The sequence below is a fragment of the Streptomyces sp. NBC_01546 genome, from assembly GCF_045208355.1.
In the GTDB taxonomy this organism is placed as follows: Bacteria; Actinomycetota; Actinomycetes; order Streptomycetales; family Streptomycetaceae; genus Streptomyces.
On the sequence record NZ_CP109379.1, the window covers coordinates 6,168,456 to 6,283,464 of the forward strand.

The window sequence follows — 115,009 nt, forward strand, 5'->3', positions numbered from 1 at the left end:
CCGAGCGCCCCCGCGTTGTTCACCAGCAGATCCAGCCCGCCCAGCTCCCGCGCGGCCGCCACCAGCGCCGCCCGGTGCTCCCCCGAGGACACGTCCCCCGCCACCGCCCTGACCCGCACCCCGGCGGCCCGCTCCAGCTCGGCGGCGGCCTCCTTCAGCGCCCCCGAGCCCCGCGCGCTCAGCACCAGGTCCCAGCCGCGCGCCGCCAGCTCCCCGGCCAGCGCCCGCCCCAGTCCCCTCGACGCCCCCGTCACCATCGCCACCGACATGACCGCACCCCTCGCTCCGTCCCGACCAGCAGATGCCCCCAACCTAGGAACCCGGCCCCCGCCGCCGCCTCGGCCGCCGGCCCCACCCGTACCGGTCCGTTGGACCTACGACCACGGCCCGATCCCGCAGGTCACACGCCCGAGTACGGTGAGCGCATGCAGACCGGACCCCGTACTGGCCTGGCGGCCGTCAGCACCGCGCTGCTCGCCATGAGCCGCCGCCTCGAGGTACGCGACGTCCTGCGCACGATCGTCGTATCGGCCCGCGAGCTCCTGGACGCCGAGTACGCGGCCCTGGGCGTCCCGGACGACCACGGCGGCTTCGCCCAGTTCGTCGTGGACGGCATCAGCGCCGAACAGTGGCGCCGCATCGGCCCGCTGCCCCGCCAGCACGGCATCCTCGCCGCGATGCTCCACCAGGACGGCCCCGAGCGGCTGGCCGACGTACGCCAGGACCCGCGCTTCGAGGGCTGGCCGGCCGCCCACCCCGAGATGTCCGACTTCCTCGGCCTGCCCGTCCGGGACGGCGAGGAGACCCTCGGCTGCCTCTTCCTCGCCAACAAGCGCCGCGCCCCGGGCGGCGGGCACGGCTTCACCGACGCGGACGAGGAACTCCTCTCCCTCCTCGCCCAGCACGCGGCGATCGCGCTCACCAACGCCCGGCTCTACGAGCGCAGCCGCGAGCTCACGATCGCCGAGGAGCGCTCCCGGCTCGCCCACGAGCTGCACGACGCCGTCAGCCAGAAGCTCTTCTCGCTCCGCCTCACCGCCCAGGCCGCCGCCGCCCTCGTGGACCGCGACCCGGCCCGCGCCAAGGACGAGCTCCAGCAGGTGGCCGCCCTGGCCGCGGAGGCCGCCGACGAACTGCGCGCCGCCGTGACCGAGCTGCGCCCGGCCGCGCTGGACGAGGACGGCCTGATCGCCACCCTGCGCACCCAGGTCCACGTACTCGACCGCGCCCACAGCGCGCACGTCACCTTCACCTGTGACGGCGTACGCGCACTGCCCGCGACCCAGGAGGAAGCGCTCCTGCGGGTGGCCCAGGAGGCCCTCCACAACGCCCTGCGCCACTCGGGCGCCGACCGCGTGGAGGTGACACTGGCCCGGAGCCCCGCCGGGGGAGCGGTCCTCAGGGTCGTCGACTCCGGCAAGGGCTTCGACCCCCGGAGCGTCCGCCGCGCGGGCCGCCACCTGGGCCTGGTCTCCATGCGCGACCGGGCGAGCGGCGTCGGGGGCCGGCTGACCGTGCACTCGGAGCCCGGCAAGGGCACCACGATCGAGATGGAGGTCCCCGGTGGCTGACAGCGCCGGCCGAAGCGGAATCCGCGTACTGCTGGTCGACGACCACCAGGTGGTCCGCCGGGGGCTGCGCACGTTCCTGGAGGTCCAGGAGGACATCGAGGTGGTCGGCGAGGCCTCCGACGGCGAGGAGGGCATCGCCCGCGCCGAGGAGCTGCGGCCCGACGTGATCCTCATGGACATCAAGATGCCGGGCACCGACGGCATCGAGGCGCTGCGCAGGCTGCGCGAGCTGGCGAACCCGGCGCGGGTGCTGATCGTCACCAGCTTCACGGAGCAGCGCACCGTGGTCCCCGCCCTGCGGGCGGGCGCGGCGGGATACGTCTACAAGGACATCGACCCCGACGCCCTGGCCGGAGCCATCCGCTCCGTCCACGCCGGGCACGTACTCCTCCAGCCGGAGGTGGCGGAGGTCCTGCTCGCCCAGGAGGACCAGAGCTCCTCCGCGGGCCGGCCGGGCTCGCTGACCGACCGCGAGCGCGAGGTCCTGGGTCTCATCGCGGACGGCCGCTCCAACCGGGAGATCGCCCGCGCGCTCGTCCTGTCCGAGAAGACTGTCAAGACGCACGTCTCGAACATCCTGATGAAGCTGGACCTCTCGGACCGGACCCAGGCCGCATTGTGGGCGGTCAGGCACGGAATCGCCGACTAGCCGACCGATCGACGACGTAAATCGGATCGTCTCGTTCCGGACTGAGATTCATACGGTCGGGTGTATGTAGCCCACATGGCGTATCCCGATCGCCGGGTGACCGTTCTCCATGGCGTGCCGCGACGGCTGGTCGCGGCAGACGTACTGGAGGACGAGAACGTGAAGAACTTCAAGAAGGCCGCAGCCGTCACCATGATCGCGGGCGGCCTCGTCGCCGCCGGCGCGGGTGTCTCCTCGGCGCACGGCGGTGCGTCGGCGGAGGGCGAGGCCCTGAACTCGCCCGGCGTGGCCTCCGGGAACCTGCTCCAGGTCCCGGTCCACGTCCCCGTGAACGTGGTCGGCAACTCGGTCAGCGTGATCGGCCTGCTCAACGGCGCCTTCGGCAACACCGGTGTGAACGCCTGACGCGCCGTTCCCTGACGCGGCCCCGCTTCCCCCCACCTCTCCCCGGGAAGCGGGGCCGCGGCCGTTTCCTGGCCAGGCCCTGTCCGGGCCTAGAGGTCCCGCTCGCGCTGCTCGACCGCCGCGTTGTACGCCGCGACGAGGGCCCGCCGGGCCACCCGCTCCACCGGCCGCAGGGCCTCGGCACGCGCCGCGATCTCCGAGGCGGCCACCGCACCCCCGTGCCCCTTCTCGTACGCCAGCGACACCATCAGGTCCACCCGCTGCGCCAGCGCCAGCACCCGCACCGCCCTCGGCGGGTATCCCGGCGCCAGCACGTCACGCCCGGCCTCCGCCCGCGCCCGGTACGCCGACAACGCGGCCTCCGCCACCGGCCCGGACCCCGCCACGTCCAGCCGGGTCAGCGTCACGGTCGCCTCGCGCAGCGCCTCCGCCAGCTCCCGCTCCGCCTCGCCCAGCGAGGGCACGTCCGCCGGCGGTGCCTCCCGTACCGGCAGGCAGTGCCAGGTCACCGAGACGTGCACATCACCCTCGGGCCCGGCCTCGTACACCTCGGGCACCAGGCCCAGCGCGGCCCCGGCGCACACCACCGCCTCCTCCGCGTCCAGCGCCCGCGCGTTGAACTCCGCCGGACCGCTCAGCCCCAGCGGATGCCCCGGCGCCGGCAGCGCGACCCGCAGCCCGGTCACCCCCAGCGCCCGCATCCGCCCCAGCGCCAGCGTGAGCCCGACCGGACCCGATTCCCCCGGCAGCCCCGCCACCCGGTGCACGGCGTCCTCGCCCACGATCGACAACACGGCCTCGTCGGGCGAAACCAGACCGGCCAGCAAAGCGTTCCCCCAGGCGGCCAGCCGCCCTGAACGTGGTTCGAAAAGCATCCCCCAACTCTACGGACCCCCTTCCCGGCCCGGCCCCGGCCCCGGACCACTTCCCGAGTGGCGTAGGTTTTCCCCTGGGGCTGCGTCTACAGGCGCACAGACGAACCGACACTGCAAGGGGAGACAACGCGCTCATGAGCGATGTTCTGGAACTGGTGGACGTATCCGTGGTCCGCGAGGGCCGGGCTCTGGTGGACCAGGTCTCCTGGTCGGTGAAGGAGGGGGAGCGCTGGGTGATCCTCGGCCCCAACGGCGCCGGCAAGACCACGCTGCTGAACCTCGCCTCCAGCTACCTCTTCCCCACCAAGGGCGCCGCCTCCATCCTCGGCAGCACCCTCGGCAAGGTGGACGTCTTCGAGCTGCGCCCCCGCATCGGCGTCGCGGGCATCGCCATGGCCGACAAGCTGCCCAAGCGGCAGACCGTCCTGCAGACCGTCCTCACCGCCGCCTACGGCATGACGGCGACCTGGCAGGAGGAGTACGAGGAGATCGACGAGCAGCGCGCCCGCGCCTTCCTCGACCGCCTCGGCATGACGGAGTACCTCGACCGCAAGTTCGGCACCCTCTCCGAGGGCGAGCGCAAGCGCACGCTGATCGCCCGCGCCCTGATGACCGACCCCGAGCTGCTGCTCCTCGACGAGCCCGCCGCCGGCCTGGACCTCGGCGGCCGCGAAGACCTCGTACGCCGCCTCGGCCGGCTCGCCCGCGACCCGCTCGCGCCCTCCATGGTCATGGTCACGCACCACGTCGAGGAGATCGCCCCCGGCTTCACCCACGTCCTGATGATCCGTCAGGGCAAGGTCGTCACCGCGGGCCCGATCGACCTCGAACTGACCTCCCGCAACCTCTCGCTCTGCTTCGGCCTCCCGCTGGTCGTCGAGCGCAACGGGAACGACCGCTGGACCGCCCAGGGCCTTCCCCTCGGCTAGTACGAGCCCCCGCACCCTGTCCCGACCGCGCCCACCCGACCTACCATGACCATGTGGACATCGACGCATGGGTGTGGTGGCTCATCGGCGCGGTCGGACTGGGCATTCCCCTCGTCCTGACCGCGATGCCGGAGTTCGGAATGTTCGCCGCCGGGGCGGTGGCGGCAGCCGTCACGGCGGCCGTCGGCGGGGGAGTGGTGGCCCAAGTCCTGGTCTTCGTGATCGTGTCGGTCGCGCTCATCGCCGTCGTACGGCCGATCGCCAACCGGCACCGCGACCAGCGGCCCCAACACCGCAGCGGAATCGACGCGTTGAAGGGCCGCAGTGCCGTCGTCCTCGAACGCGTCGACGGCGGCGGTGGCGGCCGCATCAAGCTCGCCGGCGAGATCTGGTCCGCGCGCACCCTCGACGCGGACAGCAGCTTCGAACCCGGCCAGTCGGTCGACGTCGTGGAGATCGACGGGGCGACCGCCGTCGTCATGTGACAAGCAGCCTGCTCGCGGGCCCCGGGTCTGCGAGACTCCGTTCAACGGGGCAGCACAGACAGCCGGAAGGGCACGGGGAACCGCATGCAACCGATCATCATCGTCCTGATCATTCTGGTGGTTCTGGTCTTCATCGCACTGGTCAAGACGATCCAGGTGATCCCGCAGGCCAGCGCCGCCATCGTCGAGCGGTTCGGCCGCTACACCCGCACCCTCAACGCGGGCCTCAACATCGTCGTCCCGTTCATCGACTCGATCCGCAACCGGATCGACCTCCGCGAACAGGTCGTCCCCTTCCCGCCGCAGCCGGTGATCACCCAGGACAACCTGGTCGTCAACATCGACACCGTCATCTACTACCAGGTGACCGACGCCCGCGCAGCGACGTACGAAGTGGCCAGCTACATCCAGGCCATCGAGCAGCTCACCGTGACCACGCTGCGCAACATCATCGGCGGCATGGACCTGGAGCGGACCCTCACCTCCCGCGAGGAGATCAACGCCGCCCTGCGCGGGGTCCTCGACGAGGCCACCGGCAAGTGGGGCATCCGCGTCAACCGCGTCGAGCTCAAGGCCATCGAGCCGCCGACCTCCATCCAGGACTCGATGGAGAAGCAGATGCGCGCCGACCGCGACAAGCGCGCCGCCATCCTCCAGGCCGAAGGTGTCCGGCAGTCCGAGATCCTGCGCGCCGAGGGTGAGAAGCAGTCCTCGATCCTCCGCGCCGAAGGTGACGCCAAGGCCGCCGCACTGCGCGCCGAGGGCGAGGCCCAGGCCATCCGTACGGTGTTCGAGTCCATCCACGCCGGCGACGCCGACCAGAAGCTCCTCGCCTACCAGTACCTCCAGATGCTCCCGAAGATCGCCGAAGGCGACGCCAACAAGCTCTGGATCGTGCCCAGCGAGATCGGAGACGCGCTCAAGGGCCTCTCGGGAGCCATGGGCAACTTCGGCCCGATGGGCGGCGGTTCCGGCTTCAACCCGCAGAGCTCCGGCAAGGACGGCGGCGGCATCCCCGCCGCACGGGACAAGGACGCCGCGGACCGCCGCGAGCAGCCCCCCATCGACTGACCCGCCGCCCCTGCTGCATGATCGGTGAGGCCCCTCGACCTTCATGGCGGGGAGGCGACTCACTCATGCAAAGGGGATGGCACAGTCCATGTCCATCTGGGAATCACTCGCGGTCTTCGCCGCCGGCATCGGCGCGGGCACGATCAACACCATCGTCGGCTCCGGCACCCTGATCACCTTCCCGGTGCTGCTCGCCACCGGCCTGCCGCCGATCACCGCCAACGTGTCCAACACCCTTGGCCTGGTGCCCGGTTCGATCAGCGGAGCCATCGGATACCGCAAGGAGCTCCAGGGCCAGCGCGCCCGCATCATCCGGCTCGGCTCCGTGTCCCTCGTCGGCGGACTCGCGGGCGCCGTCCTGCTCCTCACCCTGCCGTCCGACTCCTTCGACACGATCGTGCCCGTCCTCATCGGACTGGCCCTCGTGCTCGTCGTCCTCCAGCCCCGGCTCGCCGCCGCCCTGCGCCGGCGCCAGGACGCCGCGGGAGGAGACACCGGCCACCCCGACGGCGGCCCCGCCCTGCTCTCCGGCATGCTGCTCGCCAGCGTCTACGGAGGCTACTTCGGGGCCGCCCAGGGCGTGCTCTACGTCGGCCTGATGGGCCTGCTGCTCCGCGAGGACCTGCAACGGATCAACGCCGTGAAGAACGTCATCGCGGCCTTGGTGAACGGCATCGCCGCCGTCCTCTTCCTCTTCGTCGCCACCTTCGACTGGACGGCCGTCCTCCTCATCGCCGTCGGCTCCACCATCGGCGGCCAGATCGGCGCCAAGGTCGGCCGCCGCCTCTCGCCGACCGTCCTGCGCGGAGTCATCGTCACGGTCGGCATCATCGCCATCGTCCAGCTGCTGGTCCACTGAGCGACGTAGCAGAGTTACGTCGCCCAGCGGGCCCGATTACGCGGCAGACGGGGCATACGAGGAGGCGGAACGCTCCAGCCACTCCGGCAGGGCCTCCCGCCCAGCCACCCCCAGAGCCAGCAGCATGGCGTCCGCCGGAGACGGCACGAAGGGCTTCCGGAGGAGCGGCATCCCCGCCTCCTCCGGAGTCCGGGCCGCCTTGCGGTGGTTGTCCTCGGCGCACGAGGCCACCGTGTTCAGCCAGGTGTCCCCACCCCCCTGCGCCCGCGGCAGCACGTGGTCCACGGTCGTCGCGCGCTTCCCGCAGTACGCGCACCGGTGTTGGTCCCGGACCAACACCCCCCTCCGCGACCAGGGAGCATGTCTTCGGAAGGGCACCCGCACGTACCTGCAGAGTCTGATCACACGGGGCAACGGAAGATCCATCGTGGCGGCGCGCACGCGCAGCTCGGGATGCGACTGTTCGACCACGGCCTTGTCCTGGAGCACCAGAACCACCGCCCGGTTCAGGGTCACCGTCGACAGCGGCTCGAAGCTCGCATTCAGCACCAGCGTGTCCCGCATCTCGCCCACCTCCCGTGTGCAGGCCCGCGACCACCTTTGTGGCAGGGCCCGCGACCACTCTGGCCGCGCGCGCCACGCGGGACAACGCAATAAAAATGCCCGGTCCTGGCCGTCTTTAGACCAGGACCGGGCAAACGCTCGGGGAACGATCAGCGGGCAGGTGCCTCGTACTCACCGATCAGCTGGGCGCGCCCGAGCGCGTGGAAGCGCAGATTGAACCCGACCACGGCCGGAGACACGTCGTCCGCGGGACCGAGCTTCTCCTGATCCACCGCGTACACGGTGAAGACGTACCGGTGCCGCTCCCCGGCCGGCGGCGCCGCCCCGCCGAAGTCCTTGGTCCCGTAGTCGTTCCGCACGTGCACGGCCCCGGCCGGCAGCCCATCGAACTTCCCGCTGCCCGCCCCGGCCGGCAGCTCGGTGACCGAGACCGGCAGATCGAAGAGCACCCAGTGCCAGAACCCGCTGCCCGTCGGCGCGTCCGGGTCGAAGCACGTCACCGCGAAGCTCTTCGTCCCCTCCGGGAACCCCTCCCACCGCAGCTGCGGCGAGACGTTCCCGCCCGAGAGCACCTGAGCCTCACCCAGATCTGCACCCGGTGCGAGGTCCGCACTGGTCACGGTGAAGGTGTGCACCTCGGGATGGAAGTCGTGCGGAAGAGGTGCCTTGCCCTGCTCGGTCACTACAGAACCTCCAGTCGGATCACGAAGCCGTCGTCCACGTCAGAGCCAGTTGCGCTGGGAACCCACGGAGGCGATCCACTGGTTCAGGTACGCCGCCCAGTCGGTCTGCTGGTACGACTGCAGGCCCACCTGGAAGCAGCGGTAGGTGTCACTGCCCTCGCTGAACAGCCCCGGCTTCTTGTCCATCTCCAGGACGACGTCCATCTCCCGGCCGTCCGAGACGAAGGTGAGCTCGACCTGGTTCAGCCCCCGGTACTGCGACGGCGGCAGGAACTCGATCTCCTGGTAGAAGGGCAGCGTCTGCCGCGTCCCGCGGATGTGCCCGCGCTCCATGTCCGCGCTGCGGAAGGAGAAGCCCAGCTGCCGGAACGCGTCGAGGATCGCCTGCTGCGCCGGCACCGGGTGCACGTTGATCGGGTCGAGGTCGCCCGCGTCGACCGCACGCGCGATCTCCAGCTCGGTGCTCACCCCGATGTTCATCCCGTGCAGGTGCTGACCCCCGAAGTGGGTGATCGGCGTCTCCCAGGGGATCTCCAGCCCGAAGGGCACCACGTGCACCGCGCCGGCCTGCACCTGGAACGCACCGCCGAGGCGCTGCTTGGTGAAGACGACGTCCTGCTTGTACTCCTGGTCACCACCCTCGACCTCGACCCGCGCCTGCAGCCCGACGGACAGCCCCTCGATCTGCTGCTCCACGGACCCGCCCTGGATCCGGACCTCGCCCTGGACGATCCCGCCCGGCACGACGTTCGGCTCGGTGATGACCGTGTCCACCGAGGCACCACCGGCACCCAGGCTCGCGAACAGCTTCTTGAACCCCATGCTCTGACTCCCCTTGAAGGCTTGTGCGACTACCCCTTACCAACGCGGAACCTTAGGCCCCGGTTGCAGGGATACGCGTTCCACTACGCTCGACCGGATGAGCGCGCGCCCCGACCGTACGCCCCTGCCCCGGCCCTTCTTCGACCGCCCGGTCCTCACCGTGGCCCCGGACCTCCTCGGCCGCACCCTGGTCCGCCGTACTCCGGACGGCCCCATCGAACTGCGCATCACGGAGGTGGAGGCGTACGAGGGCGAGTCCGACCCGGGCTCCCACGCGTACCGCGGCCGCACGGCACGCAACGCATCCATGTTCGGTCCGCCCGGACACGCGTACGTCTACTTCATCTACGGCATGTGGTTCAGTCTCAACCTGGTGTGCGGTCCGCCCGGCCACGCGAGCGGCGTACTGCTGCGCGCGGGTGAGATCACGCTGGGCGCTGACCTGGCAGCCAAACGCCGAGTTTCCGCCAGATACCCAAGGGAACTCGCCAAAGGCCCGGCCCGGCTGGCCACCGCCCTCGACGTGGACCGCTCCCTCGACGGCACCGACCTCTGCGGCGGCCCCGATTCCCCTCTGTCCCTCCTCGCGGGCATCCCCACCTCGCCCGACCTGGTGAGCAGCGGCCCGCGCACCGGAGTGAGCGGCGCCGGCGCCGCCCATCCGTACCGTTTCTGGATCACCCACGACCCGACGGTGAGCCCGTACCGAGCCCACGCGCCACGCCGCCGCTCAACTTGACTCGGCTCTGCCGGACGCCTAACGTAGCCCGAGCCGCTTGAACGGGGCACTGCCATCGGCAGACCTCCGGAGCGGCCAACCCACTACCTACGACTTACCCCTGGCGGGGTCCTATTCGGCATGCCCGAATTTCTCTGCCGGCCGCTCGATTATGAATGGCAAGGGATAAGCGCTAACGTAGCGGAGCGCCGAAAGGCACAGACCCTCCAACGGTCACCGAATTCAAATCCAAACCGACTGCGACTTTCGAGAAGCAGGGCGCGGAAATGATCTGGTAGAGTTGGAAACACAGAACGAAAGCCCGGAGGAAAGCCCGAGAGGGTGAGTACAAAGGAAGCGTCCGTTCCTTGAGAACTCAACAGCGTGCCAAAAATCAACGCCAAAAGTTGATACCCCGTCCATTTCGGTGGATGAGGTTCCTTTGAAAAAGACCTGTGAGGCTCCGTTTCGGGGTGCTTGCAGGCAATTACACAGCGAGGACGCAGTGGTCAGTCGGTCTTATTCCGACCATGACTGGCCCGCTCTACGTGATGTGTGCACCCGATTACGGGTAAACATTCATGGAGAGTTTGATCCTGGCTCAGGACGAACGCTGGCGGCGTGCTTAACACATGCAAGTCGAACGATGAAGCCCTTCGGGGTGGATTAGTGGCGAACGGGTGAGTAACACGTGGGCAATCTGCCCTTCACTCTGGGACAAGCCCTGGAAACGGGGTCTAATACCGGATACCACTCCTGCCTGCATGGGCAGGGGTTGAAAGCTCCGGCGGTGAAGGATGAGCCCGCGGCCTATCAGCTTGTTGGTGGGGTAATGGCCCACCAAGGCGACGACGGGTAGCCGGCCTGAGAGGGCGACCGGCCACACTGGGACTGAGACACGGCCCAGACTCCTACGGGAGGCAGCAGTGGGGAATATTGCACAATGGGCGAAAGCCTGATGCAGCGACGCCGCGTGAGGGATGACGGCCTTCGGGTTGTAAACCTCTTTCAGCAGGGAAGAAGCGAAAGTGACGGTACCTGCAGAAGAAGCGCCGGCTAACTACGTGCCAGCAGCCGCGGTAATACGTAGGGCGCAAGCGTTGTCCGGAATTATTGGGCGTAAAGAGCTCGTAGGCGGCTTGTCACGTCGGATGTGAAAGCCCGAGGCTTAACCTCGGGTCTGCATTCGATACGGGCTAGCTAGAGTGTGGTAGGGGAGATCGGAATTCCTGGTGTAGCGGTGAAATGCGCAGATATCAGGAGGAACACCGGTGGCGAAGGCGGATCTCTGGGCCATTACTGACGCTGAGGAGCGAAAGCGTGGGGAGCGAACAGGATTAGATACCCTGGTAGTCCACGCCGTAAACGTTGGGAACTAGGTGTTGGCGACATTCCACGTCGTCGGTGCCGCAGCTAACGCATTAAGTTCCCCGCCTGGGGAGTACGGCCGCAAGGCTAAAACTCAAAGGAATTGACGGGGGCCCGCACAAGCGGCGGAGCATGTGGCTTAATTCGACGCAACGCGAAGAACCTTACCAAGGCTTGACATATACCGGAAAGCATTAGAGATAGTGCCCCCCTTGTGGTCGGTATACAGGTGGTGCATGGCTGTCGTCAGCTCGTGTCGTGAGATGTTGGGTTAAGTCCCGCAACGAGCGCAACCCTTGTCCTGTGTTGCCAGCATGCCCTTCGGGGTGATGGGGACTCACAGGAGACCGCCGGGGTCAACTCGGAGGAAGGTGGGGACGACGTCAAGTCATCATGCCCCTTATGTCTTGGGCTGCACACGTGCTACAATGGCCGGTACAATGAGCTGCGATACCGTGAGGTGGAGCGAATCTCAAAAAGCCGGTCTCAGTTCGGATTGGGGTCTGCAACTCGACCCCATGAAGTCGGAGTCGCTAGTAATCGCAGATCAGCATTGCTGCGGTGAATACGTTCCCGGGCCTTGTACACACCGCCCGTCACGTCACGAAAGTCGGTAACACCCGAAGCCGGTGGCCCAACCCGTAAGGGAGGGAGCTGTCGAAGGTGGGACTGGCGATTGGGACGAAGTCGTAACAAGGTAGCCGTACCGGAAGGTGCGGCTGGATCACCTCCTTTCTAAGGAGCACAGTACCGATTGCAGACAAATGTTCTGCACGGTCAGCTCATGGGTGGAACGTTGATTATTTGGCACGGTTTCTGAAACTTCCTGTGAGTACTGCTTCGGCGTGGAAAACAGTGACAGTGGACGGGATCGTGTCTGGCACGTTGTTGGGTCCTGAAGGTACGGCCGTGAGGTCATGTCTTCAGTGCCGGCCCCAGTGAACTTGATCTGTATGGATCAGGGTGATGGGTGGCTGGTCGTTGTTTGAGAACTACACAGTGGACGCGAGCATCTGTGGCCAAGTTTTTAAGGGCGCACGGTGGATGCCTTGGCACCAGGAACCGATGAAGGACGTGAGAGGCCGCGATAGGCCCCGGGGAGCTGCCAACTGAGCTTTGATCCGGGGGTGTCCGAATGGGGAAACCCGGCAGTCGTCATGGGCTGTCACCCATGCCTGAACACATAGGGCATGTGGAGGGAACGCGGGGAAGTGAAACATCTCAGTACCCGCAGGAAGAGAAAACAACCGTGATTCCGGGAGTAGTGGCGAGCGAAACCGGATGAGGCCAAACCGTATGCGTGTGATACCCGGCAGGGGTTGCGCATGCGGGGTTGTGGGAATTCTTTTGATCGGTCTGCCGGCCGGTCGGCGAGTCAGAAACCGTTGATGTAGTCGAAGGACATGCGAAAGGTCCGGCGTAGAGGGTAAGACCCCCGTAGACGAAACATCAGCGGCTTGCTTAAGAATCTCCCAAGTAGCACGGGGCCCGAGAAATCCCGTGTGAATCTGGCGGGACCACCCGCTAAGCCTAAATATTCCTGGTGACCGATAGCGGATAGTACCGTGAGGGAATGGTGAAAAGTACCGCGGGAGCGGAGTGAAATAGTACCTGAAACCGTGTGCCTACAAGCCGTGGGAGCGTCGCTCATTGGGTTTACCCAATGGGTCGTGACTGCGTGCCTTTTGAAGAATGAGCCTGCGAGTTAGCGGTGTGTAGCGAGGTTAACCCGTGTGGGGAAGCCGTAGCGAAAGCGAGTCCGAATAGGGCGATTGAGTTGCACGCTCTAGACCCGAAGCGGAGTGATCTAGCCATGGGCAGGTTGAAGCGGAGGTAAGACTTCGTGGAGGACCGAACCCACCAGGGTTGAAAACCTGGGGGATGACCTGTGGTTAGGGGTGAAAGGCCAATCAAACTCCGTGATAGCTGGTTCTCCCCGAAATGCATTTAGGTGCAGCGTCGTGTGTTTCTTGCCGGAGGTAGAGCACTGGATAGGCGATGGGCCCTACCGGGTTACTGACCTTAGCCAAACTCCGAATGCCGGTAAGTGAGAGCACGGCAGTGAGACTGTGGGGGATAAGCTCCATGGTCGAGAGGGAAACAGCCCAGAGCATCGACTAAGGCCCCTAAGCGTACGCTAAGTGGGAAAGGATGTGGAGTCGCAGAGACAACCAGGAGGTTGGCTTAGAAGCAGCCACCCTTGAAAGAGTGCGTAATAGCTCACTGGTCAAGTGATTCCGCGCCGACAATGTAGCGGGGCTCAAGCGTACCGCCGAAGTCGTGTCATTGCAGCAATAGGGCCAACGCCCGCTGTGATGGGTAGGGGAGCGTCGTGTGCCGGGTGAAGCAGCAGCGGAAGCTAGTTGTGGACGGTTCACGAGTGAGAATGCAGGCATGAGTAGCGATACACACGTGAGAAACGTGTGCGCCGATTGACTAAGGGTTCCTGGGTCAAGCTGATCTGCCCAGGGTAAGTCGGGACCTAAGGCGAGGCCGACAGGCGTAGTCGATGGACAACCGGTTGATATTCCGGTACCCGCTTTGAAACGCCCAATATCGAATCAGGCGATGCTAAGTCCGTGAAGCCGTTCCGGACCCTTCGGGGAAAGGAAAGTGGTGGAGCCGACGAACCAGACTTGTAGTAGGTAAGCGATGGGGTGACGCAGGAAGGTAGTCCAGCCCGGGCGGTGGTAGTCCCGGGGTAAGGGTGTAGGCCGAGGGGTAGGCAAATCCGTCCCTCATTAAGGCTGAGACCTGATGCCGAGCCGATTGTGGTGAAGTGGATGATCCTATGCTGTCGAGAAAAGCCTCTAGCGAGTTTCATGGCGGCCCGTACCCTAAACCGACTCAGGTGGTCAGGTAGAGAATACCGAGGCGTTCGGGTGAACTATGGTTAAGGAACTCGGCAAAATGCCCCCGTAACTTCGGGAGAAGGGGGCCATCACTGGTGATCGGATTTACTCCGTGAGCTGGGGGTGGCCGCAGAGACCAGCGAGAAGCGACTGTTTACTAAAAACACAGGTCCGTGCGAAGCCGTAAGGCGATGTATACGGACTGACGCCTGCCCGGTGCTGGAACGTTAAGGGGACCGGTTAGTGCGCTTTCGGGCGTGCGAAGCTGAGAACTTAAGCGCCAGTAAACGGCGGTGGTAACTATAACCATCCTAAGGTAGCGAAATTCCTTGTCGGGTAAGTTCCGACCTGCACGAATGGCGTAACGACTTCTCGACTGTCTCAACCATAGGCCCGGTGAAATTGCACTACGAGTAAAGATGCTCGTTTCGCGCAGCAGGACGGAAAGACCCCGGGACCTTTACTATAGTTTGATATTGGTGTTCGGTTCGGCTTGTGTAGGATAGGTGGGAGACTTTGAAACCCCAACGCCAGTTGGGGTGGAGTCGCCGTTGAAATACCACTCTGGTCGTGCTGGATGTCTAACCTCGGTCCGTGATCCGGATCAGGGACAGTGTCTGATGGGTAGTTTAACTGGGGCGGTTGCCTCCCAAAGGGTAACGGAGGCGCCCAAAGGTTCCCTCAGCCTGGTTGGCAATCAGGTGTTGAGTGTAAGTGCACAAGGGAGCTTGACTGTGAGACCGACGGGTCGAGCAGGGACGAAAGTCGGGACTAGTGATCCGGCGGTGGCTTGTGGAAGCGCCGTCGCTCAACGGATAAAAGGTACCCCGGGGATAACAGGCTGATCTTCCCCAAGAGTCCATATCGACGGGATGGTTTGGCACCTCGATGTCGGCTCGTCGCATCCTGGGGCTGGAGTCGGTCCCAAGGGTTGGGCTGTTCGCCCATTAAAGCGGTACGCGAGCTGGGTTTAGAACGTCGTGAGACAGTTCGGTCCCTATCCGCTGTGCGCGTAGGAATATTGAGAAGGGCTGTCCCTAGTACGAGAGGACCGGGACGGACGAACCTCTGGTGTGCCAGTTGTCCTGCCAAGGGCATGGCTGGTTGGCTACGTTCGGGAGGGATAACCGCTGAAAGCATCTAAGCGGGAAGCCTGCTTCAAGATGAGTATTCCCACCTCCTTGAGAGGGTAAGGCTCCCAGTAGACGACTGGGTTGATAGGCCAGATGTGGAAGCCCGGTAACGGGTGAAGCTGACTGGTACTAATAGGCCGAGGGCTTGTCCTCAGTTGCTCGCGTCCACTGTGTTAGTTCTGAAGCAACGAACAGTTGCTGGTTTCTAGAGCTAGAACATAACTACAAAGTGTGCTTGTTCGCTCGAAACCGATAGGGTTTCGGTGGTCATAGCGTTAGGGAAACGCCCGGTTACATTCCGAACCCGGAAGCTAAGCCTTTCAGCGCCGATGGTACTGCAGGGGGGACCCTGTGGGAGAGTAGGACGCCGCCGAACAATCTTTCAAAGGACCCTTGGTCCAGCGTTCAACGCTGGACCAAGGGTCCTTTTTGTTTTTCACCTCTTTACGCCGAAGCGCGGCCATGGGTTGGTTGCGCGAGAATGACTAGCGGTACCCCGAAGACAGGAGTCACACCCATGTCCAACTCTCCCGACGATCGTCCGGAGCGCGAGCCTCGGCGCAACGACGGCGGTGACAGGGGCGGCTACCGCGGGGGCCGTGACGACCGTGGCGGCGACCGTCCCCCGTTCCGTCGTGACGACCGTGGTGGTCGCCCGGCCGGCGGTGCCGGTGCCGGTGGCGGCTTCCGTCGCGATGACCGTGGCGGTCGTCCCGCCGGCGGTGGTGGCGGTGGCGGTTTCCGACGTGACGACCGTGGCGGCGACCGCCCGTCGTACCCCCGTCGTGATGACGACCGCGGTGGGTTCCGCGGCGGCCGTGACGACCGCGGCGGCGACCGTCCGTCCTTCCCGCGCCGTGACGACCGTGGTGGCGACCGTCCCACGGGCGGCGGTTTCCGTCGTGACGACCGTGGCGACCGTCCCTCCGGCGGCGGTGGCGGCTTCCGCCGTGATGACCGTGGTGGCGACCGTCCCAGCTTCCCCCGTCGTGATGACCGTGGTGGCGACCGTCCCACGGGCGGCGGTTTCCGTCGTGACGACCGTGGCGAGCGTCCCTCTGGTGGTGGCGGCGGCTTCCGCCGTGACGACCGTGGTGGCGACCGCCCGTCGTACCCCCGTCGTGATGACCGTGGTGGCGACCGTCCGAGCTACCCGCGTCGTGATGACGACCGTGGTGGGTTCCGTGGCGGCCGTGACGACCGTGGTGGCGACCGTCCGTCCTACCCGCGTCGTGACGACCGCGGTGGCGACCGTCCGTCCTTCCCCCGTCGTGATGACCGTGGTGGCGACCGTCCCACGGGCGGCGGTTTCCGTCGTGACGACCGTGGCGAGCGTCCCTCTGGTGGTGGCGGCGGCTTCCGCCGTGACGACCGTGGCGGCGACCGTCCGTCGTACCCCCGTCGTGATGACCGCGGTGGCGACCGTCCGAGCTACCCGCGTCGTGATGACGACCGTGGTGGGTTCCGTGGCGGCCGTGACGACCGTGGCGGGGACCGTCCGTCCTACCCGCGTCGTGACGACCGCGGTGGCGACCGTCCCGCAGGCGGTGGCTTCCGTCGTGATGACCGCGGTGGCGACCGTCCGAGCTACCCGCGTCGTGATGACGACCGTGGTGGGTTCCGCGGTGGTCGTGACGACCGTGGTGGCGACCGTCCGTCCTACCCGCGCCGTGATGACCGTGGCGGCGAGCGTCCCTCCGGTGGTGGCGGCGGCTTCCGCCGTGACGACCGTGGCGGCGACCGTCCGTCGTACCCCCGTCGTGATGACCGTGGCGGTGACCGTCCCAGCTACCCGCGTCGTGATGACGACCGTGGTGGGTTCCGCGGTGGCCGTGACGACCGTGGCGGCGACCGCCCGTCCTACCCGCGCCGCGACGACCGCGGTGGCGACCGTCCCAGCTACCCCCGTCGTGACGACCGGGGTGGCGACCGTGGCGGGTTCCGTGGTGGCCGTGACGATCGCGGTGGTGACCGTGGTGGCTACCGTGGTCGCGATGACCGTGGCGGCGACCGCGACTACCGCGGGGACCGCGACCGGGACCCGGTCAAGCGGCTTCCGATCGACGAGGACGTCACCGGCCTCGAGATCGACGCCGACGTGCGTCAGGAGCTGCTGAGCCTGCCCAAGGGCCTGGCCGAGGAAGTCTCCAAGAACCTCGTCATGGTCGCGCGGCTGATTGACGAGGACCCCGAGCAGGCGTACGCGTACTCGCGCATCGCCCTGCGACTGGCCTCCCGTGTCGCCGCCGTCCGCGAGGCCGCCGGCTTCGCCGCGTACGCCACGCAGAAGTACAGCGAGGCGCTCGCGGAGTTCCGCGCCGCCAAGCGCATGACCGGCTCCGTCGAGCTGTGGCCCGTCATGGCCGACTGCGAGCGCGGCCTCGGCCGTCCGGAGCGGGCGCTGGCCATGGCCGGCGAGCCCGAGGTGCAGAAGCTGGACAAGGCCGGTCAGGTCGAGATGCGCCTGGTGGCCGCCGGTGCCCGGCGGGATCAGGGGCAGCTCGAGGCCGCCATCGTGACCCTGCAGAGCCCGGAGCTGGCCTCCAGCTCCGTCCAGCCCTGGACCGCGCGCCTGCGGTACGCCTACGCCGACGCCCTGCTGGCGGCCGGCCGTGAGGACGAGGCGCGCGAGTGGTTCGCCAAGACCCTCGAAGCGGACAAGGACGGGGCCACCGACGCCTCCGACCGTCTCGCCGAGCTCGACGGTGTCGAGTTCGTCGACGCCTCGGATGCCATCGCCGACGACCTGGTCGAGGGCGACGAGGACGACGAGGACGAGGACGACGACCAGGACTCGGCCGAGGTCGCCGCGGCCGAGCGCGCCTCCGACGTCGCCGAGTACTACGACGAGGACGACGAGGAGTACGAGCCGCTGGAGGAGTCCGAGGCCGACTTCGACGTCACCGACGAGGTTGTCGTGGTCGAGGACGACGAGCGGGACGCGGGCCGCGACAAGGCCTGAGGGCCTGCGGCACGGTGAAGTGACATGAAGAAGGGCGGTACCCCCACCGGGGTACCGCCCTTTCTTCATGTCCGGGGTGCGTCAGTCCAGGCCGCGCAGCACCAGGCCGGTGGCCGGCTTCGGGCCGAAGGAGGTGGACTTCCGGGGCATGGTGACGCCCTGGCGGGCCAGATCCCGTACGACTTCCTCCCGTACGGGGTGCATCAGGACCGCGGTGCCCCCGTGGCGCTCGGCCATGTCCACGGTCGCGGCGGCGTCGTGGATGTACGTGATCTGGTCCGGGGTGTCCGGGACGTGCCACACGGCGTCGAGCAGGGTGGCGTGCAGGACCGTGGCGTCCAGCCGGCGCCAGGCCTCGGGGCGGTCGCGGCGGACCGTGCTCTCCAGCAGCGCCAGTTCGGGGTCGGTGACCAGGTGGAAGCTGCCGTCGCCGGTCAGGAGGAAGGCGTTGCCCCGTTCCGCGGCGTCCGCGAGGACCTCCAGTGCCAGCGGGAGCGGTCCCTCGACGGGGCGGACCTGGAAGTGACCGTGGAGAGCGGCGAGGGCGTCCCGGACGGGGAGGCGGCGCAGCATCCGGTGGATGGCGCGGACCTGGAGCGGGTAGCGGACGGTGTCCACGAGGAGGACCAGGCCGAAGTCCCAGGCGGTCGGGGAACCGTGTTCCTCCTGGAGGCGCAGGTACGTGGCCCAGCGGTGGTGGCCGTCGGCGATGAGGGCCTGGCGGTGGCTGAGATCGGCGGTGACGGTGGCCAGCTCGGCCGGGTCCGTTATGGCCCAGAGGCGGTGCTGGAAGCCGTCCTCGGTGGTCGTCGACAGGAGGGGCGCGCGGCCCGCCGTGCGCTCGACGACGGCCGCCGCGCCCGCGCCGGGGTCGTCGCCCCGGTAGGTGAGGAGGAGCGGTTCGAGATTGGCCGAGGTGGCCCGCATCAGGCCCGCCCGATCGGTGACCACGTCCGGCATGACGTCCTCGTGGGGCAGGACGATGCCGGCGTCCGCGGTGGACAGGGCGAGGGCGCCGATGATGCCGCGCTGGAGCAGGCCGGCCCGGCGCTGTTCGTAGACGTAGAGCGCGGGCTCGGGGTCGGCGCTGAGGATGCCCTCGGCCAGCCAGTCGTGCAGGGTGCGCGCGGCCTGTTCGTTGCGCGCGGCAGGGGTGCCGGCCTGCGGAAGGATCAGGCGGACGATGTTGTGGGGGTCGGCGGATTCGAGGTGGTCGACTCCGTCGGGGCGCACGACCACGTCGTACGGCGGTGAGGTGACGGCGGCGAGGCTGCCGACACGCTCCGGGACATAGCGCAGGCCATGGAACGGGATCAGGCGCAGCCCTCGGTCCGCGGTGCCAGATGTGGTCATTGGTGCATGGTAAGACCCGTCTCGGGATGCGGGATGATCGGGGGAGTGCGGAACCGGACAAGATCGAGCGCGCGAAATCGTATGAGGAGCGGACAGATGACCCGGCAGAGCAGGACCAGCCCCGCGTCGAGCGGGCGGAGTCTCCACCAGGCTTACGACACGGCTCTGCTGGACCTCGACGGAGTGGTCTACGCGGGCGGGGAGGCCATCGCGTACGCGGTGGAGTCCCTCGCCGCGGCCCGGGCCGACGGGATGCACCTCGCGTACGTCACGAACAACGCGCTGCGGACCCCGGACGCCGTCGCGGAGCACCTGGGCGAGCTGGGCATCCCGACCGAGCCGGGCGAGGTGATCACCTCGGCGCAGGCGGTGGCCCGGCTGATCGCGGAGCAGGTGGAGCCGGGGTCGAAGGTGCTGGTGATCGGTGGGGAGGGGCTGCGGGTCGCGCTGCGCGAGCGCGGGCTGGTGCCGGTGGATTCGGCCGAGGAGGAGGGGCTCGCGGCGGTCGTGCAGGGGTACGGGGGCCCGGACCTGGCGTGGGGGCGGTTCGCCGAGGCCTCGTACGCGATCAACAGGGGGGTGCCGTGGTACGCGTCCAACACCGACCTGACGATTCCGGGTGCGCGGGGCATCGCGCCGGGCAACGGGGCCGCGGTGGAGGTCGTCCGGATCGCGACGGGCGCCGAGCCGCAGGTGGCGGGCAAGCCGCTGCCCCCGATGCACCGGGAGACCGTGCTGCGGACCGGGGCGAAGCGGCCGCTGGTGGTCGGGGACCGGCTGGACACCGACATCGAGGGCGCCTTCAACGGTGAGGTGGACTCGCTGCTGGTGCTGACCGGGGTGACGGACGCGGAGCAGCTGGTGCGGGCCGAGCCCAGGCACCGGCCGACGTACGTGGACCGGGATCTGCGGGGGCTGCTGACCGGGCAGCCCGAGGTGGAGGCGGCCGCGGCGGGATTCCGCTGCGGGGGATGGACCGCGGTCGCGCTGGACGACGTACTGGAGCTGCGCGGGGAGGGCGGGGATCCGGTCGACGGGCTGCGGGCGCTGTGCGCGGCGGCCTGGACGGCGGCCGGGGACGGGGTCTGTGCGCTGGACGCCGAGAAGGCCCTCGCCCGGCTGGGGTTGTAGGCCGTTCGGGTGATCGGGAAGGGTGGCAGGGTAGGCTAACCTAACCTCCGTGTTGGTCGAGAGTCCCGAGAGTCCCGAGAGTCCCGAGCGTCCCCCCGAACAGAGCGCGGCGCCGGTCGCCGCTGCCCGTTCACGCCATGGCGCGCGCGCCGCCGGTCTGCTGGGCGCCCTCGCGGTGCTGGCGCTGATCGCGGTGGTGAGCATCGCCGTCGGCGCGAAGCAGATGCCCCTCGAAGAGGTCTGGCACGGCCTGTTCGACTACTCGGGGACGCCCTCCGACGTGGTGGTGCGGGACCTGCGGGTGCCGCGCACCCTGCTCGGGCTGCTGGTCGGGCTCGGGCTCGGCCTGTCCGGGGCGGTCATGCAGGCCCTGGCGCGCAATCCGCTGGCGGAGCCCGGCATCCTCGGCGTCAACGCCGGGGCCGCGGCCGCCGTCGTCTCCGCGATCAGCTTCCTGGGAGCGAGCTCCCTGAGCGAGTTCGTGTGGTGGGCCTTCCTCGGCGCCGCCATCGTCTCCGTCGTCGTCTACGTACTCGGCGGCAGCCGCAGCGCGACGCCGGTGCGGCTCGCGCTGGCGGGTACGGCGGCCAGCGCGGCCCTGGTCGGCTACATCAACGCCGTGCAGCTGATGGACAGCAAGGCGCTGGACAAGCTGCGCTTCTGGACGGTGGGGTCGCTGGCCTCCGCCAACATGGACACCGTCCGGCAGGTCGCCCCCTTCCTGCTCGTCGGCGCGGTGCTCGCGCTGTCGCTGGGCCGGCCGCTCAACGCGATGGCCATGGGCGACGACACCGCCCGGGCGCTCGGCGCGAACCTGACGCGGACCCGGATCGGCGCGATGCTCGCCATCACCCTGCTGTGCGGTGCGGCGACCGCCGCCTGCGGGCCCATCGTCTTCATCGGGCTGATGATCCCGCACCTGGTGCGGGCGTTCACCGGACCCGACATGCGCTGGGTGCTCGCGTACTCGGCCGTCCTGTCCCCCGTGCTGCTGCTCGGCGCCGACGTCGTCGGCCGGGTCGTGACCCGGCCCGCCGAGCTCCAGGTCGGCATCGTCACCGCGCTCATCGGCGGCCCCGTCTTCATCTATCTGGTTCGGCGCAAGAGGATGGCCCAGCTGTGACCGCGACCGCCAAAGCCCGTCGGCTGAACCTCCCCGGCGGGATATCGCTGCGGGTCGAGCGGCGCGCCCTGGCCACCGGGGTGCTGCTCGCTCTCGCCGCGTTCGCGCTGGCCGTCCTGCTCATCGGGACCGGGGACTTCGACATCGCGCCGTGGGACGTCGTACAGACCCTGCTGGGCAACGGCACCCCCGCCAACGACTTCATCGTCAACGACCTGCGGCTGCCGCGGGTCCTGGTCGCCCTGCTGGTCGGCGCGGCCCTCGGGATGGCGGGAGCCGTCTTCCAGTCCGTCTCCCGCAACCCGCTGGGCTCTCCCGACCTGCTCGGCTTCGGGTACGGCTCGGCGGTGGGTGCGCTCACCGTGATCATCCTGTTCAAGGGCGAAGCCACCGAGGTGGCGATCGGCGCGCTGCTCGGCGGCCTGCTGGCCGGCCTGGCCGTGTACCTGCTGGCCTACAAGCAGGGGATCCAGGGATACCGGCTGGTGCTGGTCGGCATCGGCGCCTCCGCCATGCTGATCGCCGTGATCCAGTACCTGATCACGAAGGCCCAGATGGTCGAGGCCACCCGGGCGATGGTCTGGCTGACCGGCTCGCTGGCGGGCCGGGACTGGGCGCAGGTGTGGCCGCTGCTCGCGGTCTGCGTGGTGCTCTTCCCGCTGGTGCTCGGCCAGGGCCGGGCCCTGCGGATGATGGAGATGGGCGACGACGCCGCGTACGCCCTCGGGGTACGGGTGGAGCGCACGCGTCTGCTGCTGATGCTCGCGGCGATCCTGCTCACCACCGCGGCGAGCGCCGCGGCCGGGCCGATCAGCTTCGTGGCGCTGGCCGCGCCGCAGCTGGCCCGGCGGCTGACCCGCTCGCCCGGGGCGAACCTGCTGTCCGGCGCGCTCATGGGCTCGGTGCTGCTGCTGGTGTCCGACTGGGCCTCGCAGCGGGCCTTCGGCGCCGACCAGCTGCCGGTGGGTGTGGTGACCGGGCTCGTCGGCGGTGTCTATCTGCTCTGGCTGCTCGTCACCGAGCGCAAGGCAGGACGTATATGAACCTCAGGAGTGACCAAGTGCAGCGGCTCACCGCGCAGAACGTGACCCTCGGCTACGACCAGCGGGTCATTGCCGAGAACCTGTCGGTGGAGATCCCCGACAACTCCTTCACCGTGATCGTCGGCCCCAACGCCTGCGGCAAGTCCACGCTGCTGCGGGCCCTGTCGCGGATGCTGAAGCCGTCCGCCGGGCGGGTGCTGCTGGACGGGCAGGCCATCGGGTCGATGCCGGCGAAGAAGGTCGCCAAGACGCTGGGTCTGCTCCCGCAGTCCTCGATCGCGCCGGACGGCATCACGGTGGCCGACCTGGTCTCGCGCGGGCGGTATCCGCACCAGGGGCTGCTGCGGCAGTGGTCGTCGCAGGACGAGCGGATCGTGGCGGAGTCGATGGCCTCGACCGGGGTCGCCGAACTCGCCGACCGGGCCGTGGACGAGCTGTCGGGCGGTCAGCGGCAGCGCGTGTGGATCGCGATGGCGCTGGCCCAGCAGACCCAGCTGCTGCTGCTCGACGAGCCGACGACCTACCTGGACATCCAGCACCAGATCGACGTGCTGGACCTGTGCGCCGAGCTGCACGAGAACCAGGGGCGCACGCTGGTGGCGGTGCTGCACGACCTGAACCACGCGGCGCGGTACGCCACGCACCTGATCGCGATGCGGGGTGGCGAGGTCGTCGCCGAGGGGCCGCCGGGAGAGGTGGTCACGGCTGAGCTGGTGGAGCGGGTGTTCGGGCTGCGCTGCCAGGTCATCGCCGACCCGGAGACGGGGACGCCGCTGGTGATTCCGGCCGCGCGGAAGGCTCGTACGAAGGCCCCGGCCTAGAGCAGGCTCTTCAGGCGGAGGAGGTCGCGGAAGCCGGCTTCCAGTCTGACGCGGCCGGCGGCCCAGGCCTTGGCGAACTTCAGGTCGCCCGCGACCAGGGCGACCAGGTCGGCGCCGGTCATCGCGAGCCGGATCTCGGCCTTCGTCGCGGGCGGGCCCGGGGCGATCGCCTCCACCCGGATCCGGCCGTCTTCGAGGCGGCCCGTGAAGGTCTGGTCCAGGTCCGTGATGTGGCAGCTCAGGGAGCGGTCGAGCGCGGCGGCGCCGCGCACGCCGCCGTCCGCCCCGGCGAGGTTGTCGGAGAGTCGGTCGAGTGCGGCTCGGCACTCCTGGATCGTAGCCATCGTGATCACGACCGTACCGCAGAGCCGTTGCGTGGTCGCGGGGCGCTTCGGGGTAGCGTCGGGGCATGACCGACGAAGCTGCCGAGCCCACGGCCGACACCGCCGCCGGGCCCGTGGCGCTGGGCATCGTACGCACGCCCACCGGGCACGGCGCAGTGGACGCGCACCTGGCGCGGCTGGCGGACGCCGACCACCTCACGGCGGACGGACACCTCGCGGTGTACGAGGATGTCCACCGGGGGCTGCGCGAGGCGCTGACCGCGCTGGACGCACCGCCCGTCCCTGGTCCGCACGAAAACAGGAGCTGAACCGAACGTGGCAGGAGTGGCACGCCGCCGCCTGGACGCCGAACTGGTACGCCGCAGCATGGCCCGCTCGCGCGAGCACGCCGCGCAGCTGATCGCCGCGGGCCGGGTGACCGTGGGCGGTACCACCGCGACCAAGGCCGCCACCCAGGTGGAGACGAGCGCGGCTCTCGTCGTCCTCAAGGACGACAGTGATCCCGACTACGTCTCGCGGGGCGGCCACAAGCTCGCGGGCGCGCTCGCCGCCTTCCAGCCGCAGGGGCTGCGGGTGGAGGGCCGCCGGGCACTGGACGCCGGAGCCTCCACGGGCGGGTTCACCGATGTGCTGCTGCGCGCGGGCGTCGCCCATGTGGTGGCCGTCGACGTCGGCTACGGGCAGCTCGCCTGGTCGCTGCAGAGCGACGACCGGGTCACCGTCAAGGACCGTACGAACGTCCGCGAACTGACGGTGGAGCTGATCGACGGGACTCCGGCCGACCTGGTCGTCGGTGACCTGTCCTTCATCTCCATCGGGCTGGTGCTGCCCGCGCTCGTACGGTGCTGCGCGCCGGACGCGGATCTGGTGCTGATGGTCAAGCCGCAGTTCGAGGTCGGCAAGGACCGGCTGGGCAGCGGCGGCGTGGTGCGCAGTCCCGAGCTGCGGGCGGAGGCCGTGCGCGAGGTCGCGGCGCAGGCGGCGAAGCTCGGGCTGGGCGTTCTCGGGGTGACCGCGAGTCCGTTGCCGGGGCCGTCGGGGAACGTCGAGTACTTTCTGTGGCTGCGGGCGGGGGCACCGGCACTCGACCCGGCGGATGTTGACCGTGCAGTGGCGGAGGGGCCGCAGTGACAGATTCAGCGGGTTCAGCGGATTCGGGTTCGGTTTCGGTGTCAGGGTCGGGTCCGGCGACGGGGCGGACCGTCTTCCTGCTCGCGCACACCGGCCGGCCGGCGGCCATCCGGAGCGCCGAGCTGGTCGTGAAGGGGCTGCTGCGCTGCGGGCTGGGCGTACGGGTCTTCGCGCACGAGGCGGCGGACCTGCCGCTGCCGCCCGAGGTGGAGCTGGTCACCGAGTCCACCCCGGGGGTGCTCGACGGCTGCGAGCTGCTCATCGTGCTGGGCGGCGACGGAACCCTGCTGCGGGGCGCGGAGTTCGCGCGTGCCTCCGGGGTGCCGATGCTGGGCGTCAACCTGGGCCGGGTGGGGTTCCTCGCCGAGGCGGAGCGCGACGACCTGGACAAGGTCGTGGACCGGGTGGTGACGCGCGAGTACGAGGTCGAGGAGCGGATGACCCTCGATGTGATCGTGCGCACGAACGGCGACGTGGTCCACCAGGACTGGGCGCTGAACGAGGCCGCGGTCCAGAAGGTGTCCCCGGAGCGGATGCTCGAGGTGGTCCTGGAGATCGACGGGCGCCCGGTGTCCGGCTTCGGCTGTGACGGGATCGTCTGCGCGACCCCGACGGGCTCGACGGCGTACGCCTTCTCGGCGGGCGGGCCGGTGGTCTGGCCGGAGGTGGAGGCGCTGCTGATGGTGCCGATCAGCGCGCACGCGCTGTTCGCGAAGCCGCTGGTGACCTCGCCGGACTCGGTGCTGGCCGTCGAGGTGCAGACCGGGACCCCGCACGGGGTGCTGTGGTGCGACGGCCGGCGGATGCTGGAGCTGCCGGCCGGGGCCCGGGTGGAGGTCCGGCGGGGGGCGGTGCCGGTGCGGCTCGCCCGGCTGCACCACGCGTCGTTCACGGACCGGCTCGTCGCGAAGTTCGCGCTGCCGGTGTCGGGGTGGCGCGGAGCACCCCACTGAGCCCGTTCCGGCCCTCCGCCCTAAATAGCACGTCCGTTCGGAGAACTTCGGGCGGGTGAGGTCACATGGCACCGGTGAAACCTCGGTATCGTCGTCCCGTGCTTGAGGAGATGCGGATACGGTCGCTCGGGGTCATCGACGACGCGGTGGTCGAGCTGTCGCCCGGTTTCACCGCGGTGACCGGCGAGACCGGCGCGGGCAAGACGATGGTCGTCACCAGCCTCGGGCTGCTGCTCGGCGGTCGCGCCGACCCGGCCCTGGTGCGGATCGGGGCCACGGCCGCGGTCGTCGAGGGCCGCATCGTCATGCGCCCGGACGCGCCCGCGGCCCTACGGGCCGAGGAGGCCGGAGCCGAGCTCGACGACGGCGCCCTGCTGATCAGCCGGACCGTGTCCGCCGAGGGGCGCTCGCGCGCCCACGTCGGCGGCCGCTCCGTGCCCGTCGGCCTGCTCTCCGAGCTCGCCGACGACCTGGTCGCCGTACACGGGCAGACCGACCAGCAGGGGCTGCTGCGGCCCGCCCGGCAGCGGCAGGCGCTCGACCGGTACGCCGGGGACGCCGTCGCCGTCCCGCTGGAGAAGTACGGCTCGGCCTACCGCAGGCTGCGCGCGGTCGCCGTCGAGCTGGAGGAGATCACCACCCGGGCCCGGGAACGGGCCCAGGAGGCCGACCTGCTGCGCTTCGGGCTGGACGAGATCGCCGCCGTGGAACCGGTGGCCGGCGAGGACACCGAACTCGCGGCGGAGGCCGAGCGGCTCGGACACGCCGAATCGCTGGCCTCGGCGGCCCAGCTGGCGCACGCCGCGCTGGCCGGCAATCCGGAGGACCCGGAAGGCATCGAGGCCAACACCCTCGTCGCGGGCGCCCACCGGGCCCTGGAGTCCGTACGCTCGCACGACCCGGCGCTTGGCGCGCTCGCCGAGCGGATCGGCGAACTGGGCATCCTGCTGGCCGACGTGGCCGGGGAGCTGGCGGGCTACGCCGACGACCTGGACGCCGATCCGCTGCGGCTGGCCGCCGTGGAGGAGCGGCGGGCGGCCCTGACCCAGCTGACGCGCAAGTACGGCTCCGAAGGCACCGTGGACGCCGTTCTGGAGTGGGCGGAGCAGGGCGCCGCGCGGCTGCTGGAGCTGGACGGCGACGACGAGCGGATCACCGAGCTGACCGCCGAGCGGGACGGACTGCGCTCCGAACTGTCGGCGCTGGCCCAGGCACTGACGGACGCGCGGGTGGAGGCGGCGACCCGGTTCGCCTCGGCCGTGACGGAGGAGCTGGCCTCGCTGGCGATGCCGCACGCCCGGGTCACCATCGACGTCAGGCAGGCCGACGACCCCGACGGGGTGGACGTGGACGGCCGCCCGGTCGCCTACGGACCCTCGGGCGCGGACGAGGTGGAACTGCTGCTGGCCCCGCACCCCGGCGCCCAGCCGCGGCCGATCGCCAAGGGTGCCTCGGGCGGTGAGCTGTCCCGGGTGATGCTGGCCGTGGAGGTCGTCTTCGCGGGCTCCGACCCGGTGCCCACGTACCTCTTCGACGAGGTCGACGCGGGCGTCGGCGGCAAGGCCGCCGTCGAGGTCGGGCGGCGGCTGGCGAAGCTCGCCAAGTCGGCCCAGGTGGTGGTCGTCACCCATCTGCCGCAGGTGGCGGCGTTCGCGGACCGGCAGCTGCTCGTCGAGAAGACCAACGACGGATCGGTCACGAGGAGCGGTGTCACCGTCCTGGAGGGCGAGGACCGGGTCCGCGAGCTGTCGCGCATGCTGGCGGGCCACGAGGACTCCGTCTCGGCGCGGGCACATGCCGAGGAACTCCTCGAGGCGGCACGCGCGGACAGCCGTCAGCGTTGACGCCCCGCTAGCCCGTGTGGGTGAGGCTGGGGGGCGTCCCGCGGCAACTCTCACGGGATCCGCACCCGTATGGTCCCGGAACGCGCGTGCGGACTGGCATCCTGGGCGACGTCTCTGACTCCCACACCCTGGAGCTTCGGCCCGTGAGCAGCTCCCCGGTCTACCCGTCCGCCGCGGCCCAGCCCTACGGGCGGCCGCCGCTGCGTACCGTCCAAGTGCTCGGCGGCGGTGCGGGCGCGGGCAGCAACGCGCACGTACGGTCGCTCACGACCGGGCTCGCCGCGCGCGGGGTACGGGTCACGGTGTGCGCGCCCGTCGAGGCGGAGGGCGAGTACGACTTCACCGGCGCGGGGGCGCAGTTCGCGCCCGACGCCGTGAACGCGCTGCGGGCCGCCTGCGCCACGGCCGACGTCGTGCACGCGCACGGGGTACGGGCCGGGATGCGGGCCGCGCTGGCCCTGCGGGGGCGCCGGGTGCCGCTGGTGGTGAGCTGGCACGGAGACGGCCCGGCGGCCGCCGGTGCGGCCGGCGCCGCGCTCGGGCGGCTCAGCCGGATCCTGGAGCGGCACGTGGCACGGGCCGCGGCGGTCGTGCTGGGGGCCTCCTCGGACCTGGTGGACCGGGCCCGGCTGCGGGGGGCGCGGGACGCGCGACTGGCACCGGTTGCCGTGCCGGCGGCCGCGGCGGGGGCCGATCCCGGGAAGGTGCGGGCGGAACTGGGCGTGGTGGAACGGCCGTTGCTGATCGCGGTCGGGAGCCTGGTACCGCACCGCGGGTACTCCGTACTGCTCGACGCGGCACGGGAGTGGCGGACGCTGGAACCCCTGCCGCTGCTGGTGATCGCGGGGGAGGGGCCGCTACGGGCCGAACTGTCCCGGCGGATCGAGGCCGAGGGGCTGCCGGTGCGGCTGCTGGGGCGGCGCCGGGACGCGGCGCAGCTGCTCGCGGCGGCGGACCTGGCGGTGCTGCCGAGCCGGTGGGAGGAGCGGGCCCTGCTGGCGCAGGAAGCGCTGCGGGTGGGGGTGCCGCTGGTGGCCACGGCGGTGGGGGGCGTGCCGGAGCTGGTGGGGGAGGGGGCGGTGCTCGTCCCGTACGGGGACCCGCAGGCCCTCGCCTCGGCCGTGACCGGCCTGCTGTCGGATGCGGGGCGTCGGGCCGGGCTGGTTGCCGCGGGGCGGGTGCAGGCCGCGACGTGGCCGTCCGAGGACGACACCGTCGCGCAGGTCCTGTCCGTCTACGACGAGTTGATGGAACGCGGGCGGCGGTAGCCGTCCGCCGGGCATTACCCAGCCCCGCCGGCGTTTGAGGCGCGGGCGCGGAGCGCCGTAGGGGTCTGGGGCGGAGCCCCGCCCGGGAGGCGCGCTGGCGCCGAGCGGTGCCAAGGGCCCGTCAGGAAGGAACGTGGCGGCGGGCGCGGAGGGCCAGGCTGAGGGAGAGGACCGTTTCGGGGTCGTCCAGGTCCGTGCCCAGGAGTTCCGAGATCCGGGCCAGGCGGTTGTACAGGGTCTGCCGGTTCAGGTGGAGCTCGCGGGCCGTTTCCGCCTTGCGGCCCGCATGGGCCAGGTACGTCTCCAGGGTGGGCAGGAGCGGCGGCCGGGAGGTCGTGTCGTGCGTGCGGAGCGGGCCGATCGCGCGGTCCACGAAGGCCGCCAGGTCCGGGTGTTCGCGCAGCCGCCACAGGAGGAGGTCGATGTCCAGCCTCCTCGCGTCGTACCAGGGGCGGGCCGGCAGGCCGTGGGCCGCCGTGGCGGTCTCCGCCGCGTGGCGCAGGCCCGCCGATGCGGCCGCCCAGCCGCCCGCGACGCCGACGACCACGGCCGGCGGGGCCGAGGCCCGGTCGAGGCCCGCGCGCTCCACGCCCGCCCGCAGCGCGGCCGCCACCCGGTCCGCCACCGCCGTGCGCTCCGACTCCGCGCGCAGGGAGACCAGCAGCGGGACCCGCCCTTCCACCGGGCGGACGCCCAGCAGCACCGGAACCCCGACCGACGACAGCTCCTCCAGGACCGCGCGGGCCAGGACGGCCCAGTTGCCCGAGGGGCCCAGGTCCGTGGACAGGCGCATCACTATCGGCAGCAGCGGGCCCGTGCCCGGCTTGAAGCCCAGGACGCGGGCCTGCGCCGGGGCGTCCTCCGCCGAGATGCGGCCCTCGGCGAGGTCCGTCAGGAAGTCGCCGCGGCCGCGCGCCGCCAGCTCCTCCTCCTGCCGCGCCTGCATGAGGACGACGGCCAGGACGCCCGCCGTACGCTCCGCCGCCATCCGGTGCACCGGCAGCAGCGGGCTGGTGACCCCGACCAGGACCACCCGGGCCCGGACCGAGCCCGTGCCGTGGCCCCCGCCGGGTACGTCGATCACCACGGTGTTCGCCGACGGCTCGGCCTCGCGCTGGCCCCGCAGGCCCTCCCACACCTGGAGCGGGTCGGCGCCCGTGTCCGCGCCCGAGCTGCCGGCCGCGTAGAGCAGCTGTCCGTCGGGGGTCTCCAGGAAGACCGGGTTGCCCGTGAAGTCGGCCAGGATCCGCAGCACCTGCGGGATGCCACCGCCGCCCAACAGGGCCTCCGTACACCGCCGGTGGACCTCCTCGGCCCGCTGGAGCAGCGCGTAGTGGTGGTTGACGATCTCGGTGTGGACCTCCTCCGTGACGGTGACGAAGGGGACCTCCCGGTGGAGCTGGACCAGCGGCAGGCCCGCCGCGCGAGCGGTCTCCACGATCGTCGCCGGCAGCCGGGTGAACCGCGGCCCCAGCTCGACGACCAGCGCGGCGATCCCGCGGTCGGCGAGGCGTCGTACGAAGGCGCGCTGCTCGGCGGGCCGCGTGCCGAGGCCGAGACCCGTGGTCAGCAGCAGCTCACCGCCCTTGAGCAGCGAGGCGATGTTCGGGACCTCACCCGCGTGCACCCAGCGGACGGTCCGGCCCAGGCGGTCGGCGCAGGCCACCACCTCCGGCAGTCCGCTGCGCAGCCCCGGCAGTTCCAGTGCCCGCTGAACCGTGATTCCGCCCTGGTCGTCCATATCGTGGGACGGTACCGGCCCGTCCTGTTCCGATCACATCACCCACCGGTCACAAGTCCGGTCTGCCCCCCATCCGGCCCGACAACTCGTCGTCCCCGCAAGGAGATTATCGGACCACGTGCCGATTGTGGTCTGCGTCACCCGGGGCGAGAGTGGGCGCCCTCCACACGGAAGAGGACGCCATGAGCAGAGACAACACGGGCGGGTCGCCGCAGACCCCCGCGGCTCCACAGATCCAGCGGCTGAAGGCCAACTCGGTCGGGCTCGTCGGCGTCGTGTTCATGGCGGTGGCCACCGCCGCGCCGATCACCGCCATGACCGGCAACCTCCCCATCGCGGTCGGCTTCGGCAACGGCGTCGGAGCCCCGGCCGGATACCTCTTCGCGACGCTCGTGCTCACGGTCTTCGCGGTCGGCTACGTGGCGATGGCCAAGCGGATCACCGCCGCGGGCGCCTTCTACGGGTACATCTCGCACGGCCTCGGCCGCATCGCCGGCATGGCCTCCGGGATGCTCGCCGTCCTCGCCTACATCGTCTTCGAGGCCTCGATCGTCGGGGTCTTCTCCTACTTCGCGAAGACCACCGTCCACGACCAGCTCGGCGTCGACCTGCCGTGGGTGCTCTACGCGGCCGCCATGCTCGCCGTCACCGCCGCCCTCGCCCACTTCGACATCAACCTCACCGCCAAGGCCCTCGGCGTGATGCTCCTCGCCGAGATCGCCGTGCTGTTCGCCGTCGCCACCGCCGTCCTGGTCGCCGGGGGCGGACCGGACGGGATCCCGCTGGAGCCCGTCAACCCGAAGAACGCCTTCACCGGAACGTCCGCCGGACTCGGGCTCTTCTTCGCCTTCTGGTCCTGGGTCGGCTTCGAGTCCACCGCCATGTACGGCGAGGAGTCCCGCGACCCCAAGCGGGTCATCCCCAAGGCCACCCTGATCTCCGTCGTCGGTGTCGGCCTCTTCTACATCTACGTCTCCTGGATGACCATCGCGGGCAACGGCCTCGCCAAGTCCGTGGAACTGTCCGCCTCCACCAGCCCCCTCGACCTGTTCTTCGCCCCCACCCAGACCTTCATCGGCGCCTGGGCCGTCGACGCCTTCCAATGGCTGCTGCTCACCGGCTCCTTCGCCTGCGGCATGGCCTTCCACCAGTGCGCCGCCCGCTACCTCTACGCCATCGGCCGCGAGGGCTTCCTCTCCCCGAAGCTCGGCCGCACCCACGCCAGGCACGGATCCCCGTACGTGGCCTCGGTGGTGCAGACCGCCATCGCCACCGCCCTCGTCGCCGGGTTCTGGCTCACCGGGCAGGACCCGTACCTGCACCTGTACACGCTGCTCGCGATCCTCGGCACCATGGCGATCCTGATCGTCCAGACGCTCTGCTCGTTCGCCGTCATCGGGTACTTCCGCAAGAACCACCCCGAGGACCGGCACTGGTTCACGACCCTGACCGCTCCGCTGCTCGGCGGTCTCGGCATGACCGCCGTCGTCGTCCTGCTGGTCCTCAACATGGAGACCGCGGCGGGGGCCGCAGCCGGTTCCCTCTTCTTCACGCTGATCCCGTGGATCGTCGGCGGAGTCTTCCTCGGCGGTCTCGGCCTCGGCTTCTGGCTCAAGGCGAAGGCCCCCGAGCGCTACGAGATCATCGGCCGGATCGTCCTGGAGGACGCGGCCGAGCGTCCCGACGTCCCGTCCCCCTCCACCGCCGCCGCGAACGTCTGAGGAGCGCAGCCATGGCCCGTACGCCCCTGATGCACGCCCTGCGCCGACTCGCGGCCGAGCACGCCGCCGCCCGCAGCCTCGGCCTGCCCGCCGCCGAGGTCCGCGGCTCCACCCGTCGCGAACTCCTCGGCCGGGCCGCCGCCCTCGGCCTCGGGACCGCCCTCGCCTCGTCCGGGACCGCCTACGCCGTCGAGCCGGCTCCCGCCAAGAAGCCCGTGGGCCCCGCACGGGTCGCCGTGGTCGGCGCGGGCATCTCCGGCCTGACCGCCGCCCTCACCCTCCGGGACGCCGGAGTCCCCTGCACCCTGTACGAGGCCAACCCCGGCCGGGTCGGCGGGCGCATGTGGACCCAACGCGACCACTGGGCGTACGGCCAGACCTCGGAGATCGGCGGCGAGCTGATCGACACCAGCCACAAGAAGATCCTGGAACTGTGCCGCCGCTTCGGCCTGCCCACCGAGGACTTCCTCGGCGGCGGCCCCAACGGGGCGGAGGAAGTCCTCTGGTTCAACGGCGAGTACTACTCCCGAACCCAGGCCGACGAGGACTTCAAGGCCGTCTACCAGGCGCTGCGCCGCGACCTCCAGGAAGCCGGCGAGGTCACCTGGAGCACCACCACCCCCACCGGCACCGCCCTCGACAACATGACCCTGTACGAGTGGATCGAGACCCGGGTCCCCGGCGGCCACGGCTCCCGGCTGGGCCGCTTCATCGACGTGGCCTACAACGTCGAGTACGGGGCCGACACCGACCGGCAGTCCGCCCTCGCCCTGGTCCTCCTGATGGGCTATCAGCCCAACCCCGGCAACTTCAACGTCTGGGGCCTGTCCAACGAGCGCTACCACATCACCGGAGGCAACGACCGGCTGCCGAACGCCATCGCCGCCGCGCTGCCCGCCGGCACCCTGGTGATGGGCCGCGAGCTGCTCGCCGTACGCGCCAACGCCGACGGCACCCAGACCCTCACCTTCAACGACTCGGGCGCGACCCGGACCGTCATCGCCGACCACACCGTCCTGTGCCTGCCGCTTCCCATCCTCCAGCGCATCGACACCTCCGGGGCGGGCTTCGACCCGCTCATGCGCAACCTGCTCAGGGACGCCAGGATGGGCTACTGCACCAAGCTCAACATGCAGTTCACCGCCCGCCCCTGGCGCGGTACGGGACCCTGGCCGGGCGTCTCGGCCGGCGACTGCTTCACGGACTCCGACGTCCAGCAGACCTGGGACACCACCAAGGTGCAGCCCGGCACAGGCGGGATCCTGCTCCAGTACGGCGGCGGCACCCTGGCCGGGGCGCTCACCCCCGCGACCCCCTTCGCCACCGAGGCCGACCCGTACGTGCGCGACCTCGCGGGCCGCGTGCTGACCGGCGTCGACTCCTTCTTCCCGGGCAGCAAGGCGGTCTGGAACGGGCGGGCCCAGCTCTCCGCGTGGCACCGCAACCCGTACGCCCTGGGCGCCTACTCGTACTGGCCCACCGGCTACCTGCACCGCTACGCCAAGTACGAGGGCACCGCGCAGGGCAACATCCACATCGGCGGCGAGCACTGCAGCTACGACTTCCAGGGGTTCATGGAGGGCGGCGCCACCGAGGGCGAGCGCGCGGCGCGCGAGGTGATCGCCGCCCTCACGTGAGCCTCAGGCGGGCCGGATGTTGTGGTTGAAGCGGAAGACGTTGTCCGGGTCGTACTGCCGCTTCAGCGCGCCCAGCCGCTGCATGTTCTCGGGGCCGAGGCCCGCGACCACCCGGTCCGAGCCCTCGTCCCCGGTGAAGTTGAGGTAGACCGCGCCGGTGCTCCACGGCTGGACATCGGCGCGGACGTCCTTGACCCACTGGCGGACCCGGTCGTCGTCGGCCGCGTCCTCCCAGATCCCGAACGGGTGCACCGCCCAGGCCGCGTCCCGGTACGGCACCGGGTAGTCGCCCGGGGCCGAGGCGATCGCGCCGCCCTGCGGCCAGATCAGGTGCTGGGTGCCGGTCGGCACCGGCATCGAGTCGGCGCGGGCGCAGAACACGTCCACGAACTCGTCCGGCGCCCCGGTGAGGTACTCCGCCGACCAGTAGTTCCGCATGCCCGGCGGATCGTCGATCATGCACTGCAGGTCGGCGTACGGGATGACCGTGACGACCTCGGACTCGTGCGGGATCGCCAGCAGCGGTGCGGCGAGCCTGCGCATCTCCTCCTCGGGCCCCGCGTACGTCAGCAGTACGCCGGCCATCAGCAGGCCGACCAGATGCGGCGGGACGAACTCCTCCGGCGGGCCCGTCATGTAGAGCGCGGCGCCGCTCGCCTCGGGCGGTCCCGCCTCGATGACGTCCCGGTACGTACGGACCACCTCGGGCCCGCGCTCCGGCAGGTACAGCACGAACGCGATCGACATGACCGGCAGTTCGTGCAGCCGCAGCGTCAGCGAGGTGGCGATCCCGAAGTTCCCGCCGCCGCCGTGCAGCCCCCAGAACAGCTCGGGATGGTCCTCCGCGGTCACCTGGAGCAGTTCGCCGTCGGCGGTGACCAGCTCCGCGCCCAGCAGGTTGTCCACGGCCAGCCCGAACTTCCGGTCCAGCCAGCCGGAGCCGCCGCCCAGCACGAAGCCGCCGACGCCGGTCGTGGAAGCCCGGCCACCGGTGGTCGCCAGGCCGTACGGCTCGCAGGCCCGGTCCAGGTGGCTCATCGTGGCCCCGCCCCCGATGTGGACCGCCCTCGCCGCCGGATGGACCGTCACCTCGTGCATCCGGCGCAGGTCCACGACCAGGCCGGCGTCGTTGAGGGACATCCCGGCGACGCTGTGCCCGCCGCCGCGCACCGAGATCTTCAGGTCCAGATCCCGTGCGAACCGTACGGCGGTGACCACGTCGGCGACGCTCGCGCACTGGGCGATGACGGCGGGCCTGCGGTCGATCATCGCGTTGAAGATCGTCCGGGCCTCGTCGTAGCCCGGATCGTCCGGGGCGAAGACGTCACCGGCCAGATCCTCGCGGAGCGCGGCGAGCGCCGTGCCCGCCTTCGACAGGGGCGCCATGGCCTCCCCCTTCCGAGAAGGGCATAGGACCCTTCCAGGGTAGGCGGAGGCGATCACCGGGGCGCGGCGGGAGAAGAGCGCTGTCCGTGCCCCGGCCCGGCGCTACCCCCCGTACGCCCCGCTCGCGGTCAGCCGCAGTGCCGTGTCGATCAGCGGAACGTGGCTGAAGGCCTGCGGGAAGTTCCCGACCTGGCGCTGGAGCCGCGGGTCCCACTCCTCCGCCAGCAGCCCGAGGTCGTTGCGCAGCGACAGCAGCCTCTCGAACAGCCGGCGCGCCTCGTCCACCCGCCCGATCATCGCCAGGTCGTCGGCCATCCAGAACGAGCACGCCAGGAAGGCCCCCTCGTCGCCCTCCAGGCCGTCCACGCCGGCCTCCTCGCCCGCCGTCGGGTAGCGCAGGATGAAACCGTCGGGCGTGGACAGCTCGCGCTGGATCGCCTCGATGGTGCCGATGACCCGCTTGTCGTCCGGCGGCAGGAAGCCCATCTGCGGGATCAGCAGCAGGGAGGCGTCCAGCTCCTTCGACCCGTACGACTGGGTGAAGGTGTTGCGCTCCTTGTCGTAGCCCTTCTCGCACACGTCCTGGTGGATCTCGTCGCGCAGCTCGCGCCAGCGCTCCAGCGGACCGTCCGCGTCCCCGCTCTCGATCAGCTTGATCGTGCGGTCCACGGCCACCCAGGCCATCACCTTCGAGTGCACGAAGTGGCGGCGCGGGCCGCGCACCTCCCAGATGCCCTCGTCCGGCTGGTCCCAGTGGGTCTCCAGGTAGCGGATCAGCTTGAGCTGGAGCAGCGAGGCGTAGTCGCTGCGGGCCAGGCCGGTCATGTGGCCCAGGTGCAGGGCCTCGGTGACCTCGCCGTAGACGTCGAGCTGGAGCTGCCCGGCGGCGCCGTTGCCGACGCGGACCGGGCGGGAGTTCTCGTAGCCCGGCAGCCAGTCCAGCTCGGTCTCGCCGAGCTCCCGCTCGCCCGCGATCCCGTACATGATCTGCAGGTTCTCCGGGTCGCCGGCCACCGCGCGCAGCAGCCACTCGCGCCAGGCGCGGGCCTCCTCGCGGTAGCCGGTGCGCAGCAGCGAGGAGAGCGTGATGGCGGCGTCCCGCAGCCAGGTGTAGCGGTAGTCCCAGTTGCGGACCCCGCCGATCTCCTCCGGCAGGGAGGTGGTCGGCGCGGCGACGATCCCGCCGGTGGGGCCGTAGGTGAGGGCCTTGAGGGTGATCAGGGAGCGGACCACCGCCTCCCGGTAGGGCCCGTGGTACGTGCACTGCTCGACCCACTCGCGCCAGAACTCGGCGGTGGAGTCGAGGGCCGCCTCGGCGTCCGGGGCCTCGGGCGCGCCGCGGTGCGAACGCTCCCAGCTGATGCTGAAGGCCATCCGGTCGCCCGGCCCGACGGTGAAGTCGGAGTACGTGGTCAGGTCCTTGCCGTACGTCTGCGCCTCGGTGTCCAGCCACACGGAGTCGGGGCCGGCGACGGCGACCGTGCGCCCGTCGACCTTGTGCACCCAGGGCACGACCCGCCCGTAGCTGAACCGCATGCGCAGCGCGGAGCGCATCTTCACGCGCCCGCTGACGCCCTCGACGATGCGGATCAGCTGGGGAGCGTGATCCTCGCGTGGCGGCATGAAGTCGATCACGCGGACGGTCCCGCGCGGCGTCTCCCACTCCGACTCGAGCACCAGCGAGTCGCCGCGGTAGCGGCGTCGCGTGGCACGCGGGGCCTCGGAGCCGGCCGGGAACGCCGGGCCGATCCGCCAGAACCCGTGGTCCTCGGTGCCGAGAATGCTCGCGAACACGGCATGGGAGTCGAAACGTGGCAGACACAACCAGTCCACTGCCCCGTCCCGGCAGACCAACGCCGCGGTCTGCATGTCCCCGATCAGTGCGTAATCCTCGATGCGCCCGGACACGTTGCATCTCCAGTCGAACGGCCACGTCCGCCCCGAAGGGCGCTTGCATTGCGCGGTTGCGCGGTCTCCTGTGGGTGGGGATCTCCGCGTTGAGCCCATGATTCCGTATGTCGGCTCGGTGCGGCCGTGTGACGGACTGCTCGGCGGCGATGTGTGCAATATCCGAGCAGGATATGACGGCACCCTAGTGATCCCCTTAAGCCGCGGAAGAATGCGGCTGGGCCAAACGGGTGACCTGCCGGTACGTCGCTCCGCCGCCCCTCCCGCGCCCCCGGACCGGACCCCCGCACCGCGTGGCCGGAGGCAGACGGGCCCGGGCGCTGATAGGCTGGTACCCCGTGGACCGGTGGTCTGCCTGTGCGAATCAGGAGCCCCGAAACCGCAGCTTCGGCGCCCCCTGAGACCCTTCCGGATCGACGGTGGCCGGCGCCGGACGCACCTCACCTCGCGACCACGGGAGCCCCCTCTTGGCGACGCCGCCCGCTGCTTTTCGAAACAGCACAGCCATGACGACCAAGCACATCTTCGTCACCGGGGGTGTCGCTTCGTCCCTCGGCAAGGGCCTGACGGCCTCCAGCCTGGGTGCGCTGCTGAAGGCGCGCGGCCTGCGGGTCACGATGCAGAAGCTCGACCCGTACCTGAACGTCGACCCGGGCACGATGAACCCGTTCCAGCACGGCGAGGTGTTCGTCACCAACGACGGCGCCGAGACGGACCTGGACATCGGCCACTACGAGCGTTTCCTCGACGTGGACCTCGACGGTTCGGCCAACGTCACCACCGGCCAGGTCTACTCGCAGGTCATCGCCAAGGAGCGGCGCGGCGAGTACCTCGGTGACACCGTGCAGGTCATCCCGCACATCACCAACGAGATCAAGCACCGCATCCGCCGCATGGCGACCGAGGACGTCGACGTCGTCATCACCGAGGTCGGCGGCACCGTCGGCGACATCGAGTCGCTGCCGTTCCTGGAGACCGTCCGCCAGGTCCGCCACGAGGTCGGCCGCGACAACGTCTTCGTCGTGCACATCTCGCTGCTGCCCTACATCGGCCCCTCCGGCGAGCTGAAGACCAAGCCGACCCAGCACTCGGTCGCGGCCCTGCGCAACATCGGCATCCAGCCCGACGCGATCGTGCTGCGCGCCGACCGTGACGTCCCCACCTCCATCAAGCGCAAGATCTCGCTGATGTGCGACGTGGACGAGGCCGCCGTGGTCGCGGCGATCGACGCCAAGTCGATCTACGACATTCCGAAGGTGCTGCACACCGAGGGCCTGGACGCGTATGTCGTGCGCAAGCTCGACCTGCCGTTCCGCGACGTGGACTGGACGGTCTGGGAGGACCTGCTGGACCGGGTCCACAACCCCGACCACGAGGTCAAGGTCGCGCTCGTCGGCAAGTACATCGACCTGCCGGACGCCTACCTGTCGGTGACCGAGGCGCTGCGCGCCGGCGGCTTCGCCAACAAGGCCCGCGTCCAGATCAAGTGGGTCACCTCCGACGACTGCCGGACCCCGGCCGGCGCCGCGGAGGTGCTCGGCGACGTGGACGCGATCTGCGTGCCCGGCGGCTTCGGCGACCGCGGTGTCAACGGCAAGGTCGGCGCGATCACCTACGCCCGCGAGAACAAGATCCCGCTGCTCGGCCTGTGCCTGGGTCTGCAGTGCGTGGTCATCGAGGCCGCGCGCAACCTCGCGGGGATCGAGGACGCCAACTCCACCGAGTTCGACGCCTCCACCCCGCACCCGGTCATCTCGACCATGGAGGAGCAGCTGGCCTTCGTCGAGGGCGCGGGCGACCTGGGCGGCACCATGCGGCTCGGCATGTACCCGGCGAAGCTCGCCGAGGGCTCCATCGTGCGCGAGGTCTACGGCGACCAGGCGTACGTCGACGAGCGTCACCGTCACCGCTACGAGGTCAACAACGCCTACCGCGGCGAGCTGGAGAAGAAGGCGGGCCTCGTCTTCTCCGGCACCTCCCCGGACAACAAGCTCGTCGAGTACGTCGAGTACCCGCGCGAGGTGCACCCCTACCTGGTGGCCACCCAGGCCCACCCGGAGCTCCGGTCCCGCCCGACGCGCCCGCACCCGCTGTTCGCGGGCCTGGTCAAGGCGGCCGTGGAGCGGCAGCAGTCCGCGAAGTGACGGCCTGACAGCCTGACCGCATAACGTAGACAGCCGGGGCACGGATCGTGCCCCGGCTGTCGCGTTCTCGGGAAGGTAGCTGGCCATGGCCATGGGCAACGACATCGTGGACACACCGGAGTCGTGGGAGGTCATCGCGTCGCGAACCCCGTTCCAGGGCGCGAAGACGGCGGTCCGTTCGGATCAGGTGCGGATGCCGGACCGGGCGGTGGTGCGCCGCGACTACCAGGCGCACCCCGGATCGGTGTGCGTGCTGGCACTGGACGAGGAGCAGCGGGTGCTGGTCCTGAAGCAGTTCCGCCACCCGGTGCGGCACCGGCTGTGGGAGCTGCCGGCCGGGCTGCTGGACGTGGTGGGGGAGAACCCGCTGCACGCGGCCCAGCGGGAGCTGTACGAGGAGGCGCACGTCAAGGCGGAGGACTGGCGGGTCCTCGTCGACTTCTTCTCCTCGCCGGGCGGGTCGGACGAGGCGGTCCGGGTCTTCCTCGCGCGGTCCCTGTCGGAGGCGGAGGGAGAGCGGTACGAGGTCTCCGACGAGGAGGCGGACATGGAGATCGCGCGCGTTCCCCTCGCGGAACTGGTCGCCGGGGTCCTGGCGGGCCGGCTCGGCAACCCGGGTCTGGTGTCCGGGGTGCTGGCGCTGTCCGCCGCCCTTGGCTCCGAGGGCGGTGTCGATGCCCTCCGCCCGCCCCAGGCCCCGTGGCCGGCCCGTCCCTACGAGGCGTAGCCGTCCGGGGCGGGACGGAGTCCGGCGCAGCGGCGCGGAGCCGGAAAGGCCTGCCAGGGGCGATCCGCGGGAGCGGCGCGTGAAAAAGAGGACCATCTGCTGACCCGATTGGGGGATTTGTCCGCCGCGCTCCACCCAGGTCGTCGCTCTGCGTGAACTACGCTCGCAATCCGAAGGCAGGGAGAGGAGCGGATCCGTGACGGATTTCGTCGGGCGGCGGCGTGAGCTCAAGGAGCTGCGCGAGGACATCGCACGGACCGGGCTCGACACCCTCTCGGGCCGCAAGGCCAAGGCACCCCGCGCGCGTGTGCTGCTGGTCGCCGGACGGCCGGGGTCCGGGCGGACCGCGCTCGCCGAGGCGTTCGTGCGAGAGGTCGCCGAGCAGTACCCCGACGGGGTGCTCCGGACCCGGCTCACCGCCCCCGGCGGGCAGACCGTGGCCACCGAGCGGGCCCTCAGGGGCCTGCTGGAAGGGCTGGGACAGGCCACCCCGCCCGGTGCCGGCGAGGACGAGCTCAGCTCGGCCCTGCGCACCGCGCTCGACGGGCGCCGCGTGGTGATCCTGGTCGACGACGCCGCCGATCCGCACCAGGTCGACGCCCTGCTGCCGGACACCCCCGAGTGCCTCGTCGTGGTCACCGCCGAAGGACCGCTCACCGGCATTCCCGACGTGCGGCCCTGCACCCTGGGGGGACTCGACACGCCCTCCGCCGTGGAGATGCTCGCGCAGCGCATCGGGGACACCCGCGTCACCGCCGACCCGCGCGCCGCCGAAGCCCTCGCCGAGGAGTGCGGCGGCCAGCCCGCCGCGCTCGCCCTCGTCGGCGGCTGGCTCGCCGCCCACCCCAAGGCCTCGGTCGCCGACGTGGCCAAGCAGCTGCACGACATGCCCGCCGGCGTCGGCGGCGCGCTGGCCCGCGGCTTCCGGCTCGTCTACGAGTCCCTGCCGCAGCCCGCCCAGCGGACCCTGCGGCTGCTGCCACTGGCCCCCGCCGGGATCGTCGACTCGCACTCCGCCTCCGCCCTGGCCGGCTGCTCGGTGGCCGCGGCCCAGTCCACGCTGGACGACTTCGCCGGGCTGGGCCTGCTGCACCATGCCCACGACGGCCTGCTCCAGCTGCCCGGCTGCCTCGCCCCCCTGCTCCAGGCCCTGCTCGAGGCCAGGGAGCGCCCCGCCGAGGTCCAGCTCGCCCGGGCCCGGATGCTGGAGCGCACCGTACGGCTGCTGCACTCCTGCCGGGCCATGGCCGAACCGGACGAGGATGACGGGGTCGGCCTGCGGGAGAAGCTGGAGGGGGTGCCGCGCGCCCTGCGCTTCCCCGACCGGCGGGCCGCCGCCACCTGGCTGGACACCCGGCTGCCCGCGCTCTCGGCCGCCACCTCCCTGGCCGTGGCCGACGGGGAGCTCGACACCCTGGCCCGCCGCCTGATCGCCGCCCTCGTACGGGCCCTGGCGGAGCACCGCGGCACCGCCGAGGCCGCCCCCGAGCTGTACGGGCTGCACCGGCTGGTCCTGGACGTGGCCGAGCGGCGCGGCCTGCACCGGGAGCAGGCCGCCGCACTGCTGAACCTGGCCGACCTGGACGCCGAGACCGGCCGGACCCAGGAGGCGCTCGACCGCTACCGGGCCGCGCTGGACGCCGGACGGGCGGCGAACGATCCGTACGCCACCGGCCGCGCGATGGAATCCGTAGGGGGCGCGTACCTGGAGCTGGCGGACTGGCACCGGGCCTCCGACTGGTTCGGCCGGGCACTCGCCCAGGCCCTCGCGCGGGGGGAGCGCGCGGACGAGGCCCGGCTGTACGGGCGACTCGGAAACGTACACACGTACGCGGGCCGGTACGGGGACGCGCAGCGCAGCTGGCGGGCCGCCGCCGCGGGCTACCGGCGGCTGGCCGATGTGCCCGGCCAGGCAAAGGCGTTGAGCGAGATGGCCCGGGTCCAGGAATACGCCGGCCGCCCCGAGGAATCGCTGCACACCTGCCGGGAGGCGGTGGAGCTGGCGCGCCGCGCCGGGGACCAGCGGCTGCAGGCCGCGCTCCAGGTCCGGCTGGCCGACACGCTCGACCGGCTGGGGGACCCCGCAGCCGCCCGGCTGCACCGGTCCGCGGCCGACAGATTGCTGGGAGACGACCCAGCAGCCTGCGAAATCCGTAGTGATTCCGACTGAGATTATTTGTTTGCAAGGCTAGACACGAGTTCATCCTTCATTAAACTGGGTTCACCACGTCATCCCGTGGTGCATCCCGTTGCGCGTTCTTGTGGGCGGGTATGTATGGAAGTGCCCCGAAAAATCCCCTGAGCCAAGGACCGTGATCGACGATGAAGGTCGGCATCCCCCGCGAGGTCAAGAACAACGAGTTCCGCGTGGCCATCACCCCCGCCGGTGTCCACGAGCTCGTCCGTAACGGCCACCAGGTCTTCGTCGAGCAGAACGCCGGTGTCGGCTCCTCGATCACGGACGCCGAGTACGTCTCGGCCGGCGCCGAGATCCTCGGCACCGCCGACGAGGTCTGGGCGACCGCGGACCTGCTGCTGAAGGTCAAGGAGCCCATCGCGGAGGAGTACCACCGCCTCCGCAAGGACCAGACCCTCTTCACCTACCTGCACCTGGCGGCCTCCCGCGAGTGCACGGACGCCCTGCTGGAGTCCGGCACCACCGCCATCGCGTACGAGACGGTCGAGCTCGCCAACCGCGCGCTCCCGCTGCTCGCCCCGATGTCCGAGGTCGCGGGCCGTCTGGCCCCGCAGGTCGGCGCCTACCACCTGATGCGCTCGGCCGGCGGCCGTGGCGTGCTCCCCGGCGGCGTCCCCGGCACCCACGCCGGCGAGTGCGTGGTCATCGGCGGCGGCGTGTCCGGCTGGAACGCCGCGCAGATCGCCATCGGCATGGGCTTCCACGTGACCCTGCTGGACCGCGACATCAACAAGCTCCGCGAGGCCGACAAGATCTTCGGCACGAAGATCAAGACGATCGTCTCCAACGCCTTCGAGCTGGAGAAGGCCGTCGTCGAGGCCGACCTCGTCATCGGCGCGGTGCTGATCCCGGGTGCGAAGGCCCCGAAGCTGGTCACCAACGAGCTCGTCGCCAAGATGAAGCCCGGAAGTGTCCTTGTCGACATCGCGATCGACCAGGGCGGCTGCTTCGAGGACTCCCGTCCGACCACTCACGCCGAGCCGACCTTCCAGGTCCACAACTCGGTCTTCTACTGCGTCGCCAACATGCCGGGCGCGGTGCCGAACACCTCCACCTACGCGCTGACCAACGCCACGCTGCCCTACATCGTGCAGCTCGCGAACCTCGGCTGGGTCGAGGCGCTGCGTCGTGACCCCGCGCTCGGCCTGGGCCTCAACACCCATGACGGCCAGGTCGTTTACGGTCCGGTCGCCGAGGCCCACGGCCTCGAGACCCTCGAGCTGAGCACGCTGCTCGGCTGAAGCGTCAACGACTGACGTCAATCTCACGTATCCGGCCGGACCTTGCCCGCAAGGTCCGGCCGGACGCGTTTGCGGGGTGCGCCGAAGACCCCTTCAACTCGCCTCGAACGTAACCCTTTAACCCTTTCGCACACCCGCGAAACTTCGCGGCGACAGCTCGTGCGCCCTTGACAGAGTGGTGTTCGGTTGCCGACACATCGTGCCGGGTCCGGCGGATTGTGTTGCCGCTGGGCGGTGACACGCCATAGAGTCGCCAACCGTCGGCATGGTGCCACGCTGACCTATCGATAAGTGTCCTGGTCACGTCCGAGGAGGTAAGACGACTTGTGAATGAGTCGACATTTGCTCCTGGGGGTGGTCGAGCAGGCGTGCCGGAGCGGGGTCAGAACCCCACCGGGCTCGAGGCTGTCGGCTCCGTCGCAGTCCGCACCTTCGCAAACCACCAGCACATGACGACGCCCCAAAAGAGCATGGACGGCCTAGACGTGAACTCCAGGGCCGGCGACCGGAGCGGCGACAAGCCCACTGGTTTCGCCGACTACGACAATGTGCCCGAGGGGCACTTCTACGACCCCGACGCGGAGTACGAACCGGACCCCGAGTACGCGGCCACCCTCGCCCCCGACGCTGCCCGTCAGCGCCGTGAGCGGATCGGCCCGACCGGACGCCCGCTCCCGTACTTCCCCATCCCGGGTCCGCTGACCGACCACGGTCCCGCGAAGATCATCGCGATGTGCAACCAGAAGGGCGGCGTGGGCAAGACCACGTCGACCATCAACCTGGGTGCCGCGCTCGCCGAGTACGGGCGCCGCGTGCTGCTCGTCGACTTCGACCCGCAGGGCGCGCTGTCCGTGGGTCTCGGCGTGAACCCGATGGAACTCGACCTGACGGTCTACAACCTGCTCATGGAGCGGGGCATGTCGGCCGACGAGGTGCTGCTCAAGACCGCGGTCCCCAACATGGACCTGCTGCCGAGCAACATCGACCTGTCCGCTGCCGAAGTGCAGTTGGTCAGCGAGGTCGCGCGCGAGTCCACCCTGCAGCGGGCCCTGAAGCCCCTGATGGCCGACTACGACTACATCGTGATCGACTGTCAGCCCTCGCTCGGTCTGCTGACCGTGAACGCCCTGACGGCGGCTCACAAGGTCATCGTCCCGCTGGAGTGCGAGTTCTTCGCACTGCGCGGCGTGGCGCTGCTGACCGAGACCATCGAGAAGGTGCAGGAGCGGCTCAACCCCGAGCTGGAGCTCGACGGCATCCTCGCCACGATGTACGACTCCCGTACGGTGCACAGCCGCGAGGTGCTGGCGCGCGTCGTCGAGGCCTTCGACGACCACGTCTACCACACGGTCATCGGCCGGACGGTGCGCTTTCCGGAGACCACGGTCGCCGGTGAGCCGATCACGACGTACGCCTCCAACTCCGTCGGCGCCGCCGCCTACCGCCAGCTGGCCAGGGAGGTGCTCGCCCGGTGTCACGCCGAGTGAGTCTGCCCGGAGCCGACGAACTGTTCCGTACGACCGGCGGGATGGCGCTCCAGTCCTCCTCGCCGAGGCGGGGCGCCGACGAGGCGCCCGCCGCCGAGCACGCGGCCTCCTCGGCCGAGGGCGCGGCGGGGGAGGGCCGGAGCCGGGAGGCCGAGGCCGGCACGGAATCCGTGGTGGGCGCACCCCGGCGGTCGCAGGAAGGTTCTGTCAACGGAGCCTCCGCGGCCTCCGGGCCGGGCGGGCGCGGCAAGGGCCAGGGCCGGGGCGCGAACCGCCGGCCCAGCGGGCGCGAGCGGCACGACGAGAAGATCACGGTCTACGTCTCCGCCGAGGAGCTCATGGACCTGGAACACGCGCGGCTGGTGCTGCGCGGTGAGCACGGGCTGGCGGTCGACCGGGGCCGCATCGTCCGCGAGGCGGTGGCGGTCGTCCTCGCCGATCTCGAATCCCGCGGGGACGCGAGCATCCTCGTACGGCGCCTGCGCGGCCGCTGACCGGCCTGCGGCCCGCTTCCCCGGCTGCTGGCTAGGCTGCTCGTGGCCGCGGTCCCGCACCCGGCCGTGACGCCGCCCCTCCGCACCACCTGGACCGCGATGCCCTTCCCCGCCGAACCCGGCCGACCGACCCGGCGCATCCTGGGCCGCGGTCCCGGTGCGCCGGGAGACGGCCCGGGCGGCCCTGAATCGCCCGCTGCGCCGCCAGCGCGGTCCGAGGGCGGGGCGGAGCCCCGGGGCCCCGCGGGCCCGCTGACGGGCCCCTTGAGGGCCGCGACGGCCCCCCGGACCCGGACGAAGCCGGTGACGCCCCGGGCGAGGACCCTGCCGAGGCCCCGCACGGCGCGGGCCCCGCCGGAGGCGACGGCAGGTTCACCCTGCGGCTCGCGAACTTCGAGGGCCCCTTCGACCTGCTGCTCCAGCTGATCTCCCGGCACAAGCTCGACGTCACCGAGGTCGCGCTGTCCAAGGTCACCGACGAGTTCATGGCCCACATCCGGGCCATGGGCCCCGACTGGGACCTCGACCAGACCACCGAGTTCCTCGTCGTCGCCGCCACCCTGCTCGACCTGAAGGCCGCCCGGCTGCTGCCGGCCGCCGAGGTCGAGGACGAGGCCGACCTCGCCCTGCTGGAGGCGCGGGACCTGCTCTTCGCCCGCCTCCTCCAGTACCGGGCGTACAAACGGATCGCCGCGATCTTCGAGGAGCGCGCGGAGGCCGAGGGCAGGCGCTACCCGCGCACCGTCGGCCTGGAGCCGCACCACGCCGACCTGCTGCCCGAGGTCGTCATCACCATCGGCCCGGAGGGCTTCGCCCGCCTCGCGGTCAAGGCCATGCAGCCCAGGGCCAAGCCCCAGGTCTACGTGGACCACATCCACGCGCCGCTGGTCAGCGTGCGCGAGCAGGCCGGTCTCGTCGTACGGATGCTGAAGGCCCGCGGGGAGGCCACCTTCCAGGAGCTCACCGAGGACGCCGGGGACACCCTCACCGTCGTCGCGCGCTTCCTGGCGCTCCTGGAGCTCTACCGCGAGAAGGCGGTGGTCCTGGACCAGGAGGAGGCCCTGAAGACCCTGACCGTGCGCTGGAGCGGCGGGGACGGCGACGGCATGCCGACCGTGACCGACGAGTTCGACCAGATCGTGGAGGTCAAGGAATGAGCAGCGACGTGGCCGCGCTGGCGCTGAAGCCCGCGCTGGAAGCCGTACTCATGGTCGTGGACGAGCCCGCGACGGAGGCGCACCTCGCCAAGGTGCTGGAGCGCACCCCGCGGGAGATCGCGGACGCGCTGCGCGAGCTCGCCGACGAGTACACGCTCCAGGGGCGCGGATTCGAGCTGCGCCCGGTCGCCGGCGGATGGCGGTTCTACACCCGGGCGGAGTACGCCCCGGCCGTCGAGGGCTTCGTACTGGACGGCCAGCAGGCCCGCCTCACCCAGGCGGCGCTGGAGACCCTGGCGGTCGTCGCGTACCGCCAGCCGGTGAGCCGGTCGCGGGTCTCGGCGGTCCGCGGAGTCAACTGCGACGGGGTCATGCGGACCCTCCTCCAGCGGGGTCTGGTGGAGGAGGCGGGGACGGAACCCGAAACAGGTGCGATCCTGTACAGGACGACGAACCACTTTTTGGAGCGGATGGGCCTGCGCGGCCTGGACGAGCTCCCGGAACTCGCGCCCTTCCTCCCCGAGGCGGACGCGATCGAAGCCGAGACGCAAGAAGGTGTGCCGTCGTTCGATCCGGACTCACCGGATACCGATGAAGACGACGACAAGACGACGGACATTTGATGCGAAGCAACGGCAACGGCGGCGGCAACAGGAACAGCGGCGGCGGCGGTGGTGGCGCACGCGGTAACTCCCGCGGCGGCAGCTCCTCCTCCGGCGGCGGTGGCTACCGCGGTGGCGGCTCCGGCGGTGGCGGTGGCTCCCGCGGCGGCTCCTCCTCCGGCGGCGGCTACCGCGGTGGCTCCTCCTCCGGCGGCGGCGGTGGCTCCCGCGGGGGCAGCTCCTCCGGCGGCGGTGGGTACCGCGGTGGTTCCTCCTCCGGCGGGGGCGGCTACCGCGGTGGCTCCTCCTCCGGCGGCGGCTACCAGGGCGGTGGCGGCTACCAGGGCGGCGGCTCCGACTCGCGCGACCGCGACCAGGCTCCGCCGCCGCGGATCCGCAACCCGCGCCCCGAGGAGCGTCGCTACGACGTGGGCCCCGAGGGCGAGCGCAGCGGCCGCAGTGGCCCCAAGGCCGGCGGCGGCGGTGCCCGTGGCGCGTCGGCGCGCGGCGGTGCCAAGGGCGGCCCCAAGACCTCCAGGACCCCCGGCATCGGCGGGGCCGGCGGCCCGCGCAGCGGTCCCGGCAGCAGGAGCGGCCAGTCCCGCCCGCGCGAGCTGGACGCGCGGATCGAGGAGCGCGTGCGCGACCGGTACGCCGACAAGCCCGTGATCAAGACCCCGAAGACCTTCCCGGGTGCCGAGGAGGAGGGTGAGCGTCTGCAGAAGGTGCTCGCCCGCGCCGGCATGGGTTCGCGCCGCGCGTGCGAGGAGCTCATCGAGCAGGCCCGCGTCGAGGTCAACGGCGAGATCGTGCTGGAGCAGGGCAAGCGCGTCCTGCCGAAGGACGAGATCAAGGTGGACGGCCTGACCGTCGCCACCCAGTCGTACCTGTTCTTCGCGCTGAACAAGCCGGCCGGCGTCGTCTCCACGATGGAGGACCCGGACGGCCGCCAGTGCCTGGGCGACTACGTCACCAACCGTGAGACGCGTCTCTTCCACGTCGGCCGGCTCGACACCGAGACCGAGGGCATCATCCTGCTCACCAACCACGGTGAGCTGGCCCACCGCCTCACGCACCCGAAGTACGGCGTGAAGAAGACCTACGTCGCGGCGATCACCGGCCCGCTGCCGCGCGAGATCGGCAAGCGGCTCAAGGACGGCATCGAGCTGGAGGACGGGTACGCCCGCGCCGACCACTTCCGCGTCGTCGACCAGGTCGGCAAGAACTACCTGGTCGAGGTCACCCTCCACGAGGGTCGCAAGCACATCGTCCGCCGAATGATGGCCGAGGCCGGCTTCCCCGTCGAGAAGCTCGTGCGGACCTCCTTCGGTCCGATCGAGCTCGGCGACCAGAAGTCCGGCTGGCTGCGCCGCCTGACCAACACCGAGGTCGGCATGCTGATGCGCGAGGTCGGTCTGTAAGGACCGCCCGAACCCGGGTCGAAAGCCCGCAGTGCCCCGAGGCGCTGCGGGCTTTTCGCTTGCCCGGAGACCCCTCCTCTGTTTATAGTCAACATGACTATTAAAGGAGGTCGTCATGAGCATGAGCTGGACCGAGGTACTCGGATTCGCCACTGGTGCCCTGTGCGTCTGGCTCGTCGCCCGGCAGCACGTCACCAACTGGCCGATCGGCATCGCCAACAACCTGTTCTTCATCGTGCTCTTCGCCCAGGCCGGCCTCTACGCCGATGCCGGGCTGCAGATCGTCTTCATCGCCCTCGCCGCGTACGGCTGGTGGTCCTGGACCCACGGGGGTGGACCAGGAACCGCCGAGGCCCTGGCGGTGCGCCGCACCACGCGCACCGAATGGGCCTGGCTGGCCGCGGCGGGGGCGGTGGGCGTGCTCGGCCTCACCCTGCTGCTGAGCAGCGCCACCGACTCGACCGTCCCCTTCTGGGACGCCCTGACCACCGGGCTCTCGCTCGCGGCCACCTACGGCCAGTGCCGCAAGCTCGTCGAGTCCTGGTGGCTGTGGATCGCCGCCGACCTCCTCTACGTCCCGCTGTACGCGTACAAGGGGCTGTACCTGACCTCCGGCCTGTACGTCGGCTTCCTCGCGCTCTGCGTGGCCGGGCTGGTCGGCTGGCGGCGCACGCTCCCGGCGCGGGGCGCCCGTACGGCCCTGGAGGCGACGGCATGAGGCGCTTCGGGCACGGCCTGGTGCTGGGCAAGTTCTACCCGCCGCACGCCGGCCACCACCACCTGGTGCGCACCGCCCAGGACCGGTGCGACCGGCTGACCGTGCTGGTCTGCGCGGCCTCCGTGGAGTCGGTGCCGCTCGCCGACCGCGTCGCGTGGATGCGGGAGGCGCACCCGGGCGCGGACGTGGTCGGCGCCGTCGACGACATCCCGGTCGACCTGCACGACCCGGCGGTCTGGGAAGCCCACATGGCGATCTTCCGGGGCGCGCTGGACGGGCCGGTCGACGCCGTCTTCACCTCGGAGGAGTACGGGACCGAGCTCGCGCGGCGGTTCGGCGCCGAGGAGGTCTGCGTGGACCCCGCGCGGACCCTGTTCCCGGTGTCCGGGACGGCGGTGCGGGCCGATCCCGCCGGCTGCTGGGACTTCCTGGGACCGGCCGTACGGGGCTTCCTCGCGCGGCGGGTCGTCGTACTCGGCGCCGAGTCCACCGGGACCACGACGCTGTCGCGGGCACTGGCCGGGCACTACCGGCGGCGCGGCGGGGTGTGGGCCGGGACCGGCTGGGTCCCCGAGTACGGGCGCCGGTACAGCGAGGAGAAGCTGGAAGCGGCCCGCGCCGCGGACCCGGCGGCCGGCTGGGCGGACGTCTCCTTCACCTCGGAGGAGTTCCCGGTCATCGCCCGGCGGCAGGACGCGGACGAGGAACGGGCGGCCCGGCTGGGCTCGCCGGTGCTGTTCTGCGACACCGACTCCTTCGCGACCGGCATCTGGCACGAGCGGTACATGGGCGGCCGCAACGAGGAGGTCGAGAAGACAGCCTCCCTCACCCGGCGCGACCTGTACCTGCTGACGGACCACGCGGACGTGCCCTTCGAGGACGACGGGCTGCGGGACGGCCCCCACCTGCGCCCCTGGATGACCGGGCGGTTCCGCGAGGAACTCGAGCGCACCGGGAAGCGGTTCCTCGTCGTACGGGGGGACCGCGAGGAGCGGCTGGCGGCGGCCGTGGCGGCGGTCGACGAACTGCTCGCCGAAGGCTGGTACTTCGCCGACCCGCTGCCGGAGACCCGATGACCGCCGGCTACGACCCCTCCGCCTTCGTGCCGTTCGCGGTGACCGTAGACCTGGCCGTCTTCACCGTGCGCGGCGGGCTGCTGCACGTGCTGCTGATCCGGCGCGGGCAGGAGCCGTACGAGGGGGCCTGGGCGCTCCCCGGCGGCTTCGTCACGCCCCGGGAGTCCGCGGAGACGGCCGCCCGCCGCGAGCTGGCCGAGGAGACCGGCCTGTCGGAGGCCGTCGTGGCGGCCCTGCACCTGGAGCAGCTGCGCACCTACAGCGAGCCGGACCGCGACCCCCGGATGCGGGTGGTCTCGGTGGCCTTCACGGCGCTGGTCCCGGACATGCCGGAGCCGGCCGCGGAGGGCGGCGGGGACGCGGCCCACGCCCGCTGGGTGCCGGTGGCCGAGGTCGGCCCTCTCGCCTTCGACCACGCCGTGATCCTGGGCCACGCGCGGGAGCGGGTCGGCGCGAAGCTCGAGTACACCTGTCTGGCCACCGCCTTCTGCCCGCCCGAATTCACCCTCGGGGAGCTCCAGTCCGTCTACGAGACGGTCTGGGACACCGCCCTGGACCGCCCCAACTTCCGCCGCAAGGTCCTGGCCACACCCGGCTTCGTCGAGGCCGTACCGGGAGCCGCCCGGCTGACCGGAGGCCGCGGCAAACCGGCCGCGCTGTACCGGCCGGGACCGGCGACCGCCCTGCACCCGCCCCTGCTCCGCCCCTCGGAAGGAAACAAGCGATGACGATGCCCACGCCGACGAAGCGCGCCGCGACGGGCGCCCTGATCGGTCTGGCCCTGGGCGACGCCCTCGGCTTCCCGACGGAGTTCAACGACGTCCCGTCGATCCTGGCCAAGACCGGCCCGTGGCGGGAGATGAAACTGCCCCGGCCGGCCATCGTCACGGACGACACCCAGATGACGCTCGCGCTGGCACGGGGCATGCGGACGGCCGCGGAGCGCGGCCGGGTCGGCCCGCTGCGCCTCGCGCGGCCGGTCCGGGAGGAGTTCGTGGACTGGTACCACTCCCCGGAGAACAACCGCGCCCCGGGCAACACCTGTCTGCGGGCGTGCGGTCTGCTGAACGATCCGCAGCGGGACTGGAGGGACGCCAGCCAGCTCGGCTCCAAGGGCTGCGGTGCGAACATGCGGGTGGTCCCGGTGGGGCTGGTCCCCGGCTGGACCGAGGAGGAGCGGGCCGGCGCCGCCCAGCTCCAGTCGGCCCTGACCCACGGCCACCCGACGGCGCTGGCCGCCTCCGACCTGACGGCGCGGGCGGTCTACCTGCTGGCGCAGGGCGCCGAGGTGACGGGCCTGGTCGGGAGGCTGCGCTCGTACGCCCTGGAGAACCGCACCCGTTACCACGAGCGCTGGCTCGGCGACCTGTGGATGCGGACGGCCTCCGACGCCTCCCCGGAGTCCTTCATGGCGCGGGGCTGGGACGAGTGCCTGGCCGTCCTGGAGCGCCTGTCCACGGCCCTGCGCACGCCCTCCCCGGAGACGGACCCCTGCCTGACCACGGGCGACGGCTGGATCGCGGAGGAGGCCCTCGCCACGGCCCTGCAGTGCTTCCTGCTCTTCCCGCAGGAGCCCCTCCTGGCCCTGCGCCGAGCCGCCTGCACGGCGGGCGACTCGGACTCCATCGCCTGCCTGGCGGGCGCCTTCGCGGGCGCCCACCTCGGCGCGGACGTCTGGCCCCGCGACTGGGAGGGCCGCATCGAGTACCGCGACGAACTCCTCGCCTTCGGCGCGCTCTGGGATTCCTAGGTCCGCACAGTCCTTAGCCTGCCGACGCGCGGCGGGTGCGGACGAGGAAGTCCTGCACCCTGGCGTGGTCCGGATCCGCGGGCAGCTGCGTGCTGGCGAGGGCCGCCTCGGTCTCCTCCTGGAGGCGGGACATCCAGGTGTCGGCCTCGGCCCAGGTGAGCTCGCCGCGGCGGACCGCCAGGAGGCGGTCGCGGTGGGGGCCCGCGTCGATCGTCAGGCGTCCCGTGCGCAGGAGGTCGCGGCAGGACAGGAGCAGGCGCAGCAGGTGCATGGCGTGCTTCCAGCGCGGGGCGCCGTGGATGCGGACGTCCGCGAGGAGTTTGCCGCGCTGGGAGGCCGCGTACCGGCTGAAGCTGGTGTGGGCCCGGCGGGAGAGGAAGGCCTCGCGGAGCGAGAGCAGTTCCCCGCCGACCGGGGTCAGCCGTTCCACCAAGGGGGAGTGGAGGCACTCCAGGATGTTCGGGTTGGCGCGCAGGGCCAGTTCGCAGAAGCGTTCCAGCTCCCACGAGAACTCCTCGTCCCGCGGGCCCTCCACGTGCGTGGGGGGCTTCTCGAACCGCCAGAACAGCGGCGTCGGGGCGAGGTAGACACCGCGCCGGTCGGTGTCGCTCGCCTCCGTCGCCAGCCCGAACGCCCGGGAGCCCATCACGCACTGGTAGACCGTGTGGTCCCGTACCAGTGTCAGCTCGTCCATCCGGCGAGCCTAGGCACGGGGCCGTGCGCTAAGCGAGCGAGATATTGCCGTCCGGCGCGACCGTGATCTTCTTCTCCGCCAGCGGGCGGGTGGCCGGGCCATTGGCGACCGCGCCGTCCGTGTCCTTGAACTTGCTCCCGTGGCAGGGGCAGTCGATGGTGCCGTTCTCCACCTTGTTCACGAGGCAGCCCTGGTGGGTGCAGACCGCCGTGAAGCAGCGGAAGGACCCGGCGGTGGGCTGGGTGACCACCAGCTTCTCTTCCTTCAGGACCTTGCCGCCGCCGACCGGTACGTCGGCCGCCTTGGCGATGGCTTTGCCGCCCCCCGCGGGCGTGGACGGGGCGGCCGGGGCGGCCGCGGTTTCCGATCCGTTCGCGGGTGCCTTCTCGCTTTCACCGCCGCAGGCGGTGAGCGCGCCGCCGGCCAGGGCGGCCGCGCCGGCCGTCAGTACCGTGCGCCGGGCGGTGCGCGTGGGGTCGCTCATGGTGTCTCCTCGCTTCGTGGCCGGATGGACGAGCAGCATCCTGGCCTGCGGCGGGCCTCAGGTGAAGTCCGCCGCGCCGTTTCGGTTGCCCGGCTCCCAAGGTGACAGTGAGGCAGGAGTGCCGGGTGTGCGTACCACCTCCCACACGCGGATCACGGCCTCCCGGTTCAACGGGCCGTGGACATGCGGGTAGCGGCCGCCGGAATCACCCTCGCGGCGGACCTCCGCGCGCAGGGCGTCCTCGTCCAGCTCCACCGCGAGCAGCGTCCCCGGTACCGCGCGGTAGTGCGAGTCGGCGATCTCGAGCGCCGTGGGCCGGTCGGCCGAACAGTGCACGAATCCCTCCGACTCGAGCGAGGGCGGGGCGTACGGAAGTCCGGGCGCGGCGGTCCAGTCGGCGAGCGGGACGAGGTGGAAGATCATGCCGATCGTTCTACCGCAGCGGCCGGGGGATGGGTGCGCCAAGTGGCGGCACTGTCTGCTTTGAGTGACATTGTCCGTGTCTCGAAGCCGGGTACGCGGCTTTCGCACGGCCCGGTCCCTCTTCGAAAGGCATGACCATGGCGGGTAACGACCTCGGCTCTCTTCTCGGCGGGCTCCTCGGCGGCGGTCAGGGCGGCAGCGGCGGCGGAGGCAACATCCTCGGCTCCCTGCTCGGCGCACTCACGGGCGGCGGCGCGGGCGGCGGCCAGTCGGCCGGAGGCGGTGCGAACAATCCGCTGGGCGGCCTGCTGGAGATGCTCACCAAGTCAGGCCTCGTCGACCAGGCGCAGTCCTGGGTCGGCACCGGCGCGAACGAGCCGGTCAGCGCCGACCAGATCAAGGCGGCGCTGCCGGACGACACCCTGCAGAAGGTCGCGGCGGAGGCCGGCGTCTCCACGGACCAGGCCGCCGACCAGATCGCGCAGGTCCTGCCGCAGGCGGTCGACAAGCTGACGCCGACCGGACAGATCCCCTCCGGTTCGCTGGAGGACATCATCAGGCAGCAGAACCTGTAGCAGCCGCACGCGAGGGCCCGGCCGCCGTCCCACAGGACGGGCAGCCGGGCCCTCGCGCCGTACGGCCTGGCTACCCTGAGTCAGAACCCGTCGTCACGCATCCCTGGAGAGCTCCGTGAGAACCGCCGTCGTCATCGGAACCGGACTGATCGGCACCTCCGCGGCGCTCGCGCTGACCGCCCGCGGGATCACCGTCCACCTCGTCGACCACGACCCCGCCCAGGCCCATACCGCGGCCGCCCTCGGGGCCGGCACGGACGAGGCCCCGGAGGGCAGGGTCGACCTCGCGATCGTCGCCGTACCCCCGGCCCACGTGGCGGCGACGCTGGCCGACGCGATCGGCCGCGGGGCGGCGCGCGCGTACGTGGACGTGGCCAGCGTCAAGGGCGGACCGCGCCGGGAGCTGGAGGCGCTCGGCGTGGACGTCACGGCGTACATCGGCACGCACCCGATGGCGGGCAAGGAGCGGTCGGGGCCGCTGGCCGCCACCGCTGACCTCTTCGAGGGCCGCCCGTGGGTGCTGACCCCCACCCGGGACACGGACCACGAGGTGCTGAACCTCGCCCTGGAGCTGGTGTCCCTGTGCCGGGCCGTACCCGTGGTGATGGACGCGGACGCGCACGACCGGGCCGTCGCCCTCGTCTCCCACACCCCGCAGCTGGTGTCGAGCATGGTCGCCGCGCGGCTGGAGGAGGCCGACGAGACGGCCGTCCGGCTGTGCGGGCAGGGTATCCGGGACGTCACCCGCATCGCGGCCTCCGACCCGCGGATGTGGGTGGAGATCCTGTCGGCGAACCCGGGCCCCGTCGCCGACGTGCTGGCCGGGATCGCGGCCGACCTGGAGGAGACCGTCGACGCGCTGCGAGGGCTCCAGTCGGCCGACGTGGAGAAGCGGCGCGGGGGCGCTGCGGGCATCGAGGACGTCCTGCGGCGCGGCAACGCGGGCCGGGTCCGGGTACCGGGCAAGCACGGCGCGGCGCCGACCGTCTACGAGACGGTGGCCGTCCTCATCAGCGACCAGCCGGGCGAGCTGGCCCGGATCTTCGCCGACGCCGGGCGGGCCGGGGTCAACATCGAGGACGTGCGCATCGAGCACGCCACGGGCCAGCAGGCCGGCCTGGTCCAGCTGATGGTGGAACCGCGGGCCGTGGCGGGCCTGACCGCCGAGCTGCGCGAGCGGGGCTGGGCACTGCGTCAGCAGTAGGCGGGACCGGGGGCCGCCGGGGCCCGGTAACCTTGGTTGGGGGCGCTTTGGCGCGCCCGGACACGTACGCGCAACCAGGAAGGTGCCCGCACCGTGGAAACCGCAGCTCCGGCAGCCGTGATCGTCGCCATCGACGGTCCCTCCGGCACGGGCAAGTCCAGCACCTCCAAGGCCGTGGCCGCCAAGCTCGGGCTGCGCTACCTCGACACCGGTGCCCAGTACCGGGCCATCACCTGGTGGATGATCACCAACGGCGTCGACACCGACGACCCGCAGGCCATCGCCGTCGCCGCGGGCAAGCCCGCCATCGTCTCCGGCACCGACCCGGCCGCCCCCACCATCACGGTGGACGGCCTGGACGCCGCGGGACCCATCCGCACCCAGGAGGTCACCTCCAAGGTCAGCGCCGTCAGCGCCGTCCCCGAGGTGCGCACCCTGATCACCGAGCTGCAGCGCTCCATCGCCGCGCAGGCGGCTGCGGAGGCCGACGGAATCGTCGTCGAGGGCCGGGACATCGGCACCACCGTCCTGCCCGACGCCGACCTCAAGGTCTTCCTCACCGCCTCCGCCGAGGCGCGCGCCGCCCGGCGCAGCGGTGAGCTCCGCGGCAAGGAGGCCGTGGATCTCGCGGCCACCAAGGAGGCGCTGATCAAGCGCGACGCGGCCGACTCCGGACGCAAGACCTCCCCGCTGGCCAAGGCCGGCGACGCCGTCGAGGTGGACACCACCGAGCTCACGCTCGACCAGGTCATCGAGTGCGTCGTGACCCTGGTGGAAGAGAAGCGGGCGGGCCGCAAGTGAGCGAAGCGCCCTCCCTGAGGGGTGCGGCGGTCGGCAGGCGCATCGGCATCGGGCTCATGTACGGGCTCTGGAAGCCCCGTGTGCTCGGCGCCTGGAAGGTGCCCGTCTCCGGCCCCGTCATCCTCGCCGTGAACCACTCGCACAACATCGACGGCCCGATGGTCATGGGCACCGCGCCCCGGCCCCTGCACTTCCTGATCAAGAAGGAAGCGTACGTCGGCCCGCTCGGCCCCCTCCTCGAAGGGATCGGGCAGGTCAAGGTCGACCGCGGCGGCACCGACCGGACGGCGATAAGCCGCGCCCTCAGCGTGCTGGACAATGGAGGGGCCCTCGGCATCTTCCCCGAGGGCACCCGGGGCGAGGGCGACTTCGCCTCGCTGCGCGCGGGTCTCGCGTACTTCTCGGTACGCAGCGGCGCGCCCATCGTGCCGGTGGCCGTACTCGGCAGCGGCGACACCAGGGGCCGGCTCGTCAAGGGCCTGCCCGCCCTCAAGAGCCGGGTCGACGTCGTCTTCGGGTCGGCCTTCGACGCCGGGGACGGCAGTGGCCGCCGGACCCGTACCGCGCTGGACGCGGCCACCGTACGCATCCAGGACCGGCTGACCGCCCACCTGGCCGACGCCAAGCGCCTCACCGGGCGCTGAGCGAGACTTGAACCAGTAGTGGAACCGCGCTGCGCGGGTACCACCGACCACCACGAACGACGAGGAACGGACTTCATGAACGACCAGCACGACCACGGAGCACTTGGCGATGCCGAGTACGCGGAGTTCATGGAGCTCGCCGCGGAAGAGGGCTTCGACATCGAGGACGTCGAAGGCGCGATCGAGGCGGCCGGACACGGCCCCCTCCCCGTCCTCGCCGTCGTCGGCCGGCCGAACGTCGGCAAGTCGACCCTGGTGAACCGCATCATCGGCCGCCGCGAGGCGGTCGTCGAGGACAAGCCGGGCGTCACCCGCGACCGCGTCACCTACGAGGCCGAGTGGGCCGGCCGCCGCTTCAAGGTCGTCGACACCGGCGGCTGGGAGCAGGACGTCCTCGGCATCGACGCCTCCGTCGCCGCCCAGGCCGAGTACGCCATCGAGGCCGCCGACGCGGTCGTCTTCGTCGTCGACGCCAAGGTCGGCGCCACCGACACCGACGAGGCCGTCGTCCGGCTGCTGCGCAAGGCCGGCAAGCCCGTCGTGCTGTGCGCCAACAAGGTCGACGGCCAGAGCGGCGAGTCCGACGCGGCCTCCCTGTGGTCCCTGGGCCTCGGCATGCCGCACCCGGTCTCCTCCCTGCACGGGCGCGGCACCGGCGACATGCTGGACGCGGTGCTCGAGGCCCTGCCGGAAGCCCCCGAGCAGACCTTCGGCACCGCCGTCGGCGGCCCGCGCCGCATCGCGCTGATCGGCCGCCCGAACGTCGGCAAGTCCTCGCTGCTCAACAAGGTGGCGAAGGAGGACCGTGTCGTCGTCAACGAGCTGGCCGGCACCACCCGCGACCCGGTCGACGAGCTGATCGAGCTCGGCGGCATCACCTGGAAGTTCGTCGACACCGCCGGCATCCGCAAGAAGGTCCACCTTCAGCAGGGCGCCGACTACTACGCCTCCCTGCGCACGGCCGCCGCCGTCGAGAAGGCGGAGGTCGCGGTCATCCTGATCGACACCACCGAGTCGATCAGCGTCCAGGACCAGCGCATCATCACCATGGCCGTCGAGGCGGGCCGCGCGATCGTGATCGCGTACAACAAGTGGGACGAGCTCGACGAGGAGCGCCGCTACTACCTCGAGCGCGAGATCGAGACCGAGATGCAGCAGGTCTCCTGGGCGCCGCGGGTGAACGTCTCGGCGCTCACCGGCCGTCACATGGAGAAGCTGGTCCCGGCGATCGAGACGGCCCTCGCGGGCTGGGAGACGCGCGTCCCCACCGGCCGGCTGAACGCCTTCCTCGGCGAGGTCGTCGCGGCCCACCCGCACCCGATCCGCGGCGGCAAGCAGCCCCGCATCCTGTTCGGCACCCAGGCGGGCAGCAAGCCGCCGCGGTTCGTCCTCTTCGCCTCGGGCTTCCTGGAGCACGGCTACCGGCGCTTCATCGAGCGCCGGCTGCGCGAGGAGTTCGGCTTCGAGGGCACCCCGATCCACATCTCGGTGCGGGTGCGCGAGAAGCGCGGAGCCCAGTACAAGAAGAAGAAGTAGTACGGGCGGTACGGAGGTCCGGGGTCAGTAGCCCCGGCGCGGAGCGGGCGGCAGGGCCGCCGGGATGTGCGTCATCCCGGTCTGGCGCGGCCGCCCGTCGGCGTATCCGGTGCCGCCGGCGTGCGAGTACGCGGGCTGGGCCTGCGGCTGCGCCACGTACGTGGGCTGCCAGCCGTCGGCCCGCTGCCACGAGGAACCGCTCCAGCCGCTGTCGTACGAGCTGCTGCCCGTGTACCCGCCCCCGTACGAGAAGGCCGTGAACCCGAGATCCTCCTCGCCCGTGCGGTCGCCCGGCAGCGCCCGGAAGGCGCGCAGGTACTCCGAGTACAGGGTGTCGTAGATCGGGGTGTGCGAGACGGGGCTCGTACGGGACGGGGCGCGGGAGGAGTCGTATGGATGCACGTATCAGCCAACGAAACCGGCGCCCCGCGGATGCGGGGTGCCGGGCGGAAAACGCAGATCGCCGCCGGGGCTGCCCCAGCGGCGATCTGCGGTGTGTGGATCAGGCGCCGGGCGTACCGGCCAGGGGCATGGAGGCGGCCACGAGCTTGCCCGCGGCGGCGGCCTTGTCGAGGGCGTCGCGCAGCAGGTCCTCACGGGGCTGCTGGCCGATCGATCCGACCGGGGCGGCGTAAATGAGCACGCGCTGGGTCTTGTTGACGGCGTTGCGCCAGCCGTCGGTGACCGACAGGGCCTGGTGCGCCTGCCACCAGGCGACCGGGCGGCCGCCCTCGGCACCCGGCTGCAGGACGGCGTGCAGCTGGCCGCCGGCGAGCAGGACCGACCATCCGCTGAGCGCGGTGGGGAGCTGGGCGGTGTCCATGACCGGGATGAAGCCCTGCTCGATGAGGAGCGGGAGGAAGTCGTCGCCGGGACCGTCGCTGCCGGGGCGGGCGATCGGCGCGGTCGGCTCGACCACCAGGGCGGGGTGGAGCTCGCCGCTGATCAGGACCAGGCCGCTGGTGATGCCGAGGACGGCCTGGCCGCCGGGCACGTTCTGCGGGGCCGCGCCGGCGCCGGGCGCCGCCGGGCTGTCGCCGGTGATGCTGGCGACGGCGCCCTGGAGCTGCTCCTCGGAGACGGTGACCACCTGCGAGGGGATGCAGGTGGCGTGGGCGAAGGCAAGGACGGCGGTCTCCTCGCCGACGAACAGCACCGTGCTGGTGCGGTCGTTCTCGGGGTCGCCCGGGGTGCGGCAGGAGGTGCAGTCGTAACTGCGCGGCGCGTCCTCGCCGACGAGCAGCCTGTCGGCTTCTTCGTCACCGATCTCGGCACGTACCTCATCACTGACGTCGAGCATGCGCGGCACGGGGTGGCTCCTCGGCATAGGTGCGGGGGCCGGGTGGTTCCCGGCTCGCCGGGCTCAACGGGGGAGCGGCGGCCGGGGTCACGCCATTGGAGGGAACGGAATCGAACCGGGCCCCCGTACGAGTGAACCGTCTGGGCCGGGCTTCGTTTCGTGCCAACTGTTTTCTGATTGTGCGCAGTTGGTGGTCGCGATTGGCTGTTTCGGCGAGGGTGGCCGGTCGGCCGACCGGGTGGGGTGGCGGGGGCGCGCTGCGTGGCGGGGCGAGAGGGCCGCGGGCGCTGCGTAGCGTGACGCGATGCCCCACCTCCGGATCCGGCGCCGTCAGGCCAGGGCTCGTCGTGGTGCCGCTGCCGTCGCCGCCGCGCTGGCCCTCGTACTCCCTTCCGGCACGGCGGCGGCTCTCGCACCCCCGCCGCCCGCGCCCGGGCCGGCGGGGGCGGCGCACCCCGGCTCGCCGGGGGTGATCGGAACGGGTCCGGGGGACTGCGGGCCGGGCGGGGAATGGCCCTGGGACTGCGTCGCCGACTGCGAGAGCGGCGGGCGCTGGGCGGTCAACACCGGCAACGGGTTCTACGGCGGGCTGCAGTTCTGGCAGCCGACGTGGGAGGAGTACGGGGGGCTCGTGTTCGCCCGGCGCGCCGACCTGGCGAGCCGGGTGCAGCAGATCCGCGTCGCGGAGGACGTGCTCGGTGCGCAGGGCTGGGACGCCTGGCCGGCGTGCTCGAAGCGGTACGGGCTGGCCGGGCGGATGCACGTGGTGAGGAAGGGGGACACGCTGGTGTCGATCGCGGGGAAGCACCGGGTGCGGGGCGGGTGGCAGGCGCTGTACGAGGCGAACCGGGGTGCGATCGGGCCACGGCCCGCGGCGCTCGTGACGGGCACGCTGCTGGTCATCCCGGAGCAGGCGCCGCCGGCCCGCCCGCCGGACCCGGTGAACCCTCCGGACCCGGTGGTGCCGGTGGCCCCGGCCGGTCCGGCTCCCGCGCAGTCGGCGGCTGCGTCGCCCCTGCCGAGGCCTCCCCGCTGAGCGGGATCGCGCCGTTCGCATCCGACCCCGATTGCACGATGCGCTGAAGGCGTCGACCCTGGAAGCATCGAGCCGAACGGCTCGTTCGGACCCTGGTGGTGAGCCGGATGGACCTGGGAAGACACCCTCGTATCGGGGTGTGGGCAGCGGCTGCCGTACTGGCCGCCGTTCCCGCCCTCGCGGGATGCTCCTCCGATTCGGGCAAGAACGGGAGCGGTACGACGACTTCCGCGGGCGCGACGCTCATGCACGCCGTACCCGCCGCGCTCGCCACGCCCACCGGGGACGGCCCGGCGGACCCGGCCGCGGCCAGGGCCCAGGTCGAGAAGAACTGGACCACCTTCTTCGACTCCAAGGTCTCCGTCGAGGAGAAGGTCAAGGTCCTGGAGAACGGCGAGCTGCTCGAGCTGCTGCTGGACGGTTTCGCGGGCAATTCCGACGCGGCCTTGTCCTCGGCCAAGGTCACGGACGTGGTGTTCGACTCGGCCACCGAGGCGCAGGTCACCTACGACCTGCTGGTCCGCGGCGTCCCGGTCCTACCCGGGAGCAAGGGGACCGCGGTCCTCGAGGACGGGGTCTGGAAGGTGTCGACCGAGACGCTCTGCTCGCTGGTCGGGCTCAGCGGCAACGCGGCGCCGGGCTGCTGAGCGCCCTCACCTCCGACCGGGCCCGGGGCGCCCGGGATCCGCTGGCAGACTTCGGCCATGCTCGAGACCTCCGCACGACTGCTGCGCCTGTTGTCCCTGTTGCAGGCTCACCGCGAATGGACCGGGGCGGACCTCGCCGGCCGGCTCGGGGTGACGCCGCGGACCGTACGGCGTGACGTGGACCGGCTGCGGGAGCTGGGCTACCCCGTCAACGCCAGTCCCGGGACCGGCGGCGGCTACCAGCTGGGGGCCGGGGCCGAGCTGCCGCCGCTGCTGCTGGACGACGACGAGGCGGTGGCCGTCGCGGTCGGGCTGCGGACCGCCGCCGGGAACGGGGTCGAGGGGATCGGGGAGGCCTCCGTACGGGCCCTCGCCAAGCTGGAGCAGGTGCTGCCGTCGAGGCTGCGGCGCAGGGTGTCCGCGCTCAACGAGTTCACCGTGCCGATGCTGCGCGGGGCGGAGCGGTCCACCGTGGACCCCTCGGTGCTGACCGAGCTCGCCGCCGTGTGCCGCGACACCGAGCGGCTGCGCTTCGGGTACCGCGACCACGAGGGCAACGTCACCCGGCGCACCGTCGAACCGCACCGGCTGGTGTGCACCGAGCGGCGCTGGTACCTGGTCGCCTGGGACCTGGACCGGGAGGGCTGGCGGACCTTCCGGGCCGACCGGATCGAGCCCGCACTTCCGCACGGGCCGCGGTTCACCCCGCGCAAGCCGCCCGCCGAGGACCTCGCCGCGTACGTCTCCCAGGGCGTGGCGCAACGGGCGTACGCCGCCCGGGCGGTGGTGCGGCTGAAGGTTTCCGCACAGGAGGCGGCCCGGATCATCGGGCCGAGCCACGGAGCCCTCGAGCCGGTCGACGGGCAGAGCTGCCTGCTGCGCACCGGGGCGGTCAGCCTGGACGTCCTGGTGATTCACATCATGCTGCTCGGCTGTGAGTTCGAAGTGGTCGAGCCGCCGGAGCTGACGGATCGGATCAGGGCCGCGAGGGATCTGCTGGGGCGGGCCGTGGAGCCGCGGAGGTGAAGGAAATGTGGCGGAGCTGAGGGGGATTCACCTGGTCTGGTCCAGCGGTGTCGTGACAATGTCCTGCCGGAATTCCAGAGGTTCGGCAGGGGGCTTCGGGGGAAATTCGAATCAGCCTGTACGGCTGGCGTGTCGCGGGCCGGAAAACAATTGGTGGTTGTCGATATTCTGTGACACAAGCGTGACCCGGGACGGACGAACGTCCCGGCGTGGCGCTGACGAACGGCGAAGGCGAACGACGAAGGCGGGCCGGGTCAGTGACCCGGCCCGCCTTCGTGTCGCGGGGTGAGGTGGTGCGTACCGTCCCGCGAGGTGTGGTTCAGCCGCCGGTGGCCGGGCGGGCCGCGGCGCTGCGGGCGGCGGCCCGTTCGGTGTGGGCCGGCCGGCGGCTGCCGACCGGGGTGACGGGGTCCGCTCGGAGCGGATCAGGTGCGGCCGGCCTGCGAGCAGGGGCGCGGGCCGGGGCGCCGGGGTGTGCGCCGCCGGGGTGTGCGCGGACGCGGCGGCGTGCGCGGCGGCCGTCGGAGCGGGGTCCACGGCGGGGTCCACGGCGGGGTCCCCGGCGGCAACGGCGCGCCGGAGCTGCCACTTGCCGCCCGCGGAGAGCAGCGGGGTGAGCGCGGACACGACCGGCGCGGGCATCCGTCCGGTCTCCGCGCGGCGGCGCAGCAGCTCGCGCACGTCGAAGACGTAGGCCTCGGCCCGGGCGATGAGCGGCTCGAACCAGGGCAGGGCCAGCAGGATCAGCAGCCCCGCGGACCAGCCGAGCAGCACGTCGCTGACCCAGTGGGTGCCGAGGTAGACGGTGGTGGCTCCGACGCTCAGCGAGACGACCGCGGACACCACGGACAGCACCCGCCGGGTGACCACGGTGGACGCCAGGTAGGCGAGGATTCCCCAGGTCACGACGGCGTTGGCGGTGTGGCCGGAAGGAAATATATCGCCGCCCGCGAAGAGTTCGGCCGAACCGATCTCGGTGGCGTAGTGCGGGCCGAGCCGGCCGAGGCCGAGCTTGACGGACCCGACGGTGATGTTGAGCAGGAGCAGCGCCACGCCGAGGGTGATCAGCGGGCGGAGGGTGTGCTGGCGCCAGGAGCGCCAGCCGAGCCAGGCCGCGACCATGACCGCGGTGGGTCCGCGCTGGCCGAGTACGACGAGGTAGTCGAGGAAGGCATGCAGCTGCGGCCACTGCTCGTAGGGCCGGAAGAACATGATCTGCCAGTCCAGGCGGACGAGCCAGGACGTGGTCAGGACGGCCACGACGATCGCGAGATAGAAGGCGAGGGTCGATCCGAGGAGCACGACGCGGTGCCGGCTCATCTGCGGGGTTTGCAGATGAGCCGGTCGCTCTGGTTCCCGGTCCAGGCGGGCGAACACCCGCTCCAGACGGGTCAGGATTTGATCGGTACGCACCGAATCGACGTTACCGCCCGCCGATGGTCAGCCCGGGCGAATCACGGGCTTTGTGATGACCATGTGATGTGGAGTTGGTCTCACGCGGGACTTAATTCCCGGTATTTCGGCAATGGTTGGAGCCTTCTTGATCCACCGCCCCGTAAATTGTTTCGCACACTTACCAGGGCTTTATTGCCGCAACTCGTTCCCTTTGCCGAATGATGGATCGGAATGATCCATTCCGTTACGGTGGGCCCGAGCCGTTCAGCCAGAACGCCCCGTAGACCGCCGAGACCAGGGCCGCCGTGCCGAGCACGAGGGCCGCCCGCCGGGTCCGCCACCGGGCCAGCGCCACCGCCACCGGCAGCACCAGCGGGAAGGCCGGCAGCAGCAGCCGGGGCTTGGAGCCGAAGTACCCGGACGCGCACAGCGCCAGCGCCACCACGATCCCGCCGTAGACGAGCAGCGGCACCGGCTGCCGCTGCCGCACGCACCGCCCGTACAGCCAGAGCACCAGCACGACCCCCGCGATCAGCCCGAGCCCGGCCGCGAAGGCGGAAGAGGCGAGCTTCGCCCCGATGAACCGGGCGAAGGCCCAGCCGCCGTCGAAGCCGTTGCCCCAGCCGCCCTGCACGTCCAGGTACCCGAGCAGCCCGCCTCCGGTGCGCGCGCCGACCCACAGCACATACGCCCCGGCCCCCAGCGGAGCCAGCAGCGCACCGGCCGCCATCCGCCAGGACCGTTCACCACCGCGCCAGGCCAGTACGACGGCCACCCACACCGCCGCGACCACCGCGGCGCCGACCGGGCGGGTCAGCCCCGCCCCGGCCGCGAGGAGTCCGGCCGTGAGCCACCGGCCGCGCAGGGCCCCGTACAAAGCCCAGGCGGCCAGCGCGGTGAACAGCGACTCGCTGTACGCCATGGACTGCACGATCCCGACGGGCAGCGCCGCCCAGACGGCGACGGCGAGCACCCCGGCCCGGCGGCCGTGCAACAGGTCCGCCACCGCGAAGATCCCCCAGGCCGCGGCGAGCCCGGCCAGCGCGGAGACCACCAGGCCGGCGGAGCCGTACCCGAGTCCGGTCGCCGCCGACACCAGCCGCTCCAGCCAGGGCAGCAGCGGGAAGAACGCCAGGTTCGAGTGGACGTCCCCGTTCGGGAGGGCCACCTCGTACCCGTACCCCTCCGCGGCGATCCGGGCGTACCAGAGCGAGTCCCAGCGGGCCGACAGCAGCGTGTGCGGGCTGCTGCCGGCCACCGCACCCCACACGGCGAGCACGGCGAGCCCGAGCAGGCGGACCGCCGTGAACACGGCGAGCGCCGGGGCGGCGACGGCGAGCGCGGGCGCGGCCCGGCGGAATCCAAGATCTTTCACGGGCATGATTATCGGTGGCGCGCACCCGGGCCCCGGCCGAGAACCACGGGCCGTGAGCGCGCGTGTACGCGGGGGAAGGGGCAGGGTATGGGAAGTGGCGCACACCACAGGGCGGCCTCCGCCGGGATGAGAGCTTGACCACGTGTTGGACAGGCGAACTCGCGTACGCTGACCGTTCACTCGCGTGTCGATGCCGGACCCCGTTGGACGCCGCAGAGCGCACCACCCCCCGTGGCTCCGCAAGACGCTGGTCCGCCGAACGCGAGGGATCACCTGGGAGGTACATGCATGTCGGGGACGAACGCGGCCGGAGCCAGGAACCCTGCCCCCTGGCAGCGGCTCCGCGCGGCCTCCGGCGGGGGCAATCGCTGGGTCGTCCTGGCGGTGCTCTGCGTCAGCCTGGTCCTCGTCGCGCTCGACGCGACGATCCTGCACGTCGCCGTCCCCTCCCTCACCGAGGACCTGCGCCCCGGTTCCATCGAGCTCTTGTGGATCGTCGACGCCTACCCGCTGGTGTGCGCCGCGCTGCTGATCCTCTTCGGCACCCTCGGCGACCGGGTCGGCCGCCGCCGCATACTCCTGCTCGGCTACGGGCTCTTCGGTGTCGCCTCCGCGATGGCCTCCCTCGCCGACAACGCCCAGGTGCTCATCGCCGCGCGCGCCCTGCTCGGCATCGGCGGCGCGATGATCATGCCCGCCACCCTGTCGATCCTGCGCCAGGTCTTCCCCGACCGGCGCGAACGTGCCCTGGCCATCGGCATCTGGACCGCCGTCGCGGCGGTCGGCGCCGCCAGCGGCCCCGTACTCGGCGGCTTCCTCGTCCAGCACTTCTGGTGGGGCTCCGTCTTCCTCATCAACATCCCGCTGATGGCGCTGATCCTGCCGCTGGGGCGCTGGCTGCTGCCCGAGTCGAAGGGTTCCTCCGACGGGCCGTGGGACGTGACCGGCGCGCTGATGGCCGCCGCCGGTGTGCTCGGTTCGGTGCTCGGGATCAAGCGGCTGGGCGCCGAGCGGGAGCTCCTCGACCCCGAGGCGCTGGTGCCGCTGGTGCTCGGAGTGGCGCTGCTGGTGCTCTTCGTACGGCGGCAGAAGCGGCGTACGCACCCGCTGATCGACATGCGGATGTTCTCCCGCGCCGCCTTCTCGACCTCCGTCGGCTGCATCGTGCTCGCCATGCTGGCCCTCGTCGGCCTGGAGCTGATCGCCGTCCAGTACCTCCAGCTGGTGCTGCACCTCAGCCCGCTGGAGACCGGCCTGCGGCTGCTGCCGCTGACCTTCGCCGCGATGGCGGCCGGGGCCACCGGGTCCTACACCCTGGCCCGGATCGGCCCGCGCACCATGGTCTCGCTGGGCTTCCTGCTCACCGCGTTCGCCGTGCTCCTGCTCACGTTCATGGGCCATCACGACCGGCCCGTCCTGTTGACCGTCGGCTTCATCCTGCTCGGTTTCGGGCTCCAGACCACGCTGTTCGCCGCGTACGAGTCCATGCTGAGCGAGGCCCCGGCGGCCACCGCGGGCGGTGCGGCCTCGATCGGCGAGACCTCGTACCAGCTCGGCGCGGGCATGGGCATCGCCCTGCTGGGCAGCGTCATGAACGCCGCCTACGCGCCGGGGCTGGCGCGGGTGCCGGGGGTTTCGGCGGCGGACTCGGCGGGTGCCGCGCACTCTTTGGGCGAGGCCTACCAGATCGCCGCGCAGCTCGGCGGGCCGGCGGGGGCGTCCCTCTACGCCGCGGCCCGGCACTCCTTCGTGCACGGGCTGCACGTGACCCTGCTGGTCAGCGCGGGGTTGTTGTTCGCGGGGGCCGTGATGGCGCTCAAGCTGCCGCGGGTCATGGACTGCGGGGCGCCGGCCCCGGCCGAGCCGGTGCGGCTGCCCGCGCAGGCCACGGGCGAGCCGTGCACGGCTCCGGTGGAGCACGCGGGCTGACCCCTCGCGGGCGGGGCTGGAATTGCGGGGCTGGACGGGCAGGGAATCCGGCGTCTAGCGTCGGTCGCGCAGCGTAAAACTTGCGCTGCTAGGTTCTGTACCCAGGCCGCCGGGAGGCCCCGTGTCCGCGTTCCTGCCCCTTGATCCGCTCGGGATCGACGAGCTCCTCGGGCCCGAGGACCTCGCCATCCGTGACACCGTCCGCGACTGGGCCGCCGACCGGGTGCTGCCCCACATCGCCGGCTGGTACGAGAGCGGCGAGCTCCCCGGGATCCGCGAGCTGGCCCGTGAGCTCGGCGCGCTCGGCGCGCTCGGCATGTCCCTCGAGGGGTACGGATGCGCGGGCGCCAGCGCCGTGCAGTACGGGCTCGCCTGCCTGGAGCTCGAGGCCGCCGACTCCGGCATCCGCTCGCTGGTCTCCGTCCAGGGCTCGCTCGCCATGTACGCGATCTGGAAGTACGGCTCAGAGGAGCAGAAGCAGCGCTGGCTGCCCGGCATGGCGGCCGGCGAGCTGATCGGCTGCTTCGGGCTGACCGAGCCCGACGTCGGCTCCGACCCCGCCGCCATGCGCACGTACGCGAAGCGCGACGGCACCGACTGGGTGCTCAGCGGCCGCAAGATGTGGATCACCAACGGATCGGTCGCCGCGGTCGCCGTGGTGTGGGCGCAGACCGACGAGGGGATCCGGGGATTCGCCGTCCCCACCGACACGCCGGGATTCTCGGCCCCCGAGATCAAGCACAAGTGGTCGCTGCGGGCTTCGGTGACCAGTGAGCTGATCATGGACGAGGTGCGGCTGCCCGCGGACGCGGTCCTGCCGGGCGTCACCGGTCTCAAGGGGCCGCTCGGCTGCCTGAGCCACGCGCGGTACGGGATCATCTGGGGTTCCATGGGCGCGGCGCGCGCCAGCTTCGAGTCCGCGCTCGACTACGCGAAGACGCGGGAGCAGTTCGGGAAGCCGATCGGCGGCTTCCAGCTCACCCAGGCCAAACTCGCGGACATGGCCCTCGAACTCCACAAGGGCATCCTGCTCGCCCACCACCTGGGCCGGCGGATGGACGCGGGCACCCTGCGGCCGGAGCAGATCAGCTTCGGCAAGCTCAACAACGTCCGCGAGGCCATCGAGATCTGTCGCACCGCGCGGACCATCCTGGGTGCCAACGGGATCTCACTCGAATACCCCGTCATGCGGCACGCCACCAACCTCGAATCGGTCCTCACCTACGAGGGCACCGTCGAGATGCACCAACTGGTGCTGGGCAAGGCGCTCACCGGGCTCGACGCCTTCCGGTGAGGGCCCTGCCTAGCTCTGGTTGAAGAAGTCGCGCGAGCGGCCGCCGGGCTCGCCGCTCACGATCTGGGTGTCGGCCGGGGTCAGCAGGAAGACCCTGGTCGCCACCCGCTCGATCGAGCCGCGCAGGCCGAAGGTCAGGCCGGCCGCGAAGTCGACCACGCGCTTCGCGTCGCCCGGGTCCATCGACGACAGGTTCACGATCACCGGGACGCCCTCGCGGAACAGCTCGCCGATTCCCCGCGCGTCACGGAATCCGTCGGGGGTGACCGTCGCGATGCGGCGGCCCTGCTCGACGGCGGACTCGGAGGCCACTCTGACGCGGGGGTCGGTGACCCACTGCTCGCCGGGACCGGCCACCGAACCCTGGGCCGCCTCCGCGTAGTCGTCGTCGTAGTAACGCTCGTCGTCGCTGTCCTCCACGAGACCCAGCCAGGCACTCGCCTTGCGCACCGAACCCATGGACGCCTCCTTTCACCGTGGTCAGTCTGTCTTCTCTCCGCTGCCCCTATGGTCGTCCATGATGCTGACAACGCGCCAAGTGGATAGTCGCCGCGCAGGGGTTTCGTGACGGTACTGGTGCAGAACATCCGTTGCACGGTCAAGGTTCCTGGCGGCTACCACTGCTGACTGAGTGAAAATACGACCGGTGCCTCCGTACGGGTGGCCCGTGGGGACGTACGGGTGAAGGACGCGGGTCGATACCATGCCCGGCAGGCACGCGTACGACACACGGGGGAAGCAGTTGTTCGGCATAGTCAGGCCCTGCACGCACAGGCTGGGCGAGCGGTTCAAGGCGGAGTGGATGGCCCATCTTTGCGGGCTCTGCCTGGCACTTCGGGGTGACCACGGACAGTTCGCCCGGATCGTCACCAACTACGACGGGCTGCTCGTCTCCGTTCTGACGGAGGCTCAGTCCGGTCCCGCCCCGGGCGCCCGGCGCACCGCCGGGCCCTGTCCGCTGCGCGGGATGCGCACCGCCCCGGTGGCCAACGGCGAGGGCGCGCGGCTCGCCGCCGCCGTCTCGCTCGTGCTGGCCTCCGCGAAGGTACGGGACCACGTGGCCGACCGGGACGGGCTGTTGGCCCGCGCCCCGATCGCCGCGGCGGCCCGCAAGGTCGCCCGCGGCTGGGACCGGGCCGGCGCCCGCACCGGAGCCTCGCTCGGTTTCGACACGGCGGTGCTCGTCGACGCCGTGGACCGGCAGGCCGGCATCGAGACGCTGGCCGGGCTCGGCACGCCGGTGCTCGTGGTGACCGAGCCGACGGAGACCGCGACGGCCGCCGCCTTCGCTCATACCGCGCAGCTGGCCGGACGGCCAGGCAACGCCCCCGCGCTCGCCGAGGCCGGCCGGTACTTCGGGCGGCTCGCGCACCTCCTGGACGCCGTGGAGGACCAGGCGGCGGACGCCTCGGCCGGGGCCTGGAACCCGCTCACCGCCACCGGGACCTCGCTGACCGAGGCCCGGCGGCTGTGCGACGACGCGCTGAAGGGCATCCGGCTCGCGCTGCGCGAGGCCGAGTTCGCGGACGCCGGGCTCGCCCACCGGCTGCTGGTGCACGAGCTGCGGACCTCGGTGGACCGTGCCTTCGGGACCAGCAGCTGCGGGCACGTGGGCACGAACGCCGCCGGGCAGGGCGGCGGCCCCTACGCGGCCGGACCGTACGCGAGCAGCCCGTACGCGAACGGGAACCCCTACGGCGGCAACCCCTACGCCCCGGGTACTCCCCACGCGCCGGGCGGGCCGGGGATGCCGCCGCCGCCCATGGGGCCCGGTGGCGGCGGTGGCGGCGGGGGCGGCGGCCGGCCCCCGCAGAAGCCGCGGCGCGGGCTGCTCGCCGGGTGTGCGGTGGCGATCGGGCTCTTCTGCACCTGCCAGCTCTGCTGCACCGAGCACGAGGGCCCGTGGTCCAGGGAGAAGAAGCAGCCCTGGTGCGACAACTGCGACTGCGGCAACTGCAACTGCGACTGCGACTGCGGCTGTGGTGACTGCTGCTGCTGTCCCTGCGACGGCTGCTGACCCCTTTTCAGGCCGAGAACCCTTCACGACACGCAGGTCCGGACGGCGTACCCCACGGTTCCCGGCCGGACCCGCGTGGAAGGGGTGAGCGGCATGAGCGATGACGCAGACGATCCGCCCGCCGATTGGCGGAAATGGCACGAGCGACGGGTGGCCGCCGTGGCCGCCCCGTACGGGCCCCTCGCGCTGACCGGTACCAACTGGCTCGCCGATTACCCGGAAGGTCGAATTCCGGCCGTTCCGGGGCGCTGGCGCACGACCGACGCCGGGGTGGCGCTGACCGCTGCCGCGGAGGACTCCGTTCACCTCGACGGAGAGCCCTTCACCGGTGACGCCGTACTCGCCGCCGACGAGGCCCCGCCGGCGCGCTCCCGGCTCTCCGCCGGGCAGACGCGGCTCGTCGTGATCCGGAGCGAAGGGCAATGGGCGGTACGCGTCTTCGACCCGGACTCCGGGGCCCGCCGGGCCTTCGCCGGGATGGAGGCCTCCCCGTACGATCCGGCCTTCAGGCTGCCCGGGCAGTTCCGCCCGTACGCGCAGGACCGGACCGTCCAGGTGGAGAACGCCGACGGGCGGGCGCGCGGGCTCGGCCTCGGCGGCGAGCTGCGCTTCGCCTTCGAGGGCGTGGAGCACACCCTCCAGGTCGCCGTGGGCGAGGAGGACGGCGGCCTCTGGGTCGTCTTCGGAGATGCCACCGGCGGACGCTCCAGCTACCGCTTCCGTTTCCTGAAACCCGGGACCCCGGCCGAAGAAGGCCGGATCACCGTGGACTTCAACCGGGCCCTGCTGCCCCCCTGCGCCTTCGCCGACCACTTCATCTGCCCCTTTCCGCCGCCCGGGAACACGCTGCCCTTCGAGGTGGCCGCGGGGGAGCGGCGGCTGAAAGGCGCCCTTGCCGACCGGTAACAGACGCCACGACACTCCCGACAGTGCTTGTCAGGGGCACGGCACAAAACATGTGTCATCCGTGCCCTGACTGCGCCTCACGGGCTCCGGCACCCCCACGACCGCCGGGCCCCCGACCCTCTCGGAGGACGAGAAGTGAGGATCAAGAGCATCACCCGTACCAGGCTGCTCGCGGCGGCCACCGGCCTGGCCGCCGTCGCAGCACTCGCCGCCCCCACCGTGGCGAACGCGGACCCACAGGACGGCGGATTCAGCGCCGAGCGTCTGGCCTCGGCCGGCGCGTCCGTCCTGCGCGCCGACGTCGCGGGCACCGCCTGGCACACCGACCCCGCCACCGGGACCCTCGTGGTCACTGCCGACTCCACCGTCTCCGCCGCCTCCCTCGCGAGAATCAAGCGCGAGGCCGGAGCGGACGCCGGGGCCCTGCGCATCGAGCGCACCCCGGGCAAGCTGAGCAAACTGGCCTCCGGCGGCGACGCGATCTATGCGTCGAGCTGGCGCTGTTCCCTCGGCTTCAACGTGCGCAGCGGCAGCAACTACTACGCCCTGACCGCCGGGCACTGCACCGACGGCGCGGGCACCTGGTGGACCAACTCCGCCCGCACCACCGTGCTCGGTTCCACCACCGGCTCCAGCTTCCCGACCAACGACTACGGCCTGATCAAGTACGCCAGCAACTCGCCGGTCCCCCCGGGCACCGTCGGCAGCCAGGACATCACCAGTGCCGTCAACGCCACCGTCGGCATGTCCGTCAAGCGGCGCGGCTCCACCACCGGCATCCACAGCGGCTCGGTGACCGGCCTCAACGCCACCGTCAACTACGGCGGCGGTGACATCGTCTACGGCATGATCAAGACCAATGTCTGCGCCGAACCCGGCGACAGCGGCGGCCCGCTCTACTCGGGCACCCGCGCCGTCGGCCTCACCTCGGGCGGCAGCGGCAACTGCTCCTCGGGCGGAACCACCTACTTCCAGCCCGTGGTCGAGGCCCTCAACGCCTACGGGGTCAGCGTGTACTGACCTTGCGGGCGGGTAGGAGACCCGCCCGGCCTGCGGCACAATCGTGAGCCCCCGCCCAACTCCTGGGCAGGGGCTCACTCTTGTGGAAAGGAGACGGTGGCATGAGCAGTTCACCTTCCGGGCGGGGAGGCCCGTTCTCCGACACCCAGCGGCGCGTCCGGCGCAACCGCTGGCTGTTCACGGCACCCCTGGTGCTGCTGTGCGTACTGGCCGTCGTCCTCATATGGGAGATCGTGCGCGGGAACATACCCGAAGCCGCCCGGACCCACTGGCCCTGGCGGCTCCAGCTGATGAGCGCAGAACCGCTGGCGAGCCTGCTGGCCGTCGCCGCCGGCGCTGTCCTGGCACGGGCCCAGTACTCGCGAGCGATCCGCCCGGTGCTCGGGTGGCGGTCCGAATTCGAGCCTGGGCTCCTCCCGGGCTCCGGGAAGGCCTGGAAGGTGGGCATCCTCAACGGCGGCCAGAACAACGCGGTCCTGGAGCAGGTGGACTACCACCTGGTGATGGCAGGGGATCCGGTCGACGGACCGGACTCGGGAGTGGAGTGGATGGGCCTGACCACCCTCGGTGAGCAGTTGGCCGACGCGGGGCTGCGGGCCGCCGTCGACTTCCGGATCCTGTACTTCGGAGGCGGATACCCGATGGTGGCGACCGGTTCGCACGAGACCATCCCGGTGGGAGTGTTCTCGAAGCGGTTCATCGACGAAGTGCACGCGTTCTACATGCGCATCCGGGTCACGGACGGCGTAGGGGACACGCACGAGCGCATCATCGACTGCCTCAAGGGCGCTCGGGAATCGGTGGTGGCGCCCGTGGAAGAGGAACCGCCGGTCACAGAAGCCAGTCCAGGGCTTCCGGCAGCGCGCACTGAGCCGCGAAGTGGCCCGCCCCCGGCTTGAGTACGGCGGTGCGGTTCGGGACGTGCCGGCTGAGCCAGCGGAAATGCCCCAGGGGTGAGAAGGCGTCCTGGCCGCCGCGCCAGAGCAGGACCCGTCCGGGGATCGAGGCGGGATCGAACCCCCAGGGCCGGCAGAAGGCCAGGCTGTCGTCCAGCCAGCCGTAGGCCGAGACGCGCAGCGACTCCCGGTAGTTGTCCAAGATCGACTGACGCACCCGGCCGTCCGCGACGACCCGCAAGTCGTCGTCGGCGAGTTCCTTCCGCAGCTCTTCGAGCAGCCGGCCGGGATCTCGGCTGATCGCCGCCGCCCGGGGAGTGAGCCGGCGCTCCAGCGCCGCCGGATCGGCGACCGCGAGGCGGAAGTGCTCCACGTTGTGGGGGGTCATGCCGCCGAACCAGTCGAGCCCCGTCCCGTCGCTCGGCGCGAGGCTGGCCAGGGCAGCCGTCCCCGTCACCCGCTCCGGGAGCAGCGCCGCGCAGGCCAGGGCGTGCGGACCGCCCCCGGAGCGGCCGACGACGGCGAAGGTGTCCACGCCCAATGCGTCCGCGACGGCCGCGGAGTCGTGGGCGGCGTCGGCCACCGTCCGCCCCGGGGCCCGCTCGGAATCCCCGTAGCCGGGCCGGTCGTAGGCGAAGAAGCGGACGTCCGGACGGATCTCCGTGATGTCGCGCAGCGCGCTCCCGAGCCGGCATCCCGGCATTCCGTGGTGCAGGAGCACGGGCACCCCGTCCGGCGCCCCCCAGACCTCGGCCACGATCAGACGGCCGTCTTCTGCCTTCACCTCGACGCGCACGACACCTCCGCGGGTCTTTCGGCTTCCTGCCGATGTCCCTAGTCTCATGACGACAGCTCTTTTGATGGAAACACAGCCACGACCCGGAGGGGGACCCGTGACGACCACTCAGAAGCAGCAGCCCGCAGTCCTGCCAGTACGGGAGGAGGGCGGCGGTCGGCCGTCACTGGCCTCGCTGGCCGCCCGTGGCGCGGACGCCGATCGGCGGATCGCCCGGGTGCTGCCCGGGGCGGCTGCTCCCGGCGACGCGCGGACGGTCACCTTCAACTCCTCGCTCTGAGCACGGGCGCACCCGTCGCGATGGAGCCCGCCGGGGCCGGTGCCTTACCGCTCATCCCGTTCCGCGAGTTCGTGGTCAAGGTGCACAGCAGATGCGATCTCGCGTGCGACCACTGCTACATCTACGAACACGCGGACCAGAGTTGGCGGCGGCGGCCCGCGGTGGTCTCCGACGCGGTGGCGGAGCGCATCGCGCAGCGGCTGGCCGAGCACGCGGCCACCCACGGCCTGCCCTCGGTGACCGTCATCCTGCTCGGCGGCGAGCCGCTGCTGGCAGGCCCGGCCCGTCTCCGGACGCTCTGCGAGGCGCTCACCCGAGCCCTCGACGGGGTGAGCGCACTCGATCTGCGCATCCACACCAACGGGCTGCGGCTGAACACCGCCTTCCTCGACCTGTTCCGCGAGTACGGGGTCAAGGTCGGGGTGTCCCTCGACGGCGACCGCGCGGCCAACGACCGGCACCGCCGCTTCGCGAACGGCCGCACCAGCCACCCCGGGGTCCTCAAGGCGCTCGGACTGCTGCGGCAGGACCGCTACCGGCACCTGTACCAGGGACTGCTCTGCACGGTGGACGTGGAGAACGACCCCCGCGCGGTGTTCGACGCGCTCACCGCGCTCGAACCGCCGCGCATCGACTTCCTGTTGCCGCACGCCACGTGGGAGACGCCCCCGGCCAGGCCCGACGGACGCCCCGACGCCTATGCCCGGTGGCTCCTGCGGGTCTTCGACCGGTGGGAGGCGCGGGGCAGGCCGGTCCCCGTCCGGATGTTCGACTCCCTGCTGAGCACCCTGCGGGGCGGGCCGAGCCTGACCGAATCGCTCGGCCTGGCGCCCACGGACCTGGTCGTCGTCGAGACCGACGGCACCCTGGAGCAGGCCGACTCGCTGAAGACCGCTCACGAGGGCGCGGCCGCCACCGGTTTCGACGTCTTCACCCACACCTTCGACGAGGTGGCGGCCCATCCCGGCATCCGGGCCCGCCAGTCGGGCCTCGCGGGCGTCAGCGCCGCCTGCCGCCGGTGCCCCGTGGTGCGCTCGTGCGGCGGAGGCCTCTACGCACACCGCTACCGGGCCGCGAACGGCTTCGACAACCCCTCCGTCTACTGCACCGACCTGCGGGAACTGGTCGACGGGGTCGAAGTGCGCACCGCCCGGGCCGCCGTCGCGCCCGAGAGCGCCGATCCCGCCGCGCTGTCGGCCTCCCAGCAGGAGCTGACCCGGGTGCTGCTGGCCCGGCTGCACGCGGATCTGGCGGATCTGGCGGGCTCAGGGGGCGAGGGCTGGCAGCGCTCCTGGGAGCTGATCACGGCCCTCGAGGCCGAGGCGCCCGACGCGCTCGATGCCGTACTGGACCATCCGTACACGCGCACCTGGCTGATCCGTGCCCTGCACGCCGTACGCCGGGGACGGCGGCCGGACGAACCGGTTGCCTTCCGCCTGTCCGCGCTGGCCGCGGCGGCCGCGGTGCGGGGGCGGCTGGAGGCGACCGTGAGCGTGGTCCATCGGGGCGGTGAGCTGTACCTGCCGACGCTGGGGCTGTTGCGCACGGGCCGTACCGAGGTGGGGATCAGGGCCGCCGGCGAGGGGTTCCGCGTACGGGAAGGCAGTACCGAGCGGCGCTTCGGGCGGTCCGAGGAAGACCCCGGGTGGCTGCCCGTACGGGTCTGGCCGGGAGCCGGGGCGGACGCGCCGCCGATGGCTCTGGACGACCTGGACCCCTACCGCGACTGCTTCTCCCGGACGCCCAGGACGAGGCTGGACGGAGCCGAGGCCGGGGACTGGCAGCGTCGCCTCGGCGCCGCCTGGGCGCTGCTGCACCGCACGGTGCCGGGCCTCGCGCGGGAGACGGCCGCCGGGCTGGGCACGCTCACACCGCTCACCGGTCCCGGTTCCGGTTCCGGGTCCGTGAAGGCGGGCCAGTGCGGGCCCGGGGCGCTGGGCGTGCCCTACGCGGCGGACGTACGCCGGACCGCGCTCGCGCTGCTCACCGGGCGGCGGCGGGCCGGGCTCCGCGAGCTGACCGAGGTGGCGGACCTGTACGCGCTGGACGGGGAGTGGCTGCACGAGTCCCCGTGGCGGGAGCGGCCGGTGCCGGTGTCGGAGCTGCTGGCCGATGCGTACGCGCGGGTGGCGGCCGAGGAGTACCGGCGGTCGGAAGGCCCCGTCGGTGGCGCTGGCCCCGGCGACGGCCCCGGCGACGGCGATGCGATCAAGCGTGCGCTGGACCGGCTCTCCGGCGCGGCCGAGCTGACCGTGAGCGGCAAGGCGGTCGTCGCGCGACTGCGCCGGGAGTTCGAATCGGGAGCCTGAAACGGGAATGCGGAAGGTTGGCGAAGGGCCCGTCCGGGGCGCGAACCCCGGGCGGGCCTTTCGCGCGTGCGCCAGGCGTGCGTGTGGTTACGCGTGCGGCTACGTGTGCGGGACGAGGAGGGCCGCCGCCGAGCGGGCCCGCTCCAGGGCCCCGGCGCGGTCCGCGCCGCGCTGGCCCAGCACCACCCGGGTGCTCAGCCCGTCCAGCAGCGCGAGCAGTTCCGAGGCCCGGGCGGGGACGTCCATGGGGGCGAAGCGGCCCTGGTCCACGCCCTTGGCCAGCAGAGACTCCAGGTCCTGCTGCCAGCTCTCGTCGATCTCCTCCTGGGCCGCCTTCAGCGGTTCGTTCGAGGCCGTACGGGCCCACAGCTCGATCCACAGCGTCCAGCGCGGGTCGCGCGGACCCTCGGGGAGGTAGAGCTCCAGGAACTGGTCGAGCTTGCGGGCGGCCGTCAGCCTCCGGCCGAGCAGGGCCCGGCGCTCGCCGGTGAGCAGCTCCTCGCTCCAGCGCAGGGCCTCCAGCAGGAGCCGGTCCTTGCTGCCGAAGTAGTACAGGATGTGGCCGCCGCTGGTGCCGAGCCGCTCGGCCAGCGCGGACATGGTGAGCGCCGCCAGCCCGTTCTCGGCGATCGCCGCCATGGCCTCTTCCAGCATCCGCTCCTGGGCGATCCGCCCGTCGCGCCGCCGTGCTGCTCCCGCCACCACTCCCGCCCTCCGGATCTTCCTGGCCAGACCTTATCCCGGACAGGGTCTTGACGGGATCCCGGTGCAGCCCGCATCTTGAATGCCATTCAAGAACTTAGAACGTCGTTCAAGATCGCTCAAGGTCAGGGGTACGTCATGGGACAGCAGGAGACAGCCGACGTCGACGAGGTGTTCCGGGTCGAGACCCACGGGATCGACCCCATCCCCGACGCCGAACGCCACGGCAGCGCCAAGGACCTCTTCTGGCTCTGGTTCGGCTCCAACCTCACCTTCACCTACGTGATCAACGGGGCCCTGGCCGTGGCCTTCGGGCTCTCCTTCTGGCAGGCCGCCGCCGTGGTCGTGATCAGCGGACTGTCCTTCTTCGCCGTCAGCGCCGCCGGGCTCAGCGGCATCCGCACCGGCACCGCCACCCTGGTCATCTCCCGCGCCGCGTTCGGAGTCCGCGGCAACTTCCCGGCCGGCGTCCTCAACTGGGTGGTGAGCATCGGCTACACCATCGTCAACACCGTGGTCGGGACGCTCGCGCTGGAGGTCTTCTTCGCCGAGGTCGGTCTGGGAGGCGGCCACCTGGTACGCGGGCTCGCACTCGGCGTCACCCTCGCGCTGACCTTCGCCGTCGCCATGTGGGGCCACGCCACCGTGCAGTTCGCCGAGCGCTGGATGGCCTACGTCCTCGCCGCCGGCTTCGGCGTGCTGCTGGTCTTCGTCCTGCCCGGCGCCGACACCGCCGCCCCGGCCGCCGCCCCCGGACTGTCCGGCTGGAGCCTGGCCTTCGTCGTCATGCTCGCCGGGCCGTTCTCGTACCTGCCGATGCCCGCCGACTACACCCGCTACCTGCCCCGGACCACCTCCCTGAAGTCGATCACCTGGATGGGAGCCCTCGGCGGCTTCGTCTCCTCCGTGGCCCTCGGCGTCGCGGGCGTCGCCGCCGCCACCCAGACCGACATGACCGACGCCGTCGCCGGGGCCGAGAGCCTGCTGCCCGGCTGGTTCCAGCCGCTGTTCCTGGCCCTCGTACTCGGCGGATCGGTCACCAACTCGATCATCACGCTCTACTCCTCCAGCCTGAACCTGCAGGTCCTCGGCATCCCGTGGAGCCGCGCCCGGGCCATCGTGATCAGCGCCGCCGTCACCGCGCTCGGCTCGCTCGCCGCGCTCTTCCTCACCGACTTCACCACCTCCCTGCTCTCCTTCCTCTCCCTCCTGATCATCGTGTTCGCGCCCTGGGGCGGGGTCTTCCTCGCCGACATGCTGCTGCGCCGCTGCCGCTACGACGCCGACGCGCTGCACACCGGGCGCGAGGGCGCGTACTGGTACCGCGCCGGCTACCACCCGGCCGGGGCGGCCGCCCTGCTCGCCGGCATCGTCTTCGCCGCCCTGACCTGCGACTCCGAGCTGTGGACCGGCCCCCTGGTGGCCCCCCTCGGCGGCGCCGACCTCACCCTCCTCGGCTCGGTCGTCTCCGCGCTCACGTACTGGGCCCTCGTACGCCGCGTCCCGTCGTACGTCCCGGCCGCCTGAACACAACGCCCTACGCAATGGAGCACCCTCACATGGCACGCCGCCCCTTCCCCGCCGACCTGCTGCTGACCGGAGCCCGGATCCACACCGTGGACCCGGAGCTGCCCGAGGCCGAAGCCCTCGCCGTCCATGACGGGGTGATCGTCTGGGTCGGCCGGGACACCGAGGCCGCCGCCTGGGCCGGACCGGACACCGAGCGGATCGACGCGAGCGGGAAGCTGGTGCTGCCCGGCTTCATCGACGCGCACAACCACGTCCGGCTCGGTTCCGACGAAGCCTGCGTGCAACTCGCCGGGGTGCGCAGCCTGGACGGCATCCACGCACGGATCCTGGCCTGGCGGGAGGCCCACCCGGACGCCGGGTGGATCGAGGCCGAAGCCTTCGACTACTCCGCCATCCCCGGCGGACGGATGCCGGACGCCGCCGACCTGGACCCGGTCACCGGGGACATCCCGGCCATCGTGCTCTCGTACGACGTCCACACGGCCTGGCTGAACACGGCGGCCATGCGGCGCCTGGGCGTCACCCGGGACCGTACGGACCTGCCCTTCGGCACGGCGGCGGTGGACCCGGAGACCGGCGAACCCACCGGATTCGTCAAGGACTTCGCCGTCAAGGGGCTCTCGCGGGACGGGCACCGGGCGCTGCGCGAACTGGGCGTGCCGTGGGCCGCGCCGGACCGGCAGTACGGGCGGCTCGCGAAGAGCCTGGACGACGCGATCGGCTTCGGCATCACCACGGTGGTGGAGCCGCAGAACTCGCTCGACGACCTGGAGCTCTACGAACGCGCCCGGGCGGAGGGGCGGCTGCGCTCGCGGATCGTCGCGGCGCTGTTCCACCCGCGCGGCACGGGTGAGTCCGACCTGGCCGACTTCGAGGAGGCGGCCCGCCGGTTCTCCGGGGACCGGCTGCGGGTGGGCCCGCTCAAGCTGTACATCGACGACGTGGTGGAACCGCGGACGGCCGCGCTCCTGGAGCCGTACGCGGGCTGCGGCCACCACCGGGGCGAGACCTTCTACCCGGCCGAGGAGTTCGCGGAGCTCCTCGCCGGGCTGGACGCGCGGGGCTTCCAGTGCTTCGTGCACGCCACGGGAGACCGGGGCATCCGGACCGTCCTTGACGCGGTGGAACACGCGCGGTCGGTGAACGGCCCGCGCGATGCCCGCCACCAGGTGGTGCACGTGGAGTGCCTGGATCCGGCGGACGTGGAGCGCTTCGCGGAACTGGGCGTGGTGGCCTGCATGCAGCCGAGGCACTGCGCACCGGAGATCGCGGGCCCCGGGCAGGACTGGGCCGAGAACGTGGGCGAGGACCGCTGGCACAAGGCGTGGCCGATGCGGAGCCTGCACGAGGCGGGGGCGGTCCTGGCCTTCTCCAGCGACTGGAACGTGGCGGAGATGGACCCGATGATCGGCATCTACACGGCGGTGACCCGCCGCCCCCTGGCCGGCGGCGAGCCGTGGCAGCCGGCCGAGACGGTGGACGTGGAGACGGCGGTGTACGGCTACACGATGGGCTCCGCCTACGCCAACTTCCTCGAGGCCGAGCGGGGTTCCCTCACGGTGGGCAAGGCGGCGGACTTCGTCGTCCTGTCCCGGGACATCCTCTCCGCCCCGGCCTCCGAGATCCCGGGCACGGTCGCCGAAACGGTGGTGGTGGCGGGCGAGGTGGTCCACCGGGCCGCCTGACGTCGCGGGCCGTGGTGATCACGTTTCCGGGTGTTCCTCGGGGGCGAGGAAGCGGCCGGTTGCGCAAGCCGGGAAGGCCCGGGGTGTTCACCGGGTTTCCGTCCCCTCGCCCGCGAACCGGGGGACGGACGGCGAGTCGTCGGGGAGCCCGCTGCCCACGGCGGCTCCCGGCCGGCCCCCGCGGAAGTGCGCGCAGGCGATCGTGATCGCCGAGCCGGCCGCCGCCCAGGCGGCCAGCACCAGCATCGGCCCGGTCATGTCGTTGCCCTTGAAGTACGTGACGGAGCGGGCGGCGTAGGTACCGGCGCCCGGCGGCAGGGCCGGGCCGAGGGCCTTCCAGAACGGCGGCAGCAGCGGGTACGGGTAGGCGCCGCCCGCGCTCGGGTTGCCGAGCACCACGATCAGCAGGATCGCGAGACCGATGCCGACCACGCCCGCCAGCCCCTGGAAGGCCAGGGTGATGGCGCCGACGGCGAAGACGACCAGGGTGCCCAGTCCCCACAAGCCCATGATCGGGCCGGGCAGCGCGCCCAGGACCGGGCCCGCGATGACCGCGCCGAGCAGGCCCGCGGCGATCGCGTACAGGAGCAGCGCGCCGAGCCGGATGACCGCGCGGTGGACGTTGGCGGGCCGGGCACCGGCGCTGATGGCGAGGATCGCGGCACACAGGTAGCCGCCCACGCACCAGCCGACGACCAGGTAGAAGGAGCTCAGGCCGCGGCTGTCGCCCTTGTCGGCCGGGGCCACGTCGGTGACCTGGACGGTCCGCCCCTGGGCCCTCTCCACCGCACGGACGATCTCTTCGACGGCCTGCGAGAGGGAGGCCCCGCCGCCGGAGGCGACCAGCAGCCTGTCGGTCCGGCCGGCCGGGTCGATGATCAGCGCGCCGTCCACGTCCCGGTTCTCGATCAGGCGGATCGCGGCGGCCTCGTCCTCGGCCGTACGGGGGTCGAGCGGCTTGCCGGGCAGGGCGGCGAGCTGCTGTACGGACCGCTCGGCGACCGGTGCGACGGGGGCGGCCACGGCGATCGGGATCTCGCTGGGCTTCGGGTGGTGGAAGGCACCGATGTACGAGGTGATGAACGCGAGCTGGAGGACCAGCACCCCCAGGACCAGCAGGGCTGCCCGGATGGTCACGGCGTCCTTGATCTCGGCGAGGAAGCCGCCGGACGGACCTGCGTCGGTGCTCTCGGTGGGCTGGGTCATGCCCCCCACGCTCGGCGTACGGGGGACGGCGCGCAGCAGGGGTGGGCCGAATGGATGATCTTCCCTGGGGGCACCGCACGGCGGTAGCCGGGGGAGATCGAACAAGTGTTTCGCACGAATATTCGAATTGCTCTATGGTGGATGACGGGGGGAGGTTCATCGAGCGAAAGCAGGAGGCCGCGGGTGCCTGGTTTTACGCATCTGCACACCGTTTCGGGGTTCTCCATGCGCTACGGAGGCTCGCACCCGGAACGGCTGGCGGAACGTGCGGCGGAGCGGGGCATGGACGCCCTCGCCCTGACCGACCGCGACACCCTGGCGGGCGCGGTGCGGTTCGCGAAGGCATCCGCGAAAGCCGGGATCCGGCCCCTGTTCGGGGTGGACCTCGCCGTGGCGACCGCTCCGTCGCCTGTGCCGCCGACCGTGCCACCGGCCGGTTCGCCTGCCGTTTCACCTGCCGGTTCGCACGGGGAGGGACCGGCCGGGGCCGGCGAGGCCTCGTACCGGCGGCGCAACCCCGTCAAGGGGGGTGCCTTCATCGACGAATCCGCTCCGCGCGCGGTCTTCCTGGCCCGCGACGGGGCCGCCGGATGGGCCGAGCTGTGCCGGATGGTCACCGCCGCCCACGCGGATACCGGAACCGGAACCGGAACCGGGGCCGGCCGGCCGGTGCTGCCCTGGAGCGCCCTGCGCGGAGAGGGCGTCCTCGTCCTGCTCGGCCCCGGCTCCGAGGTGGGGCGGGCGCTCGCCGCGGGCCGCCCCGACCGGGCCGCCCGGCTGCTCGCACCCTGGCGGGAGGTCTACGGCGACTCCCTGCGCCTGGAGGCCGTCCACCACGGCCGCACCGGTACCGGACCCGGCTCGCTCCGGCTGGCCGCCCGTACCGTCGGCTTCGCCGCCGAGCAGGGCCTCCCGGCCGTGCTGACCAACGCCGTCCGCTACGCCGACCCCGGCCAGGGCCCGGTCGCCGACATCCTCGACGCGGCCCGCCGGCTGGTCCCCATCGACCCCCGCGGCCCCCTCGACAGCGGCGAACGCTGGCTCAAGGCCCCGGCCGCCATGGCCGAGGCCGCAGACCGGATCGCCCAGGCCGCCGGACTGCGCCCCGCCGACGCGCGGCGCCTGCTCGCGGAGACCCGGCACACGGCCGAGGCCTGCGCGGTGGACCCCGAGGACGACCTCGGCATGGGATCCGTGCACTTCCCCGAGGCCCGCCTCGTCGGCGCGGCCCACCGCAGCGCCCAGCGGGTCCTCGCCTCCCGCGCCTCGGCGGGCATGGTGCTGCGCGGCTACGCGGACGACCGCGCGTACTGGGAGCGGATGCACCACGAGCTCGACATCATCGCCTACCACGGCTACGCCTCGTATTTCCTGACGGTCGCTCAAGTCGTGGATGACGTACGGGAGATGGGTATCCGGGTGGCCGCCCGTGGCTCCGGAGCCGGCTCCCTCGTCAACCATCTGCTCGGCATCGCGCACGCCGACCCCGTCGCGCACGGCCTGCTGATGGAGCGCTTCCTGTCCAAGCGCCGGCGCGTCCTGCCCGACATCGACATCGACGTGGAGTCCGCCCGCCGGCTGGAGGTCTACCGGCGGATCATCGGCCGGTTCGGCGCCGAGCGCGTCGCCACCGTCTCCATGCCCGAGACCTACCGGGTCCGGCACGCCATTCGCGACGTCGGCGCCGCCCTGTCCATGGACCCGGCCGTCACCGACCGGCTCGCCAAGGCCTTCCCGCACATCCGGGCCCGCGACGCCCGCGCCGCACTGGAAGAGCTCCCCGAACTGCGCGACGTACGCGGGGAGTCGTACGGGCGGCTGTGGGAGCTCGTCGAATCGCTCGACGCGCTGCCGCGCGGGATCGCCATGCACCCGTGCGGGGTGCTGCTCTCCGACGCCTCCCTGCTCGCCCGTACCCCCGTGGTGCCCACCAGCGGCGAGGGGTTCCCGATGTCCCAGTTCGACAAGGACGACGTGGAGGAGCTCGGGCTGCTCAAGCTCGACGTGCTCGGCGTACGGATGCAGTCCGCGATGGCCCACGCGGTCGCCGAGATCCGGCGCGGCACGGGGGAGGAGCTCGACCTGGACGACCCGGCGCAGGTGCCGCCGGGCGACCGGGCCACGTACGAACTGATCCGCTCGGCCGAGACGCTGGGCTGCTTCCAGATCGAGTCCCCGGGCCAGCGGGACCTGGTGGGACGGCTCCAGCCGTCGACCTTCCAGGACCTGGTGGTCGACATCTCCCTCTTCCGGCCGGGGCCGGTGGCCGCCGACATGGTGCGGCCGTTCATCGAGGCCCGGCACGGGCGGGCCCCGGTGCGCTTCCCGCACCCGGACCTGGCCGACGCGCTGCGCGAGACGTACGGGGTGGTGGTCTTCCACGAGCAGATCATCGAGATCGTGAACATCATGACCGGCTGCGGACGGGACGAGGCGGACCGGGTGCGGCGCGGGCTGTCCGACCCGCAGTCGCAGGGGCGGATCAAGGTCTGGTTCGCGGCGAAGGCGGGCGAGCGCGGCTATCCGGTGGAGGTGACCGGCCGGGCCTGGGAGATCGTGGAGGCCTTCGGCAGCTACGGATTCTGCAAGGCGCACGCGGTGGCCTTCGCGGTGCCCACCTACCAGTCCGCGTGGCTGAAGGCGCACCACCCGGCGGCCTTCTACGCCGGGCTGCTGACCCACGATCCGGGGATGTATCCGAAGCGGCTGCTGCTGGCGGACGCGCGGCGGAGGGGCGTGCCCGTGCTGCCGCTGGACGTGAACCGGTCGGCGGTCGCCCATCGTATCGAACTGGTGTCCGATCCGGGGGGTGTGTGGGGGCTGCGGCTCGGACTGTCCGATGTCCACGGCATCAGCGAGGCCGAGGCGGGCCGCATCGAGGCCGGGCAGCCGTACGCCTCCCTGCGCGACTTCTGGGACCGGGCGCACCCGGGCCGGCCGGTGGCCGAACGGCTGGCGCAGGTAGGGGCGTTGGACGCCTTCGGTGCCAACCGGCGTGACCTGCTGCTGCACTTGACGGAACTGCACGGCGCGCAGCGGGCGGCCGGTGTACGCGGCCCCCAACTCCCCCTGGAGGGCGGCCGGTCCACGGCCTCCGTCGGGCTGCCCGACCTGACCGACGCGGAGCGGCTCAGCGCCGAGCTGGGCGTCCTCGGCATGGACGCCTCCCGGCACCTGATGGCGGACCACCACGCCTTCCTGGCCGAGCTCGGGGCGATCCCGGCGCGGCGGCTGCGCGATGCCGGGCACGGGCAGACGGTCCTGGTCGCGGGCGCCAAGGCGGCCACCCAGACCCCGCCGATCCGGTCCGGGAAGCGGGTCATCTTCACGACGCTGGACGACGGGACGGGCCTGGTCGACCTGGCCTTCTTCGACGACAGCCACGAGCGGTGCGCGCACACCGTCTTCCACTCCTTCCTGCTGCTGGTACGGGGCGTCGTGCAGCGGCGGGGCCCGCAGAGCCTGAGCGTGGTCGGGGCGGCGGCGTGGAACCTGGCGGAGCTGGTGGAACTGCGCGCGGCCGGCGGGCTGGAGGCGGTCGCGGCGCGGCTGGCCTCCGGCGACGGCGGGACGGACGGCGGGACGGACGGCGCGGCCGAGGGTGGGGCCGAGGGCGCGGCCCAGGCGGGCCCCGGCCGCCGGATCCGCATGTCCACGGGGTACGAGATGAACCCGTGGGCCGACCTCCAGCCGCCGGGCAGCGGCCCCGCGACCGGGCGCAAGCTGTGGCACTCCAGCCCGGGGAGCGCGGGATGAGCACCGTGATGTGCCTGCGGATGCACCCCGCCGACGGGAGGCCGCTCGGGTCCCCGGAGTACGCCGGGGTGCTCGCGCTGCTCGGCGGCATCACCCCGGCCGTGCAGGCCCTGCCGCCCGACGCGGCCCTCGCCGATGTCCGGGCCGCGCTGCGGTACTTCGGCTGCGACGCGGAGCGGCTGGCCGCCGTGATCCGGGTCCGGGCCCTCGCCCTGTACGGCGTGGACGCCGCCGTCGGCGTGGCCGGCAATCCCATGCTGGCCCGGGCGGCGGCCCGCGAGGCCAGGCCCGGGGGGACCCTGGTGATCCCCGACGACCCCGCCGCCGTCCGTGCGTTCCTGGCAGGCAAGCCCGTCACCGCCCTCGACGGCGTCGGCCCCAAGGCCGCCCGCACCCTGTGCTCCTACGGCCTCGACTCCGTCGGCCGGGTCGCCGCCGCCCCGCCCGCCGCCCTGCGGCGGATCCTCGGCGCCCGGCTCGGCCGCGAGGTGCAGGAGCGCGCCCTCGGGATCGACCGGACCCCCGTCCGCCCGGGCGCGGCCGCCCGCGCCATCGCCGCCGAGCGGGCTTTCGACCGGGACGAGCTGGATCCCGTACGGCACCGGCGGGCCCTGCTCTCGCTGGCCGATGAGCTCGGCGCGCAGCTGCGTACGGTTCGTACACAAGAACAGGGCCGGGGCCAGGTCTGCCGCACCCTCTCGCTCACCGTCCGCTGCGCCGACCGCACCACGCTCACGCGGACCCGCACCCTGGCCGAACCCACCGCGCACTCCGCCGCCTTGACCGCCACGGCCTACGCCCTCTACGAGGCCCTCGGCCTGCAACGGGCCCGGGTTCGCGCGCTGTCCCTGCGGGCAGAGGAGCTGACCCCGGCCGAACGGGCCACGCGGCAGCTCAGTCTGGACCCCGAGGACGAGAAGGCCCGGCGCCTGGAGGCCGTCACGGACCGCGTCCGCGCCCGTTTCGGGCCGCACGCCATCGCCCGCGGCACGCTGGCGGCTTGACCGACGGTAGAGGATCGGGCAACGCACGAGTTTTTACCGACGCGTAACTTCCCTGTGTTGCTACTCACCCGTAATTTAGCGACAGCAGCGCCCCCTTGTGATCCGGATCACGGGACGAATCCCCACGCCCCATCCCCTTGAGTCGAACGCAAGGAGATCACACGATGCTGCCCTGGAGACGCCTGCTCCGCCCGCTGGCCGTCCTCGCCCTCACCGCCGCCGCGCTCGTCGCCCCCACCGGCACCGCGCAGGCCGCGTCCGCACCGAGCAGCGGCTGGAACAACTGGTCCTGCAAGCCGTCCGCCGCGCATCCGCGCCCCGTCGTCCTCGTGCACGGCACCTTCGGCAACTCCGTCGACAACTGGCTCGGCTTCGCGCCCTACCTCGTGCACCGCGGGTACTGCGTCTACTCGCTCGACTACGGGCAACTGCCCGGCGTGCCCTTCTTCAACGGGCTCGGACCCATCGACAAGTCCGCCGGGCAGCTCGACGTCTTCGTCGACAAGGTGCTCGCCGCCACCGGCTCCGCCAAGACCGACATCATCGGGCACTCACAGGGCGGCATGATGCCGCGCTACTACCTGAAGTTCCTCGGTGGCGCCGGGAAGGTCAACGCGCTGGTCGGACTCGCCCCCGACAACCACGGCACCACCCTGCTCGGATTCACCAAGCTCCTCCCGTACTTCCCCGGGGCCGAGGACCTGATCAGCACCGCGACCCCCGGCCTCGCCGACCAGATCGCCGGATCCCCCTTCCAGCAGAAGCTGAACGAGGGCGGGGACACCGTGCCCGGGGTGAAGTACACGGTGATCGCCACCAAGTACGACGAGGTGGTGACGCCGTACCGGAGCGCGTTCCTGGACGGGCCGAACGTACGGAACGTCGTACTCCAGGACCTGTGCGTCCTGGACCTCTCGGAACACGTCACCATCGGGCTCACCGACCGGATCGCCTGGCACGAGGCACTGAACGCCCTTGACCCGGCGCACGCCGAACGGACCACCTGCGCCTCGGTCTTCGACTGACGACCGAAAAGGCACAGGCGGTCCGATCGGTGAACCGCGACCTAGCGGCCGTGGCGGCTCGGCGTCGTCGCACGACGGCGGGCCACCGCGAACAGCACGGCCGCACCGACGGCCAGCACGCCGGCCCCGGCGATCGCGATCGCCGGGGTGGCGCTGCTGCCGCCCGTCTCCGCGAGGCTGTTGTTCTGCGGGGATGGGGTCGAGGAGACGGGGGCGGCGGCCGCGTTCCCGTTCGTCTTCGGGTCGTTGTCGCCGTGGCCGTTGTGCTCCACGGTGGACTTGTCGGCGCCGTCGGCGATCTGCTGGTCCGTCGGGGCCGAGGGCGCGTCGGAGGGCGCCTCCGACTGCGCGCCGGACGGCTTGGCCTCGCTGGGCTTGGCACTCGGCTTGGCACTGGGCTTGGTGCTCGGCTTCGTGTCCGAACCGCCGTTGTCCTTGCCGAAGACCACGTCCGAGCAGGTGTAGAAGGCCTCCGGGCTGTCCGAGCGCTGCCAGATGCTGTAGATCAGGTGGCGGCCGGACTTGTTGGGGACCGTCCCGGAGAACACGTAGTCGCCGTTCTGCATCCCCGGGTCGGTGACCTTCGCGAACGGCGCGGGCTCCAGGTCCGACCACTTCAGCGGCTTCGCCGGGTCGTACCCGTCCTTCGTCACGTACAGCTCGAAGGAACCCTTGTGGGGGGCGGTCCCCTTGTAGCGGAAGGTGTGCGCGCCGGCCGTCATCGGGCTCGCGGGCCAGTCGGCGCGCGCCAGGTCCAGGCCCTGGTACTTGTCGTTGCCCGCCGAGCAGAGCTGGCCGTTCGGGATCAGCGACCGGTGGTTGCCGGCCGCGTTGGCGATGTTCACCGCGTTCCAGTCGTAGAACGCCTGCGCCCCGCTCGCCGCGACCGCCGCCTTGCACGCCGCGGACCGTGGGGACTCCGGGCCCTCCGCGTAGCACGCCGCCACCCGGCTGACCGGGTCCGTCATCGAGCCATGGGCGGCCGCGGGAGCGGCGGCGTACGCGGCCACCGCGAGCGGGGCGAGGCCGGCGGAGGCGATACGGGTCAGCGTCACGGTACGGCGGCGTGCGGACATGGGTGGATCTCCTTCGGGCACAAGGCAGGGGTGCGCCAGCGGAATCGGAATCGGGCTCTGTGGCGCCGCCCCCCGGCGGCGCCACATCGGGCCCTTCCTGTCCTGGCCCCGCCAAGCTAGCCGCCCGGACCACGCGTTTCCCCGGGATCGGCCCCCGGAAGGTGATCCTTAGGGTTCGTTTAAGGAACCGCTAAGCGGGGCCTACAGAAACCGCCGCCGGCACCCCGCTAGGCGAGGAGCGCGGGCAGCCCCGCCGGGGTTCTGGCCTGGTCGTCGAGGGCGTCGAGGGCCCGTACGGCCTGGGCGGCCGCCTCCGGGTCGCTCGTGGCGAGCCCGCTCTCGGCGAACTCGTCCTCGTCCAGCCGCAGTACGGAGGACCCGTCCGCGGAGACCCACAGGTCGAGGTCCAGGTCCTCCACGAGGATCTCCCCGCTCCGCACCAGAGCCGGGCGGGTGACGTCGCAGTACCAGCCCTTGAGGACGCCGTCGCCGGTCCACACCTCCTTGACCGCGTACCAGCGGGTCCGCCAGAAGTGCTCGACGAACACGTCGCCCGGCTCGAAGCGCACGAAGCCGAAGTCGCGCACGCCCTCCGCCGCCCAGGGGGCGCGCACCGAGATGCGGTCGCCGTCGTCGGCGACCCGCGCCGCCGGGTAGCGGATCTTGACGCGGCCCGCCTTGGTCAGGACGACGGTCAGCTGCTCGGTCACACTGTCTCCAGTTTCTTCGTGTAGCGCGTCTCGGTCGCGCAGATCTCGTATCCGAACCACGTGTTGATGGCGAGCATCGGCCCGTTCTCGGAGTCGTTGCCGGTGAAGGCCTCCGTGTAGCCGGCCGCGCGGGCCCGGTGCAGGGACGCCGTCTTGGCGAGCTTGGCCAGGCCGCGGCCGCGGAAGGCGCGCAGGGTGCCGGTCATCGCCGAGGCGTAGCGGGTGGCGCCGTCGGTCTGGGCGGCGGTGAAGGCGGCCACGACGCCGTCGACCACGACGACGGTGGTCAGCTCCTTGTCGAGGGACGGGCTGTTCCAGGTGTGCGCGAGCCAGTCCTCGTAGTCGTCGAAGTCGGAGGCCAGATCGCCCGGTTCGTCGTACGTCGTCTCCGCGTCGGCCTCGAAGAGCGGACGCGGGTCGGCGGCGAAGGCGGAGGCGGGCCGCAGCTCGACCCCGGCCGGAAGGGTCTGCGGGAGCGGGGGCAGCGCGGCCGCCGCCAGGTCCAGCCGCAGGAAGTGCGCGGACCGGCTGGGACGGTAGCCGCGCCGGCCGGCGAAGGCGCGGTGGGCGGGCTCGTCGAGGACCCAGGCGTACGTGTCCACCGCGCCCCGGGCGGCGAGGTGCTCCTCGGCCGTGCGGAGCAGCAGGCTGCCGGCGCCGAGGCCGCGGTGCGCGGGGTCGACGTACGCGTTGACGTACGACCGGCCCGGCTCGGGGCTGTCGTAGGCGATGCCGAGCTGGGCGGTGCCGATGACGAGTCCCTCGCCGGTGTGCGCGACGAGGAGGCGGAAGTGCGCGTCGGGGTGGGCCGAGCCGACTTCGAAGGCGACGCCCTCGGCGGTGGTGATCATGAAGGGAAGGGCCGCGCGGCGCACTCGTACGACGGACTCCGCATCCGAAGGATCATCCGGGCGGAGGTCGCGGATCAGAACGGTCATGTGGCCGACGCTACGGGCGCACGCGCGCCCGGCGCCTCCCAATTATCCGGCGATGGGGGACAATCGGGCCCGTGACCTCGACGAACCTGAAGATCACCATCAACGCGGCGGCGGGCTCGGCCGCGCCGTACGAACAGCTGCGCGCGCAGATCGCCGACCGGGCCCGGTCGGGCAGGCTGCCGGCGGGCTTCAAGCTGCCGACGGTACGGGGGCTGGCGGAGGAGCTGGGACTCGCGGCCAACACCGTTGCGAAGGCGTACCGGGCGCTCGAGGCGGACGGGGTGATCGAGACGCGGGGCCGGAACGGGACCTTCGTCGCCGCGGCGGAGGGCGAATCCCGCGAGGCCGCGGCCGCCGCGCAGGCGTTCGCGGACCGGGCCCACCGGCTGGGCCTGACCGAGGCCGAGGCCCTGTCGGCGGCGGCCGACGCGGTCCGGGCCCGGTACGCCGCCCGGTAGTCCCGGACTACAGGTAGAGCCCCGCCTCGGAGGTGTGCGGCTGGGGCGGGAGGACCGCCGCCGGACCCGTGCCGCGGCGCAGCGCGAAGAGCTCGGCCAGGCTCGCGCCCTCGCGGGAGACGCCCTCGTCCGTGCCCAGCCAGTCCACCGCCTCGCGGTGGGTCAGCCGGCCCACCTCGATGCGGGCCAGGCAGCGCCCCGGCCGGACCACCGCGGGGTGGAGCCGCTCGAGGTCCTCGTTCGTCGTGACGCCGACCAGGACGTTGCGGCCCTGTCCCAGCAGACCGTCCGTCAGGTTCAGCAGCCGCGACAGCGCCTGCCCCGCCGTGTGCCGGGCCTCGCCGCGGATCAGCTCGTCGCAGTCCTCCAGCAGCAGCAGCCGCCAGCGGCCCTTCGCCGTGCCCTCCTCCTCGCCGATCGCGATGTCCATCAGGTAGCCCACGTCGTTGAACAGCCGCTCCGGGTCCAGGACGCAGTCCACCTGGCACCAGTCCCGCCAGGAACGCGCCAGCGTGCGCAGCGCCGAGGTCTTGCCGGTGCCCGGCGGACCGTGCAGCAGGAGCAGCCGGCCCGCGATGTCGTCCGGGGTCACCTTCATCAGCCGGTCCATCGCCCCGGCCACCGGCGCCGTGTAGTTGGGCCGGACCTCGGGCCAGGTCCCGGCCGCGATCTGGCGGGTCGTCCGGTACGGGCCCCGGCGCGGGGAGACGTACCAGAACCCCATCGTGACGTTCTCCGGCTGCGGTTCGGGGTCGTCCTGCACCCCTTCCGTGGCCTTGCCGAGCACCCCGGCGGCGAGTTCGTCGCTGACCGCCGTCACGGTGACGTCCGCGCCCCGGCTCCAGCGGGAGACGAGCATGGTCCAGCCCTCGCCCTCGGCGAGGGTGGCGCTGCGGTCGCTGTCGCGCGCCGAGCGCAGCACGGTGGCCTCGGGCGGCAGCATGGTGGCGCCCGGCTTGACCCGGTCGATCGACACGCTGTGCGAGAACGGCTGCTCGCCGGACGCGAACCGGCCGAGGAACAGCGCATCGACGACGTCCGACGGCGAATCGCTGTCGTCGACGTTGAGCCGGATCGGCAGCGCGTCATGCGGGTTGGCTGGCATGGCGCCCATGATCCGGCACACGGTGCCCCCGTGCACCCGTGTTTCGCCGGATCGAGTGGACGGGTTCCCTCCTCAAACGCATCGGGAGTGAAGATTCGGGCAGCAACTCTGCCCCGAATATTCTTGGCATGAACACTTCCAGCCAACCCCGGCTCCTTGTACCACGGACTCAGGAGTAACCCCCACAAGGAGCCGCACACATGAGCATGAGACTGTCGCGCTTCGCTGCCCTCGCCTCCTCCGTCTTATTGGCCGCGGGCGCCGCCCTGTTCGGCGCCGGCCAGGCGGCCGCCGCCGCCCAGGCCGACTTCGGATACGTCGCCCTCGGCGACTCGTACTCCTCCGGCGTCGGCGCCGGCAACTACGACAGCGGGAGCGGCGCTTGCAAGCGCACCACCCGCGCCTACCCGGCCCTGTGGGCCGCCGCCCACGCCCCGCAGACCTTCTCCTTCACCGCGTGCTCGGGCGCCCGTACGGGTGATGTGCTCTCCGGCCAGCTCGCCCCGCTGAACTCCGGCACCGACCTGGTCAGCATCACCATCGGCGGCAACGACGCCGGATTCTCCGACGTCATGACGACCTGTGTGCTCCAGTCCGAGTCCACCTGCGTCAACCGTGTGAACCAGGCCAAGGCGTACGTCGACTCCACCCTCCCCGGCCAGCTCGACCAGGTCTACAACGCCATCGACAGCCGCTCCCCGAACGCCCGTGTCGTCGTCATCGGCTATCCCCGCTTCTACAAGCTGAACGGCACCTGCACCACCGGCCTGACCGAAGGCGAACGCGCCGCCATCAACGGCGCGGCCGACCACCTCAACGCCGCCATCGCCAAGCGCGCCGCCGACCACGGATTCACCTTCGCCTCGGTCGCCGGAGCCTTCACCGGCCACGAGATCTGCTCCGGCAGTGCGTGGCTGCACAGCGTCAACTGGCTCAACATCGGAGAGTCGTACCACCCGACCGCCGCCGGACAGTCCAGCGGCTACCTGCCCGTCTTCACCAACGCCGCCTGACCGGCTAAGGACTGACGGACGGTCCCGCCGTCAAAGCGGCCGGCGGGCTCGGTGACGCACTCGCGCCAGGGGAGGAGGCCCCGCTCGTCGGGGTCTCCTCCTCGCACGTCACGGAGGTGGCGACCCACTGGGTGGCCACCTCGGCGTCCCCCCGCACCTCCAGCCGCACCGCGTCCTCGAAGCCCGCGCCCGGCACGTGCGTGAGCTCGGTGTGCTCCAGCCGCCGGCTCCTCGGCCCGCTCTCCTCGTACGTGAGGGACTGCCAGCCGGGACCGGAGGTCTTCCCGCTCCGCGTGGCCCAGCGGTACTCCAGCCGGGCCGGAGTGCGCTCCACCTCCACGGTGGCGGTGAAGGAGGGCGCGCGCTCCGCGGGCGGCGGGCAGCTGCCGCTGTACGAGGCGCGCACGGTGTCCACGTACACCGAGAGGTGCTGCCCCGGGGTCGCGGAAGCCGAAGCCGAAGCGGAGGCCGAGGCGGACGGGGGTGCGGAAGCAGGCGTGGTGGCGGCCTGGGCGGTGGTCGCCGAGCCCGTCGCCCCGGCTCCGCCGCTGCCGGCGTCCGCGTCCTCCCGGTCCTTCAGCAGCAGCCAGCCCAGGGCGGCCAGCGCCAGCAGCAGCACCACGATCCCGGCGGTGAGCACCGCACCGGCCCGGCCCTCGCGCGGAGCCTGCGCGGGCGTGGGCATCGGCGGCGTGGGCTCCCCGTAAGGCTCCCCGTACGGGGCGGGCCGCGGTTCCTGCCGGTGGTGCCGGGCGACGGCCGTCGGCGAGTCCGGCCCCGACACCGGCCCGCCGGAGGCCCGTACGGCCCCGCCCGCGCCCACCACCCGCAGCATCCGGGTCGCCTCCGCCGCCGGCAGCCGCTCGGCCGGGTCCTTCCGCAGCAGCCCCTCCAGTACGGGCTCCAGCGGCCCGGCCCGGTGCGGTGGCGGCAACTCCGCGTCCACCACGGCCCGCAGCGTGTCCACCGGGGTCGCCTGCCGGAACGGCGAGACCCCCTCGACGGCCGCGTACAGCATGATCCCGAGCGACCAGAGATCCGACTCGGGTCCCGGATCGCGCCCCAACGCCCGCTCCGGCGCGAGGAATTCGGGGGAGCCGACCACCTCGCCGGTCATGGTGATCGCCGATGAGCCCTCCAGGCTCGCGATCCCGAAATCGCTCAGCACCACCCGGCCGTCATTGGCGATCAGCACGTTCGCGGGCTTCACGTCCCGGTGCAGCACCCCCGCCTCGTGCGCGGAGCGCAGCGCGGCCAGCACCTGTTCCCCGAGGTGCGCGGCGCGCTGCGGGGTCATCGGCCCCTCGGCCTCCAGTACGTCGGCCAGCGAGAGCCCGCGCACCAGCTCCATCACGATCCAGGGGCGGCCGTCCTCGGAGGCCACGTCGTAGACCGTGACGACCCCGCGGTGCGACACCCGGGCCGCCGCCCAGGCCTCCCGCTCCAGCCGCCGGTACATCCGCTGGAGTTCGGCGGGCTCCAGTCCGGCGGGCGCCCGTACCTCCTTGACGGCGACCTCGCGGGCCAGCACCTCGTCGCGGGCCCGCCACACGATGCCCATTCCGCCCCGGCCGAGGGGATCCAGCAGGCGGTACCGGCCCGCGATGACACGATCGGGGCTCGATTCCCCGTCCACACCGGCCACATTCCCACTCACACGACCCCCCACGCGTCACGAGGTGATCACTCCAAGTTAGCGCAGTGCGCGCGAAGTGGCTCCTGTCGTGACGTGACTCGCATCCAGGTCCTCCCGAACCGGTATGCCTGTGCGGAGAGTGACTGTCGACTCCGCTGAGTAATCGTCAACTCCCCGTAGTGGTAGGGGTAATTCACACCACCGGGATACCCGAGCGCGACGCGGGGACGATAGGGTTAACCTGCCCGGGCCGGGTGCCCTCGTACGGGTGGGGAGAGAACATGGAACAGATAGCAATGCGCAGCAGGCCGCCTCGCGTGCCTGCCATCACTTGCGGCAGCAGCGCGACCAGCTCGCGCCTCGACCGCCATCTCGCCGTGCTGGGCGGACCTGCCGTCCCGCACCGGGAGAGCGCCGAGGCGACCCTGCTGATGCGCGAGCTCACCTCCCGCGACCACACGCACCGCCTGCGGAGCCGGAGCGCGCGCGTCGCGCTCTTCGCGCCGCTGCGCCGTCTGCGTCGCACGCTCTTCGGCAGCCGCCGCTCGTAACAGTCCCCGTACCGCAGCCGTTCCTCCGGCTCGGTTCCGTCTCCGGCTCCCCGGCCCTACGCCACCACACCTTCCCGGCGCAGTTCCGAGATCTGCGCGTCCGTCATCCCCAGGGCGCGCAGCAGGGTCTCGGTGTGTTCACCCAGCGCGGGCACCGCACCCATGTGCGGTGCCGCGCCGCCCGGCAGTCCGATCGGCGGGAGCAGGGCCCGCAGCGGACCGGCCGGTGATCCCACCTCCCGCCAGCGGTCCCGGGCCGCGAGCTGCGGGTGGGCGGCCAGCTGGGCCACCGAGTTCAGCCGCGCGCAGGCGATGCCCGCCGCCTCCAGCCGACCGATCGCCTCGTCCGCGCCCAGCCGGCTCAGGGCCTGCGCCACCACCGCGTCGGTCTTCTCCCGGTTGCCGGTGCGCGCCGCGTTCGTCGCGTACCCCGGATCCTCGGCCAACTCGGGCCGCTCCAGCACCTGTTGCGCGAGGCGCCGCCACTCCCGGTCGTTCTGCACCGACAGCAGCACCCGGTCCCCGTCGGCCGTGGCGTAGGCGTCGTAGGGCGCGATCACCGCGTGCGCGAGACCGGTCCGTACGGGCTGCTCGCCGCCGTGCATGGTGTGGTGCAGCGGATGCCCCATCCACTCGGCGAGCGCGTCCAGCATGGACACCTCCACCCTGCCTCCGCGCCCGGTGACACCGCGGCGCAGCAGGGCCGCGAGCACCCCCGAGAAGGCGTACATGGCCGCGGCGATGTCCGCTGCCGGGATCCCCGCCTTGACGGGCTGCTCGGGGGTGCCGGTCACCGAGACCAGGCCCGCCTCGCACTGCACGAGCATGTCGTAGGCGCGCTTGTGGGCGTACGGACCCTCGGCGCCGTAGCCGGAGACGTCCACGGCGACCAGCCGCGGGTAACGCGCGCACAGCGCGGCCGAGTCGATCCCGAGCCGGGCCGCCGCCCCCTGCGCGAGGTTCTGTACGAAGACGTCGGCGCCGGTCAGCAGGGAGTGCAGGATCTCCCGGCCGCGCGGGTCCTTCAGGTCGAGCGCGAGCGACTCCTTGCCGCGGTTGGCCCACACGAAGTGCGAGGCGAGGCCGTGCGCGGTGGTGTCGTAGGCGCGCGCGAAGTCGCCGCCGTCGGGGCGCTCGACCTTGATCACCCGGGCGCCGAGGTCGGCGAGCTGGCGGGTGGCGAAGGGGGCCGAGACGGCCTGTTCGACGGCGACGACGGTGATGCCGGCGAGGGGAAGGGGCTCGGGTGAGGGTGCGGCGCTTTCGGTGTCCATGGCACCGATGCCTATCCCGTTCCGCCCTGTCCTGTCACCCCCCTCTCGGACCTCAGGGTGCGAGGCCGCGCGCGAATCGGCGCGTGGCCAGCGGCGCGAAGAGCGCGAGGAGGACGAGCGACCATACGACGGCCCCGGCGACCGGGTGGGCGGCGGGCCAGGCGGCACCCGCCGCCGCCTCGGCCCCGGCGTTGCCGCACAGCTCGCGCACGGCGGTCGCGACGGCGCTGATCGGGTTCCACTCGGCGACCGTACGGAGCCACGCGGGGAGCCCGGCGGTCGGCAGGTACGCGCTGGACAGCATCGGCAGGACGAAGGTGGCGCCGCCGAGCTGGCCGGCCGCCTCCTCGCTCTTGCTCAGCAGGCCGAGGTACGTCCCGACCCACGCGGTGGCGAAGCGGAACAGCAGCAGCAGGCCGAAGGCCCCCAGCGCGCCCGGCAGGCCGTTCTCGATGCGCCAGCCCATCGCCAGCCCCACCAGCATCAGCGGCACCATGGAGACCGCGGTGGTGAGCAGATCGGCGGCGGTCTGCCCGAGCGGCACGGCGCTGCGGCTCATCGGCAGCGTCCGGAACCGGTCCATCACCCCGCGGTGGGCGTCCTGCGCGGCGGTGAACATGCCGGTCATCAGCCCGTTCGCGGCGGTCGCGGCGAGCAGTCCGGGGACCAGGAACTCGCGGTACTCGGCGCCCGGCATGGCGAGCGCGCTGCCGAAGACGTAGCCGAAGAACAGCAGCATGGTGATCGGCATGGTCTGGGTGAGGATCGGCAGCGCGGGGGCGTGCCGGGCCTTCTGGAGCTGGCGGGTGAGAACGGCTCCGCCGTCGGACAGCAGGGTGCTCATGCGGCGTGCTCCTTCTGGGCGGTGGGCGTGGGGATCCGGGTGAGGCGCAGGAACACCTCGTCGAGGGTGGGCGGACGCAGGCTCGCGTCGGTAACCGGGACCCCGGCCGTGTCGAGCTCGCGGATGATCCGGGGCAGGGTGAGCCCGGTGTCGAGCACGGTGACGCCGACGGTCAGCCGTTCCCCGTCGAGCACCGGCCGGCCGCCGGTGAGCTGGTCCAGTACGGCGGCGGCGCCGGGGAGGGCCTCGCGCGCGGCGACGGTGACCTCGGCGTAGGCGCCGATCCGGGCCTTCAGCTCCGCCGGGGTGCCCGTGGCGACCGCCCGGCCCTGGTCGACGACCACGATGTCGTCGGCCAGCCGGTCGGCCTCCTCCAGGTACTGGGTGGTCAGCAGCACGGTGGTGCCTTCGTTGGCGAGCGCCCGTACCGCGGCCCAGATCTGCTCGCGCGCCGCCGGGTCGAGGCCGGTGGTCGGCTCGTCGAGGAAGAGCACGCGGGGGCGGGTGATCAGCCCGGCCGCCAGGTCCAGGCGCCGCTTCATGCCGCCCGACCAGGTGCCTGCGACCCGGTCGGCGGCCTCGCCGAGCCCGAAGCGCTCCAGCAGTTCGCCGGCGCGCTCGCGGCCCGCGGAGCCGCGCAGTCCGGCGAGGCGGGCGAAGAGCCGCAGGTTCTCGCGGCCCGTCAGATCCCCGTCGACGGAGGCGTACTGGCCGGTGACCCCGATGGCGCGGCGGACGGCCGCGGGGTCGCGGGTGACGTCGTGGCCGGCCACGAGGGCGCGGCCGCCGGTGGGTGCGGTGAGGGTGGTGAGGATCCGGACGGCGGTGGTCTTGCCCGCGCCGTTGGGGCCGAGGAGACCGCAGACCGTGCCCTCGGGCACGGCGAGGTCGAGGCCGCGCAGGGCGTGGACCTGCCCGTAGTTCTTCTCCAGACCCTCACTAAGTACAGCGTACGTAGTTGTCATGTGCGACACCGTACCTCACTACGTACGGTGTACGTAACTAAGATGGTGGCGAGACGACGAGGTGATCTGAGCGATGACAGCCGGCGGGCGACCCGCTGAACCCGAAGTGATCTGGTCCCGCCCCCAGCGGGCCGGCCGTGGACCGAGGCCCGCGCACAGCCGAGAGTCGATCGCCGCCGAGGCGGTGCGGATCGCCGACGAGGAGGGGATCGAGGCCGTTTCCATGCGGCGCGTGGCCGCCGGGATCGGCGCGGGGACCATGTCCCTCTACAACTACGTGCCGCGCAAGGAGGACCTGTACGAGCTGATGGTCGACGCGGTCAGCGGGGAGTACGAGTTCACCCCGCCGACCGGCGACTGGCGGGCCGACCTGCTCGCGCTGGCCCGCCAGACGCGGGCGCTGATGCACCGCCACGCGTGGCTGCCGCGGCTGCTCAGCCCCGTCTACGGCTTCGGCCCGAACGCCCTGCGCTACCTGGAGTACAGCCTGGACTGCCTGGCGCCGCTGGACGTGCCGGACACCGAGAAGCTCGAGCTCGTCGCCGCGATCAACGGCACCGTCGCGACGTACGTGGCGGGCGAACTGGCGCTGGCCGAGCGGGCCCGGTCGCTGCCCTGGAGCGAGGCGGAGGAACAGGGCGTACGGGCGGCCTGGCTCGGCTCCCGGCTGGCCACGGGGCAGTACCCGCGGCTGGCGGCGGCCCTCACGGGCGGCGGCCCCGTCCCCGGTGCGGGGCTGGACATGGCCGCCGTCTTCGACCGTTCGGTGTCGCGGCTGCTGGGTGCCTGGAGTCCGTAAGGCCGTTCACGGAGGCCGTTCAGAGGAGCGCGAACTGGCCGCCCGGGCCCTCCTCCTGGTGGTCCAGGACCGAGGCCGGGCGCCTGGCCCAGCGCGGCGGCGGCAGCACCCCGGCCGCGCGCAGTTCGCCCGCGGACAGCCCGGGGCCGGGCTCGAACGCGGCCCGCTCCGGGGCCAGATCGGCCAGCAGTGCCAAGGTCGTGACCAGGGCCAGCAGCTCCGAGGTCCAGGCCTGGGGCCACTCGGCCGGACCCAGCGCCTCCAGCCCGTCGGCGGCCGGGTCGCGGTGCGCGCTGCGGGCGGCGAACCACGACTCCAGCACCCGCACGCCCTGGACCTCGTACTCCCACGCACCGGGCGGTACGGGGGACACGGTCCCGCCGCCGAGGCCCAGCGTCTCGCTCGCGGCGTCGTACGCGACCTCGTGCGGCCATGCCGTGACCGCCGAGCGGACGTACGGACGGCGCCCGCCGGGCAGCCGCGGCGGCTCGCCCCCGCGGGCCCCGCGCAGCTGGACCGTGAGCAGCCGGTGCCCCAGCTCCAGCCCGGCCCGCCAGCGCGCGGGATCGGCTGCGAGGGGAACCTCGTACCCCTGCGGCCCCGGGCGGCCCGCCGCGAGGATCCAGCACAGTACGTCCTCGGGGGTGACCCAGCCGCCGTAGCGCTCGCCCAGCAGCGGCAGCAGGCCGGGGGCGAGATTGGGCTCGGCGCCGCCGGGGCGCCGGTGCAGCGGGCGGATCCGGCCGAGCCGGCCGGCCGGGAGGTGCGCGGTGACCAGCGCGTCCGGCGTCTCCACGAGGAACAGCTGATGCTCGTCCAGGACCCGCCAGAGCTCGGGGCGGGCCGTGTCGATGAGCCGCTGGTCGGGCAGCAGCCACTGCTCGTCGAAGGGCTCGCGGAGCACCCGCACGGGGTCGGGGCAGGGGCCGGGCTCATCGGTGAAACGGGCGGTCGCCGCCGAGCGCTGGCCGGGCAGGGCGGCGGCCCCGGCGGCGGGCGTACGGCTGCGGCTCGGGCGGAACAGCCGGTCCCGTTCCGCTCCTTCGGCGCCGGTCAGGGCTGCCCAGCGGGCGCGCAGGGCCGCCGGATCGGGCGCGGCCACCCAGTCCCGGCCCAGGCGCAGGCCGCCCACGGCCCAGGGCATCAGATCGTCCAGCAGCAGGTCCGGCAGCGGGGTGTCAGCGCTCACGCCGCCGATGGTAGCGACGGGATCCGGCGGCCGGGCTGTGTCCAGGCCGAAGCGCTACGCTCCTTATGTACGCATACGTACCGTATCGACCGAGGAGACGGTCATGAGTCAGTACGACGAATACTCGACTCCTTCGCAGGCCGAGGGCGAGCGGCTCGACGAGGACATGGACGATGCCCAGCGCAAGCAGCGGCACCACCCCGACACGATGCGGACCACGCCGTCGCAGGCGGAGGGTGAGCGGGCCAAGGAAGACGACGAGAAGTAGTCGAGAGGTAGTCGAGAGGTAGCGCGGGAGTGGGCCCGGGCGTGGGTCAGTGCGCGTCGACCGTGACCGTGAAGGAGAACCGGTCGCCGCGGTAGCGGATGCGCGCCACGTCCACCACCCGGCCGTCCTCGTCGTAGGTCACGCCCGTGTAGTGCAGGATCGGGCTGAGCAGCGGAACCTGGAGCAGCTCGGCCGTCTCCGGGTCGGCGAGCCGCGCCTCCACGGTGTCGGTGATCCGGCTGATGCGCACCCCGACGACGTCCCGCAGGACCTTGGTCATGGGCCACCGTTCGAGATCGGCGAGCTCCACCGCCTCGGCGAACTCCGGAAGGACCGCGTTCTCCGCCCAGTTGGTGGGCTCGCCGCTCTCGCGGTCGCGGCGCAGCCGGCGGTAGGTGACCACCTCGGGCGTGTCCGGGAAGTGCTCCAGCAGCTCCCCGGACACCGCCGTGCGCCCGTGGCCGAGAATCGTCGTGAGGTCGCCCGACTGCTGGGCCACGATCGCGTCGACCGAGCCCAGCAGTCGCACCGGGGAGCCGCGCCGCGCGCCCGGCTCGATGAAGGTGCCGCGCCGCCGGTGCCGGCTGATCAGGCCCTCGCCCTCCAGCTCCTTGAGCGCCTGCCGCATGGTCAGCACGCTCACCCCGTAGTGCTCGGCGAGCTGCTCCTCCGTGGGCAGGCGCAACGAGGCGTCGGGGGTGCGCCCGAGTATCGAGGCGCGCAGCGACTGTGACACCTGGTACCAGAGGGGCAGTTTCCGGTTCAGGATCAGCGAGTCGGGGGCGAAGGCGGTCACGGGTGGTTCTCCGTACGGCTGGACGGCGGTGCTGCGCGGCGCAGGCGAGGTACGCAGGGTATGCAGTGCAGGTCAGGCGCGGAAGTGGCGCTGCAGGCCCTGCCACACGTCGTCGTAGCCGCGCTGGAGGTGATCCGCGCCGGCGGCCTGGGCGGTGGCGGTGATCGGCCAGCGGGTCTCGAACATGAAGGCCAGGCCGTCGTCGATCTTCTGCGGCTTCAGCTCGGCGGCGCTGGCCCGGTCGAAGGTCTCCCGGTCCGGGCCGTGCGCGGACATCATGTTGTGCAGCGAGCCGCCGCCCGGTACGAACCCTTCGGCCTTGGCGTCGTAGGCGCCCTCGATCAGGCCCATGTACTCGCTCATCACGTTGCGGTGGAAGTACGGCGGGCGGAACGTGTCCTCGCCGACCAGCCAGCGCGGGGCGAAGACCACGAAGTCCACGCCCGCCAGCCCCGGGGTGTCGGAGGGCGAGGTCAGCACCGTGAAGATCGACGGATCGGGGTGGTCGTAGCTGATCGAGCCCAGGACGTTGAAGCGGCGCAGGTCGTAGACGTACGGGACGTGGGTGCCGTGCCAGGCCACGACGTCGAGCGGCGAGTGGTCGTAGGTGGCCGACCAGAGGTTGCCGCAGAACTTGTTGACCACCTCGGTCGGGCGGTCGAGGAGGTCGGGGGTCTCGTACGCGGCCACCGGGGCCCGGAAGTCCCGCGCCGAGGCGAGGCCGTTGGCCCCGATCGGGCCCAGGTTCGGCAGCTCGAAGGGCTGGCCGTAGTTCTCGCAGACGTAGCCGCGGGCGGGGGCGCCGTCCGTGTCCAGGAGTTCCACGCGGAAGCGGACGCCGCGCGGGATCAGGGCGACCTCGCCCGGCCGGGCGGCGAGCAGGCCGAGTTCGGTGCGCAGCAGCAGTCCGCCGCGCTCGGGGACGATCAGCAGCTCCCCGTCGGAGCTGCTGAACACCCGGTCGGTCATGGGGGAGTTGGCGGCGTACAGGTGGATGGCCATGCCGGTGCGCTGGGTCGCGTCGCCGTTGCCGCCGAGGGTCCACAGGCCGGCCAGGAAGTCGGTGCCGGGGGCCGGGTCGGGCAGCGGGTTCCAGCGGAGCCGGTTCGGGTCAGCCGGGGCCTCGGTGAAGGGTCCGGTGCGCAGGGCCCCGTTGTCGATCCGGGTGAAGGGCGGGTGCGCGGCCGAGGGGCGGATTCGGTACAGCCACGAGCGGCGGTTGTGGGTGCGCGGCTCGGTGAAGGCGGAACCGCTGAGCTGCTCGGCGTAGAGGCCCAGGGGTGCGCGCTGGGGCGAGTTCCGGCCGAGCGGCAGGGCGCCGGGGACGGCCTCCGAGCCGTGCTCGTTGCCGAAGCCGGTGAGGTACTCCAGCCCCTCCGCCGTCTTCCTGGCCTGCTCGCTCATGTGTTGCTCCCGCTCCGTCGAAGGAATCCTATGGTCGACAGTAGGATTCCGTGGCCCGCACGTCAACGGTGCCGTTGGCGGAGCGGGCGCTTCCCGGCGGGACGGATTCGCGCAGAGGGGGCTCCCAAAAGATGAACATTGCTCTACTCTCACGCGCATGTCGTGGACCCGCAGGTTCCCTGCCGTGCCGGCGGCGCTCCTCGCCGCCCTCCTTGCCCTCCTGTCCCTCCTCGCCGCCGCGCCCGCCGCCCGCGCGCACGAGGAGCGCCCCGTCACCCTCCCGGACGGCTCCGGCTCCGTACCCGAGTACCGGAAGGCCGAGCCCGACCTCCTGGTCTGCAAGACCGGGCGGCCCGACTTCGAACGCCGGATATCCGCCTTCCCTGAGGAGCTCAGACAGCGCAACCTCGCCCTGTACGAGCGGTGCGAGAAGAGCGGCTACCGCCACCTCCAGGAGGCCGTCGACGCCGTCGACCGGCCCGGGATGAACATCGCGATCCTGCCCGGCCTCTACGAGGAGGAGCCCTCGCTCGGGAAGCCCGCCGGGGAGTGCGCCGCGCTGAAGGCACCGGACTCCTCGCTCGGCTACCAGATCCTCAGCTACGAGCAGCAGGCGGCCTGCCGCCACAACCAGAACCTCGTCGCCATCCTCGGCAAGACGAACCTCCAGATCGAGGGCACCGGGGCCTCACGCCTCGACGTGGTGATCGACGCCAAGTACCAGAAGCTGAACGGCATCCGGGCCGACAAGTCCAACGGCATCTACTTCCGCAACTTCACCGCCCAGCGCACCACCTTCAACTCGCTGTACGTGCTGGCGGGCGACGGGTTCGTCATCGACGACGTGCTGACCCGGTGGAACGACGAATACGGCTTCCTCACCTTCGCCAGCGACCACGGGCTCTACAAGAACTGCGAGTCGTACGGCAACGGGGACTCCGGCATCTACCCCGGCAGCGCCTCCAACATCAACGACGGCCGCGGCTACGAAGTGCCCCGCTACTCCATCGAGATCACCGGCTGCCGCAGCCACCACAACATGGTCGGCTACTCCGGAACCGCGGGCGACTCGGTGTGGGTGCACGACAACGAGTTCGACCAGAACATGGGCGGCGCCTCGATGGACAGCGCCTTCCCCGGCCACCCCGGACTCCCGCAGAACCACGCCAAGTTCGAGCGGAACCTGATCCACGACAACAACCAGGACTACTACCGGTACGTGGCCGACGGCACCTGCGCCAAGCCGCCCGTCGAGCGCGGCTACGAACGCGGCGTCGTCTGCCCGCAGATCTCCATGCCGCCGGGCACCGGCATCATCACCGCGGGCGGCAACTGGAACATCTACGAGGACAACTGGGTGTACGGGCACCAGCGCGCGGGCTTCTTCCTCAGCGCGGTCCCCGCCTTCATCCGCGGCGAGGAGAAGTGGTCGAAGCAGACCGACACCTCCCACCACAACCGGTACGCCGGGAACACCCTGGGCAAGGACAAGTCCGGCGCCGCCCGCCCCAACGGCATGGACGTCTGGTGGGACGGCCAGGGCCGCGGCAACTGCTGGCAGGACGGCCCCGACGGCTCCACCCCGGGCACCGTGCCACAGTGCGGGGACGCCCGCGGGGACGTCACCGGCGCCTCCGCCCGCCTGGTCGGCGAACCGGTGAAGCTGGTCCAGCTGCTCGTCTGCGCGGACTACAGCGTCCAGGCGCGCAAACTCCCGGCCGGCTGCGACTGGTACGGCGCCCGCGGTCTGGAACGGGTGGAGACCCAGATCGCGCTCGCCGTGGCGGGCGTCCTGCTCCTGGTCGGCGGCGTGCTGTGGTGGCGCCGGCTGCGCGGCTCCCGCCTGGGCACGGCGGCCTCGCTGCTGGGCCTGGCGGGCCTCGCCCTGGACGTGGCCGGCTCCACGGCAGGGCTGGTCGCCACCTTCGTTCCGGCACTGGCTCTCCTCCTCCTCGCACTGTGGTGGACCGGAGCCGGGCTGGCCCTGCGCCCGACCCGCCCCTGGCTGGCCCGCCTGACCCTGCTGCTGGCCGGACTGACCCTGCTGGACGCCTTCGACAAGGCCGTCCTGTTGATCCCCTGGACCCCGCTGAGCCCCGCCTGGGTGAGGGCGCTGCTCGCCGTGGTCTGGGTCCTGTGGGCGGTGGTCGCCTCGGCCCGCCCGGAAGCCCCGGTCCGGCCCTCCGGCCCCGGCGGCGACCCCGCGGGCGACCGCGCCCCGGTCCCGGCCGGCCCCTCCCCGGCCCTCGGCGCGGAAGCCCCCGAACCCCCGCCCGCCGCGGGCCCGGAGTCGGCCGCCCCGACCCCGGGAGGCCGGCCGTGACCGGCCGCCCCGCCCGCACCGCGGCCCTGCTCGCCCTGGCCCTGCTGCTCGCCTGCGCAGCGGCGACGGGCTGCGGCGGGCGGGCCACCACCCACCACAAGCCCGGCACCAGCCACGAGCAGGCCTCCGGGAACACGGGCACCCTGCTCACCACCGACGACGGCTCCGGCCACCGGCTCCGCGAGGTCCCGGCCGAGGGCGCGCCGGAGGTACGGCTCACCGCCCGCCCGGACTCGGAGGACGGCTGGAACCTCCAACTTGCGGTGAAGAACTTCCGCTTCACCCCCGACAGCGCCGGCGGCGCCGCCCTCCCGGGCGCGGGCCACGCCCACCTGGAGCTCGACGGCCGCAAGCTGGCCCGGCTGTACGGCCCCTGGTTCCACCTGCCCGCCGCGCAGGTCCCCGAGGGCGCGCACACCCTGACCGTCCGCCTGTACGCCGACGACCACACCGCCTGGGCGGTGTCCGGCAAGCCGGTCGAGGGCACGACCCCGCTCACCGCGACCGCCACCGCCCCGGGCCAGCCCGGCGGCCACGACCACGGCGGCACCCCACAGGAGCAGGCCGACCGGACGGTCACCGTCACCGTCCGGGACGGCAAGGTCAGCCCCGCTCCCGCCCGCACCGAGCTGCGGCGCGGCGAACGGGTCGCCCTGCGCGTCACCAGCGACCGCGCGGACACCCTGCACGTCCACGGCTACGACAAGGAACTCGCCCTGCCCGCAGGCCAGGAGGCCACCCTGATCCTGACGGTCGACCGCACCGGCCTCTTCGAGGTCGAGACCCACGAGTCCGCCCTCGTCCTGACCCAGCTCCTCGTCCGATGACCGCGCCGACACTGACACTGACACCGACGCTGCCCACTCCACCCCCGGCCGGGGGAGTGGCGGCCCCAGGTGCCCGGCCCCCGGCGGGCCGATGCTGACCCCCGCCGGGCCGGTCCCGTCCCCGGGCGCCGGCGGCGACGCCGGCCAGGGCGTGGTCCTGCACCCGGCCGATCCGCTCACCGCGCTCGCGCACGGGATCGGGTCCCAGCACGATCTGCCGATCTCTCCCTTCTACGCCTTCGCCGGTGCCTTCGCCGCACTCTTCGTCTCCTTCCTCGCGCTGGGCCTGCTCTGGTCCACCTCCCGATTCCGCGGCGACCACTCGGGTCGCGCCCTGCCCGCCGCCCTCCAGCGGGCCGCCGACGCACCCGCCACCCGCACCGCCCTGCGCGGACTCGCCCTCGCCCTCGCCCTCGCCGTCCTCCTTCACCTCCTCCTCGGTCCCGACGACCCCGCGCACAACCCCGCTCCCGGCGCCGTCTACGTCCTCTTCTGGGTCGGACTCGTCCCCGCCTCCCTTCTCCTCGGCCCGGTCTGGCGCCTGCTCAACCCGCTCCGCACCCTGCACCGCCTGCTCAACCGGGCCTTCCGCCACCGCAACCCCGACCCCCGCAACCCCGACCACCGGCCTCCCGGCCGCCCCCTTCCCGCCCGGCTCGGCCAGTGGCCCGCGGCCGCCGGGCTGTTCGCCTTCACCTGGCTCGAGCTCGTCGCTCCCGATCCCGCATCCACCACCACCCTCCTCACAGCCGTCGCCGCCTACGCCACCGCCCACCTCCTGCTCGCCGCACGCTTCGGCGAGCGCTGGTTCGACGACGCGGACGCCTTCGAGGCGTACTCCGCCCTTCTGGCCCGCCTCTCCCCCCTCGGCCGTCGAAGCGACGGCCGCCTGGTCCTCCGTAACCCCTTCCACGGACTCGACGCGACGCCCGAGCGGCCCGGACTCGTCGCCACCGTCTGCGTCCTGCTCGGCTCCACCGCCTACGACGGCTTCTCCGACAACCCCTCCTGGATCAACGTCCTCCAGACCTCCCCTCTCGGCCGCACCCCCACGGCCACGCTCGGACTGCTCGCTTCCGTCGTCCTCGTCGCCACCCTGTACTGCCTGTGCGCGGCGGCCACCCGCCTCGTCAGCGGCCCGCACCCCGGCCCGCTGACCGCCTTCGCGCACTCACTCGTACCGATCGCACTCGGCTATCTCATCGCCCACTACTTCTCCCTTCTGGTAACCGAAGGACCACGCACAGTAAGCATGGCACTCGGCACTGACAACGCCCCCGAACCCGCTCCGCCCCTGGGCCCGGGCGGACTCGCCGCCCTCCAGGTCATCGCCGTCGTCACCGGCCACGTACTGGGCGTCGTCGCCGCCCACGATCGGTCCGTACGCCTCTTCCCGCCCGCGAAGGCCGTGGTCGGCCAACTGCCGCTGCTCGCGCTGATGATCACGTACACCATCGGCGGGCTGAGCCTCCTGCTGAACTGAGCCCCCGCTCGACAGAGAAGCAAGGAACGGCATGATGGACCCCGTGCCTCCCGCCCACTCCCTGCGCCGCACCCCCATCCAGCAGCGCAGCGCCGACCGGCTCGCCCGGATCCTCGACGCATGCGCCGAACTGCTCGACGAGACCGGGTACGAGAACCTCAGCACCCGCGCCGTCGCCCTGCGCGCCGGCGTGCCGATCGGTTCGGTCTACCGCTTCTTCGGCAACAAGCGGGCCATGGCCATCGCTCTCGCCCACCGCAACCTGGACCGCTACGCCGACGGCATCGCGGACCGCCTCGCCGACCTCCCCGCCACCCACTGGCGGCCCGTCGTCGACGCCGTACTGGACGAGTACCTGGCCATGAAGCGGAGCGTTCCCGGCTTCGCCCTCGTCGACTTCGGTGTGCCCGCGCCGCCGCCCGAGGGCCCGGAGGCCGACCCCAACAACCTGGTCGCCGCCCGCCTCACCGAACTGCTCTGCGCACACCTCGAGCTGACCCCCGACGCCACCCTGCGGCGGGCCGTCCTCGTCGCCGTAGAGGCCACGGACGCGCTGATCCAACTGGCCTTCCGGTCCGACCCGGCGGGCGATCCCGGCATCGTCGCCGAGACTCGGGCGATGATGCACGCCTACCTGGCCCGCGTGCTGGACTGACCCCCGGTCCCAGCCTCAGCCCCGGCCCCGCCCGACTTCGCCGCCCATCGCGCCGACTGGCGCCCGCAGACCCCTCCCCTCCGTCCCTACCGGTCGGTATGCTCGGTGCGCCCGCGTGCCCGAGCCGCAGCCTGCCGTCCCTGGAGGGCCCATGCCCCGCACCGCCCTGCGCATCTGCCCCTTGTGCGAAGCCACCTGCGGCCTCACCCTCACCATCGCGGGCGCCGCCGTCACCGGCGCTCGCGGCGACCGCGAGGACGTCTTCAGCCGCGGTTTCATCTGCCCCAAGGGCGCCGCCTTCGGAGCACTCGACTCCGACCCCGACCGGCTGCGCACCCCCCTCGTCCGACGGGGCGGCCGGCTCCAGGAGGCGACCTGGGAGGAGGCCTTCGACGCCATCGCCGCCGCCGTCCCCGCCCTCGTCCGGGAGTACGGGCCCCAGGCGGTCGGTGTCGTCCTCGGCAACCCGAACGTCCACACCATGGCCGGCGCGCTGTACCCGCCCCTGCTCCTCAAGGCCCTCGGGACCAGCAACATCTTCACCGCCAGCACGCTCGACCAGATGCCCAAACACGTCTCCAGCGGGCTGCTCTTCGGTGACCCCTTCGCCATCCCCGTCCCCGACCTCGACCACACCGACCTCCTGCTCCTCCTCGGTGCCAACCCGGTCGAGTCCAACGGCTCCCTGTGCACCGCCCCCGACTTCCCGGGCCGGCTCAAGGCCCTGCGTGCCCGCGGCGGCACCCTGGTCGTCGTCGACCCCCGACGCACCCGCACCGCCAAGCTCGCCGACCGCCACCTCGCGCCGCGCCCGGGCAGTGACGCGCTGCTGCTCGCCGCCCTCGCGCACACGCTGATCGAGGAGAAGCTCGCGGCCCCCGGCACGCTGGAGGAACACACCGACGGACTCGGGGAACTCGCCGCCGCGCTCGGGAGTTTCACTCCTGAGGCCGTAGCACCCGCCTGCGACCTCCCGGCTGCCGAGATCCGCACCCTCGCCCGCGATCTCGCGGCCGCCTCCACCGCTGCCGTCTACGCACGGATCGGCAGCTGCACCGTCGAGTACGGCACGCTCGCCAGCTGGCTGGTCGACGTACTGAACATCCTCACCGGCAACCTCGACCGGCCCGGCGGGGCCCTCTTCCCGCTCTCCGCGACGGCCCCCGCACCCCGGCCCGCCGGTCCCGGCAAGGGGTTCGCCCTCGGCCGCTGGGCGAGCCGGGTCAGCGGTCACCCCGAGGCCAAGGGCGAACTCCCCATCGCCGCCCTCGCGGAGGAGATCGAGACCCCGGGCGACGGGCGGATCCGGGTGCTGCTCGCCATCGCCGCCAATCCCGTCCTGTCCGCACCCGACGGCGACCGGCTCGACCGGGCGCTGGCCGGCCTCGACTTCATGGTCTCCGTCGACCCCTACCTGAACGAGACCTCACGCCACGCCCACGTCGTGCTGCCCCCGCCGCCGCCCTCCCAGAGCGCGCACTTCGACTTCGCGTTCAACGGGTTCGCCGTACGCAACCAGGCGCGCTACTCGCCCGCCGCCATCGCGCTGGAGGAGGGGCGGATGGACGAGTGCGAGATCCACGCGCGGCTGATCCTCGCCGTCTCCGGCCTGCACGGATCCGCCGACCCGACCGGTGTCGACGAACTGGCCATCGGGTCCGCCCTGGCCAAGGAGACCGCCGCTGCGCACTCCCCGCTGCACGGGCAGGACCCGGCCCGCCTCGCGGGCCTGCTCACCGGGGAGAGCGGCCCCGAGCGGCGGCTCGACCTGATGCTCCGCATCGGGCCGTACGGAGACCGCTTCGGCGTCGCCGCTGCCGCTGGCGAGACCGCCACCGCCGCCACCGCCGACACAGCTGTCGGCACCGCCGCCGGTACCGCTGTGGACGGGCTGAGCCTGGAGCGGCTGCGCGCGCACCCGCACGGCATCGACCTGGGCCCGCTGCGGCCCCGGCTCCCGGGCGTGCTGAAGACCCGCAGCGGCAGGATCGAGCTGCTCCCGGACCCGATCGCGGCCGAGCTCCCCAGGCTGCGCGCGACGCTCGCCGACCGCCCCGCCGCCCTGGTGCTCGTGGGCCGCCGCCATCTGCGGTCCAACAACAGCTGGTTGCACAACGTCCCGGCCCTCACCGGAGGTTCCAACCGGTGCACCCTCCAGGTCCACCCGCAGGACGCGGACCGGCTGGGGCTCACCGACGGAGGCCGGGCCAGGATCACCGCCGACGGCGGCAGCCTGGAGGTTCCCGTGGAGGTCACCGACACCCTGCGCACCGGAGTCGTGAGCCTCCCGCACGGCTGGGGCCACGACCGCGCGGGGGCTCGGCTCTCGGTGGCCTCCGCCACACCCGGCGCCAACGTCAACCAGCTGCTCGACGGCACCCGGCTCGACCCGCTGTCGGGCACGGCCGTGCTCAACGGCTTCCCCGTCGCGCTCACGCCCCTGCCCTGAGCTGGGGTTTTGCTCGTATTGCTCACGCGTTGACGTCTTGTTGGCACAAGGAGGAGGCACCTACGTTCCCACCATGCTGACCATCCTCGGCTTCGCCATGATCGCGACCTTCCTGGTTCTGATCATGCTGAAGAAAATGTCGCCCATCGCGGCGCTCGTCCTCATCCCCGCGCTCTTCTGCGTGTTCGCAGGAAAGGGCGCCCACCTCGGCGACTACGTCATCGACGGCGTCGGCAAACTCGCGCCGACCGCCGCCATGCTGATGTTCGCCATCGTCTACTTCGGCGTGATGATCGACGTCGGCCTCTTCGACCCGATCGTGCGCGGCATCCTGCGCTTCTGCAAGGCAGACCCGATGCGCGTGGTCGTCGGCACCGCCGTCCTCGCCGCGATCGTCTCGCTCGACGGTGACGGATCGACCACCTTCATGATCACCGTCTCGGCGATGTACCCGCTGTACAAGCGGCTCGGGCTGAGCCTGGTGGTCATGACGGGCGTCGCGGCCACCGCCAACGGCGTCATGAACACCCTGCCCTGGGGCGGCCCCACGGCCCGCGCGGCCACGGCCCTCAAGCTCGACGCCGGCGACATCTTCGTCCCGATGATCCCCGCCCTCGCGATGGGTCTGGTCTGCGTGTTCGTCCTGGCGTACGTCCTCGGCGTGAAGGAGCGCCGCCGGGTCGGCCTCCTGGTCATGCCCGAGGACGACGCCGCCACCGGCACGGCCACCGCCACCGGCACGGCCACCGTCATCGAGCACGCCCCGGAGGCCGAGTCCGCGCTGGTCGCCGCCGGCACGGGCACCTCCGCCGCAGGCCCGGCAGGCCCGGCAGCTCCGGCAGGCCCCGCCGGTACGCCGGCCACCGCCACCGGCGGGTCCGGGCCCGCCGGCCCGGCCGCCCCGGCCGGAGCCGGCGCCGCCGAGGACGGATTCCAGGGCCTCGATCCCCACCGCGCCACCCTGCGTCCGCGCCTGTACTGGTTCAACGCCGGTCTCACCATCGCCCTGCTCACCGCGATGATCATGGAACTGCTGCCCATCCCGGTGCTGTTCCTGCTCGGCGCCGCCCTCGCCCTCACCGTCAACTTCCCGCACATGCCCGACCAGAAGGCGCGGATCGCCGCCCACGCCGACAACGTCCTCAACGTCGCCGGCATGGTCTTCGCCGCCGCCGTCTTCACAGGCGTCCTCTCCGGCACCGGCATGGTCAAGCACATGGCCGACTGGCTCGTCGGCGCCATCCCCGAGGGCATGGGCCCGCACATGGCGCTGGTCACCGGCCTGCTCAGCCTGCCCCTGACCTACTTCATGTCCAACGACGGCTTCTACTTCGGCGTGCTCCCCGTCCTCGCCGAGGCCGGCGCCGCCCACGGGGTCTCCCCGCTCGAGATCGCCCGCGCCTCCCTGGTCGGGCAGGCCCTGCACATGTCGAGCCCGCTGGTTCCGGCCGTCTACGTCCTCGTCGGCATGGCCAAGGTCGAGTTCGGCGACCACACCCGCTTCACCGTGAAATGGGCGGCTCTGACCTCCCTGGTGGTTCTCGCGGCGGGGATGCTTTTCGGCATCATCTGATTCCGGCCGCTCCTGGCGCGCCGAAAACTACCGACGCTAGTTTGTAGGGTGTTCGCGAGGTCAGGTCTACACGCTGGTGCGTGCTCGGGAGGAATGCCATGAAGGCCCACGACGGGATGTACATCGGCGGTGCCTGGCGGCCCGCCGCCGGACGCGACCGGATCGAGGTCGTCAACCCGGCCGACGAGCAGGTCATCGCCGAGGTCCCGGCCGGCAGCGCCGACGACGTGGACGCTGCCGTACGAGCCGCCCGCGCGGCCCTTCCCGGCTGGGCCGCCACGGCTCCGGCCGAGCGGGCAGCCCTGATCGGCGCGCTCCGGGACGTGCTGCTCGCCCGCAAGAGCGAGATCGCCCAGACCATCACCGCCGAACTCGGCTCCCCGCTGGGCTTCTCGGAGATGGTCCAGGTCGGGGCGCCGATCGCCGTGGCCTCCTCCTACGCCGAGCTCGGGGCCTCGTACGCCTTCGAGGAGCGGCTCGGCAACTCCACCGTGCTGCTCGAGCCGATCGGTGTGGTCGGGGCCATCACGCCCTGGAACTACCCGCTGCACCAAGTCGTTGCAAAGGTGGCACCCGCTCTCGCCGCCGGCTGCACCCTCGTCCTCAAGCCGGCCGAGGACACCCCGCTGACCGCACAGCTCTTCGCCGAAGCCGTGCACGAGGCGGGCATCCCGGCCGGAGTCTTCAACCTGGTGACCGGAACCGGCCCGGTCGCCGGGCAGGCCCTGGCCGCGCACGAGGGAGTCGACCTCGTCTCCTTCACCGGCTCGACCGCTGTCGGCAAGCAGATCGGCGCCACCGCCGGCGCCGCCGTCAAGCGGGTCGCCCTCGAGCTGGGCGGAAAATCGGCCAATGTCATCCTGCCCGGGGCCGACCTGGCCAAGGCCGTAGCCACCGGCGTGGGCCACGTCATGAACAACACCGGCCAGAGCTGCAACGCGCTCACCCGCATGCTCGTCCACCGGGACCAGTACGAGGAGGCCGTCTCGCTCGCGGCCGCCGCCGTCGCCACGTACCCCAGCGGCGACCCCACCGACCCGGCCACCCGCCTGGGCCCGGTCGTCAACGCCAAGCAGCACGAGCGCGTGCGCGGATACATCGCCAAGGGCGTCGAGGAAGGCGCGCGCCTCGTCGCCGGCGGCCCCGACGCACCGCACGAGCGGGGGTACTTCGTCGCCCCGACCGTGTTCGCCGACGTCACGCCCGATATGACCATTGCCCAGGAGGAGATCTTCGGCCCCGTGCTGTCGATCCTCCCCTACGAGGACGAGGAGGACGCCCTGCGCATCGCCAACGGCACCGTCTACGGCCTGGGCGGCGCGGTCTGGGCCGCGGACGAGGAGACGGCCGTGGCCTTCGCCCGCCGCATGGACACCGGACAGGTGGACATCAACGGCGGCCGCTTCAACGTGCTCGCGCCCTTCGGCGGCTACAAGCAGTCGGGCGTCGGCCGCGAACTGGGGCCGCACGGCCTGGCGGAGTACCTCCAGACCAAGTCCCTGCAGTTCTGAACACGGAGACGACGACCATGGTCCGCGCCGCCATCCTGCCCGCCGTCGGAGCCCCGCTCGAGATACGGGAGATCGTGCTGCCCGATCCCGGCCCCGGGCAGGTCCGGGTCAGGCTCACCGCAGCCGGGGTCTGCCACTCCGACCTCTCCCTCACCAACGGCACCATGCGGGTGCCCGTCCCCGCCGTCCTCGGCCACGAGGGCGCGGGTACGGTCCTCGCCGTCGGGGAGGGCGTGACCCACGTCGCCCCCGGCGACGGGGTGGTGCTCAACTGGGCCCCGTCCTGCGGGGAGTGCCACCACTGCTCCATAGGCGAGGTCTGGCTCTGCGCCAACGCGCTCACGGGCGTCGGGGCCGTCTACGCGCACGACGCGCAGGGCACCGAGCTGCACCCGGGGCTGAACGTGGCCGCGTTCGCCGAGGAGACCGTCGTCGCGGCCAACTGCGTGCTGCCCGCGCCCGCCGGGATACCGCTCGCCGAGGCCGCCCTGCTCGGCTGCGCGGTCCTCACCGGCTACGGCGCCGTCCATCACAGTGCCCAGGTCCGCCCGGGCGAGTCGGTGGCCGTGTTCGGCGTCGGCGGGGTCGGCCTGGCCGCCCTCCAGGCGGCCCGGATCGCCCAGGCGGGCCCCATCGTCGCCGTCGACGTCTCCCCGGCCAAGGAGGAACTGGCGCGGGCGGCGGGAGCCACCGACTTCGTGCTCGCCTCCGACACCACCGCCAAGCAGATCCGCGCGCTGACCGGCGGCCAGGGCGCGGACGTCGCCGTGGAGTGCGTCGGCCGGGCGGAGACCATCCGCGGAGCCTGGGAATCCACCCGCCGCGGCGGCCGCACCACGGTGGTCGGCATCGGCGGCAAGGAGCAGCAGGTCACCTTCCACGCGCTGGAGATCTTCCACTTCGCCCGCACCCTCACCGGCTGCGTCTACGGCAACAGCGACCCCGCCCGCGACCTGCCGGTCATCGCCGAACACGTCCGCGCGGGCCGCCTCGACCTCGGCGCCCTCGTCACCGACCGCATCACCCTCGACGGCATCCCGGCCGCCTTCGACGCCATGCTGGCGGGCAAGGGCGGCCGCTCCCTGGTCGTCTTCTAGGCCTGTCCGCGTCGCCGCCGGCCCGGCCGACCTCAGTCGGCCGGGCCCGGTAGCCGTCAGCCTCTGCTCGCCCCTCGGTCCGCGCCCCCTCGGTCCGCGCCCCCTCGGTCCGCGCCCCCTCGGTCCGCGCCCCCTCGGTCCGCGCCCCTCGCCCGCACGCACCGCCGCGATCAGTTCGGTGCCGTGCTGTGTCAGCCCGTCTCCTT

At 71.9% G+C, this 115,009-nt stretch carries 98 protein-coding genes, 3 rRNA genes and 3 pseudogenes (2 of these 104 only partly in view); 71 read left to right on the top strand and 33 right to left on the bottom strand.

Going from position 1 to position 115,009, the window contains the following annotated elements; genetic code table 11:
• Positions 1-269, bottom strand: the 5' end (the start) of a protein-coding gene (locus OHA89_RS28245) for an SDR family oxidoreductase (protein ID WP_266610490.1). 475 nt of this gene lie to the left of the window's left edge; the window shows 269 of its 744 coding nt (coding positions 1-269); the start codon lies at positions 267-269; its stop codon lies beyond the left edge, outside the window.
• Positions 270-425: 156 nt separating this feature from the next.
• Between OHA89_RS28245 and OHA89_RS28250 the strand changes: the two genes are divergently transcribed.
• The 3 genes from OHA89_RS28250 (at position 426) to OHA89_RS28260 (ending at position 2,625) form a co-directional block, all read left to right on the top strand.
• The gene (locus OHA89_RS28250) at positions 426-1,571 is read left to right on the top strand and encodes a GAF domain-containing sensor histidine kinase (protein WP_266610492.1); all 1,146 of its coding nucleotides are present in this window, start codon (positions 426-428) and stop codon (positions 1,569-1,571) included.
• Positions 1,564-2,220, top strand: coding sequence for a response regulator transcription factor (locus OHA89_RS28255; RefSeq protein WP_257556920.1), 657 nt, complete (start codon positions 1,564-1,566; stop codon positions 2,218-2,220). Before OHA89_RS28250 ends, OHA89_RS28255 begins: the two co-directional genes overlap by 8 nt.
• Before the next feature lie 159 nt (positions 2,221-2,379).
• Positions 2,380-2,625, top strand: coding sequence for a chaplin (locus tag OHA89_RS28260; protein WP_215143645.1), 246 nt, complete (start codon positions 2,380-2,382; stop codon positions 2,623-2,625).
• 89 nt (positions 2,626-2,714) lie between these two features.
• On the opposite strand, the gene OHA89_RS28265 is transcribed toward OHA89_RS28260, so the two are convergent.
• Positions 2,715-3,500, bottom strand: coding sequence for a hypothetical protein (locus OHA89_RS28265; RefSeq protein ID WP_215143626.1), 786 nt, complete (start codon positions 3,498-3,500; stop codon positions 2,715-2,717).
• 134 nt (positions 3,501-3,634) lie between these two features.
• Between OHA89_RS28265 and OHA89_RS28270 the strand changes: the two genes are divergently transcribed.
• From OHA89_RS28270 to OHA89_RS28285, 4 genes are all read left to right on the top strand, one after another.
• Entirely contained in the window at positions 3,635-4,429 is a 795-nt protein-coding gene (locus tag OHA89_RS28270; protein WP_215143628.1) for an ABC transporter ATP-binding protein, read from the top strand.
• A 53-nt stretch (positions 4,430-4,482) separates the two neighbouring features.
• Entirely contained in the window at positions 4,483-4,914 is a 432-nt protein-coding gene (locus OHA89_RS28275) for an NfeD family protein (RefSeq protein ID WP_215143630.1), read from the top strand.
• An 84-nt stretch (positions 4,915-4,998) separates the two neighbouring features.
• The gene (locus tag OHA89_RS28280; RefSeq protein WP_215143632.1) at positions 4,999-5,985 is read left to right on the top strand and encodes an SPFH domain-containing protein; all 987 of its coding nucleotides are present in this window, start codon (positions 4,999-5,001) and stop codon (positions 5,983-5,985) included.
• Positions 5,986-6,073: 88 nt separating this feature from the next.
• A complete protein-coding gene (locus OHA89_RS28285; protein ID WP_257556922.1) occupies positions 6,074-6,844 on the top strand; it encodes a sulfite exporter TauE/SafE family protein in 771 nt (256 codons plus the stop codon).
• 36 nt (positions 6,845-6,880) lie between these two features.
• Here OHA89_RS28285 and OHA89_RS28290 read toward each other — a convergent pair whose 3' ends face one another.
• From OHA89_RS28290 to OHA89_RS28300, 3 genes are all read right to left on the bottom strand, one after another.
• Complete coding sequence (locus tag OHA89_RS28290; protein WP_215143637.1) at positions 6,881-7,408, bottom strand: HNH endonuclease; 528 nt, start codon at positions 7,406-7,408, stop codon at positions 6,881-6,883.
• 149 nt (positions 7,409-7,557) lie between these two features.
• Positions 7,558-8,091, bottom strand: a complete 534-nt coding sequence (locus OHA89_RS28295; RefSeq protein ID WP_266610498.1) for a YbhB/YbcL family Raf kinase inhibitor-like protein — start codon at positions 8,089-8,091, stop codon at positions 7,558-7,560.
• A 39-nt stretch (positions 8,092-8,130) separates the two neighbouring features.
• A complete protein-coding gene (locus OHA89_RS28300; RefSeq protein WP_215143641.1) occupies positions 8,131-8,913 on the bottom strand; it encodes a sporulation protein in 783 nt (260 codons plus the stop codon).
• A gap of 97 nt (positions 8,914-9,010) precedes the next feature.
• Here OHA89_RS28300 and OHA89_RS28305 point away from each other — a divergent pair, with 97 nt between their 5' ends.
• The 6 genes and pseudogenes from OHA89_RS28305 to OHA89_RS28330 all read left to right on the top strand — a co-directional run bounded on the left by OHA89_RS28305 (position 9,011) and on the right by OHA89_RS28330 (position 17,946).
• Positions 9,011-9,652, top strand: a complete 642-nt coding sequence (locus OHA89_RS28305) for a DNA-3-methyladenine glycosylase (protein WP_406367402.1) — start codon at positions 9,011-9,013, stop codon at positions 9,650-9,652.
• A gap of 557 nt (positions 9,653-10,209) precedes the next feature.
• Positions 10,210-11,734: ribosomal RNA gene (locus OHA89_RS28310) — 16S ribosomal RNA — on the top strand.
• A 282-nt stretch (positions 11,735-12,016) separates the two neighbouring features.
• Positions 12,017-15,137 (top strand): 23S ribosomal RNA (locus OHA89_RS28315).
• A gap of 106 nt (positions 15,138-15,243) precedes the next feature.
• Positions 15,244-15,360 (top strand): 5S ribosomal RNA (rrf, locus tag OHA89_RS28320).
• The 16S, 23S and 5S rRNA genes sit together here, the layout of an rRNA operon.
• A gap of 156 nt (positions 15,361-15,516) precedes the next feature.
• Positions 15,517-16,905: pseudogene (locus OHA89_RS28325) on the top strand (hypothetical protein); the annotation flags it as partial.
• Positions 16,906-17,082: 177 nt separating this feature from the next.
• Positions 17,083-17,946 (top strand): tetratricopeptide repeat protein, encoded by an 864-nt coding sequence (locus OHA89_RS28330; protein WP_266612474.1) that lies wholly within the window; start codon positions 17,083-17,085, stop codon positions 17,944-17,946.
• A gap of 81 nt (positions 17,947-18,027) precedes the next feature.
• On the opposite strand, the gene OHA89_RS28335 is transcribed toward OHA89_RS28330, so the two are convergent.
• Complete coding sequence (locus OHA89_RS28335) at positions 18,028-19,299, bottom strand: DUF1015 domain-containing protein (protein ID WP_266610501.1); 1,272 nt, start codon at positions 19,297-19,299, stop codon at positions 18,028-18,030.
• A gap of 96 nt (positions 19,300-19,395) precedes the next feature.
• Between OHA89_RS28335 and OHA89_RS28340 the strand changes: the two genes are divergently transcribed.
• The 4 genes from OHA89_RS28340 to OHA89_RS28355 are packed head-to-tail and all read left to right on the top strand — an operon-like array spanning position 19,396 to position 23,417.
• Positions 19,396-20,430 carry an HAD-IIA family hydrolase gene (locus OHA89_RS28340; RefSeq protein ID WP_266610503.1) on the top strand — a complete coding sequence of 345 codons (1,035 nt, stop codon included), beginning with the start codon at positions 19,396-19,398 and terminating at the stop codon, positions 20,428-20,430.
• A 49-nt stretch (positions 20,431-20,479) separates the two neighbouring features.
• A complete protein-coding gene (locus tag OHA89_RS28345; protein WP_406367405.1) occupies positions 20,480-21,553 on the top strand; it encodes a FecCD family ABC transporter permease in 1,074 nt (357 codons plus the stop codon).
• Positions 21,550-22,596, top strand: a complete 1,047-nt coding sequence (locus OHA89_RS28350; protein WP_257556929.1) for an iron chelate uptake ABC transporter family permease subunit — start codon at positions 21,550-21,552, stop codon at positions 22,594-22,596. The genes OHA89_RS28345 and OHA89_RS28350 overlap by 4 nt, the downstream gene beginning before the upstream one ends.
• The gene (locus OHA89_RS28355) at positions 22,593-23,417 is read left to right on the top strand and encodes an ABC transporter ATP-binding protein (RefSeq protein WP_266610508.1); all 825 of its coding nucleotides are present in this window, start codon (positions 22,593-22,595) and stop codon (positions 23,415-23,417) included. The genes OHA89_RS28350 and OHA89_RS28355 overlap by 4 nt, the downstream gene beginning before the upstream one ends.
• On the opposite strand, the gene OHA89_RS28360 is transcribed toward OHA89_RS28355, so the two are convergent.
• Positions 23,414-23,761: an SCP2 sterol-binding domain-containing protein gene (locus tag OHA89_RS28360; RefSeq protein WP_257559491.1), complete on the bottom strand. Its 348-nt coding sequence runs from the start codon at positions 23,759-23,761 to the stop codon at positions 23,414-23,416. The genes OHA89_RS28355 and OHA89_RS28360 overlap by 4 nt on opposite strands.
• Positions 23,762-23,826: 65 nt before the next feature.
• On the opposite strand from OHA89_RS28360, the gene OHA89_RS28365 reads away from it, so the two are divergent.
• From OHA89_RS28365 to OHA89_RS28385, 5 genes are all read left to right on the top strand, one after another.
• Complete coding sequence (locus OHA89_RS28365) at positions 23,827-24,069, top strand: hypothetical protein (RefSeq protein WP_215148833.1); 243 nt, start codon at positions 23,827-23,829, stop codon at positions 24,067-24,069.
• A gap of 7 nt (positions 24,070-24,076) precedes the next feature.
• Positions 24,077-24,892 carry a TlyA family RNA methyltransferase gene (locus tag OHA89_RS28370; RefSeq protein ID WP_257556931.1) on the top strand — a complete coding sequence of 272 codons (816 nt, stop codon included), beginning with the start codon at positions 24,077-24,079 and terminating at the stop codon, positions 24,890-24,892.
• Positions 24,893-24,930: 38 nt separating this feature from the next.
• Positions 24,931-25,845 (top strand): NAD kinase, encoded by a 915-nt coding sequence (locus OHA89_RS28375; RefSeq protein ID WP_257556932.1) that lies wholly within the window; start codon positions 24,931-24,933, stop codon positions 25,843-25,845.
• 110 nt (positions 25,846-25,955) lie between these two features.
• Positions 25,956-27,689 (top strand): DNA repair protein RecN, encoded by a 1,734-nt coding sequence (recN, locus tag OHA89_RS28380; protein ID WP_406368615.1) that lies wholly within the window; start codon positions 25,956-25,958, stop codon positions 27,687-27,689.
• Between the two features lie 143 nt (positions 27,690-27,832).
• On the top strand, positions 27,833-28,957 hold the full coding sequence (locus OHA89_RS28385) for a glycosyltransferase family 4 protein (RefSeq protein WP_266610513.1): 1,125 nt from the start codon (positions 27,833-27,835) through the stop codon (positions 28,955-28,957).
• Positions 28,958-29,078: 121 nt separating this feature from the next.
• Here the strand turns inward: OHA89_RS28385 and OHA89_RS28390 are convergent, their stop codons facing one another.
• The gene (locus OHA89_RS28390) at positions 29,079-30,698 is read right to left on the bottom strand and encodes a PucR family transcriptional regulator (protein WP_266610515.1); all 1,620 of its coding nucleotides are present in this window, start codon (positions 30,696-30,698) and stop codon (positions 29,079-29,081) included.
• Positions 30,699-30,880: 182 nt separating this feature from the next.
• On the opposite strand from OHA89_RS28390, the gene OHA89_RS28395 reads away from it, so the two are divergent.
• Complete coding sequence (locus tag OHA89_RS28395) at positions 30,881-32,419, top strand: APC family permease (RefSeq protein WP_257556935.1); 1,539 nt, start codon at positions 30,881-30,883, stop codon at positions 32,417-32,419.
• 11 nt (positions 32,420-32,430) lie between these two features.
• On the top strand, positions 32,431-34,056 hold the full coding sequence (locus OHA89_RS28400) for a flavin monoamine oxidase family protein (RefSeq protein WP_406367409.1): 1,626 nt from the start codon (positions 32,431-32,433) through the stop codon (positions 34,054-34,056).
• Between the two features lie 3 nt (positions 34,057-34,059).
• Here OHA89_RS28400 and OHA89_RS28405 read toward each other — a convergent pair whose 3' ends face one another.
• Together OHA89_RS28405 and OHA89_RS28410 are read right to left on the bottom strand one after the other, a co-directional pair.
• Positions 34,060-35,442, bottom strand: a complete 1,383-nt coding sequence (locus OHA89_RS28405) for an FAD-binding oxidoreductase (protein WP_266610518.1) — start codon at positions 35,440-35,442, stop codon at positions 34,060-34,062.
• Between the two features lie 102 nt (positions 35,443-35,544).
• The gene (locus tag OHA89_RS28410) at positions 35,545-37,350 is read right to left on the bottom strand and encodes a glycoside hydrolase family 15 protein (protein ID WP_215144603.1); all 1,806 of its coding nucleotides are present in this window, start codon (positions 37,348-37,350) and stop codon (positions 35,545-35,547) included.
• 506 nt (positions 37,351-37,856) lie between these two features.
• On the opposite strand from OHA89_RS28410, the gene OHA89_RS28415 reads away from it, so the two are divergent.
• The 13 genes from OHA89_RS28415 to OHA89_RS28475 all read left to right on the top strand — a co-directional run bounded on the left by OHA89_RS28415 (position 37,857) and on the right by OHA89_RS28475 (position 52,364).
• Entirely contained in the window at positions 37,857-39,494 is a 1,638-nt protein-coding gene (locus OHA89_RS28415; RefSeq protein ID WP_257556938.1) for a CTP synthase, read from the top strand.
• Between the two features lie 91 nt (positions 39,495-39,585).
• Complete coding sequence (locus tag OHA89_RS28420) at positions 39,586-40,221, top strand: NUDIX hydrolase (RefSeq protein ID WP_257559493.1); 636 nt, start codon at positions 39,586-39,588, stop codon at positions 40,219-40,221.
• A gap of 148 nt (positions 40,222-40,369) precedes the next feature.
• On the top strand, positions 40,370-42,391 hold the full coding sequence (locus tag OHA89_RS28425) for a tetratricopeptide repeat protein (protein WP_406368617.1): 2,022 nt from the start codon (positions 40,370-40,372) through the stop codon (positions 42,389-42,391).
• Positions 42,392-42,543: 152 nt separating this feature from the next.
• Positions 42,544-43,659 carry an alanine dehydrogenase gene (gene ald, locus OHA89_RS28430; RefSeq protein WP_215144608.1) on the top strand — a complete coding sequence of 372 codons (1,116 nt, stop codon included), beginning with the start codon at positions 42,544-42,546 and terminating at the stop codon, positions 43,657-43,659.
• 368 nt (positions 43,660-44,027) lie between these two features.
• Positions 44,028-45,146 (top strand): ParA family protein, encoded by a 1,119-nt coding sequence (locus OHA89_RS28435; RefSeq protein ID WP_215144610.1) that lies wholly within the window; start codon positions 44,028-44,030, stop codon positions 45,144-45,146.
• On the top strand, positions 45,131-45,640 hold the full coding sequence (locus OHA89_RS28440; RefSeq protein ID WP_215144612.1) for a hypothetical protein: 510 nt from the start codon (positions 45,131-45,133) through the stop codon (positions 45,638-45,640). Before OHA89_RS28435 ends, OHA89_RS28440 begins: the two co-directional genes overlap by 16 nt.
• Before the next feature lie 377 nt (positions 45,641-46,017).
• On the top strand, positions 46,018-46,797 hold the full coding sequence (locus OHA89_RS28445) for a segregation and condensation protein A (RefSeq protein WP_406368619.1): 780 nt from the start codon (positions 46,018-46,020) through the stop codon (positions 46,795-46,797).
• Entirely contained in the window at positions 46,794-47,420 is a 627-nt protein-coding gene (gene scpB, locus OHA89_RS28450) for an SMC-Scp complex subunit ScpB (RefSeq protein ID WP_215144614.1), read from the top strand. The genes OHA89_RS28445 and scpB overlap by 4 nt, the downstream gene beginning before the upstream one ends.
• Positions 47,420-48,820: a pseudouridine synthase gene (locus OHA89_RS28455; protein WP_266610525.1), complete on the top strand. Its 1,401-nt coding sequence runs from the start codon at positions 47,420-47,422 to the stop codon at positions 48,818-48,820. The genes scpB and OHA89_RS28455 overlap by 1 nt, the downstream gene beginning before the upstream one ends.
• Before the next feature lie 115 nt (positions 48,821-48,935).
• On the top strand, positions 48,936-49,538 hold the full coding sequence (gene pnuC / locus OHA89_RS28460) for a nicotinamide riboside transporter PnuC (protein ID WP_266610527.1): 603 nt from the start codon (positions 48,936-48,938) through the stop codon (positions 49,536-49,538).
• Positions 49,535-50,614 (top strand): AAA family ATPase, encoded by a 1,080-nt coding sequence (locus tag OHA89_RS28465; protein ID WP_215144618.1) that lies wholly within the window; start codon positions 49,535-49,537, stop codon positions 50,612-50,614. The genes pnuC and OHA89_RS28465 overlap by 4 nt, the downstream gene beginning before the upstream one ends.
• A complete protein-coding gene (locus tag OHA89_RS28470; RefSeq protein ID WP_266610528.1) occupies positions 50,611-51,342 on the top strand; it encodes an NUDIX domain-containing protein in 732 nt (243 codons plus the stop codon). Before OHA89_RS28465 ends, OHA89_RS28470 begins: the two co-directional genes overlap by 4 nt.
• A complete protein-coding gene (locus tag OHA89_RS28475; RefSeq protein ID WP_266610529.1) occupies positions 51,339-52,364 on the top strand; it encodes an ADP-ribosylglycohydrolase family protein in 1,026 nt (341 codons plus the stop codon). The genes OHA89_RS28470 and OHA89_RS28475 overlap by 4 nt, the downstream gene beginning before the upstream one ends.
• 13 nt (positions 52,365-52,377) lie before the next feature.
• Here OHA89_RS28475 and OHA89_RS28480 read toward each other — a convergent pair whose 3' ends face one another.
• From OHA89_RS28480 to OHA89_RS28490, 3 genes are read right to left on the bottom strand one after another with little or no spacing between them, the layout of a single operon-like run.
• Complete coding sequence (locus OHA89_RS28480) at positions 52,378-53,058, bottom strand: DNA polymerase beta superfamily protein (RefSeq protein WP_266610530.1); 681 nt, start codon at positions 53,056-53,058, stop codon at positions 52,378-52,380.
• Between the two features lie 28 nt (positions 53,059-53,086).
• Positions 53,087-53,542 (bottom strand): Rieske (2Fe-2S) protein, encoded by a 456-nt coding sequence (locus tag OHA89_RS28485; RefSeq protein ID WP_266610532.1) that lies wholly within the window; start codon positions 53,540-53,542, stop codon positions 53,087-53,089.
• Positions 53,543-53,599: 57 nt separating this feature from the next.
• Complete coding sequence (locus tag OHA89_RS28490) at positions 53,600-53,965, bottom strand: DUF952 domain-containing protein (RefSeq protein ID WP_266610534.1); 366 nt, start codon at positions 53,963-53,965, stop codon at positions 53,600-53,602.
• 125 nt (positions 53,966-54,090) lie between these two features.
• Here OHA89_RS28490 and OHA89_RS28495 point away from each other — a divergent pair.
• The 5 genes and pseudogenes from OHA89_RS28495 to der all read left to right on the top strand — a co-directional run.
• Positions 54,091-54,540: pseudogene (locus OHA89_RS28495) on the top strand (YidB family protein); the annotation flags it as partial.
• Positions 54,541-54,655: 115 nt separating this feature from the next.
• Positions 54,656-55,744, top strand: a complete 1,089-nt coding sequence (locus OHA89_RS28500; protein ID WP_215144632.1) for a prephenate dehydrogenase — start codon at positions 54,656-54,658, stop codon at positions 55,742-55,744.
• A gap of 93 nt (positions 55,745-55,837) precedes the next feature.
• The gene (gene cmk, locus OHA89_RS28505) at positions 55,838-56,545 is read left to right on the top strand and encodes a (d)CMP kinase (protein ID WP_215144634.1); all 708 of its coding nucleotides are present in this window, start codon (positions 55,838-55,840) and stop codon (positions 56,543-56,545) included.
• Complete coding sequence (locus OHA89_RS28510; protein ID WP_406367412.1) at positions 56,500-57,189, top strand: lysophospholipid acyltransferase family protein; 690 nt, start codon at positions 56,500-56,502, stop codon at positions 57,187-57,189. Before cmk ends, OHA89_RS28510 begins: the two co-directional genes overlap by 46 nt.
• A 75-nt stretch (positions 57,190-57,264) precedes the next feature.
• Entirely contained in the window at positions 57,265-58,725 is a 1,461-nt protein-coding gene (gene der, locus OHA89_RS28515; RefSeq protein ID WP_257556951.1) for a ribosome biogenesis GTPase Der, read from the top strand.
• A gap of 24 nt (positions 58,726-58,749) precedes the next feature.
• Here the strand turns inward: der and OHA89_RS28520 are convergent, their stop codons facing one another.
• Together OHA89_RS28520 and OHA89_RS28525 are read right to left on the bottom strand one after the other, a co-directional pair.
• Positions 58,750-59,127, bottom strand: a complete 378-nt coding sequence (locus OHA89_RS28520) for a hypothetical protein (protein ID WP_257556952.1) — start codon at positions 59,125-59,127, stop codon at positions 58,750-58,752.
• Positions 59,128-59,227: 100 nt separating this feature from the next.
• Complete coding sequence (locus OHA89_RS28525; protein ID WP_215144642.1) at positions 59,228-60,034, bottom strand: hypothetical protein; 807 nt, start codon at positions 60,032-60,034, stop codon at positions 59,228-59,230.
• A 295-nt stretch (positions 60,035-60,329) separates the two neighbouring features.
• On the opposite strand from OHA89_RS28525, the gene OHA89_RS28530 reads away from it, so the two are divergent.
• From OHA89_RS28530 to OHA89_RS28540, 3 genes are all read left to right on the top strand, one after another.
• The gene (locus OHA89_RS28530; RefSeq protein ID WP_266610539.1) at positions 60,330-61,061 is read left to right on the top strand and encodes a transglycosylase family protein; all 732 of its coding nucleotides are present in this window, start codon (positions 60,330-60,332) and stop codon (positions 61,059-61,061) included.
• A 107-nt stretch (positions 61,062-61,168) separates the two neighbouring features.
• Positions 61,169-61,708, top strand: a complete 540-nt coding sequence (locus OHA89_RS28535; RefSeq protein ID WP_266610541.1) for a hypothetical protein — start codon at positions 61,169-61,171, stop codon at positions 61,706-61,708.
• Between the two features lie 57 nt (positions 61,709-61,765).
• Positions 61,766-62,734: a YafY family protein gene (locus OHA89_RS28540; RefSeq protein WP_266610543.1), complete on the top strand. Its 969-nt coding sequence runs from the start codon at positions 61,766-61,768 to the stop codon at positions 62,732-62,734.
• Between the two features lie 319 nt (positions 62,735-63,053).
• On the opposite strand, the pseudogene OHA89_RS28545 reads toward OHA89_RS28540, so the two are convergent.
• A pseudogene (locus OHA89_RS28545) lies at positions 63,054-64,147 on the bottom strand (phosphatase PAP2 family protein).
• Positions 64,148-64,373: 226 nt separating this feature from the next.
• Entirely contained in the window at positions 64,374-65,504 is a 1,131-nt protein-coding gene (locus OHA89_RS28550; protein WP_406367413.1) for a hypothetical protein, read from the bottom strand.
• 288 nt (positions 65,505-65,792) lie between these two features.
• Here OHA89_RS28550 and OHA89_RS28555 point away from each other — a divergent pair, with 288 nt between their 5' ends.
• Entirely contained in the window at positions 65,793-67,433 is a 1,641-nt protein-coding gene (locus OHA89_RS28555) for an MFS transporter (RefSeq protein WP_266610546.1), read from the top strand.
• Between the two features lie 121 nt (positions 67,434-67,554).
• Complete coding sequence (locus OHA89_RS28560; RefSeq protein WP_257556959.1) at positions 67,555-68,727, top strand: acyl-CoA dehydrogenase family protein; 1,173 nt, start codon at positions 67,555-67,557, stop codon at positions 68,725-68,727.
• 9 nt (positions 68,728-68,736) lie between these two features.
• Here OHA89_RS28560 and OHA89_RS28565 read toward each other — a convergent pair whose 3' ends face one another.
• The gene (locus OHA89_RS28565; protein WP_069919643.1) at positions 68,737-69,186 is read right to left on the bottom strand and encodes a cell division protein SepF; all 450 of its coding nucleotides are present in this window, start codon (positions 69,184-69,186) and stop codon (positions 68,737-68,739) included.
• A 283-nt stretch (positions 69,187-69,469) separates the two neighbouring features.
• On the opposite strand from OHA89_RS28565, the gene OHA89_RS28570 reads away from it, so the two are divergent.
• The 4 genes from OHA89_RS28570 to OHA89_RS28585 all read left to right on the top strand — a co-directional run bounded on the left by OHA89_RS28570 (position 69,470) and on the right by OHA89_RS28585 (position 73,569).
• The gene (locus OHA89_RS28570; RefSeq protein WP_406368621.1) at positions 69,470-70,744 is read left to right on the top strand and encodes a DUF5685 family protein; all 1,275 of its coding nucleotides are present in this window, start codon (positions 69,470-69,472) and stop codon (positions 70,742-70,744) included.
• A 93-nt stretch (positions 70,745-70,837) separates the two neighbouring features.
• Entirely contained in the window at positions 70,838-71,650 is an 813-nt protein-coding gene (locus OHA89_RS28575) for a DUF1684 domain-containing protein (RefSeq protein WP_266610549.1), read from the top strand.
• 135 nt (positions 71,651-71,785) lie between these two features.
• Positions 71,786-72,670 (top strand): S1 family peptidase, encoded by an 885-nt coding sequence (locus OHA89_RS28580; RefSeq protein WP_215147301.1) that lies wholly within the window; start codon positions 71,786-71,788, stop codon positions 72,668-72,670.
• Between the two features lie 101 nt (positions 72,671-72,771).
• Positions 72,772-73,569, top strand: coding sequence for a hypothetical protein (locus tag OHA89_RS28585; protein ID WP_266610551.1), 798 nt, complete (start codon positions 72,772-72,774; stop codon positions 73,567-73,569).
• Here the strand turns inward: OHA89_RS28585 and OHA89_RS28590 are convergent.
• Positions 73,502-74,362: an alpha/beta fold hydrolase gene (locus tag OHA89_RS28590; protein WP_266610553.1), complete on the bottom strand. Its 861-nt coding sequence runs from the start codon at positions 74,360-74,362 to the stop codon at positions 73,502-73,504. The two genes, OHA89_RS28585 and OHA89_RS28590, sit on opposite strands and share 68 nt — an antisense overlap.
• A 97-nt stretch (positions 74,363-74,459) precedes the next feature.
• Between OHA89_RS28590 and OHA89_RS28595 the strand changes: the two genes are divergently transcribed.
• Both OHA89_RS28595 and fxsBH read left to right on the top strand, forming a co-directional pair.
• Positions 74,460-74,642 (top strand): hypothetical protein, encoded by a 183-nt coding sequence (locus OHA89_RS28595; protein ID WP_406367414.1) that lies wholly within the window; start codon positions 74,460-74,462, stop codon positions 74,640-74,642.
• A 20-nt stretch (positions 74,643-74,662) separates the two neighbouring features.
• The gene (gene fxsBH / locus OHA89_RS28600; protein ID WP_266610556.1) at positions 74,663-76,951 is read left to right on the top strand and encodes a radical SAM/SPASM protein FxsBH, inactivated beta-hydroxylase extension form; all 2,289 of its coding nucleotides are present in this window, start codon (positions 74,663-74,665) and stop codon (positions 76,949-76,951) included.
• Between the two features lie 99 nt (positions 76,952-77,050).
• Here the strand turns inward: fxsBH and OHA89_RS28605 are convergent, their stop codons facing one another.
• Positions 77,051-77,653 (bottom strand): TetR/AcrR family transcriptional regulator, encoded by a 603-nt coding sequence (locus OHA89_RS28605; protein ID WP_257556965.1) that lies wholly within the window; start codon positions 77,651-77,653, stop codon positions 77,051-77,053.
• A 138-nt stretch (positions 77,654-77,791) separates the two neighbouring features.
• On the opposite strand from OHA89_RS28605, the gene OHA89_RS28610 reads away from it, so the two are divergent.
• Both OHA89_RS28610 and OHA89_RS28615 read left to right on the top strand, forming a co-directional pair.
• Positions 77,792-79,180, top strand: a complete 1,389-nt coding sequence (locus OHA89_RS28610; RefSeq protein ID WP_266610558.1) for a cytosine permease — start codon at positions 77,792-77,794, stop codon at positions 79,178-79,180.
• Between the two features lie 32 nt (positions 79,181-79,212).
• Positions 79,213-80,868, top strand: a complete 1,656-nt coding sequence (locus OHA89_RS28615; protein WP_266610559.1) for an amidohydrolase — start codon at positions 79,213-79,215, stop codon at positions 80,866-80,868.
• An 87-nt stretch (positions 80,869-80,955) separates the two neighbouring features.
• Here the strand turns inward: OHA89_RS28615 and OHA89_RS28620 are convergent, their stop codons facing one another.
• Positions 80,956-82,074, bottom strand: coding sequence for a DUF3533 domain-containing protein (locus OHA89_RS28620; RefSeq protein WP_406367416.1), 1,119 nt, complete (start codon positions 82,072-82,074; stop codon positions 80,956-80,958).
• Between the two features lie 183 nt (positions 82,075-82,257).
• Here OHA89_RS28620 and OHA89_RS28625 point away from each other — a divergent pair, with 183 nt between their 5' ends.
• The 3 genes from OHA89_RS28625 (at position 82,258) to OHA89_RS28635 (ending at position 87,859) form a co-directional block, all read left to right on the top strand.
• A complete protein-coding gene (locus OHA89_RS28625) occupies positions 82,258-85,830 on the top strand; it encodes a DNA polymerase III subunit alpha (protein WP_266610562.1) in 3,573 nt (1,190 codons plus the stop codon).
• Positions 85,827-86,834 carry a hypothetical protein gene (locus tag OHA89_RS28630; protein WP_406367417.1) on the top strand — a complete coding sequence of 336 codons (1,008 nt, stop codon included), beginning with the start codon at positions 85,827-85,829 and terminating at the stop codon, positions 86,832-86,834. Before OHA89_RS28625 ends, OHA89_RS28630 begins: the two co-directional genes overlap by 4 nt.
• A 164-nt stretch (positions 86,835-86,998) precedes the next feature.
• Positions 86,999-87,859, top strand: coding sequence for a triacylglycerol lipase (locus tag OHA89_RS28635; protein WP_257556969.1), 861 nt, complete (start codon positions 86,999-87,001; stop codon positions 87,857-87,859).
• Positions 87,860-87,900: 41 nt separating this feature from the next.
• On the opposite strand, the gene OHA89_RS28640 is transcribed toward OHA89_RS28635, so the two are convergent.
• From OHA89_RS28640 to OHA89_RS28650, 3 genes are all read right to left on the bottom strand, one after another.
• Positions 87,901-88,935, bottom strand: a complete 1,035-nt coding sequence (locus OHA89_RS28640; RefSeq protein ID WP_266610564.1) for a lytic polysaccharide monooxygenase — start codon at positions 88,933-88,935, stop codon at positions 87,901-87,903.
• A 227-nt stretch (positions 88,936-89,162) separates the two neighbouring features.
• Positions 89,163-89,645: a DUF402 domain-containing protein gene (locus OHA89_RS28645; RefSeq protein WP_215147274.1), complete on the bottom strand. Its 483-nt coding sequence runs from the start codon at positions 89,643-89,645 to the stop codon at positions 89,163-89,165.
• Positions 89,642-90,583 carry a GNAT family N-acetyltransferase gene (locus OHA89_RS28650; RefSeq protein WP_266610567.1) on the bottom strand — a complete coding sequence of 314 codons (942 nt, stop codon included), beginning with the start codon at positions 90,581-90,583 and terminating at the stop codon, positions 89,642-89,644. Before OHA89_RS28650 ends, OHA89_RS28645 begins: the two co-directional genes overlap by 4 nt.
• A 71-nt stretch (positions 90,584-90,654) precedes the next feature.
• On the opposite strand from OHA89_RS28650, the gene OHA89_RS28655 reads away from it, so the two are divergent.
• The gene (locus OHA89_RS28655) at positions 90,655-91,041 is read left to right on the top strand and encodes a GntR family transcriptional regulator (RefSeq protein ID WP_257556972.1); all 387 of its coding nucleotides are present in this window, start codon (positions 90,655-90,657) and stop codon (positions 91,039-91,041) included.
• Between the two features lie 7 nt (positions 91,042-91,048).
• Here the strand turns inward: OHA89_RS28655 and OHA89_RS28660 are convergent, their stop codons facing one another.
• The gene (locus OHA89_RS28660) at positions 91,049-92,146 is read right to left on the bottom strand and encodes a DUF5925 domain-containing protein (protein ID WP_215147270.1); all 1,098 of its coding nucleotides are present in this window, start codon (positions 92,144-92,146) and stop codon (positions 91,049-91,051) included.
• Positions 92,147-92,352: 206 nt separating this feature from the next.
• Here OHA89_RS28660 and OHA89_RS28665 point away from each other — a divergent pair, with 206 nt between their 5' ends.
• Entirely contained in the window at positions 92,353-93,159 is an 807-nt protein-coding gene (locus OHA89_RS28665) for an SGNH/GDSL hydrolase family protein (protein ID WP_257559498.1), read from the top strand.
• A 4-nt stretch (positions 93,160-93,163) separates the two neighbouring features.
• Here OHA89_RS28665 and OHA89_RS28670 read toward each other — a convergent pair whose 3' ends face one another.
• Positions 93,164-94,816 carry a serine/threonine-protein kinase gene (locus OHA89_RS28670; protein ID WP_266610570.1) on the bottom strand — a complete coding sequence of 551 codons (1,653 nt, stop codon included), beginning with the start codon at positions 94,814-94,816 and terminating at the stop codon, positions 93,164-93,166.
• 260 nt (positions 94,817-95,076) lie between these two features.
• Between OHA89_RS28670 and OHA89_RS28675 the strand changes: the two genes are divergently transcribed.
• Complete coding sequence (locus tag OHA89_RS28675) at positions 95,077-95,346, top strand: hypothetical protein (protein ID WP_215147268.1); 270 nt, start codon at positions 95,077-95,079, stop codon at positions 95,344-95,346.
• 56 nt (positions 95,347-95,402) lie between these two features.
• On the opposite strand, the gene OHA89_RS28680 is transcribed toward OHA89_RS28675, so the two are convergent.
• Genes OHA89_RS28680 through OHA89_RS28690 form a run of 3 tightly spaced genes read right to left on the bottom strand, consistent with a single transcriptional unit; the run spans position 95,403 to position 98,429 of the window.
• The gene (locus OHA89_RS28680) at positions 95,403-96,620 is read right to left on the bottom strand and encodes a CaiB/BaiF CoA-transferase family protein (protein WP_266610572.1); all 1,218 of its coding nucleotides are present in this window, start codon (positions 96,618-96,620) and stop codon (positions 95,403-95,405) included.
• 52 nt (positions 96,621-96,672) lie between these two features.
• A complete protein-coding gene (locus OHA89_RS28685; protein WP_266610574.1) occupies positions 96,673-97,464 on the bottom strand; it encodes an ABC transporter permease in 792 nt (263 codons plus the stop codon).
• Complete coding sequence (locus tag OHA89_RS28690) at positions 97,461-98,429, bottom strand: ATP-binding cassette domain-containing protein (protein WP_266610576.1); 969 nt, start codon at positions 98,427-98,429, stop codon at positions 97,461-97,463. The genes OHA89_RS28685 and OHA89_RS28690 overlap by 4 nt, the downstream gene beginning before the upstream one ends.
• 73 nt (positions 98,430-98,502) lie before the next feature.
• On the opposite strand from OHA89_RS28690, the gene OHA89_RS28695 reads away from it, so the two are divergent.
• Positions 98,503-99,228 carry a TetR/AcrR family transcriptional regulator gene (locus OHA89_RS28695; protein ID WP_215147261.1) on the top strand — a complete coding sequence of 242 codons (726 nt, stop codon included), beginning with the start codon at positions 98,503-98,505 and terminating at the stop codon, positions 99,226-99,228.
• Between the two features lie 19 nt (positions 99,229-99,247).
• On the opposite strand, the gene OHA89_RS28700 is transcribed toward OHA89_RS28695, so the two are convergent.
• Entirely contained in the window at positions 99,248-100,372 is a 1,125-nt protein-coding gene (locus OHA89_RS28700) for a type ISP restriction/modification enzyme (protein ID WP_406368623.1), read from the bottom strand.
• A gap of 148 nt (positions 100,373-100,520) precedes the next feature.
• Here OHA89_RS28700 and OHA89_RS28705 point away from each other — a divergent pair, with 148 nt between their 5' ends.
• Entirely contained in the window at positions 100,521-100,685 is a 165-nt protein-coding gene (locus OHA89_RS28705; protein ID WP_215147259.1) for a hypothetical protein, read from the top strand.
• A gap of 46 nt (positions 100,686-100,731) precedes the next feature.
• Here the strand turns inward: OHA89_RS28705 and OHA89_RS28710 are convergent, their stop codons facing one another.
• Positions 100,732-101,481: a GntR family transcriptional regulator gene (locus OHA89_RS28710; RefSeq protein ID WP_257556978.1), complete on the bottom strand. Its 750-nt coding sequence runs from the start codon at positions 101,479-101,481 to the stop codon at positions 100,732-100,734.
• A 72-nt stretch (positions 101,482-101,553) separates the two neighbouring features.
• Positions 101,554-102,885 carry a homogentisate 1,2-dioxygenase gene (gene hmgA, locus OHA89_RS28715; RefSeq protein ID WP_266610579.1) on the bottom strand — a complete coding sequence of 444 codons (1,332 nt, stop codon included), beginning with the start codon at positions 102,883-102,885 and terminating at the stop codon, positions 101,554-101,556.
• Between the two features lie 157 nt (positions 102,886-103,042).
• Between hmgA and OHA89_RS28720 the strand changes: the two genes are divergently transcribed.
• The 8 genes from OHA89_RS28720 to OHA89_RS28755 all read left to right on the top strand — a co-directional run bounded on the left by OHA89_RS28720 (position 103,043) and on the right by OHA89_RS28755 (position 114,803).
• Positions 103,043-105,208 carry a right-handed parallel beta-helix repeat-containing protein gene (locus OHA89_RS28720; protein ID WP_406367419.1) on the top strand — a complete coding sequence of 722 codons (2,166 nt, stop codon included), beginning with the start codon at positions 103,043-103,045 and terminating at the stop codon, positions 105,206-105,208.
• Positions 105,205-106,035, top strand: a complete 831-nt coding sequence (locus OHA89_RS28725) for a hypothetical protein (RefSeq protein WP_406367420.1) — start codon at positions 105,205-105,207, stop codon at positions 106,033-106,035. The genes OHA89_RS28720 and OHA89_RS28725 overlap by 4 nt, the downstream gene beginning before the upstream one ends.
• 91 nt (positions 106,036-106,126) lie before the next feature.
• A complete protein-coding gene (locus OHA89_RS28730) occupies positions 106,127-107,518 on the top strand; it encodes a hypothetical protein (protein ID WP_406367421.1) in 1,392 nt (463 codons plus the stop codon).
• A gap of 34 nt (positions 107,519-107,552) precedes the next feature.
• Positions 107,553-108,173, top strand: coding sequence for a TetR/AcrR family transcriptional regulator (locus OHA89_RS28735; protein ID WP_257559500.1), 621 nt, complete (start codon positions 107,553-107,555; stop codon positions 108,171-108,173).
• Between the two features lie 151 nt (positions 108,174-108,324).
• Positions 108,325-110,622 (top strand): molybdopterin oxidoreductase family protein, encoded by a 2,298-nt coding sequence (locus tag OHA89_RS28740; RefSeq protein ID WP_406367422.1) that lies wholly within the window; start codon positions 108,325-108,327, stop codon positions 110,620-110,622.
• A 73-nt stretch (positions 110,623-110,695) separates the two neighbouring features.
• Entirely contained in the window at positions 110,696-112,195 is a 1,500-nt protein-coding gene (locus tag OHA89_RS28745; RefSeq protein ID WP_266610586.1) for a CitMHS family transporter, read from the top strand.
• A gap of 98 nt (positions 112,196-112,293) precedes the next feature.
• Positions 112,294-113,706 carry an aldehyde dehydrogenase family protein gene (locus OHA89_RS28750; protein ID WP_215141446.1) on the top strand — a complete coding sequence of 471 codons (1,413 nt, stop codon included), beginning with the start codon at positions 112,294-112,296 and terminating at the stop codon, positions 113,704-113,706.
• 17 nt (positions 113,707-113,723) lie between these two features.
• Positions 113,724-114,803: a Zn-dependent alcohol dehydrogenase gene (locus OHA89_RS28755; RefSeq protein WP_266610588.1), complete on the top strand. Its 1,080-nt coding sequence runs from the start codon at positions 113,724-113,726 to the stop codon at positions 114,801-114,803.
• A gap of 191 nt (positions 114,804-114,994) precedes the next feature.
• On the opposite strand, the gene OHA89_RS28760 is transcribed toward OHA89_RS28755, so the two are convergent.
• A protein-coding gene (locus OHA89_RS28760) for a TetR/AcrR family transcriptional regulator (RefSeq protein ID WP_266610590.1) crosses the window boundary here: on the bottom strand, positions 114,995-115,009 show its 3' end. It continues 630 nt past the right edge of the window; 15 of the gene's 645 nt are visible here — the last part of the coding sequence; the start codon falls outside the window, past its right edge; its stop codon occupies positions 114,995-114,997.

Coding starts and splice junctions, on each gene's coding strand:
- OHA89_RS28740 (WP_406367422.1), top strand. CDS start 108,325: ATGCCCCGCACCGCCCTGCGCATCTGCCCCTTGTGCGAAGCCACCTGC.
- OHA89_RS28355 (WP_266610508.1), top strand. CDS start 22,593: ATGAACCTCAGGAGTGACCAAGTGCAGCGGCTCACCGCGCAGAACGTG.
- OHA89_RS28695 (WP_215147261.1), top strand. CDS start 98,503: ATGACAGCCGGCGGGCGACCCGCTGAACCCGAAGTGATCTGGTCCCGC.
- OHA89_RS28470 (WP_266610528.1), top strand. CDS start 50,611: ATGACCGCCGGCTACGACCCCTCCGCCTTCGTGCCGTTCGCGGTGACC.
- OHA89_RS28475 (WP_266610529.1), top strand. CDS start 51,339: ATGACGATGCCCACGCCGACGAAGCGCGCCGCGACGGGCGCCCTGATC.
- OHA89_RS28305 (WP_406367402.1), top strand. CDS start 9,011: ATGAGCGCGCGCCCCGACCGTACGCCCCTGCCCCGGCCCTTCTTCGAC.
- OHA89_RS28395 (WP_257556935.1), top strand. CDS start 30,881: ATGAGCAGAGACAACACGGGCGGGTCGCCGCAGACCCCCGCGGCTCCA.
- OHA89_RS28630 (WP_406367417.1), top strand. CDS start 85,827: ATGAGCACCGTGATGTGCCTGCGGATGCACCCCGCCGACGGGAGGCCG.
- OHA89_RS28285 (WP_257556922.1), top strand. CDS start 6,074: ATGTCCATCTGGGAATCACTCGCGGTCTTCGCCGCCGGCATCGGCGCG.
- OHA89_RS28705 (WP_215147259.1), top strand. CDS start 100,521: ATGAGTCAGTACGACGAATACTCGACTCCTTCGCAGGCCGAGGGCGAG.
- OHA89_RS28555 (WP_266610546.1), top strand. CDS start 65,793: ATGTCGGGGACGAACGCGGCCGGAGCCAGGAACCCTGCCCCCTGGCAG.
- OHA89_RS28690 (WP_266610576.1), bottom strand. CDS start 98,429: ATGACAACTACGTACGCTGTACTTAGTGAGGGTCTGGAGAAGAACTAC.
- OHA89_RS28300 (WP_215143641.1), bottom strand. CDS start 8,913: ATGGGGTTCAAGAAGCTGTTCGCGAGCCTGGGTGCCGGTGGTGCCTCG.
- OHA89_RS28420 (WP_257559493.1), top strand. CDS start 39,586: ATGGGCAACGACATCGTGGACACACCGGAGTCGTGGGAGGTCATCGCG.
- OHA89_RS28620 (WP_406367416.1), bottom strand. CDS start 82,074: ATGACCCAGCCCACCGAGAGCACCGACGCAGGTCCGTCCGGCGGCTTC.
- OHA89_RS28365 (WP_215148833.1), top strand. CDS start 23,827: ATGACCGACGAAGCTGCCGAGCCCACGGCCGACACCGCCGCCGGGCCC.
- fxsBH (WP_266610556.1), top strand. CDS start 74,663: ATGGAGCCCGCCGGGGCCGGTGCCTTACCGCTCATCCCGTTCCGCGAG.
- OHA89_RS28685 (WP_266610574.1), bottom strand. CDS start 97,464: ATGAGCACCCTGCTGTCCGACGGCGGAGCCGTTCTCACCCGCCAGCTC.
- ald (WP_215144608.1), top strand. CDS start 42,544: ATGAAGGTCGGCATCCCCCGCGAGGTCAAGAACAACGAGTTCCGCGTG.
- OHA89_RS28615 (WP_266610559.1), top strand. CDS start 79,213: ATGGCACGCCGCCCCTTCCCCGCCGACCTGCTGCTGACCGGAGCCCGG.
- OHA89_RS28565 (WP_069919643.1), bottom strand. CDS start 69,186: ATGGGTTCGGTGCGCAAGGCGAGTGCCTGGCTGGGTCTCGTGGAGGAC.
- OHA89_RS28360 (WP_257559491.1), bottom strand. CDS start 23,761: ATGGCTACGATCCAGGAGTGCCGAGCCGCACTCGACCGACTCTCCGAC.
- OHA89_RS28735 (WP_257559500.1), top strand. CDS start 107,553: ATGGACCCCGTGCCTCCCGCCCACTCCCTGCGCCGCACCCCCATCCAG.
- OHA89_RS28340 (WP_266610503.1), top strand. CDS start 19,396: ATGACCCGGCAGAGCAGGACCAGCCCCGCGTCGAGCGGGCGGAGTCTC.
- OHA89_RS28265 (WP_215143626.1), bottom strand. CDS start 3,500: ATGCTTTTCGAACCACGTTCAGGGCGGCTGGCCGCCTGGGGGAACGCT.
- OHA89_RS28665 (WP_257559498.1), top strand. CDS start 92,353: ATGAGACTGTCGCGCTTCGCTGCCCTCGCCTCCTCCGTCTTATTGGCC.
- OHA89_RS28640 (WP_266610564.1), bottom strand. CDS start 88,935: ATGTCCGCACGCCGCCGTACCGTGACGCTGACCCGTATCGCCTCCGCC.
- pnuC (WP_266610527.1), top strand. CDS start 48,936: ATGAGCATGAGCTGGACCGAGGTACTCGGATTCGCCACTGGTGCCCTG.
- OHA89_RS28610 (WP_266610558.1), top strand. CDS start 77,792: ATGGGACAGCAGGAGACAGCCGACGTCGACGAGGTGTTCCGGGTCGAG.
- OHA89_RS28415 (WP_257556938.1), top strand. CDS start 37,857: ATGACGACCAAGCACATCTTCGTCACCGGGGGTGTCGCTTCGTCCCTC.
- OHA89_RS28400 (WP_406367409.1), top strand. CDS start 32,431: ATGGCCCGTACGCCCCTGATGCACGCCCTGCGCCGACTCGCGGCCGAG.
- OHA89_RS28750 (WP_215141446.1), top strand. CDS start 112,294: ATGAAGGCCCACGACGGGATGTACATCGGCGGTGCCTGGCGGCCCGCC.
- OHA89_RS28390 (WP_266610515.1), bottom strand. CDS start 30,698: ATGGACGACCAGGGCGGAATCACGGTTCAGCGGGCACTGGAACTGCCG.
- OHA89_RS28540 (WP_266610543.1), top strand. CDS start 61,766: ATGCTCGAGACCTCCGCACGACTGCTGCGCCTGTTGTCCCTGTTGCAG.
- OHA89_RS28675 (WP_215147268.1), top strand. CDS start 95,077: ATGGAACAGATAGCAATGCGCAGCAGGCCGCCTCGCGTGCCTGCCATC.
- OHA89_RS28270 (WP_215143628.1), top strand. CDS start 3,635: ATGAGCGATGTTCTGGAACTGGTGGACGTATCCGTGGTCCGCGAGGGC.
- OHA89_RS28485 (WP_266610532.1), bottom strand. CDS start 53,542: ATGAGCGACCCCACGCGCACCGCCCGGCGCACGGTACTGACGGCCGGC.
- OHA89_RS28635 (WP_257556969.1), top strand. CDS start 86,999: ATGCTGCCCTGGAGACGCCTGCTCCGCCCGCTGGCCGTCCTCGCCCTC.
- recN (WP_406368615.1), top strand. CDS start 25,956: ATGCGGATACGGTCGCTCGGGGTCATCGACGACGCGGTGGTCGAGCTG.
- OHA89_RS28730 (WP_406367421.1), top strand. CDS start 106,127: ATGCTGACCCCCGCCGGGCCGGTCCCGTCCCCGGGCGCCGGCGGCGAC.
- OHA89_RS28585 (WP_266610551.1), top strand. CDS start 72,772: ATGAGCAGTTCACCTTCCGGGCGGGGAGGCCCGTTCTCCGACACCCAG.
- OHA89_RS28755 (WP_266610588.1), top strand. CDS start 113,724: ATGGTCCGCGCCGCCATCCTGCCCGCCGTCGGAGCCCCGCTCGAGATA.
- OHA89_RS28250 (WP_266610492.1), top strand. CDS start 426: ATGCAGACCGGACCCCGTACTGGCCTGGCGGCCGTCAGCACCGCGCTG.
- OHA89_RS28680 (WP_266610572.1), bottom strand. CDS start 96,620: ATGGACACCGAAAGCGCCGCACCCTCACCCGAGCCCCTTCCCCTCGCC.
- OHA89_RS28480 (WP_266610530.1), bottom strand. CDS start 53,058: ATGGACGAGCTGACACTGGTACGGGACCACACGGTCTACCAGTGCGTG.
- OHA89_RS28290 (WP_215143637.1), bottom strand. CDS start 7,408: ATGCGGGACACGCTGGTGCTGAATGCGAGCTTCGAGCCGCTGTCGACG.
- OHA89_RS28575 (WP_266610549.1), top strand. CDS start 70,838: ATGAGCGATGACGCAGACGATCCGCCCGCCGATTGGCGGAAATGGCAC.
- OHA89_RS28465 (WP_215144618.1), top strand. CDS start 49,535: ATGAGGCGCTTCGGGCACGGCCTGGTGCTGGGCAAGTTCTACCCGCCG.
- OHA89_RS28660 (WP_215147270.1), bottom strand. CDS start 92,146: ATGCCAGCCAACCCGCATGACGCGCTGCCGATCCGGCTCAACGTCGAC.
- OHA89_RS28530 (WP_266610539.1), top strand. CDS start 60,330: ATGCCCCACCTCCGGATCCGGCGCCGTCAGGCCAGGGCTCGTCGTGGT.
- OHA89_RS28335 (WP_266610501.1), bottom strand. CDS start 19,299: ATGACCACATCTGGCACCGCGGACCGAGGGCTGCGCCTGATCCCGTTC.
- OHA89_RS28280 (WP_215143632.1), top strand. CDS start 4,999: ATGCAACCGATCATCATCGTCCTGATCATTCTGGTGGTTCTGGTCTTC.
- hmgA (WP_266610579.1), bottom strand. CDS start 102,885: ATGAGCGAGCAGGCCAGGAAGACGGCGGAGGGGCTGGAGTACCTCACC.
- der (WP_257556951.1), top strand. CDS start 57,265: ATGAACGACCAGCACGACCACGGAGCACTTGGCGATGCCGAGTACGCG.
- OHA89_RS28720 (WP_406367419.1), top strand. CDS start 103,043: ATGTCGTGGACCCGCAGGTTCCCTGCCGTGCCGGCGGCGCTCCTCGCC.
- OHA89_RS28535 (WP_266610541.1), top strand. CDS start 61,169: ATGGACCTGGGAAGACACCCTCGTATCGGGGTGTGGGCAGCGGCTGCC.
- OHA89_RS28745 (WP_266610586.1), top strand. CDS start 110,696: ATGCTGACCATCCTCGGCTTCGCCATGATCGCGACCTTCCTGGTTCTG.
- scpB (WP_215144614.1), top strand. CDS start 46,794: ATGAGCAGCGACGTGGCCGCGCTGGCGCTGAAGCCCGCGCTGGAAGCC.
- OHA89_RS28490 (WP_266610534.1), bottom strand. CDS start 53,965: ATGATCTTCCACCTCGTCCCGCTCGCCGACTGGACCGCCGCGCCCGGA.
- OHA89_RS28700 (WP_406368623.1), bottom strand. CDS start 100,372: ATGCCCTGGGCCGTGGGCGGCCTGCGCCTGGGCCGGGACTGGGTGGCC.
- OHA89_RS28455 (WP_266610525.1), top strand. CDS start 47,420: ATGCGAAGCAACGGCAACGGCGGCGGCAACAGGAACAGCGGCGGCGGC.
- OHA89_RS28650 (WP_266610567.1), bottom strand. CDS start 90,583: ATGACCGTTCTGATCCGCGACCTCCGCCCGGATGATCCTTCGGATGCG.
- OHA89_RS28405 (WP_266610518.1), bottom strand. CDS start 35,442: ATGGCGCCCCTGTCGAAGGCGGGCACGGCGCTCGCCGCGCTCCGCGAG.